Raw genomic sequence first — 108,317 nt, forward strand, 5'->3', positions numbered from 1 at the left:
CCCGACGGCGCGGCTTCGTGCCCGACGGCGCGGCTTCGTGCCCGACGGCGCGGCTTCGTGCCCGACGGCGCGGCTTCGTGCCCGACGGCGCGGCTTCGTGCCCGACGGCGCGGCTTCGTGCCCGACGGCGCGGCTCCGTGTCCGACCGTGCGGCTCCGTGTCCGACCGTGCGGCACGCGGATTCCCGGGGCACCTCCGGGTGGGGACCGGTCAGCTGCCGGTCACCGGCACGGGGGCCGGCTCCGGTGGGACGGTCAGCTGCCGGTCACGGGGACAGGGCGGCCGGCCGGGGTCGAACGGCCGCCCGACGTCACCGCAGCAGTGCGGCCAGCCGGCGCCATTCCTCCCGCGGCAGGCTGTCCCGCGTCCCCTCGGCCACCACCTGGAGGGCGACGTGGTCCGCGCCCGCCGCATGGAAGGCGTCGATGCGTTCGCGCACCCGGTCCTCCCGGCCCCAGGCGAACAGCGCGTCGACGAGCCGGTCGCTGCCGCCGTCGGCCAGGTCGTCCTCCGTGAAGCCGAGGCGCAGGAAGTTCTGCGTGTAGTTCGGCAGGGTCAGATACATGGCGAGGGTCTCGCGAGCCAGGGTCCGGGCCCGGTCCGGGTCGGTCTCCAGGACGACCTTCAGCTCCGGGGCCAGGAGGGGGCCCGCGCCGAGGATCTCGCGCGCCCGGGCGGTGTGCTCCAGCGTGACCAGGTACGGCACCGCGCCCGCGGCCCGCTCCGCGGCCAGCTTCAGCGTCCTCGGCCCGAGGGCGGCCAGCACCCGGCGGCCCGCGGGCACCCCGGCCGAGTCCAGCGCGTCCAGGTAGGCGACCAGCGCCGTATACGGACGGCGGTACTGATCGGTCAGCTTGGCGTGGCTGACACCCAGGCCGAGCACGAACCGGCCGGGATGGGCCGCGTCCACCTCGGCGAAGGACGCCGCGGTCTCCTCCGGTCCGTAGTCCCAGATGCTCTGGATGCCGGTGCCGACCATCAGGGTGCCGGTCGCGTCCAGGAGCGGCAGGGCGTGCCGGGGGGCGCTGTTGCCGCCCAGCCAGACGGCGCCGTAGCCGAGATCCTCCAGCTCGGCCGCCGCCTCGCCCAGTTCACCGCGCCGGGAGGGGTCCTCCGAGCGCAGCCCGATGCTCCAGATGCCGTACCGGCCGATCCTGTCCTGCAAGGTGCTCATGGGTCCGATCCCTCCGGGTGGCCGTGATCATCACGTCTTCAGCCATTCCCAGCCGGCGGGGTCCCGTCGCGTGATCCCCGCGGGTGTCACACCTTCAGGAACCGCTCCAGGGCCTCGACCACCAGCCGGTGGTCCTCGATCTGGGGCAGGCCCGAGACCGTCACCGACCCGATGACACCGGCGTTCTCGACGTTGACCGGGAACGAACCGCCGTGGGCCGCGTAGACGTCGGGGTCGAGGCGCGAGGAGTCCTCGAACGTCGTGCCCTTGGCCCGGAAGCGGCTGCCGACCAGATAGGAGGAGGCGCCGTACCGCTCCACCACCCGGCGCTTGCGGTCGATCCAGGCGTCGTTGTCCGGGGTGGAGCCCGGCAGCGCCGCGTGGAAGAGCTGCCGGCCGGCGTGGTGGATACCGACGGCGACCGGCGCCCGGCGCTCCCGGGCCAGCTCCACCAGAAGCGAGCCGAGGGCCCACGCGTCGTCGTGGGTGAACCGCGGGAAGACCAGCCGGCGCTCCTGCGCCTCCAGCTCGGCCACGCTCGGTGCGTCCTGCGGGCCGGGCTTGGGGGCGTTCCCGCCAGCGGGGGCGGGAGTGTTCTCCGTACCGGGCTCCGGGGTGTTCTGCCGCTGGGACATCAGAGGGTCACCGTCACCTTGTCCCGGGCCGACGTGCGGGCCGCTTCCAGTACGTCGAGGGCGGCGGCCGCCTCCAGCGCGGGCACCGGGTTCGGGCCGGCGCCGGTCAGGGCGGCGGCGACGGCCGCGTAGTACGCGGGGTAGTCGCCCGGCACGGTCGGCACGGGGGTGCCGCCGCCGGACAGCGGGGACTCCCCGGCACCGATGCGGCCCCACAACGCCTGGTCCTCCGTGCCCCACTCGGGGGCGGTGCCGGGGCGGCTGCCCTCGCGCAGGGCCGCCTCCTGCGGGTCCAGGCCGTACTTCACGTAGCCCGCCTCGGAGCCCAGCACCCTGAAGCGCGGACCGAGCTGGGCGGTCGTCGCGGAGACGTGGAGGTGGGAGCGGACGCCGCTCGCGTGCGTGAGCGCGATGAACGTGTCGTCGTCGGTCTCGGCGCCGGGACGGCGGACGTCGGTCTCGGCGTACACCTCGGTGACCGGGCCGAACAGGACCAGCGCCTGATCGACGACGTGGCTGCCGAGGTCGTAGAGCAGACCTCCGATCTCCGCCGGGTCCCCGGACTCGCGCCAGCCGCCCTTGGGGCGGGGACGCCAGCGTTCGAAGCGCGACTCGAAACGCCAGACGTCGCCGAGCGCGCCGTCCTCGAGGAGCCGGCGCAGGGTCAGGAAGTCGTTGTCCCAGCGGCGGTTCTGGAAGACCGACAGGAGCAGACCGCGCTCGTCGGCGAGGGCCGCGAGGTCGCGGGCCTCGGCCGCGGTGCCGGCGACCGGCTTGTCCACGACCACCGGCAGGCCCGCCTTCAGGGCGGCCGCGGCCAGCGGCACGTGAGTCTTGTTCGGGGAGGCGATCACCACCAGGTCCAGCTCGTCCGCCCGCTCGAACAGCTCCTCCGGAGTGTCGGCGAACCGCACGTCGGGGAACTCGGCGCGGGCCTGCTGCCGCCGGTCCGGGCTGGAGGTGACCACGGTGTCCAGGGCGAGGCCCTCGGTGGCCGCGATCAGCGGGGCATGGAAGACGGAGCCGGCGAGGCCGTAGCCGATCAGGCCGACGCGGAGGGGAGTAGCAGTCATGCCACCCACTTTGGCAACGCTGTTGCCAAAGTGCAAGCGGAGGGGACAATGGTGGCGTGAACAGGACGAGGAGCGGCGGGCCGGCGGGAGCGAACCTGGGCGCGGTGCGCAGTCACAACACCGCCTTGGTGCTGGGGCTGCTGCGCGCCGCCGGCGAGGAGGGCATCAGCCGGCTGGAGCTGGCCGAGCGCACCGGGCTGACCCCGCAGGCCGTCAGCAAGATCACCGCACGGCTGCGGGAGGAGGGCCTGGCGGCGGAGGCCGGCCGGCGGGCGTCCACCGGGGGCAAGCCGCGGACCGTGCTGCGGCTGGTGCCGGAGGCGGGGCACGCGGTGGGGGTGCACCTGGACCGCGACGAGCTGCGGGCGGTCCTGGTCGACCTGGACGGCACCGTGGTCGGGGAGCGGCGCGCGGAACTGGACCTGGGCGCGGGCGCGGACGCCGTACTCGGCATGGTCACCCGGATGGTCGAGGGGCTGGTGACGGACGGCCTCGGCACGGGGGGAGGGGACGGCGCTGCGGGTTCGGGCGGCGGGAACGGCGGCACGGGCCCGGGCGGCGGGAACGGCGGTGCGGGCTCGGACGGTGGGAACGGCGGTGCGGGCTCGGGTGGTGATAGTCGCCTGGGCCTGGACGGTGGATACGAGCGTGCGGGCTCGGGTGGCGGGAACGGCGGTGCGGGCTCGGGCGGCGGGGAAGGCGGTGTGGGATCGGGCGGGGCGGCCGCGGCCCGGACGTTGCTCGGGGTGGGTGTCGCGCTGCCGGGGCCGCTCGATCACGCGCGCGGGGTGCTGCACCGGGTGACCGGTTTCCCCGATTGGGACGGGTTCCCGCTGCGGGACGCCCTCGTGTCGCGGCTGGGGGTGCCGGTCGTCGTGGACAAGGACACCAACGCGGCCGCTCTCGGACTCTCCGTGGCGGGCGAGGGCGGATCCTTCGCGTATCTGCATCTCGGGACGGGGCTCGGTGCCGGACTGGTGATCGGCGGCAGCGTGCACCGGGGGGCGCGGACCGGGGCCGGTGAGTTCGGGCACCAGGTGATCCAGCTGGACGGGCCGTTGTGCGAGTGCGGGAACCGCGGCTGCGTGGAGGTGCTCTGCCTGGCCGCGGTGGCCCGGGGCGAGGCCGGTACGGCGGCGCGGGTGCTCGGAGTGGGCGCCGGGAACCTGGCGGGGCTGCTGGACATCGACCTGGTCCTGCTCGGCGGCCGGACGGTCGCGGCGGCACCGGAGACGTTCGTCCGGGGGGTCGGTGAGGTGCTCGGCGCCCGGGCCCGCCGGGAGGGGACGCCCGGCGGGACGGTCCCGGTACGGCTCGCCCCGGGCGGCGACCGGGTGGTCGCCGAGGGTGCCGCACAGTTGCTGCTGGGGCCGCTGTTCGGGCGCGCGGACGGCTGAGCGGACGACGGGGCGGACCAGCGGGGAAGCGGGTGGTCGCCGAGGGTGCCGCACTGTTGCTGCTGGGGCCGCTGTTCGGGCGCGTGGACGGCTGAGCGGACGACGAGGCGAACCAGCAGGGAAACGGGTGGTCGCCGAGGGTGCCGCACTGTTGCTGCTGGGGCCGCTGTTCGGGCGCGCGGACGGCTGAGCGGACGACGGGGCGGACCAGCGGGGAAGCGCGGTGCCGGTCAGCCCGTCCGCGCGGCCGTCACCCCCTTGTCCGCGCGCTCATGCGACGGTGGCCCTCCCGTCCCACAATGGGATCGCCGGCATCAGCCGGCCCAGGACGTGACTGCCGTCTCACGCGGAGGACCGGCCGGTGCGGTGAGGAGGTTTCCCCGATGCCCGTGAGCGTGGTCATCGCCGACGACCAGGAGAGGGTGCGGGTCGGCTTCCGCATGCTCCCGGAGAACACCCCGGAGACCGACGTGCTCGCCGACGTCGCTGACGTCGCCGACGTCGCTGACGTCGCCGACGTCGCTGACGTCGCCGACGTCGCCGACGGCGCACAGGCGCCGGACGCGGTCGGCCGGCTCCGCCCCGGCATGCCGCCGCTGGACGTCGGCATACCCGGCGTCGACGGGCTGGAGGTCACCCGCGGGCCGTCCGGCCCCGGCGCCCCCCGAGCCCGCCGACGGACCAGACCGGGAAGACGAGTCCCGTAAGACCAGATCCGCAGGCCAGGCCCGTAAGACCAGATCCGCAAGACAAGGCCGCGCAAGGCCAGGCCCGCAAGACAAGACAAGAACAGGAACCCCGGACCAGAAGGACCGGAAAGAGCCGGACCGGACGGACCGGAAAGAGGAGGTACGACGTGCGCTCGATCAGGATGAGAACGGCCGCGGTCCTCTTGGGGACCGCCGCCCTCGGCCTCGCCGCCCCGGCCCAGTCGTTCGCCGGCTCCGGCACCGCGTCCAAGGCCGCCTACTGCGGTACGGACCAGTCCTCCGGGCTCGCGGTGTCGGCCACCGGGAACGTGGCCTGCGCCACCGCACTGCAGGCCGCGGCCGCCTACACCAAGGTCTGGCAGGGCAAGGCGGGTAAGCCCCTCCAGGTCCGTGCGGGGGACGCCACCTGGGAGTGCCAGGAGCGGCAGGGCGACCCCAACCCCTATCAGGCGTGCGTCGACTCACAGGACAAGACCCGGCTGGTCACGCTGTCGTCCTGACCTGGCCCAGGTCGGAGCCGCGGGCGCTCCAGGACGCCGACGCGAAGCGCGTGATGACCGCCTCGCAGACCCAGCGCGCCTGCGGTCCCTGACGCGACGCGTCCGAGGCCGCCCCGCCCTGCCCGCCCTGCCCGCCCTGCCCCGCCCCGCCGGAAGTCCGCCGATCGAGCGGACTTCCGGCCCGTCCCGGTGTGGCGGCCCGGGTCCGCCCGCGCGGCCCGGCATGGTCATGTGGTCATGCGACCGTGCACATCCGTGTCCCTCTGCCTCGCCGCGGCCGCCGTCCTCGTCCCCGTGCCGGCCGCCGCCGCCCTCGCCGGCGCCCCGACGTCCTGCGCGGCCCCCGGCGACCGCGCCTTTCCGCTGGCCACCCGGATCCGCGGCGGCCCCGCCTCCTACGAGGCGGGGGGTGGTTTCGGCACCTGGTACATCGACCTGACCAACACCACCCACAGCGCCTGTACGGCCGTCCACCCGGTCGTCGTACTCGCCGACGACCGGCGCGCGCTGCGGCCGAACCAGGCCGAGCTGGACTTCTACGACGGCTCCCGGGCCCGGCCGGTGCCGTTGGAGAGCACCGACGAGCAGGAACTGGTCGGTGTGCTCGACGGGGCCGGATTCGCCGGGTTCACCGTGCCGGCCGGCCGGACCGTCAGCGTCCGGGTTCGGCTCGCGCTCGCCTCCGACGCCACGAGCGAACACGTCACCGTCAACGCCGCCGCCGTGCAGCGCCGGGGCCAGGACGGGAACTGGGTCGGCGAGTCCAACGCCTACCGGTTCGGAATCGACGGGCGGCCCGAGGAAGCGACACCCGGCCCGGACGGCACGGGCGGCCCGCACAGCACGCGGGAGCCGCAGGACACGGAGCACACCCAGAACGCGCAGGACACCGGAGGCGTGCGGAGCAGTTCCCCGTCCGGTTCCGCGCGGGCCACCCCCTCCGGCAGCGCGCAGGCCACGCCGGCCGCCTCCAGCGGCAGCGCCCCCTCCCTCCCGTTCGCCGCGGACGCGGCGGAGGCCGGGGAGCGGGCCCGCGAACTCGCGCGTACCGGGGTCGCGCTCGTGCACGGGCTGCTCGCGGCCGCCGCGGCCCTGCTCTGCGTGGCCGGAACCGCGTTCCTGCTGGCCCGCGGCCGCCGCTGAACCGGAACGGAATCCGTGGCGCGCCGGACCGACCGATCCGGGGTGCGTGGGCCGCCGGACCGACCCATCCGGGGTGCTTGGGCCGCCGGACCGACGGATCCGGGGTGCGTGGCGCGCCGGACCGACGGATCCGGGGTGCGCGGCCCGCCGGACCGGCATCTCCACGCCGGGCGTCGCCGGTGACGGTACCGCCGTGCTCATCAGGGCCGTCCACGACTTCGGCGGCAAGGAGGCCATGGACCGGACCCTGCTCGGCGGCACCCCGGAAGAGGTCCCCGAGCGCTTCGAGGCGTCCTCCCCGCTGCAGGTCCTCAGGAACCTCACGCAGGTCATGGTCACCGTGGATCACTACTCGGTGATCGACGGGGTACGCCTGGCGCAGTCCTGACTAGGCTGGGGGCGTCGGTACGCCGTGGTTCCGGCGCCCCCGCTTCCCGACCGTACTTACGCCAGGAGACGCACAACATGCCAGACCGCAAGCCCATCGAATCGTGGCTCACCGACATGGACGGCGTCCTGATCCACGAGGGCGTGCCGATCCCCGGCGCCGAGGACTTCCTGAAGAAGCTGCGCGATTCCGGCCGGCCCTTCCTCGTGCTCACCAACAACTCCATCTACACGGCCCGCGACCTGCACGCCCGGCTGCGGCGCATGGGCCTGGACGTGCCGGTGGAGAACATCTGGACCTCGGCCCTGGCCACCGCCCAGTTCCTGGACGACCAGCGGCCCGCGGGCAGCGCCTACGTCATCGGCGAGGCGGGCCTGACCACCGCCCTGCACGACATCGGCTACATCCTCACCGACCACGAGCCCGACTTCGTGATCCTCGGCGAGACCCGCACCTACTCCTTCGAGGCGCTGACCAAGGCCGTCCGGCTGATCAACAACGGCGCCCGGTTCATCGCCACCAACCCCGACAACGTCGGTCCCTCCACCGAGGGCGACCTGCCCGCCACCGGCTCGGTCGCCGCGCTGATCACCGCCGCGACCGGCCGGAAGCCGTACTTCGTCGGCAAGCCGAACCCGCTGATGATGCGGGCCGGGCTGAACGCGATCGGGGCCCACTCCGAGACCTCCGCGATGATCGGCGACCGCATGGACACCGACGTGCTCGCGGGCCTTGAGGCGGGGATGCGCACCTTCCTCGTGCTCAGCGGCGTCACCCAGCCCGACGACGTCGACAGCTACCCCTTCCGGCCCTCGCAGGTCGTGGACTCCATCGCGGACCTCGTCGACCTGGTCTGAGCCCACCGGCCCGGTCCGCGGGCCGGGCGGAAACCGGGTGTCACCCGTTCGGCGCAGCGGAGCGCTCCGTGAGGATGCGGCGGGGCTCCGGCCGGGGGAACCTCCTCGTACTGGAGGTTCACGATGGGCTCACTACGCCTCACTCTCTGTACCGGAATCCTGGCCGTCGCGGGGTTCGCCCCGGCGGCGCACGCGGCGGACGGCGGCTCGGTCAGCGTGACCCCCGCCGCCCCGGCGCCGGGCGCCGACGTCACCGTGCAGACCGGCGGCTGCACCGGCGGGCAGGGCACCGCCACCTCGGGCGCCTTCGTCAGCGACGCCCTGCTGACCGGCGGCCAGGGCAGCCTGGCGGGTGAGACCCGGGTCCGCACCTCCGTCACGCCGGGCACCTACGACGTGAAGGTCACCTGCTCCGGCCGCGTGCTGACGGGCAGGATCACGGTCGCGGCCGGCGCAGGCGGCGGGCTCGGGCAGTTCGAGCAGCTCCTGCGGCCCCCTTCCGACTCCGCCTCGCCCGTCGCCCCGGTCCACGCGGGCGGCGGCGGTACCGCCCACTTCGCCACGGTGGCCACCAGCGGGTCCGGCCCCGGCACGCTCCAGGAGGTGACCGGACTGGCGCTCGCCGGGATCGCCGCGGTCGCCGTCGGGTTCCGTACCCGCCGGAGCCGCGGCACGCGCTGACGCCCGCGATGACCGACGACCGCGAGCCCGCCACCGGCACCGGGCGGCTCGTCACCGGCCTGGCCTGGGCGGTCCTCCTGTTCGGGCTGTGGTTGTGGGGCAAGGGTGTGACCGACGTACCGAGCCGGGGCGGGCCCGCCACCGGTGACGTGTTCACCATCGGCCGCCCCGTCGACCCCGCCCTGCTGCCGCCGCCGGTGAAGCCGCTGGGCGACGCGCGGCCCCAGCGCATCGACATCCCCCAGCTCGGCCTCCAGGCACCCGTGGTGACCCGCGGACTGGACGACCGCGGCGCCGTCGACCCGCCGCCCCTGGACCAGCCGGGCGTGGTCGGCTGGTACGGCGCCGGTGCCGCACCCGGCGCCGCGGGACCGGCCCTGATGGTCGGGCACGTGGACACGCAGACCCGGCCCGCCGTCTTCTACAAGCTCAGCACCCTCAAGCCCGGCGAGACGGTCCGGGTGTTCCGCTCGGACGGCCGGATCGCCCGGTTCACCATCGACGACGTCCGCGTGCTGCCCCGCGACGACTTCGACGCCCGGCAGGCCTACGGCCCCCACCAGCCGGGCCGCGCCGAACTCCGCCTGCTCACCTGCGGCGGCAGCTTCGACCGGGCCGACGGCACCTACACGGCGAACGTGGTGGTCTCCGCCTACCTCACCGGCACCTGAGCCGGGCCGCCGTCCGTGGCGGGGGCCGCGACACGCGGTGCGTTCCGGTCAGACCCGTTCGTCGTGGCGCGCCCGGGGCTCGGGGGGCCGGGGGGCGCCGGTGGTGCTCAGGCGGGTGCGGAGGTTGCCGAAGTGATCCCGTATGGCGTCCTCCGCCCGCAGCGAGTCGCCGGACCGGACCGCGTCCAGGATCTCCCGGTGCTGACGGCAGGTGACCCGAGGGTCCTGGGGCAGCTCCACCAGGTCCCGCCGCACGCGGTGGAAGGCGTCCCAGAACGCCTCCAGCACCTCGCTCAGCAGCACGTTGTCCAGTCCCCGGTAGAGGGTGGCGTGAAAGGCGCGGTCGGTCTCGGCGAGGCCGGCTCCCTGCGCGGCCCGCTGTTCCATGCGGTCCACGAGCGCGTCCAGCTCGACGAGGTCCGCCGCCGGCAGCCGGCCGGCCAGGCGTGACACCAGCCCGGTCTCCACGGCCTCGCGCAGCTCCAGCAGTTGCAGCAGGGAGTCCTCACCGCGGTAGTGCCCGGCGACGGTACGGAAGGCCAGGCCCTCGATCATGGGGGCGAACGACATCGAGCCGACGTAGGTCCCGAAGCCGTGCCTGATCTCCACGATCCCCATCGCCTGCAGCGCCTTCAGCGCCTCCCGCACCGAGTTCCGGCCGGCCCCGAGGAGCTCCATCAGCTCCGGCTCGGTCGGCAGGGGGGCGCCCGAGGGCAGCCGCCGGTCGACGATCAGCTTCTTGATCCGCTCCTGGAGGTCCCGGGCTGCCATGGCGAGAGCGTAACCGGCCGATCGGGGGAAGGGTCCGGTTCCGGCGGGGGGGGAGAGAGATCCCGGTCATGCGAAAGGCCCCCCGCTCTCGCGAGGGGCCTTCCGGTCGGTGCGCCGCCAGGGACTCGAACCCCGGACCCGCTGATTAAGAGTCAGCTGCTCTAACCAACTGAGCTAGCGGCGCCTGCTGACGGGAAAACTCTACCCGACCTTCAGGGGTGCTCCCGACCACCCCGGGGTGGTCGGCGGGATCCCGGGGTGGTCCGTGTACATCATTCGGACCGTCAACATGCGCGTCCCCGCGACAGTTGGAAAACTGATCAACGTGCACACTCGCGGACAAATCTCCCCCGAATGTGAGGCAGATCGCATGACCGCTCCGGTGTTCGAGGAATTCGACCCCGCGAGCGACTGCGGCTGCCCCGGTTGCGCCCACTGGCGGCGGCTCAGCCCCCGCCTGCGCCCCGGCCGCTCCGGCGGCCATCCCGCCGCCTACGGAGTCGCGGTCGTCGCCGCCGTGTCCGCCGCCCTCGGCGTGGCCACTCCGGCCGCGGCCCTCCCTGTCGGCCACTCGCAACACCGGCAGGCCGTGCCCGCGGACGGCGAACCCGCCACCCCGCAGGGGGCCAGGTCCCCGCTGCACGGCTCGGCGGGCAAGCCGATCGACCCCGACGCGGCACCGATCCCCGCCACCACCCGCACCGACATCATCCAGCGTGCCAAGGTCTGGGTGGCCGCGAAGGTGCCGTACAGCATGTCCGCCTACTGGTCCGACGGATACCGGCAGGACTGCTCGGGCTATGTCTCCATGGCCTGGGGGCTGTCCAGCAACGAGTGGACGGGCAGCCTCGGATCGTTCGGCGTGAAGATCACCAAGGCAGAGCTGGAACCCGGCGACATCCTGCTCTACCACAACCCCGACAACCCCGAGAGCGGCTCCCACGTGGTGATCTTCGGCGGCTGGACGGACTCCACGCGGACCTACTACACGGTCTACGAACAGACGCCGCCGCATACCCGCAGCCAGGCCACCCCCTACCCCTACTGGAACAACGCCGACAAGTACATCCCGTACCGCTACAAGGGCCTGACCACCGGAGCGGCGGGCGCAGCCGCGACGGACGCGAAGGGGCGGGGGCCCGCCACGGGCCGGGGCAAGGACTCCACCCGGGGCACGGCCGGTGCGGGGCGGCCCGCCTCGCACGGGGTGGCCGGATACCCGGGCCGGAACTTCTTCCGTCCGGGAGCGACCAACGAGTACGTCACCCAGCTGGGCGTGCAGCTGGTGAAGAAAGGGTTCGGCAGGTTCTATCCCCTCGGACCCGGTCCGCACTGGGGCGAGGCGGACCGGCGTGCCGTGGAGGCCTTCCAGCGCACCCAGGGCTGGCGCGGCGGCGCGGCGGACGGCTATCCGGGGCCGGAGACCTGGCGGCGCCTGTTCGTCTAGCCGGCCCCGGACGCGGGGCCGGCCCGCGGTACACCACCTTCCCTGTTCATGGCGCATCTGGCGCGGAGGCTGGAGGCACGCATGAGTACGACCACGTCACACATCCCGTCCGAATCCGAGGGGCCGCCGGAGGGTGTCGCGGGGCCGGGCACCCGGCCGGTCCGGCTGATCCGGAACGAGGCCACCACCGAGATCCCCGTGCACCTGCTGTTCCGGGACGAGATCGATTCGGTGCCGGTGCCGGTCAAGCCGGCCGTGGTGGGGCGCCGGCAGGGCACCGGTGAGCAGCCCCGCACCCGCCGCCCGGCACCGGTGCGCCGGCGGCCCCTGCCGCAGGTCGACCCGGAGCTGGTGGAACGACCGGCGCGGGCGCTGCCGGGGGCGGCCGGGGTGCTCGCCGGCGCCTGCGGACTGGCCGGCTGCGTGGCCGCCACCTGGTGGGCCGGGCTCCTGCCGCCGCTGGCCGCGCAGGCGCTGCGGCTGCCGGCGTACGCGGGCGCCGGTCTCGGTCCGGCGCAGTGGGCGGCGTACGCCGGGGCCGGCGCGCTCGGCCTGCTCGGCTTCGGCGGGCTGACCCGGGGACGCACCGGGCGGGCCTGGGTGCTCGGCCTGTTCGGCCGGTACCGGGGGACGGTCCGGCGCACCGGCCTGCTCTGGGTGAACCCGCTGGTGCTGCGCCGCCGGGTGGACGTGCGGCTGCGGCACTGGCGCAGCGAGGCGATGACCGCCACGGACCCCGACGGCCTGGCCCTGCGGGTGGTCGTGCTGGTGGTGTGGCGGGTGCGGGACACCGCACGGGCCGTGCTCGGCATCGAGGACCACGAGACGTACCTGCGCGAGTGCGTGGAGGCGGCGCTCGCCCGGGTGCCGGTGGAGCCGGCCGGTGGTACCCGGGGCGGGGTGACGGCGGCCGGTGACGCGCTGACCCGGCTGGTGGCGACGGAGGCTGCGGGCATCGGTGTGGAGGTGTTCTCGGTGCAGCCGCTCCGGGTGGAGTACGCCCCCGAGGTGGCCGGTGCGATGCACCGGCGCCGGATCGCCGCACTGGACGCGCGGCAGCGGGCCAGCGTGCTCAGTTCGGTGGTGGACTCGGTCGAGGACACGGTGACCCGGCTGACCACGCGCGGGCTGGTCGAACTGGACGACTACGAGCGCAAGGTGCTGGTGCGCGACCTGACGGTGGCGTTCTGCTCGGGGCGCGGCGAACCGGTGTAGGAGGCCCTGCGATTGGTATGGACATGTTCAACTCTCCGCAATAATCTGAGACTTGGTCTAGACCTACTCCCTGCACAGCTCACTGAACTCCCCACGTTCTCCAGGAGCGGCAGCATGCGCACCAAGACCAAGTTGACCGCAGTCGTGCTGGGTGCGGTGACCGCCGGAGCCTTCGCGCTCTCCACCGGCGGCGCCAGCGGGCACGGCTACACCGACCTCCCCATCAGCAGGCAGAAGCTCTGTCAGAACGGCACCGTGACCAACTGCGGCTCCATCCAGTGGGAGCCGCAGAGCGTCGAGGGCCCCAAGGGCTTCCCGGCCGCCGGACCCGCCGACGGCCAGATCTGCAACGCCGGCCTGAGCCAGTTCGCCCAGCTCAGCTCGCCGAAGACCCCGTCCGGCGCGGCCTGGCCCACCACCAGGGTGACGGGCGGCCAGTCGTACACGTTCCGCTGGCAGTTCACCGCCATGCACGCCACGACGGACTTCAAGTACTACGTCACCAAACCGGGCTGGAACCAGAACCACAACCTCGCCCGCTCGGACCTCAACCTCACCCCGTTCCTGACGGTGCCGTACAACGGCCAGCGGCCGCCGGCCACGCTCAGCCACAGCGGCACCCTGCCGTCCGGCCTGAGCGGGCACCACGTCATCGTCGCGGTGTGGACGATCGCCGACACGGCCAACGCGTTCTACGCGTGCTCGGACGTCACCTTCTGATCCCGCTCCACCGCGGCGCGCGAGCCGGGGCACCCCCGAGGCCGGTGCCCCGGTCCGCCGGACGGTTCCCGCCGCCCCGGCCGGCCGGGGCGGGGCACCGGACCCCCCGGTTCGTCCGGCACGCCGAAGGGCCCCTCGCTCTCGCGAAGGGCCCCTCGTCTGTGCGCCGCCAGGGACTCGAACCCCGGACCCGCTGATTAAGAGTCAGCTGCTCTAACCAACTGAGCTAGCGGCGCATGACTCTCGCCTTCCGCTCTTCGCGGCCGACGACGAAGAAAATACTACCTGGTCCGCGGAGGTGCTCGTGACCACCCGCCGGGGGCCTAGATCGTCAGCGAGAGCAGCACCGGCGCCGCGTTCCGGTTCAGCGCGTCCGCGGCCCGCTTCAGGCGGTGCGCGTGCTCCACCGGGAGCGAGAGTGCCAGGCAGCCCACCGAGGAGCCCGCCGTGATCGGGACGGCCGCGCACACCGTGCCGACCGCGTACTCCTGCAGATCCAGCACCGGCACCGTCGGGGGCTGGGACTCCAGGCGGGACAGCAGCAGCCTGTCGCTGGTGATGGTGCGCGAGGTGAGGCGGGCCATCTTGTGCCGGGAGAGGTGGTCCCGGCGGCCGTTGTGGTCGAGCTGGGTCAGCAGGCTCTTGCCGACGGCGGTGGCGTGCGCGGAGAAACGGAAGTCCACCCACTCGTTGACCGCCGGCGTGGTGGGCCCGGCGGCGTACTGGGTGACCCTCACCTCGCCGTCGACGTACCGGCTGATGTAGACGGCCGCGCCGACCGAGTCGCGCAGCCGGTCCAGGGTGCGCTGGAGCTTGTCGCGCAGGGCCCACTCACGGTCGTGCGCCGAGGTGAGACGGCGCAGGGTGTCACCGGTGACGTAGGCGCCGTCGGTGATCTGCTCGACGTAGCCCTCGCGGCGCAGCATGCGCAGCAGCCCGGTGAGCCGCTCGGAGCCGAGGCCGGTGTGGCGGACCAGATCGGGTTCGGTCACGCCGGCGGAGTGCCGCGCCACGGTCTCCAGCACCCGCAGGGCCTCCTGCGCGGAGTGGTACGGGGCGGTCGGCTCGATCCTCATGACGGTCCCCTCGCCTTGCCGTGCATCCGGTCGGCGGATCACCTCCACGATAGCCGCCAAAGGCGCTCCACGGAGAGGGGGTTGACGAGACCCGCCGCGCGACCGCCCGCCGCCTCAACTGCGGCGTAGGCCTCTGGCATATGCCCTAGTCGTGGGTGGCTGCCTGCCGGAGTGAGCGGGCCCACGCGATCTCCGTCCCCCGCGCGGGCCGCGCCTGGCGGTGGCGCTTCACACGAGGTCACCCGCGGCCCCATGCTGGGCGGGCACCGAGAGACGTGTGTCCCGAAGACCGCCGCCGCCCTCGGGCCCCTGGGAGGTGACCGGACGTGCGACGGTGACGCGGGGCGACCGGCACGGCTGGACGCGGCGACACAGGAGAGCGCATGAGCGACCGTCACATCGAGATCTCCCTGACCCGGCGCGACGTGCACTGCACGGCACGGCTGCTGGACGACCGCGCGCCGGTGACCTGCGCCGCGGTCTGGGAGGCACTGCCGCTGGCGGGTGACGTCTACCACGCCAAGTACGCGCGCAACGAGATCTACGCCCTCTTCCCGCCGTTCGCCTCCACGGAACCCCCGCTCGAGAACCCCACCGTCACCCCGATCCCCGGCGACCTCTGCTACTTCTCCTTCGCGGGCGCCGAGCTGGGCACCAAGGCCTACGGCTACGACCGCGAGGTCCGCCCCGGCGGCACGGTGATCGACCTGGCGCTGTTCTACGAGCGCAACAACCTGCTGCTCAACGGGGACGTCGGCTGGGTGCCCGGGATCGTCTGGGGAGAGGTGGTGGAGGGGCTGGCGGCGATGGCCGAGGCGTGCAACGACCTGTGGCGCACGGGAGCGGCGGGGGAGAGGCTCGCCTTCCGGCGAGCGTGAGGCCGCTCCCTGCCCTCCCTTCCCCGCCCCGCGCGTTCGGGTGAGGCCCGGACGAGTCCCCCGAGGACCGCACCGCCGACCCGTACGGCGACGGGTGGCCGACCGGGACGGAGCCGTCCGCCCCGACGGGCCGACGGCCTCCTCGACGACCGCGGGCACCGGGACTACCGCGCCGGCGACACCGCCGACCGGCCCGGGTGGCCCACGGCCGGCGCCACCCCGGCCTCGTACAGCGCATGCGCGGCCCGCAGCACCAGGCCGTCCCGGTGCCGGGCGGCGACGAGCTGCATCCCCACCGGCAGCCCGTCCTCGTCCGTCCCGACCGGGATCGTGGCGGCGGGCTGCTGGGTCAGGTTGAAGGGGTAGGTGAACGGGGTCCACCCCGTCCAGCGGCGCAGCCCGGAACCCGCCGGCACCTCCGCACCCGCCTCGAACGCCGTCACCGGCAGCGTCGGCGTCACCAGCAGGTCGTAGGTCTCGTGGAAGCGGCCCATGCGCCGCCCCAGGTCCATCCGGACGTCCACAGCGGCCAGATAGTCCAGCGCGCTGTAGCGGGCGCCCCGGGCGCAGATCTCCCGGAGGCCGGGGTCGAGGAGCTGCCGCCGGGCCGGGGAGAGCCGCTCGGTGAGGCGGGCGGCGCCGCTGAACCACAAGGTGTGGAACGCCTCCACCGGATCGCTGAAGTCGGGATCGGTCTCCTCGACGAACGCCCCGAGGTCCGCCAGGCGGGCCACCGCCCGCCGTACCGCCGCCGCGACCCCCGGCCGGACCGCCACCTGTCCGCCCAGGGTCGGCGAGTACGCCACCCGCAGCCCCCGCACACCGCCCTTCAGCCCCTCGGTGAAAGAGCCCGGCACGGGGGGCAGCGCCGACCAGTCGCGCGCGTCGGGGACACCGATGACGTCGAGCAGCAGGGCCGCGTCCCGGGTCATCGGGCCCGCGTGCGACAACGTGCCGAAGGCGCTCGCCGGATACAGCGGCACCCTGCCGTACGTCGGCTTCAGGCCGAAGATCCCGCAGAACGCGGCCGGGATACGGATGCTGCCGCCGCCGTCGGTGCCGAGCGACAGCGGGCCCGCGCCGAGCGCCACGGCCGCCGCGCTGCCGCCGCTGGAGCCGCCCGCGGTGCGCGCCGGGTCGTGGGGATTGCGGGTCACCCCGGACAGCGGGGAGTCGGTGACGCCCTTCCAGCCGAACTCGGGGGTCGTCGTCTTGCCGAGGAACACCGCGCCGTGCTCGCGCAGCCTGGCCACCGACGGCGCGTCCTCGTCCCAACGGCCCTGCTCCGAAAGGGTTCTGGAACCGCGCAGGGTCGGGTGGCCGCGCAGCAGCAGGAGGTCCTTCACCGTCACCGGCACCCCGTCCAGCAGCCCCACCGGTTCCCCGCGCCGCCAGCGCTCCTGCGACGCGCGGGCCCGCACGAGCGCGTCCTCCTCGGTGAGCCGCACGAAGGCGTTCACCTCCGGCTGGATCCCGCGGGCCCGCTCCAGCGCCTGTTCGGTCACCTCCACGGGACCGAACTCGCCCTTGCGGTAGCCGGCGAGGAGCTGGACGGCGGTCAGGTCGGTGAGCTGCTGCATGCACCCTCCATCGGGTCAGTGGCCGGGCACGTAACCGCGCTTCTTGTCGACCACGTTCACCAGTGGTCTGCCCGCCGCCCACCGCTCGTACAACCCGACGAACTGCGTGCCCAGTTCGTCGCGCCAGCCGACCGTGTCCCCGCTCATGTGCGGGGAGACGATCAGCTCCGGCAGCCCCCACAACGGGCTGTCCGCGGGCAGGGGTTCGGCGGCGAACACGTCCAGCGCGGCACCCCCGATCCAGCGCCGGACCAGCGCCTCGGCGAGGGCCTCCTCGTCGACCAGCCCGCCGCGGCCGACGTTCACGAAGAACGCCGAGGGCTGCATCATCCCGAAGCGGCGGGCGTCGAACATGCGGTACGTCTGCTCCGTCAGCGGGGCCGCGGCGATCACCCAGTCCGCGCGGGAGATCAGCCGGTCGAGATCGTCCGGGCCGTGGACGCCGGTCCGCGGCACCCGCCCGACCAGCGCCGTCGTCACGTCCAGGGCCTTCAGCATGCGGACGATCGCCCGCCCGATCGGTCCCGAGCCGACCACGCACGCCCGCGTGCCCGCCACCCGCCGGCTCTCCCGGTGCCGCCAGGTCCGCTCCCGCTGGAAGTCCAGCGTGCGCGGCAGATCCTTGGCGACCGCCAGGACGAGCGCCGCCACGTACTCGGCGATCGGCTGGTCGAAGATCCCGCGCGCGTTGGTGACCACCGTGTCGGAAGCGGCCAGCTCCGGGCACATCAGATGGTCCACGCCCGCGCTGGCGGTGTGCACCCAGCGCGGCCTGGGGCCGTCCCCCGGCCAGGCCTCGCGCACGGCGTGCGAGGTGAAGTCCCAGACCAGCAGGGCGTCCGCCGTGGGCAGCAGCTCGGCCAGCCGCGCGGCGTCCGTGTGCACGATCCGGGCGCGGCCGGTGAGACGGCCGAGCCGGGGCGGCGGTTCGGCGTCGAGGACGAGCAGCGTGGGGCGGGCCGGCGGGGTCGGTCTCGTGCGGGCCGGCGGGGTCGATGTCATGCGGGGCGGCTCCGGACGTCTGACATGCGCGGATTGACCACGCTCGCACCCGAACCTACCTTCGTCAACACGGGCGTATCCACGATCCGTTGACCACTCGTCTCCCAGCGTGAGGCCGGTGTCGGCCATGGACGTCTCCTTTCTCGGCGGCCCCCGCCCCCAGCGCGGTGTCGGCGTGGTGGCTCCCTTCGACTTCGCCCTCGACCGCGAGCTGTGGCGCTGGGTGCCGGGCGAGGTGTCGCTGCACCTGACCCGCACCCCGTTCGTGCCGGTCGAGGTGAGCCTGGACCTGGCCCGGCTGGTCAGCGAGCACGAGACGCTCGGCGAGGCGGTCCGCGCCCTGACCGCCGTCGCCCCCGAGGTCGTGGCCTACGCCTGCACCTGCGGCAGCTTCGTCGGCGGGATCGCCGGGGAGCGGGCCATGTGCGAGGCGATGACCCGGGCGGGCGCCCTGCCCTCGGTGACCACCTCCGGGGCCCTGCTGGAGGCGCTCGCGGAACTGGGGATCCGGCGGGTCGCGCTGGTCACGCCGTACCCGACGTCCGTGACCCGGGCGCTGCGGGAGTACGTCGCCGAGGCCGGCGTACGGGTCACCGGCTGCGCCTTCATGGGGCTGACCCGGCAGATCTGGCAGGTGCCGTACCGGCGCGTCGTCGACATGGCGCAGCGGGCGACCCGTCCCGGCGGCGCCGACGCGCTGTTCATCTCCTGCACCAACCTGCCGACCTACGACGTCATCCCCCAACTGGAGGCCGAACTGCGCATGCCGGTCCTCTCGGCCAACCAGGTCACGATGTGGGCGGCGCTGCGCCGATTGGGTACCCGAGCCGTGGGGCCGTACCAGGCACTGCTGGACGCGGCCGCGCGCGAAAGGCCCGTACTGCCCGAAGAGACGCAGGAAGGCTGGACATGACCGCACTCGGATTTCTCTACCCGGGCCACTCCGCCGAGGACGACTATCCACGCATGGAGCAGCTCCTGGGCAGCGACATCCGGCTGGACCTGGCGCACACGGACATCGGCGAGGACGCGCACCGGGTGGACGCGCTGCGGGAGATGGGCTCGGCGGAGCGGCTCGCGGTGGGCATGGAGGGGCTGCGGCTGGGCGGCGCCGAGACGGTGGTGTGGGCGTGCACCAGCGGCAGCTTCGTGCACGGCTGGGAGGGCGCCCAGGACCAGGTGCGGACGCTGGCCCGGCTGGCCGGGATGCCCGCGTCCTCGACGTCGTTCGCCTTCGTGCACGCGGTCCGGGAACTGGGGGTACGGCGGGTCGCCGTCGGGGCGACCTATCCGGAGGAGGTGGCGACGCTGTTCGCGGAGTTCCTGCGGGCCGGGGGTCTCGAGGTGACCGGCACACGGTCCTCGGGGATCGTGACGGCGGCGGAGGTCGGCGCGTGGGAGGAGGAGGACGTGCTCACGCTGGCGCGCGCGGCGGACGCCGCCGACGCGGAGGCGGTGCTGCTGCCGGACACGGCGCTGCATACGGCCGCGCACCTGCCGTTGCTGGAGAAGGCGCTGTCCAAGCCGGTGCTCACGGCCAACCAGGTGACCGTGTGGGAGGGCCTGAGGCTGGCCGGCCGGCGGGTGAACGCACCGTCACTGGGCACGCTGTTCACCCGGCAGCCCCTGGTACAGGCCTAGCCCGGCCCGCGAGTCCACCGGGGACCCCGCCCCCGCACCCCCCCGGCGGCTCCGCCCCCGGACCGGAATAAACGGAGAGTGCCTCCTGTTAGGGCGTGAGGTCAGAGCACGCCACAATCAGGAGGCCCACACCGTGTCGGCAGACGAGATCCGGGGCACGACGCACGGGACCGCCCCCGTCCCCCTCTCCGTACTGGACCTGGTGACCGTCGGTGCGGGCAGCACCGCCACCGACGCCCTGCGCACCAGCGTGGAGCTCTCCCGCCTGGCGGAGTCCCGCGGCTTCCACCGGTACTGGGTCGCCGAGCACCACTCCATGCCCGGCGTCGCATCCTCCTCGCCCGCGGTGATCCTCGCCCACCTCGCCGCCCACACCGACCGCATCCGGCTCGGCTCGGGCGGCGTCATGCTGCCCAACCACGCCCCGCTGGTGATCGCCGAGCAGTTCGGCACGCTGGAGGCCATCGCCCCGGGCCGTATCGACCTCGGCCTCGGCCGGGCCCCCGGCACCGACGGGGCGACCGCGGCCGCGCTGCGCCGCGCCGCCACCCTCGACGAGGGCGCGGACGACTTCCCCCAGCAGCTCGCGGAGCTGATCCGGTTCCTCGACGACGACTTCCCCGACGGCCACCCGTACAGCCGCATCCACGCGATCCCCGGACCGGTCCAGGGCACCTCGCCGGGAGGCGTGCAGTCCCCGCACCGGCCGCCGGTCTGGCTGCTGGGCTCCTCCGGCTTCAGCGCCCGGCTCGCCGGCATGCTGGGCCTGCCGTTCGCCTTCGCGCACCACTTCTCCGCGCAGAACACCGTCCCGGCCCTCGACCTGTACCGGCAGACCTTCCGCCCCTCCGCCGTCCTGGACAAGCCGTACGCCCTCATCGGCGTCTCCGCCCTCGCCACGGACGACGAGCGGGAGGCCCACCGGCAGGGCCGCGCGGTGGCACTGAACATGCTCCGCCTGCGCACCGGCCGCCCCGGACTGTTCCCGGACCCGGCGGAGGCCGAGCGGCACGAGTTCAGCCCGATGGAGGAGGAGTTCATCACCTCCTGGACGGCCAACATCGTCGGCGGTACGGCGGAAGAGGTCCGCGCCGGCCTGGACGACCTGCAGAAGCGCACCGGCGCCGACGAGCTGATGCTCACCTCCCACGCCCACCGCGGGGAACTGCGCGTGCGCTCCTTCGAGCTGATCGCGGACGCCTACGGATTGCCGACCGCGTAGGTCTGCTCCCCCAGCAGCTCGGAGATACGGGCCGGCGACACCGGGCGGGAGTACAGCCAGCCCTGGCCGGTGTCACAGCCGATCCGGCGCAGCCGGGTGGCCTGCGCCGAGGTCTCCACGCACTCCGCGGTGACGGTCAGGCCGAGGCGGTGGGCCAGCTGGATCATCGCCTCCACGATCACCTCGTCGGCCGGGTTGGGGGCGATCGCCTTCTTGTCCCCCTCGTACTGGAAGCCGCGCACGAAGGAGCCGTCCAGCTTCAGGACCGACACCGGCAGGCGGCTCAGATAGGCGAGGTTGGAGTAGCCGGTTCCGAAGTCGTCGATCGCGATGCGCACGCCCATGTCGCTGAGGGCCTGCAGGGCCTGCAGCGGGCGGCCCGCCGAACCCATCACGGCGGACTCGGTCAGCTCCAACTGCAGCAGATGCGGGGCGAGTCCGGTCTCGGCGAGGGTCTGCGCCACATCGGCGACCAGGTCGGAGTCCCACACCTGGCGCACGGCCACGTTCACGCTGACGAAGATCGGCGGCTCAGCGGGGTGGTCCAGCTGCCAGCGGCGGGCCTGCCGGCAGGCGGTGGCCAGCGCCCAGCGGCCCAGCTGCACGATCGAACCGTCCTCCTCGGCCAGTCCGATGAACCGATTCGGCGTCAGGGTGCCGAACTGGGGGTGGTTCCAGCGGATCAGCGCCTCCACCCCGCTGAGCCGTCCGTCCTCCATACCGACCAGGGGCTGGTACTCCAGGGCGAACTCACCGCGTTCGATGGCGGGACGCAGGGTGGAGGAGAGGGCCTGGCGGGTCATCCGGTGCGCGTTGCGCTCCGGATCGAACAGCGTCCAGCGACCCTTGCCGTCCGCCTTCGCCCAGTACAGGGTCGTGTCGGCCGCCTGCATCAGGCCCGTGGCCGTCGTACCGGCCGCGTGCCGTTCCACCACGCCGATGGACGCGGTCAGCGACAGCCGCTGACCGGCCAGGTCGAACGGCTCCTCCAGGGCGTTCAGCGCCGACTCGGCGAGGTCGGCGAGCTGTTCGGTGCCGGTGGAGTCCTCGACGAGCAGGGCGAACTCGTCGCCGCCGAGCCGGGCCACGAGCGGGGTCGCCGCGCGGGCGTACCCGGCCTCGTCGGCGACCCGGGTCAGGCGTTCCGCGACGGCCGCGAGCAGCCGGTCTCCGATGCGGTGGCCGAGGGTGTCGTTGACCGCCTTGAACCCGTCGAGGTCCAGATAGCACAGGCCGATCCGGCCGGTGCCGCTCTCCTCGTACGCCTCCGCCTCCAGCGCGGCCGTCAGCCGCTCGAAGAACAGGGTGCGGTTGGGCAACCGGGTCACCGGGTCGTGCATCTGCAAGTGCCGCAGCCGCGCCTCGAGTTCGCGGCGCCCGCTGATGTCGGTGACCGAAAGCAGCACGCCGGGGCCGCCGTCGGTCAGCGGGGCGACGGTGACCCGGACCCACAGCGAGTGCCCGTCGGGGTGCTTCAGCCGGCGGGTGCACCGCAGCTTCGCCTGCCGGCCGCGCAGGACCTCGCGGTAGGCGTGCCAGGAGCGGGCGTCCGCGGTCAGGTCGACCAGGTCGGCCGCGACGCGCCCGGTGAGCGCCCGTGGACCGGCGCCCAGCAGTTCGGTGAAGGCCGAGTTGGCGCTGACGACGATGCCTTCGGGGTTCACGACCGCCATGGGCAGCGGGGCGGTGGCGAACACACGGTGGTAGATGCTGTGGTCACTGTCTGTGACGGCTGACCGGTCGAGGTCTGCCGCGGGCGTCGGCCCTTCGGACGTTCCGCTCACCGCTCGCTCCCGCAGTGCACTCGATCTCTGTCCGTGCCGGAAAGTGTGCCGATCATAGAGGCTGGCCCCGGGCCCTTCCAGCCACTCTCCAGTCTCCCGGATGGAGTAGGGGTTCTGACAGATCGTTTCTGCCCGCACCTGGACGGGTTCTTCAGGCCCGCGACCAGTTGTGACGTTCCGTGAGTGTTTCGGGGTGTCGGGGCGCCGGAGTGCGCCGGCGCCCCATGGGGGCGCGCTCACCCTTCTGGTGCAGGCAAACAAGGCATACCGCATTAAAGCGCAGCAATCTGGGTGCTGGTCCCGCGAACCGCACCCGGAGGTCATGTCCGTGTTCAAGCTGCGCAGCACCGCCGCCGTGTGCACCACGCTGTCGGCGCTCGCCGCGAACTCGATCCTCACCGGCCCGTCGGTCGCCGAGCCGTTCTCGCCGGCCCCCTGTGCCCTGCACCGGACCGAGGTCCATCACTCGGAGGGCGTGGACAGCTGGAACCCGGACTACGCCCGTCCGACCGGCGCGCTCGACGCGGTGCTGATCTACCTCTCCTTCCCGGACGCCACCCCGCGCACCACCCCGGCGGAGCTGACGGCCGACCACTTCCCGGCCACCAGCCGCTACTTCGAGCAGGCGTCCTACGGCCGGTTCACGCTGCGCCCGCATCCGCTGAAGCACTGGCTGCGCATGCCGCGCGCGTCGGCGTCGTACGCCATAAGGCGGGACTGGAGCGAGGAGGACCGGGCCGCCTACCTGCGGGACGCGTTCGCCGTGGCCGACAAGGAGGTCGACTTCTCGCGCTTCCCGGTCGTGTACTTCATCGCCGACCCGGACGCGCCCGGTGTGGACTCGGACGCCACGAAGGTCGTGAACCTCGATGCGCCCATGCGGGTGGACGGCACGGACATCCGCCGGGTCGTCACCGTGTTCGAGAAGCACCCGCCGGACCGGCTGGTCCTCGCCCACGAGACCGGCCACGTCTTCGACCTGCCCGACCTCTACCACCGGCCGGTCGACGGCAAGGGCGACTGGGACACCTACGTCGGCGACTGGGACCTGATGGGCAGCCAGTTCGGGCTCTCGCCGGACCTCCTCGCCTGGCACAAGTGGCGGCTCGGCTGGCTGGATCCGCGCCAGGTGGCGTGTGTGCGCGGGACCGGGCCGACCCGTCTCACCCTGGAACCCCTCCCCGCCGGGCCGGGCGTGCCGGTGCGGGGCACGGGCGGCGCCCCCGCCTTCGGCCTCGGCAACGGAGTGAAGCTGGCCGTCGTGCGCACCGGTCCGGACAGCGCCCTCGCCTTCGAGGCGCGCGGCGCGGCCGGGAACGACCGCGCCTCCTGCCGGCAGGGCGTGCTGGTCTACCGGGTGCGCGGCGGGGCCGAGTCCGGCGGGGGCCCGGTCGAGGTCGTGGACGCCCATCCGCGCACCGAGGCCTGCTGGGAGAACTCGGTCTATCCGCCCCTGGCCGACGCCCCGGTCGGGCTCGGGGAGAGCTTCACCGTGCCGGGGGAGGGCACGAAGGTGGAGGTGGAGGACCGCACGGCGTCGGGGGCCTGGACGGTGAAGATCACACCGGGCTGACCGGCTGGGCCGGGCGGCACTGCGGCCGGCGAAGCTCCCTGGCCGCGGAGGGCGGCAGCACGAGAACGGCGGCAGGGGAACGGCGGCGCGAGAACAGTCGTACGAGCACGGTCGCGCGAAAACAACGATGGCGAGCCGATCCGCATATTCCACGGACTGGACTCGCCATCGCCAACGTGCGCCGCCAGGGACTCGAACCCCGGACCCGCTGATTAAGAGTCAGCTGCTCTAACCAACTGAGCTAGCGGCGCCTGCTGACGTCGTAGACCTTAGCACCCTGTTCGGCGCGAGGAAAAATCGATATCCGTACGGCCGCCCGGGCCGCGCGCACGGCCGCCCAGAGCACCACCTCGGGGCCGGGCAGCCAGGGGTGCCGGGTGTCGGGGGCGGCCAGCCAGCGGGAGGTGCCGGGCGCGTCGCCGCTGGTCAGGGCCGGGACGGTCACCGCGTCCCCGGTGCCGTGGCAGAGCAGCGGCGGCACCGCTTCCGCGCGGTGGGAGCCCCACTCCTCCCAGGCCAGCAGCGAGGGCAGCCGGTGGGCCGTGCCGGGGGCGGCGAACAGCAGCATGCGGCCCCGGAACACCGCGACCGGGCCGGACCCCGGCCCCTCGTCCCACAGCCGGTCCAGCATCCGGCGCCCGAAGACCGCCGGGGCGCTCACCACGTCGAAGACGGAGCCGCACGGCAGGACGACCGGGGCGTCCGGGCGCTCCTCCCAGAGGGTCAGCATGCTGCGTGGGTACGCACCTGCCGAGGCGAGCCAGGCGACGCCGTCGGAGGTGGCGCAGGTGACGTTCGGTGTACCGCTCATGGCACATACAAGTACCGTTCGTGAGCACACGGTCTCACAAGGTTGCCGAAAGTCGGGACAGCGGGGTGCCGCAAGGAGTATCTTGCCCGCCTGGCATATGCCAGATGGGCTATACCGGGTCCGGGGACGTCCGGCCTTCGCTGTCGCCCCGCATCAGGTCCCGGCCGAACTCGACCATCTTCTTCGCGTAGTCCTCGGTCCATTCCGCCCGGTCGGCGATGTCCGCCGCGGTCAGCCGGTCGAACCGGCGCGGGTCCGCGAGCTGGGCCGCCGCGACCGCCTGGAACTCCACGGCCCGGTCGGCGGCCGCGCGGAACGCCTGGGCCAGCTCCGTGGCACGCGCCAGCAGCGCCCGCGGGTCGTCGATCGACTCCAGGTCGAAGAAGTGCTCAGGGTCGGAGGCCGCCTCCGCGGGCTCGAAGAGCAGGGGCGCGGGGCGTAGCCGCGGTTCGTTACGACGCGGCGTGGGCTCCGCCATGTCTCGTCTCCTCCTCGTACGGTTCGCTCGGCGCCGCCTTCAGGTGGGCCACCGTCCATTGTCCCGCGCCCACGCAAGGGGCTCTCACGGCCGCACGCTCACGCGGTGTTCCGCCAGGTGAGCGAGGACCGCGTGATTCGCTTCCCAGCCGTCCGGGCTGTAACCGTCGGCCGCCTCCGGCGGCGTGCCGGACTCCGTCCGGCGAAGTGGCGGCGACGGGTCCGGCGCTCGTCGGCCGGGTGCCGGGGTGCCGGTCACGTCCGCACGCTCACGCGGTGTTCCGCCAGGTGGGCGAGGACCGCGTGATTCGCCTCCCAGCCATCAGGGAACTTCACCACGGTGCCCAGCTGGACCGGCTCGGTGGACGGGTAGTCGTCCAGGAGTTCGCCCACGCCGGCCCGGCAGACCACGATGCACGCGTGCCGGTGCCGGGAGGCCAGGACGCACAGGCGGCCGGTCTCCAGGTGGAAGGCCGTGGCGTCGGGGCGGCCGGAGAGCGGGTGGAGGACGACCGTGACGTCGTACTCGCGGCCCTGCAGACGGTTCGCGGTGTCCACCGTCACGCCGGACACGCCGAGGTCGGTCAGGGCGGCGCGGACCGCCGCCGCCTGGTCGCGGTGGGCCGTGCCGACGGCGATGCGGTCGGCGGTCAGGGGCGCCGGATCCGGTGCGCGCTCCGAGACGGCGGCGCCGCCTCTGTCCAGCAGACGGCGGACGACGGTCGCCACCGCCCGCACCGCCTCGGGATCCGTGCGCGGGGTGTGGCGGGCGGGCAGTTCCAGCAGGCCCCAGCCGGACCGCGCCGCCTCGTCGATCACCCGGTCCGGGCCGGAGCCGTCGGAGGGGACCGCGAAGCGCAGACGGCGGTCGCCGTGGCCGGTGCCGCTGCGGAACGGCGTGTACGGGTAGAAGGCGTCCGAGACCAGGCGGGCCGCCGACGCGGGCAGCCGCCAGGAGACCGGCAGCCGGTGCTGGGGCAGAGCCGGGTTGTGGGCCAGCAGGGTGGTGACCGCGGAGGCCGACGGGTCGTACGACAGGCCCGCCCACTGCTCGCCGCCGACGATCGTGAACGGGTCCAGCTGCCCCGGGTCGCCCACGAACAGCGCCCGCTCGAACAGGCCGGCCACGGCGAGCAGGGAGTCCGAGCGCATCTGGTACGCCTCGTCGACGATCGCGTGCCGCCAGGGCTCGTCCACCTTCACATGCGCCCACTTCGCGGCCGTGGACAGGACGACCGGAAGGCCGTTCAGATCGGCCGCCTTCGCCGACGTACGGACGCTCGGCAGGTCGTCCAGCGCCTTGTCGTACGCGTCGGTGTCGCTGCTGTGCAGGCGGCCCACCGGCAGGTCCGGGTTCTTCTCGGCCAGCCGCAGGACCAGGTCGTCCACCTGGGCGTTGGTCTGCGCCACCACCATCAGCGGGCGGCCCGCCCCGGCCAGTTCGAGTGCCGCGCGAACCACCAGGGTGGACTTGCCGGCGCCCGGCGGGGAGTCGACGACCACGCCCCGCTCGGCACCGTGCAGGGTGTCGTGCAGGATCGCGTCGGTGGCGCGGGCGGCCTCGGCCGCGGGGTCGAAGTCGACGCTCGTCACAGCACGTCCTCCTCGGTGACGGTGTCCGGGCCCTCCGCGGCCGGCTCGCCCGGCGGACCGCCGTGCGTCCACGGGGTCTCCTCCGGGCCGGGCAGCTTCGCCCCGCCGCGCTGTTCGTGCTCGAAGAGGGTGAAGCAGATCCGGTCGCCCTTCTCCGGCACCGAACCGGGCTCCGGCTCCTTGCCGCGGCCCATCTTGTCCATGATCCGCAGCACCAGCACGCTCCCGTCGGGCACGCCCGCGTCCGCCGGGCCGCCGGCGGGCACACCCTCGTCCGGCACCCCGTTCGGCATGCTCGCGTCCGGTACTCCGTCCGGCATGCTCCCGTCGGGCACGCTCGCGTCGGACACACGTCCGTTCGGCCCGTTCGCGTCCGGTACTCCGTTCCGCACGCCGCCGTCGGGCACGCTCGCGTCGGACACACGTCCGTCCGGCACGCTCGCGTCCGGCACCCCGTTCGGCATGCTCCCGTTCGGCACAGCGGCGTCCGGCACACCCCCGTCCGCCGCGGTCTCGTAGCCGACGAACTCCGCCGACTGCGGCTTGCCGCCCAGCGAGCGGTAGACCCTCGCGCGCTCCGCGAGGTGCGGCCGGTCGTCCGTGCGGACCGTCACCAGCGGGCGCGGGCTCGGCCGCTTGCCCTCGCCGTAGGCCATCACGACGTCGGTCACCTCGCCCACGAAGGCCTCACCGGCCAGCCGCCGCCCCGCCATCACCAGCGGGTCGTCCAGCGCCTCCTGCGCCTCCAGCCGCGCCTGCTCGCGCTCGCGCGTGGCCAGCTTGCTCGCCGCCGTCACCGCGTCGTCCCGGCGCGGCTGCGGCGGTTCACCGGCCAGCACCCGGTCGCGGTGACCGGTGAACGACCAGCGGTCGCGGGTCCAGCGCTCCTCGACGTGCGCGCCCTCCGGCAGCGCCCGCAGCAGGTCGACGCCCCGCCACACCGCGTCCCAGGCCGGCCGGGCGCGGCTCTCGACCAGCTCGCGGATCTCCCGCTCGGCCAGGGTGAGTGCGGCGAGCCGGTCGTCCGCCTCCAGCGGGTCCTCGGCTGCGGCGAGGGCGGTACGCGCCCGGTCGTAGCGCTCGATGGCCGGGGCCAGCAGCTTGTTGTCGAAGGCCGGGTCGGTGGCCGGACCGGCCGGCGGACACAGCAACTGCCCCGCCGCGTCCCGCTCCAGCTCGGCCCGCCGGGCGGCCTCGGCGCCGCTCGTGCCCCGGGGCGGGTCGATCCAGGCCAGCAGCGCGCCCAGATGCTGGTCCTCCAGGCCGGACTGGCCGGTCGCCCAGTGCCGGGAGAGCACGTCGGTCAGGGCGAGCAGCAGGGACGAGCCGGGGACCCTGGCCCGCTCGCCGTAGTGGGTCAGCCACCGGCCGAGCAACGGCACCCTGGGCGGCGCCGGGTAGGGCGCGTCGGGGTCCTGCTCGGCGGTGCGGCGGAACCGCGTCGAGCGGCCGAGCAGCCGTACCAGGTCCAGGCCCGCGCGGCTCGGCACCAGCAGCTGGGGGGCGTCCGCGCACAGCTCCGTCTCGACCTTGACCCGCTTGCCGGTCTCGGGGTCGGTCTCGGTGCGCTCGGCCGCCTCCACGGTCTCGGCGTGGGAGTCGATGTACGGCAGGATGACGTCGGCCAGTTCGGCGAGGAACGCGAAGCGCAGGTCGCGGTCGCGGGGCTGCGGCACGACGAGCAGGCGGGGCGCGTCCCGGTCGGTGCCGACCAGCGCGCCGAGCGGGGCACCCGCCTCACCGGCGGTGGTGAGCGGCACGAACACCAGCGGGTGGTCGGACAGATGCCGGTGGCGGACGGTCGCGGCGGGCTGGGCCCGGCCGCTGCTGACGGCCTCGAGGCGGGCGAGGGTGGTGATCAGGGACACCCGGCCACCTCCGCCGGGGCCGCGTCGAGCGGGTCCGCCGTCCGGCCGGCCGCCCGGAGGGCCTCCGCGCGCAGTGCCGCCGCCCGGCGCAGCGCCGCCACCGCCGGATCGTCCGGGTCGCCGCGCTCACCACGGGCCGCGGCCAGGACGTCCTCGACCGTGGCCAGGCCGCCCAGTTCGGCCCGCAGGGGCCGGCCGAGGCGGGTGACGGCGCCGGCCTCGCGGGCGCGTTCCCGGCAGTGGAAGGCCAGCTCGCAGGCGGACAGGCACTCGGGCGCGTACGCCGCCGGTACCGCCGCGACGGCGGCCGTCAGCTCCTCGGCGGGCCGGTCGGGCGCGAAGCACGTGCCCTCGGGCAGGGAGCCGGCGATCTCCTCGATCCGGGTGAGCCGGGCGAGCTGGCGCGCGGTGACCGCACGCTGCTTGCGCACGTCCACGGCGCGGCCCGCGGGCAGGTTGGAGAAGTCCTTGGGGCACACCAGCAGCACCCGGTGGTGCACGCGCGGGGCGGCGGCGAGACGGGCGGCGACCTCCTCCAGCGCGAGCACGTACACCGCGGACTGCCGGGCGGCCGCGCCCACCTTCGCCGGGTCCGCGGAGCCGTCCAGCATCGGGAAGGACTTGATCTCCACCACCGACCAGGCGCCGTCCGGGTGCACCACCACCGCGTCCGGCTCCAGGAAGGCGAGCGAACCCGCCACGTCCAGGGCGAGCATCGGATGGTCGAGCAGCGTCCAGCCGCCCGCGCGCGTGGCCTCGCGCAGCGCCAGTGCCGTACGCGCCGTGCGGCCTTCGGGGCCCTGCGCGCTCAGGTCGGGTACGGCGGCCCCCTCCGGCGCGGCGGCGCCCGGGTCCAGGTGTGCGTGCGCCAGGCGCAGCAGCTCCGCGCCGCCGTCCGCCTTCACCTTCGCCTCGAAGGCGTTGCCCCGGGTCAGCGCGAACTGCGACTGGCCGAAGCCGGAGGGCGCGCCCAGCGCGCCGGCCAGCCGCGCCTTGTCCACCCCGGCACCGTCCAGGATCGCCCGTCTGCGGCACCCGGGGTTCGCGGCGAGCGCCGCGAGGGCGCGCGCGTCCAGGGCCTTGGCCGGTACGTCGGGACCGCGCAGCTCAGCGAGCCGGTGCCGGAGCCCCTTCGCCCGCGTCCGCGGGGGCGGGGTCCGGTTCGCCTCCGGCGTCGAGCTGCGACTCGCGCTGCCGTGGAATTCGCTCACCCGCGGCAGTCTGGCATCCGGCACTGACAATCGGGGAACCCGTGCCCTGTGCGACGGATGCGGTACGCGCGACCAGACGGACCCGCAGGGGCTCGACGGCCCGCAGCAGACGCGGCGCCAGCAGCATGCCCGCGACCATCACGACGACGCCCGCGGCGGCGTCCAGGAAGTAGTGGTTGGCCGTGCCCATGACCACGAGGGCGGTCAGCAGCGGGTAGGCCACGCCCAGGATCCTCGTCAGCCGGGTGCCGCCGTGGCGCCACAGCATCACGCCGCACCACAGCGCCCAGCCGACGTGCAGGCTGGGCATGGCCGCGTACTGGTTCGTCATGGCGCCCATGCCGCGCGGCGCGCTGGCCTGGCCGCCCCACCAGCCGTACGAGCTGTACTGGGCCATCGTGTCGACGAAGCCGTGGCCGGGCGAGAGTAGGCGGGGCGGGCAGGTCGGCAGCAGCGTGAAGCCGACCAGGCCGATGAACGTGGACGTCATCAGCCAGGTACGGGCGGCCCGGTAGTGCCGGGTACGGGCGCGGAACAGCCAGACGAGGATGGCGGGCGTGACCAGGTAGTGCAGCGAGGCGTACCAGAAGTCGGCCGGCACGCCGAGCCAGGGCTCGCGCGTGAACAGCCGGTTCAGCGGGTGCTCGGCGTCCAGGCGCAGCACCTTCTCGATGCGCAGGATCGCCAGGCCGTGGTCGACGGCGCTGGTGACGTCACCGCGCGCGAGGAGGCGGCCGGCCGAGTAGCAGCCGTAGACCAGGAGGATCAGCGGCAGTTCGGTCCACCAGCGCAACCGGGGTAGGGCGGTCACCTCGGTGCCCGGTGTCTCGGTCTGCGGCATCCGATCGCCCTCCCCCTTCTGCTGTGCGGCACCCCCCGGCGAGGCGACCGTGCCACTTTACGGTGTCCTTGGACCGCCCATGAGTGCGGCCGTTTCCGCCCGCGCGAGCGCTCAGTCCACGAAGACGTGAAGAGCGCCCGCGGGGTTGCCCGGGCCGCAGGTGAGCGATGTCGCGGCCGGGTCGCGCGGCCCCGGGCGAGGGGGTGTCGTCCAGCGGGTCGGCCGGACCGGGGGAGCGGTGTCGCCCGCCGGGTCGTGCCGGGGCGCGGTGAGCGATGATGGAGGGATCCCGTCCCTCTGACCTCCTCGTACTCCGCCTGATCTCCCCGTACTCCGCCCGAACTCCCCCGCTCCGCTTCGATTCCGCTCGAAGGTCCGCTCGATCCCCCTGGCGGCGGCGGGTATCCGCTGTCCCCCTCGGTCTCCGCGGCGCCCTCCATCGGCGCCCCTTTTCCGGAAAGGTCTCCCATGGCACCGCGCATCCTGCTGGCCCGGCACGGACAGACGGCATGGTCGCTGTCCGGCAAGCACACCGGCAGGACGGACGTGCCCTTGTTGGAGGAGGGCCGGCGCGGGGCCAAGCTGCTCGGCGAACGGCTGCACCGCCCTCCGCTGGACGGGCTGCCGGGGGCGGAGGTGCGGACCAGTCCGCTCTCCCGCGCGCGTGAGACGTGCGAACTCGCCGGTTTCGGCGACCGTGCCACCACGTGGGACACGCTCATGGAGTGGGACTACGGGGCGTACGAGGGCATGACGCCGGCCGAGATCCAGGCCGTCCGGCCCGGGTGGCTGATCTGGCGGGACGGGGTGCCCGGGGGCGAGAGCCTCGCCGAGGTGACCGCACGGGCCGACGAGGTGGTGTCATGGGCGCGCTCGGCCGACCGCGACGTGCTCGTCTTCGCCCACGGCCACATCCTGCGCTCGATCGGCGCACGGTGGCTGGGCCGGCCGCTGGCCTTCGCGGCCCGCATCCGCCTCAACCCGACCTCGCTGTCCGTACTCGGCTGGGCATACGGAGAACCGGCGATCGAAAGCTGGAACGACGTGGGCCACCTGCACGCCTGACCCCGCCCCGCCCGGCCCCCACAAGCCGCCGGCCCGGCAACCCCGGCAGGGGCGCGGGGAACCGCGCGCCCGGCCACGACGTGCCCGCGGACCGGTGGCTACGAGGCGTCCCGCGCACCGGACCAGCCCCGCGCACCGGACCAGCCCCGCGCACCGGACCAGCCCCGCGCACCGGAGCACGCCCGCCCCGCGCACCGGACTACGCCCGCCCCGCGCACCGGACTACGCCCGCCCCGTCCTCGGTGTGGACGAATGCCGGTCCAGGAACTCCGTCACTCCCGAGGCCCGCCGGTGCGGCAGCAGGACCCTCGCCGTGCCCGCGAGCATCGTCTGGATGCGGGACGACTGGACCTGTTCCAGCAGCGTCAGCACGCGCAGCCCCGCCTCGGCCGCCTCGTCGGGACGGCCTTCGCGGGCGAGGTCGTCGGCCAGCTCCGCGGTGTAGAGCGCGATGTTGCGGGTGAAGTGAGGATCCTGCAGCTGAGCCGCACGGCGTGCGTGCCGGGACGCGCGCCGCCAGTCGCCCAGCATCGACCAGCACTGCGCCTCCAGCCCCTCCAGCTCGGCCTCTCCGTAGAAGCTCATCCACTCGGGGTCGGCGTCCGAGCGCCCCCGCCCGAAGAGGGCCTGCGCCCGGGCCAGCGCCTGCTCGCACCCGGTGCGGTCGGCGAGCCCCGCCCAGCCGCCCGCCTCGCGCAGCGCGAGCAGCGACATCAGGCGCGCGGAGCCCAGGGGACGCGCGGCGCGCTGGGCGGCCTGCGCGGCCCGCACCGCTTCCCGGGGCCGCCCGGCGTCCCGGGCCAGGAACGCGGTGTTGCAGAAGGCGTGCGCCTCCAGCGCCGGGTCCCCGGTCATCCGGGACGTGGCCAGCGCCTCCGCGTAGTGCGAACGGGCATCGTCGAAGCGGCCGGAGTCGTGGGCCAGCCAGCCCACGGAGATGGCGAGTTCACCGGCGCCCGCGTGCAGCCGGTCGGCGGTGGTCTGCCGGGTCGCGCCGGCGTCCAGCAGCGCGAACGCCGCGCGCAGCGGAGCCGCCGCGCGCCGGTAGAGGCCGTCCGCGCCGTGGCGGTCGTCGAGCAGCCGGATGCGGCGGACGGCCTCCTCCAGGGCGGCCGCCTCGGATCCTCCGGGCCGCCGCGACGGCCGGGCCGCGGCCACCGCGTCCCTGGTGAGCCCCAGCGGGCCCAGCGTGGCGGCGGCCACCGTGGCACCGCCGCCGGTCATGAATGCGCGACGCAGCACGTCGCTCTCCTCGTGGTTCAGGTGGTCTTTCGCGTACGGCTCGTGCGGGTCGTACGGGTCATGCGTGTCATACGGCTCGAACGCCACCCCGCCCTCAAGGGCCCCGCCGGCCTCGGCGGCTTCCCGCGTCCCGCGGACGAGGAGCGCCCCCGGCGCCCCGGGCGCGTCCGGGGCGGTGCGCGCGGCTCGTCCGCGGACGGACGAACGCGGCGAGAAGCCGAGATCGGTCAGCGTGCGGCCGGGGAACATGTGCAGGAACACCCGTTCGTACGCGTAGTTGGGGCAGCGGATCTCGCCCGCCTCGACGCGGCCGACATAGCGCGCGTCACAGCACACCCGCTCACCGATCTCGCGGGCAGCACGCCGGACGAGCGCCGCGAACTCCGCCGGTGAACGCCTGCCGCGCAGTCGCCGGAAGGCGAGGTTCGGCCGGGGTGGCCGTTCGGGCTGGGACGAGGTCACGGTTGACGACGCCATGGCCGGGTCCTCTCGTGCGAACCGTCGAACCATGCCGGTACCGGGGCGGGTTCGGGACGAGTTGTCCGTGTGACGCCCTGGTGCCGGCGGGCATGAACGTACCCGCTGTGCAGGACCCGCCACGCGGAGTTTGGCTACAAATCGGATATCTCATGCGAGATCCGCCATGAAGTGCCATCCTTTGCGGCGCACTTGGGCCGTAGCCGTTGACGCGCTCACGCGTTGAAGTACATGGACCGCAACAGGGCAGTGTGGTGGAGGCCGGCATGGAGACCAGCCAGGGCAACGAACCTTGTACGTCAACGCTGTCGGCGGCCTCGCCGGGAGCGGGCGACGCCGGATGCGACCTCGTGACGGTGCCGGCCCGGCAGGGGCTGGAGGCGGTCGACATCCTGCGGCGCGGTGCCGCGGACGCGGTGGGGCCCGTCCTGCACCACGACGGCGGCGACACCCTCGGCTTCCTGGTGCCGGCCGGCACGGCGGCCTGCTGGGACGTACCGGGCAGCACCTGCACCGAGACGAACGGCCGCGGACTGCGGCTGAACCCCGCGCCGCCGGTGGAGGGCTCCGACTGGCTGCTGCCGCCGGGCGGGGCCGACCTGGCCACCGATCCCATGGTGCTGCGCCGGGCCCTCGGCGAGGCGGCCCGGATGATCGAGGCGGCCGACAGCTGCCGGTGAGGCGCCGGCCTCGGATGACCGAGGCGGCCGACAGTGGCCGCTGAGGCGCCGGCCTCGGCCACCTGCGAAGATGGACCGATGGGCAGGTCCAGGAACGCACGGCGCAGGTCGGCCGCCGCCGAAGCCGTTGTCGAGGCGGTCGACGGCGGGCTCGCGCAGCTCGTGCCCGACCCCGACCGCGACCGGGCCTGGACGCTGCTGATCGACGGGGCCCCGCAGTCGCACGTCGACCTGGACGATCCCGCGTACCTCTCCTTCGAGTACCAGCGCCGCCTCGGTCATGTCATCGACCTCGTCGCCCCGGCCGGCAAGCCCGTGCACGCCGTGCACCTGGGCGGCGGCGCCCTCACCCTCGCCCGCTACCTCGCGGCGACGCGGCCCCGCTCCACCCAGCAGGTCGTCGAGCGGGACGCCGGGCTGGTCCAACTGGTCCGCAGGGAGCTGCCCCTGGACCCGAACGCGCGGATCCGGGTGCGGTCGGCGGACGCCCGGGAGGGCCTCGCCAAGGTGCCCGACGGCTGGGCCGACCTGGTCGTCGCCGACGTGTTCAGCGACGCCCGCACCCCGGCCCATCTCACCTCCGTCGAGTTCCTGGACGAGGTCCGCCGGGCCCTGAAACCCTCCGGGGTGTACGCGGCCAACCTCGCCGACGGGCCGCCGCTCGCCCATCTGCGCGGCCAGATCGCCACCGCCGCCGCCCGGTTCGGCGAACTCGCGCTGATCGCCGACGCGGCCGTACTGCGCGGCAAGCGCTTCGGCAACGCCGTCCTGGTCGCCTCCGGCCTGCCGCTGCCCCTCGCCGAACTCACCCGCCGCGCCGCCTCCGACCCGCACCCCGGCCGGGTCGAACACGGCAGGCGGCTCGCCGACTTCACCGGCGGCGCGCTCCCCGTGACGGACGAGGCGGCGGTGGCCTCCCCGGCCCCGCCGCCCTCGGTGTTCCGCTGACCTTCCGGAAGCCGGGTGTCTTCGGTGTTCCCCCGACCTTCCGGAAGCCGGGTGCCCTCGTGTTCCGCCAACCTCCCGCAAGCCCGGTGCCCTCGGTGCTCCGCCGTCCTCCCCGGAGCCGGGCGCTCTCCGTGTTCCGCCGTCCCTCCCGGCCCCCCGGCCGCCCTCGGTGTGGCCGCCGTCCCCCGGGAAACCGCCTTTCCCGCCGGGCGGTTCAGTAGGTGCCCACCTCCACGCGCGGCGGTCCGTCGTGCCAGGTGCAGAAGACCGACACCCGGTCCGTGCCGCTGGTGAACTCCACCCGGATCCACGACGGCGTCTTCCACAGCTGCATCGACCAGCCCGCCCCCGGAGTCGCCGAGACCAGCGTCGCGCTGGAGGCGCCCAGCTCGAACACCGCCCGGCCGCCGTCGGTGTCGTAGGCCTTGACACGACCGGACGCCGGGGCCGAGGCGCCGGGGGAGGGGCTGTGCGTGCCGGCCGGGCTCCGCGAGGGCGTGGGCGACGGCGGCGCCGGCTTCCGCGACGGGGAGGGGGACGCGGACCGGGACGCGGACGGCGTCTCGGACGCCGGCCTCAGGTCCCGCGCCCTCGTGTCGGACGCGGTGACCGGCAGGGCGCGCGGCGGGTCGTACACCGTGCCCGCCATCACCGTGTGCACACCCCACCACGACAGCGTGGCCGCCGCTCCCGCGGCGAACAGCCAAGCCAGTACGTGTACCAGTCCTCTGCGCATCGCGGGCCATACTGCCTCAGGGACACCGCCGTGCGCACATGCCCCGAGTTGTCCACAGGCGCCCGCCCGCCCTCGCGCGTATGGCGTACGGTGCGGCGCATGGCAAGTGTGCTCGTGGTCGAGGACGACCAGTTCGTACGCTCGGCGCTCATCCGGCATCTGACCGACGCCGCGCACACCGTGCGCAGCGTCGGTACGGCACTGGAGGCGCTGCGCGAGGTCGCCCACTTCCGGTTCGACGTGGTCATCCTGGACCTCGGCCTGCCCGACCTGGACGGCTCCGAGGCCCTGAAGATGCTGCGCGGCATCACCGAGGTGCCCGTCATCATCGCCACCGCCCGCGACGACGAGACCGAGATCGTCCGGCTGCTGAACGCCGGCGCGGACGACTACCTCACCAAGCCCTTCTCCGTCGAGCACCTCTCCGCCCGGATCGCGGCCGTGCTGCGCCGGTCCCGCTCCGGCGCCGCTGAGGTCCCGCCCTCGTCCGTGCTGCGGGTCGGCGGACTGACCGTCGACCCGCAGCGCCGCCAGGCCGAGCTGGACGGCACCCGCCTCGACCTCACCCGCCGCGAGTTCGACCTGCTGGCGTTCCTGGCGGGCCGCCCCGGCGTCGTCGTCCCGCGCAGGGAACTCCTCGCCGAGGTGTGGCAGCAGTCCTACGGCGACGACCAGACCATCGACGTCCATCTGTCCTGGCTGCGCCGCAAGTTGGGGGAGACCGCGGCCAGGCCGCGCTATCTGCACACCCTGCGCGGGGTCGGGGTGAAGCTGGAGCCGCCCGTGCCCGCCGACGGGGAAGGGGCGCCGTCGCGATGAGATGGGCCCTGGTCAAGGTCTGCCTCGCGGTGACCGCGATGGTCGTGGTGGCCTTCGCCGTACCGCTCGGGCTGGTCGTCAAGGAGATGGCCCGCGACCGCGCCTTCGCGGGGGCCGAGCGGGAGGCCGCCGCGGTCGCGCCCGCGCTGTCCATCACCACCGACCGGGACAAGCTGGAGCGGGTGGTGGCGTCCGCCGGCGCCGACTCCGGGATGGCGGTGCACCTGCCCGCCGACGGCGCCCGGGCCGCGATCGACCTCGGTCCGCAGCGCGCCTCCGACCGCGACATACGGGCCGTCCGCAAGCTCGGCCGCGCCTCCACGACCGCCGTCGCCGGCGGCTCCACGCTGCTGCAGCCGGTCGCGCTCGGCACGGGCACGATCGCGGTCGTCGAGGTGTTCGTACCCGAGTCGGAGATGGCCAACGGCGTCGGCACGGCCTGGGCGGTCCTCGCGGCCGTCGGCCTTGCGCTGATCGTCGGCTCGGTCGCCGTCGCCGACCGGCTCGGGGTGCGCATGGTGCAGCCGGCCCGGCGGCTGGCCGAGGGCGCGCACGAACTGGGCGAGGGGCGCCTGGGCGTCCGGGTGCCGGAGGACGGCCCGGCCGAACTGCGGGCCGCCGCGGTCGCGTTCAACTCGATGGCCGACCAGGTGGTCCAACTCCTCGCCAACGAGAGGGAGCTGGCGGCCGACCTCTCCCACCGGCTGCGCACCCCGCTCACCGTCCTGCGGCTGAACGCGGCCTCCCTCGGCGCCGGACCCGCCGCCGAGCAGACCCGGGCCGCCGTCGCCCAGCTCGAGCGCGAGGTGGACACCATCATCCGCACCGCACGCGACGCCAGACCGCAGACCACCGCGCCCGGACCCGGCGCCGGGTGCGACGCCGCCGAGGTGGTCCGCGCGCGCATGGAGTTCTGGTCCGCGCTCGCCGAGGACGAGGGCCGCACCTGGCGGGTGGCCGGCGTGGACCGGCCGGTCCGCATACCCGTGGCCCGCGCCGACCTGGCCGCCGCCCTCGACGCCCTCCTCGGCAACGTCTTCCGGCACACCGCCGAGGGCACCGCCTTCGCGGTGGACGTGCACAACGGCGAGGACGCGGTCATCGTGCTGGTCTCCGACGCGGGCCCCGGCATACCCGACCCGGAGGCGGCGATGGCCCGCGGCCGCGGCTCCGGGAACACCGGCTCGACCGGCCTCGGCCTCGACATCGTCCGCCGGCTGGCCGAGTCCACCGGTGGCGACGTCCGCATCGGCGCCTCGGTCCTCGGCGGCACCGAGGTGCGCATCTGGTTCCAGGTGGACGGGCGGGGGCCGGCCGGGCGGGGCCACCGGGGCGCCGTGCGCAGGCGACGACCGGGCAAATTGGTCTCGACCTTTAACCGACCCCGATCGCTTCCTTAAGTGATCCCTAAGGTCCGCGACGGCCGTCCCCAACACGAGGTTTGTCCCTTTCCCGATCGCTAGCGTGCTGCCGCACCCCACCCCCGTGTACAGCGAAGGCAGGCACATGAGCACGCACCGGCGCAGGATCAGTGGCAGAAACAAGGCGATAGGCGGCCTGGTGGCCGCGGCCGTGGCCGGCGGCGGTGCGGTCCTGCTCACCGGTACCGCGAACGCGGCCGGTGTCGACGCCGCGTTCACCAGGACCAGCGACTGGTCCACGGGCTACACCGGCCAGTACGTCGTCACCAACAACAGCGGTCAGGCCGGGAAGACCTGGACGCTGGAGTTCGACCTCCCCGCCGGAGCCAAGCTCTCCTCCCTCTGGAACGGCGAGTCGTCCGTCAGCGGCCGGCACGTCACCGTCAGGCCCGCGAAGTGGGACACCGCCGGCCTCGCCCCGGGGAAGTCGGTGACCATCGGCTTCGTGGTCGACGGCGCCGGCGTCCCGACGGGCTGTCGCATCGACGACCAGCGGTGTTCCCCGGACGACGGGGCGACCCCCGAGCCCAGCGGCCGCCCCACCGAGACCCAGGCCCCCGCCCCCACCGGGTCGGCCACCCCCACCGGGCCGGCCACCCCCAGCCAGAGCGCCACCCCGACCCCCACGGGCAGCACCGGCAGCGGCACCACCTCCTCCGCCCGCTTCGCCCCCTACGTCGACACCTCCCTCTACCCGGCCTTCGACCTCCTCGGCACCGCCGACGCGACCGGCGTGAAGAACTACACCCTCGCCTTCCTCACCGACGGCGGCGGCTGCACCCCCAAGTGGGGTGGCGTGACGGACCTGACCGGCGACGGCGTGGCCGGCCAGATCGGCGCGCTGCGCGCCAAGGGCGGCGACGTCCGGGTCTCCTTCGGCGGTGCCTCCGGCTCCGAGCTGGCCACCACCTGCTCCTCCGCCGACGCGCTGGCGGCGGCCTACGGCAAGGCGGTCGACGCGTTCAAGCTCACCAAGGTGGACTTCGACGTCGAGGGCGGCGCACTGCCGAACACGGCCGCCAACACCCGCCGCGCGCAGGCCATCGCCAAGCTCCAGGCCTCGCACCCGGGCCTGGACGTCTCCTTCACCCTCCCGGTGATGCCCGAGGGCCTCACCCAGGACGGCGTGAACCTCCTGTCCGACGCCAAGTCCAACGGTGTGCGGATCGGCACCGTCAACATCATGGCGATGGACTACGGCCCCTCCTACAGCGGCGACATGGGCACCTACGCCGAGCAGGCGGCGACCGCCACCCAGGCCCAGATCAAGGGCGTACTGGGGCTGTCCGACAGCGCCGCCTGGAAGTCGGTCGCGGTCACCCCGATGATCGGCGTCAACGACGTCTCCTCCGAGGTCTTCAAGGTCGACGATGCCGGCCAGCTGGTGGACTTCGCCAAGTCCAAGGGCCTCGGCGGGCTCTCCATGTGGTCCGCGACCCGCGACAAGCAGTGCGCCGGCGGCACCAAGCCCACCGCCGACGCGACCTGCAGCTCCATCACCCAGTCCGCGTTCGCCTTCTCGAAGGCGTTCGCGGCGTTCGACTGACCCGGCCCACGGGTCGCCCGAGCGGGGGCGCGGCACTCCGGGGGGAGGGCCGCGCCCCTTTCGGCCCGGTCAGACCACCGGCTCGAGCGGCGGCAGCGCCCCCGTCCGGGCCGCCCGCGCGTACCAGTGCGCGCTCGACTTCGGGGTGCGCTCCAGCGTCGTGTAGTCCACGTACACCGCGCCGAACCGCTTGCCGTAGCCGTACGCCCACTCGAAGTTGTCCATCAGCGACCACAGGTAGTAGCCGCGGACGTCGGCCCCGTCGGTGAGGGCGCGGCGCACCTCCGACAGGTGGCCGCGCAGGTAGGCGATGCGCTCGGGGTCGTGCACGCGGCCGTCGGCGTCGGGCTTGTCGTCGTAGGCCGCGCCGTTCTCGGTGACGTACAGGGGCAGTCCGGGGGCCTCGCGCGTGTAGCGCATCAGCAGGTCGTACAGGCCCGTCGGGTCGATCGTCCAGCCCATCTCCGTGCGTTCGCCGGGCGTCTGGTGGAACAGCACGTCGTCGGCGGCCGGCCAGGGGGAGTGGGCGCTGGCACCGTGGCCGTCCGCCCCCGAGCCGCCGCCCTCGCCGGTCGCGGCGGAGACCAGGGCCGGGGTGTAGTAGTTCAGGCCGAGGGCGTCCAGCGGCGCGTTGATCGTGCGGACGTCACCGTCGAGGACGTACGACCAGTCGGTGACCGACGCGGTGGCCTCGAGCAGCGTCCGCGGGTACGCACCGTGCAGGATCGGGCCATGGAAGACCCCGTTGGCCAGGTCGTCGATCCGCCGGGCCGCCGCCAGGTCGGCCGGCTCCTGGGAGAGCGGCCGGACCACCGAGGAGTTGAGGCTGATCGCGATCTGGTTGCGGGCCGGCATCACCGAACGCAGCGCCGAAGCGCCCAGCCCGTGCGCCAGGTTGAGGTGGTGGGCCGCGCGCAGGGCGGCCGCCGGGTCGGTGCGGCCGGGCGCGTGCACCCCGGAGCCGTACCCCAGGAAGGCGCTGCACCAGGGCTCGTTCAGGGTGATCCAGTTCTCCACCCGGTCACCCAGCGCCTCGCCGACCAGCCGCGCGTACTCGGCGAACCGGAACGCGGTGTCCCGCTCCGGCCAGCCGCCCGCGTCCTCCAGCTCCTGCGGCAGGTCCCAGTGGTAGAGGGTGAGCGCCGGCTTGATCCCGCGGGCCAGCAGCTCGTCCACCAGACGGCGGTAGAAGTCCAGACCCCGCTGGACCGCGGGGCCCCGGCCGGTCGGCTGCACCCGCGACCAGGAGACGGAGAAGCGGTAGGCGTTCAGGCCCAGGTCCGCCATCAGCGCCACGTCGTCGCGGTAGCGGTGGTAGTGGTCGACCGCGATGTCACCGGTCTCGCCGCCCGCCGTCCGGCCCGGGGTATGGCTGAAGGTGTCCCAGATCGAGGGGGTGCGGCCGTCCTCCCGCGCCGCCCCCTCGATCTGGTACGCCGAGGTCGCCGCACCCCAGAGGAAGGCCGCGGGAAAGGTCACGGAGGAAACGGGTTCAGGCATGGAAGCGCTCCCAATGGAGGTCGAAGGAGAGACCGGCGGGTGACGGGGAGGGCCGCCCCGAAGGAGGGGAGGGGCCGCCCTGGAGGGTGGAGGGGCCCGCTCGGCGGAGCCCGCTCGGCGCAGGGAGGGGAGCCGGGCCGGCGCTCGGCGGTGGCCCGGCCCCCGGGGAAGGGACACGTCAGCCCTTGACCGCGCCCTGCATGATCCCGCCCACGATCTGCTTGCCGAACAGCAGGAAGGCGATCAGCAGCGGCAGCGTGCCGAGCAGCGCGCCCGCCATGATGACGGCCTGGTCGGGGACATAGCCGGTGCCCAGCGCGTTCAGGGCCACCTGCACGGTCGGGTTCTGCTGGTTCAGGGCGATGATCGGCCACAGGAAGTCGTTCCAGGCGAACACGAACGTCAGCAGGCCGAGCACCGCCATCGCGGGCCGCGCCGCCGGGAACACCACGTGCCACACCACCCGCAGACTGCTCGCGCCGTCCACCCGGGCCGCCTCGATCAGCTCCGTCGGCAGCGCCTGCACCAGGTACTGCCGCATGAAGAACGTACCGAACGCGGTCACCAGGCTCGGCAGGACCACCGTCTGCAGCTGGTTGGACCAGCCGAGGTTCGACATCCACAAGTACAGCGGTACGACGGCCAGTTGCGGCGGGATCATCATCGTGCCGACGGTCAGCAGCAACAGCAGGCCGGAGAAGCGGAACCGCAGTTTGGCGAAGGCGAAGCCGGCCAGCGTGGAGAACAGCACCGTGCTGACCGTGATCGCCCCGGCGACGAGCACCGAGTTGAACATCGCGGTGCCGAGCCCGGCCTGGTCCCAGGCGGCCCCGAGGTTCTTGAACAGGTTTCCGCCGAACCACAGCGGCGGCGGGTCCTGGGCCAGCCGCCGGTCCGTGCGCGAGGCCGCGATCGCCGTCCACACCAGCGGGGCCAGCGAGACCAGCGCGAACACGGTCAGCACGAGGTACGTCAGCGGGCCGGCGTGCAGTTGCTTGCCCGCGCCCATCACCCGCCGGCGTTCCTTGCGGGCCGCCCGGGGCAGCGTCAGTTCACTGGTGGTCATGCGGACTTCCTCAACCGTCGGGTGAACAGCAGATTGACCGCGGCGACGAGCAGCAGGATCAGGAACATCGACCAGGCGATCGCGGACGCCTTGCCGAGGTTGCCGATGATCCAGCCCTGGTCGTACATGTACAGACCGAGCGTCTGGTACTGGTGCTCGGAGCCGCCCTTGGACCCGCTGACCCCGCCGAACAGCAGTGGCTCGCCGAAGAGCTGGGTGGCTCCGATGGTCGAGACGACGATCGTGAAGAGGATCGTCGGCCGCAGCTGCGGGACCGTCACGTGCCGGAACTGCTGCCAGCGGTTCGCGCCGTCGAGCGCCGCCGACTCGTACAGGTCCGCCGGGATCGCCTGCATCGCGGCCAGGTAGATCAGCGCGTTGTAGCCGGTCCAGCGCCAGATCACGATGGACGACACGGCGAACTGCGAACCCCAGTCGGACTCACGCCAGTTGACCGGGTCCACCCCGAAGAAGTGCAGGACCCAGTTGACCATGCCGCCGTCCCACGAGTACAGCAGCGTGAACACCAGGGTGGCGGCCGCGACCGAGGTGGCGTACGGGGTCAGCATCACCACGCGCCACGCGGTGGAGCCCCGCAGCCGGTAGTTCAGCAGGTGGGCGAGCCCGATCGCCGCGAGCAGCTGCGGCACGGTCGAGATCAGACCGATGCTGAAGGTGTTCTCCAGGGCGTTCCAGAAGAAGTCCGAGGAGAACAGGTTCTTGTAGTTGTCCAGGCCCGCCCAGGTCTGGTGGTCCAGCGTCGACAGCTGGACGTTGTGCAGCGAGTACCAGGCCGTGTAGAGCAGCGGGACCAGGGTGAAGGCCCCGAACAGGACGAAGAAGGGGGCGATGAACGCGTACGGCGACGCCTTCGTGTCCCAGCGGTACAGCCGGCTGCGCCAGGACTCGGCACCCGCCGGCGCACCGCGACCCCGAGCGCTCCGGGCCGCGCCCGGCGGGATGCCGGGCGCGGCCTCGGCGCTCGACGCGGGGTGCGCGAGAGCCTCTTCGGAGCTGGTCACTGGCCGAGCACGTCCTTGATCTCCTTGGTGGCCGCGTCCCAGCCCTGCGCCGGGGACTTGCCCTTCTGCTCGACCTGGAGGATGCCGACGTCACTGATCGCGTTGTCGATCGGCTTGTCCTTGGGGCCGAGAGGCTGCGCGGGGATGACCTTCGCCGCGTCGGAGAAGATCTGCGTGATCGGGGCGCCGGAGAAGTAGGCGGTGGTGTCGGCGGCCGGCTTCAGGTTCGGGTACGCCGAGGGGGTGGACGGGAAGCTCGCCTGCTTGGCGAAGACCTTCTCCTGCTGCGCGGGCGCGGTCAGCCACTTGGCCAGCTCGACGGCCTCCTTCTGGTGCTTGCTCGCCGTCGGCACGCCGAGGAAGGAGCCGCCCCAGTTGGACGCCGCCGGCGCCGCCGCCACGTCCCACTTCCCCTTGCCCGAGTCACCGGACTTCTGCTCGATGTAGCCGATCATCCAGGCCGGGCAGGCGACGGTGGCGAAGGTGCCCTTGGCGTAGCCCTGGTCCCAGGTCGGGTCGAACTGCTTCAGCTTCGCCGACATGTCGCTGGTCGCCACGCTCATGGCGGCGTCCCAGGCCTTTTTCACACCCTCGGACTTGTCCCAGACGACGTTGCCGTCCTTGTCGTAGTACCGCTCGCTCGCGCCGCCCACGGCCGCGTTGTAGACGGAGGAGGCCGAGTCCACGAACTTGGTGCCCCGCGGCGCCTTCTTCATGTACTGCTTGCCCACTTCGACGTACTTGGCCCAGTCGCCCTTCCACTGCGCGGCGAGCTTGGTCCGGTCGGTCTCCAGTCCGGCCTTCTGGAACAGGTCCTTGCGGTAGCAGATCGCCATCGGCCCGATGTCGGTGCCGAGCCCGATCGTCCTGCCGTCCTTGGTGGTCGCCTGCGCGAGCTTCCAGTCCAGCCACTGCGACTTGTCGGCGTCCTTGCCGAGGTCGACGAACTTGTTCGCCTGCGTCTGCACGGCCTCGGTGATGTTGCCGACCTCGATGGCCTGAACGTCGTCGGTGCCGGAACCGGCCTGGAGGCGGGTCAGCACCTTCGGCCAGTAGACGTCCGTGCGTGTGGTGACGTTCTCCCTGATGGTGACGTTCGGGTGGAGCTTCATGTACTCGTCGTAGAGACCGGACTGCTTGTAGCCGAAGACGCCGAAGGTGCCCACCGTCAGCGTGATCTTGCCCTTGCCGCCGCCGTTGCCGTCACCGGCGTTCGCCGAGCCGTCGCCCGAGTCGTCGGCGCAGCCGGCCAGCAGCCCTGTGGTCAGCGCGGCGACGGCCACGAGGGCCCCCAGTCTGCGCGGCCCGCGGATGCTCGTGCGCATTGCGTCCTCCTGTTGCCTGACGTGCCGACCCCCCGGCCAACTGCATGGAACAAGGCCCGTCGTGCTCGCTGCGGCTCGGGCGGGGAACGTGCGGGATGTGTAGGTGCCAGGTGCTGTGGGAGCGCTCCCACAGATGATGTGTTGAAGATTCGTCGGTTCGGCGCGGGGTGTCAAGGGACCGGACGCGGCCAACTGTGTTCAGTTGTCGAGACGTTAAGTGGACGCCCGGCTTCCGGGAGTCGTGCGCCAAGTCTGGCGGAAAAGTCCCTCCGGTGGGGCGCGGAGGGAGGAACTTCGCGGCGGCCGCGGGCGGCTGGAGGAGCGAGCCTCGCGCGTGGTGCGTGGTGCGTGGTGCGTGGTGCGTGGTGCGTGGCGCCGGGGGGCGGGTGGGCGTGCGGGGTGGCGCGTGGTGTCGGAGGCGGCCGGGTCGGGTGGGCGCGTGGTGTCGGGCGGCCGGGTCGGGTGGGTGCGTGGTGCCGGGGGCGGCCGGGTCGGGTGGTCGTGCGGGGTGGCGCGTGGCGCGTGGCGCCGCCGGGTCGGGTGGTCGTGCGTGGTGCCGGCGGCGGCCGGGTCGGGTGGTCGTGCGTGGTGCCGGCGGCGGCCGGGTCGGGTGGTCGTGCGTGGTGCTGGCGGCGGCCGGGCCGGGTGGTCGTGCGTGGTGCTGGCGGCGGCCGGGCCGAGTGGTCGAGCGGGGCGGTGTGGGACGGGTTCGGGAGCGGGGCCCTCGGCGCCCGAAGATCGTCTCGTGGCGGCTTTCCGGCGTGTCCGGGGCGTCCCCCGGAGCGGTCACCGTGCCGGACGAGGCTGTTACATTCCAGGCCAGCACCAGGAGACGGTCGAGAGAGGCGGAGCCCATGGCAAGCCACGCGGGGCGGGGCCGGAGCGGGGGCAGGCCCACGCTCGAAGAGGTCGCCGCCCGGGCCGGGGTGGGACGGGGCACGGTGTCACGGGTGATCAACGGTTCGCCCCGGGTCAGCGACGCGACCCGCGCCGCGGTCGAGGCCGCGGTCGCCGAACTCGGTTATGTGCCCAACACCGCCGCCCGCGCCCTGGCGGCCAACCGTACCGACGCCGTCGCGCTCGTCGTCCCCGAGCCGGAGGCCCGGTTCTTCGCCGAGCCGTACTTCTCGGACATGCTGCGCGGTGTCGGCGCCGGACTCGCCGAGACCGAGATGCAGTTGCTGCTGATCTTCGCGGGCAGCGACCGCGAGCGCCGGCGTCTCGCGCAGTATCTGGCGGCCCACCGGGTGGACGGTGTGCTGCTGGTCTCCGTCCACGCCGACGATCCGCTGCCCGACCTGCTGGCCCAGTTGGAGATCCCGGCCGTGATCAGCGGCCCGCGCTCGGCCGCCGAGGCGCTCACCTCGGTCGACTCGGACAACTACGGTGGCGCCCGCTCGGCGGTGGAGCACCTGCTGGCCCGCGGCCGCCGCCGGATCGCGCACATCACCGGCCGGCTGGACGTCTACGGCGCCCAGTGCCGTGTCGACGGCTACCGCGACGCCCTGCGTGACGCGGGCCATCCGGCCGATGAACTCCTGGTCGAGCGCGGGGACTTCACCGAGAACGGCGGCCGCCGGGCGATGGCGGCCCTGCTGGAGCGGCGCCCGGATCTGGACGCGGTCTTCGCCGGCTCGGACGTGACGGCGGCCGGTGCCCGGCAGGTGCTGCGCGAGGCCGGCCGCCGCATCCCGGACGACGTCGCGCTGGTCGGCTACGACGACTCCGCGATCGCCCGCCACATGGACCCGCCGCTCACCAGCGTCCGCCAGCCCATCGAGGGGATGGGCCGGGCCATGATCGACCTGCTCCTCGCGGAGGTGGCCGACCGCCGCCCGGCCGCGGCCCGGGACCTGGAGCGGCGGCACGCCGTCCTGCCGACGGAACTGGTGACCCGGGCGTCGTCGTGAACGGACGGCCGCCCCGGGGACCGCGGAGGCGGCGGGTCCGGCGCGGCACCGCCGACCGACGGCATGTCCTCGCCGCACCCTTTCACGGACGCCCTCACCCCTTGCGGTGCGCCCGTCGTGACCGGCGCCCGTCGTGAGCGGTGTGCCCTGCGGTGACCGGTGCCTCGCGTGAGCGGTGCGCTGGCCGTGATGCCTGCGCCCTGCGGTAACCGTTGCCCTCGCGTGCTCGGTGCGCCCGCCGTGATCCCTGCGCTTCCCGTGACCGATGCGATCGCCGTGACCGGGGGCTTCGCGGCGATGGGCCGCTCTGGCCTTCTCTCCCGCTCGCGGCGGGAGGCCACGCCGCGGGGAGCGGGGTCCGGCGCTGCGGTGTCGCGGAAAGCAGATCAGCCGGTGCCCCGTCTCTCGATGGAGTCACCAACTGATCACACAGGGTGAGTGACGGGACTTGAACCCAATCTTTTGCAGAAGGTTGATCTGGCGCTATCCCCAAAAGCGGACACCTACTGACCTTTAAAGCGTGGTGTCGGCGGGGCTGACGGTTCTTGATCCCTGCGGTATGCCGATGGCATGAGGTACGCGCAAGGGGGCGGGCTGACCGGCGAACGGCGAGCCTTCCGTGAGAAGTTGAGGTTGGAGGCGGCCGAGCGGTTCGCCCGGGGCGACGAGAACCCGGTCATCGCTCACGATCTGCGGGTCAGTGTCCGGTCAGTGCAGCGGTGGCGCAGGGCCTGGTCACAGAATGGGACCGCAGCTCTGGCGTCCAAGGGCCCGGCATCGCTCCCGCTGCTCAGTGACGAACTGTTCGCCGTGCTGGAACGGGAACTGGAGAGAGGACCGGTGGCACACGGCTGGCCGGACCAGACCTGGACCCTGTCACGCATCAAAACGCTGATCGGGCGCCGCTTCCACAAGAGCTACACAGTGCAAGGGGTGGCCGCCCTGCTCAAGCGGCACGGCTGGAGCTGCCAGGTCCCCGCCCGGCGTGCGATTGAGCGGGACGAGACCGCGGTGGCCGGCTGGGTGAAGGAGACCTGGCCGAGCGTGGAAGGACCGTGGCGGCGCTCGACGCCTGGCTCGTCTTCGAGGACGAGGCCGGATTCTGGATGACGCCGCCGACCACCCGCACCTGGTCCCGCCGCGGCCACATACCGGTGATCCGCGTGCGGGGCCGTTCCCGCCGCCGCTTATCGGTGGCAGCCCTTGCCTGCTGCAAGGCCGGCGAACCCTCCCGGCTGATCTACCGACCCTGCCCGGACGCCCGGCCCGACGGGCGCAAGAGCTTCTCCTGGAAGGACTACCGCGACCTGATCCAGACCGCGCACCAGCAGCTCGGCGGCCCGATCGTGCTGGTCTGGGACAACCTGAACACCCACCTCACCGCCGGGATGCGCCGCTACATCGCCGAACGCGACTGGCTCACCGTCTTCCAGCTGCCGCCCTACTCACCCGACCTCAACCCGGTCGAAGGCATTTGGTCCGTCCTGCGGCGCACCACCACAGCCAACCGTGCCTTCGCCGATCCGGACGACCTGATCACCGCCGTCCGACGCGGCCTGCGCCAGCTTCAATACCGCCCCGACGTCCTCGACGGCTGCCTCACCGGCACCGGCCTCCGGCACCAACCAGCATGACGACATCACGCATTCAAGGTCAGTAGGTTGCATTGGGCGTTCTCAAGATGGCGTTAGATGTCGGCCGTGTGGCCACGCGTGTGGCCGCGTCCACACCACCGCGAGGGCGATCGCTCGGCGGCTCTGGTCCTGTCATCGACACCTTAGGAGGGGGTTTCCGAGATCGCCCACAGTCCGCCGTGGTGCCAGTCGATACTGAGGGCCCACAACGACACCAGGGGGGTAGTCGTGGCTAAGAGGCCTGCACCGAAGCACCTGACGATCACCATCGACTTCGACCTTCAGACAGACGGGTCGACGGTCCACTACACGCGCGCCCGTGCGGCTTACGAGGCGGCCACCCGGGCGGCGATCAGCGAAGCGACGAGGGTGCTGCCGTCCGACAGCATCAAGGCGATCACGAGCGAGATCGACTGGTCGTACCGCTGGCAACGGGAGGGCGATGTCCACTTCACCCGCCTGGAGGCCGACGAGACCACCCACTCGGATGTCGAAGAGGATGAGAGGCAGTGGGACGATGAAGGCCTCCACTTTGATACCGAGAGCGGTCGTTGGTTCAGGGCCGTGACAGTTCAGGGCGGCGATGTGGAATCAGTCGAGCTGGACGACTGAGGCAGCACAGCGAAGCGCCCCGACCCTTCCGAAGGAGAGCCGGGGCGGTTCTCGTCTCATGGCCGGGGGAGCCGTCAGGACATGACCCCGTGAGGGAGCGTGGCGGTAGGCGCGTACTGGCCCACGAGGACATCGAGCGCGTGGAGAAAGGTGGTATGGGTTCCGGCGTCATGGGCGGCCTGGATCACCTCGTCCAGGAACTCGTACGCCTGCTCTTCGTCGGCCAACTCGCTCAACCAGGGGAAGGCGCTGCTGCGCAGGCGGCAGGGCTCTGCGCGCAACTCGTCCCAGGAGAACTCGGGAGGGGTCCACAGCAGGGTCACGCCGTCCTCTTCGCAGTAGGCCCCCGTCTCGTCCTCGAACGGGAAGTCGTGGTCACCGCTGATGCAGAGCGTCACCGCGCCTCCCTCAGAGCCCGACGCAGGGCGGCTCCCTCGGCACAGTCCTCCGGGCAGCCTGGGCACTTCAGGACGTGGTCGTAGAGGGCTTTGTACGCCTTCTCGTACTCGTCGCTCACCGCGCCGGCTCACAGACCAGTTCGGCCCACACCTGCTTGCCCCACCGATGCATGTCGGTGCCCCAGCGCTCAGCGAGGGCATCGACCAGGAGGAGCCCTCGGCCACCGGTGAGCAGGTCCTCGCTCGGCTTGACCATCTCGGGCAGGACGCGGGCCTTGTCGACCACGCCGATCCGTACGAACCGCTCGCTCGGCCGGGAGACGACGACCCGGATCACGCGGCTGTTCGTGTGCGTGACCGCGTTGGCCACGAGTTCGGTGACGAGCAGTATCGCGGTGTCGGTCAGCTCTTCCAGACGCCACGCACCCAGGGCCGTTCGTACGAGCTTGCGGGCGACCTGGGCGCTCTCCTCCAGGCCTGGAAGGGACTCTGAGTATCCGGAATGGCCGGTGGGGTGGGGCTTCGCTGGCAGGATCATCTGGACCTCGTTCGCCGTCGAACGATCGGGATGGGCCGCCGACTTCACGCCGCGAATCGGTGGGGGCGATGCGATTCCCCGGGAGCAAGTCGGTTGCTGCGACCGTAGGAAAGGCGTCAGACGGACCTCAAGCAGTTTCTACGGTTTTCTACGCGCCTTAACCGAGATGGGCGATCGCCCCAGCGATCAGCTCACGGGCCGCGCCGCCGTAGACGGCCGAACGGCTGAGGGTCTTACAGGCTTTGACGTACTGTTCCACCTCGCTCGGGGCCGTGATCTTCACCGCCGCCGACAGCAGTTCCACGTGCACCCTGCTGTCGTCAAAGATGTTGAACGTCTCCAGAGGCCATACCGGATGCCGTCCGGCGAAGGGGATGACTCCGAGGCTGACGGACGGCAAGGACATCAGAGTGAGCAGGTAGCCCAGTTGGCCGGCCATCGTCTCGGCGTCGCCGATGCGGTACCGGAGGACGGACTCCTCCACCAGAATCGAGAAGCGGTTCCCCGCTGTGTACAGAACCCGGGACCGCCTCATCCGGGCTTCCACAGCCTCCGCGACGTCGTTCGGGGTGTTGTGGAAGCGGGCGATCGACTCCAGCAGAGCAGTGGCGTAGGCAGGCGTCTGGAGCAGGCCGGGAATGACGGTGGAGCAGTACACGCGGAACAAGCTCGTGCGCTCGTACAGCTCGACGCGGGACTCCTGGAGGTGCCGCAGTCCGGTGCGCTGAAGGCGGCGCCATTCCATATACATGGAGTCGGCGGACTGGGCGGAGGCCACCAGGTCGTCCACGGCGTGGTTGGCCTCGCACGCCACGCACCAGGCCTTGATGTCCGCTATCGCCGGTGGGGTCCGGGCGTGCTCGATGCGTGAGACCTTCGAGGGGTACCAGTCCAGCCGCCGCGCAAGCTCCGTGGCTGTCAGCCCCGCTTCGGTGCGGATCTCCCGCAGGCGAGTGGCGAGCTGGCGGCGAGCAGCTTGAACGGCGGCTGTCGGTGACTCGGTCATTCCTCGTTACTCAGACGGTGTAGCTGTCGTGCGGAAGGGCTCGACTCCAGATGCTTTCGAACGCCTCGGACACGTTCTTGATCACGCCGGGGTCATCGCAGAGAGTGTGCCCCACGAAGGCCCCGTCACCGGAGAACAGGCCGAACCGGATCAGATCGTTGTCGAACAGCCAGAGGTCGTTGCCGGGGATGAGCAGATCGGAGGCCAGCCGACGCGGCAACCATCGGACCTCCTCGCCTGCCATCACGTTCTGGAAGGTGCAGGAGTGCTCGTAGCGCACGTACTCGGAAAGCGGTTCGGACACCACCCGAGCCCTGCGGACTGTGACGCCCCGCCCCACCGCCTCGGCGACGCAGGAGTGGAAGGAACTCCACCACTGGTCCCGGCTCTCCGGGCTGTGCCGGTGGCCGGCTCGCCAGGCCGTGAAGTCCTCGTCCTCGTTCGCGACGCCGTAGACGTCTCGGGTCTCCAGATGGATCGCGCTGCGGCGGCAACTCGCCAGAAGATCAGCGAACGGCGGGACCGTCTGCGACATCACACGCCTCCCTGATCACGGCCATCATGCGGGCGGGCAGTCGGACCACGGCCTCCGTGTCGGGGATACTCCCGGTCTCCAGGCACTCCCGCTCCGTCTCGTCGTCGGCCTTCCACCCTTGGATGACGAGGTCCTTCGTCGCCTCGTCCACCCAGACCGTCGGGCAGTTGTCGCCGTTGGTGTTCGGGTCCTTCGCGATGAACCGTAGCGTCATGGTCAGCCCCAATTCCCGTGGCTTCTATGGACTTCTACGACCGTCACCCATCGGGACCTCCCGGTCAATAGCGCACGGGTATGTACCGTTCTGTGTTCGAACGATGAGGAAAGATCAGGGTTGGTGGCCCTATTCCTCAAGAGCTGAAGAGCGCCCCATCTTCACGGGTTAGGTCGGGGTGCTTCGTATCGGAGGATGGGAGGCCTTCGGTACGTGCACCGGACACATTTTTGCCACAAGTTGGTCTCAAGCTCTCCAGATCGAGGGCTTGGGCTGCCACGATGGCGCCGCCAACACAGCATCGTGAGAAGAGAACGCCAAGTGATCGAGGTCAAGGGTAAGAGCGGACAGGTTCAGTTCGACGGCCAGTACGTGACCATTACCCGCAAGGGGTTCCTGGCTCGGTCCCTCGTCGGCAAGGGCGAGAAGCGCTTGCACATCAGTCAGATCTCCAGTGTCCAGTGGAAGCCTGCTGGGGCGGTCGTCAACGGCTTCATCCAGTTCGGGCTCCCCGGCGGCGTCGAGAGGCGATCCAAGTTCGGCAACCAGACCCAGGACGCCCTCAAAGACGAGAACTCCGTAGTGTTCACCAAGCAGCAGATGCCGCAGTTCGAGGAGCTTCGCCAGGCCCTGGATGCTGCTATCGCCCAGCACCACGCACCGCAGCAGCCCACTTCGGCACCGTCCCCGGCCCCGTCCGTCGCCGACGAGCTGACCAAGCTCGGGCAGTTGCTACAGCAGGGCATTCTCACTCAGGCCGAGTTCGAGCAGCAGAAGGCACGCCTCCTCGGCGGCCAGTAGGACCCACAACGGAGAAGAGTGCCCCCGATCTCCGCGAGGGAGACCGGGGGCGCTCGGGTGTTCCTGCCAGAGAGACACCATGGGGCACAGTACGCGAGTCAGACGTTCTGGACCTTGAGTTCATCCCAGCTCTGCTTGCCCGGAGGCCAGGTGGCGGCCGCGCCGGTAAAGCCCAGCTTGCGCTGGAACGCCTCGTAGGAGGCCTTGTCGCCGGAGCCGATGGTGTCCTTGTTGGCGCTGCTCTTGTACTTGTTGCAGCCCACGGCCACCAAGCGGTCGTGCATGCGGGCCACGATGGGGCTCTTGCGGCCCATCGTGAACCAGGCGGCCCCCGGGAAGGGCTCATATTGCTTCGGTCCGGAGGGGGCCGGAGAGGGCTTCGAGGAGTCCGGGAACGCAGGCCAGGTGCCCGGGTCCGTGTGGTCGTTCTCGGGGACCTGAGCATGCGCGTACCACCCGGCCTTCGTCTCCCAGGTGTGCTCGTCCCGGTGGCTGACGAAGCCGTTCGGCTTCCCCATCGGCCAGACGTCGGGGACGCCCCAGGACTTCACCCAGGCGTGCAGCTCGTCCCACCCCTTGCAGGGCGTGTCCTCCAGGGACTCGTAGACCTTGCCGTCGTACCGGCACCTGGGGAAGAAGAGCGCCTCGACCTGGATGACCACCGAGCCGGCACGGTTGGTCCTTGTCCCGCCGGAGAGGTCCACGACGGACTTCGAGCGGGTGTTGGCCGGGACGAACTGAACGAAGCGGCCGGTGAAGGGATTCCAGAGGACATGAGGCGCCACCGGCTTCCCGGAGGGGTTCGTACCGAAGTACGCCCGGAGGCTGGTGAACGGGACGAGGTCCTGGGGCCTGGCCTTGGTGGCGTTCTTGTCCCATGTCACGTGGGCCAGCGCCTTGGCCGGACCGCCGTCAGTGGGGGCGTGATCGCCTATGTCGAGCTTCTCGGCGCCGGGGAGCCAGAGGTCGGACACGGAACCTCCAAGAGGGTATGCGGGCATAGAGAAGCCCCCTCCGGCCAGGGGGGGGAGACCGGAGAGGGCGGCTTGGGAGACGGCTTAGGAGGCCGTGGGCGGATCCTCGGGGTGGTCCCGCAGGTACCGGAGGTAGGAGAAGAACCTGACCAGGAGGAGAGCCGTGGTAGCCGCCAGGAGACCGAGGGAGAGGACGGTGTCCCGCCACGGAGCGGGGATGCCACCGCCACCGCGGATTCCGAGCAGCACGAGCGACCTGGCGTAGATCAGGCCGACGACGATGACCCAGCCGGAGGAGTTGACCTCGGTGATCCGGAACGGGTGGCGGGGATGGTGCAGGACGAGGAACCCGACCGAGGCGGCCAGGCCGACGCCCGGCAGGGCGTACAGAGCGAGCGTGTAGAGCATCAGGCCTCCTTGCGTCAGCCGTCGGTCAGCCGGCTCAGGACGATCGACTCGATCCAGTCGCTGTAGGAGTTGGCGCGGTTGTGGGCTCTGATCTGCTCCTTCACCCGGCGGCTCTCGTTGAGCTTGGCCTCGACCTCGGGGTGGTGGGCCTGAGCCTGCTGGAGGGACTTCTCGGCGGCCCTCATCGCGGTTCCCGCCTCGGGAGACACCTTGGTACGTCGGGTGAAGGGCCGCATGGTCAGGCGCTCCCGTGGAGTTGGGGCCGGTGTCCCAGCTCTTCGAGGAGCCGGGTCAGCGTCTTGCCCTGCTCAGTGGCGACGTCTCCGCGCTCCTCGGCCTTGGCGAGCTGCTGCCGGCGCGCCTCGTGCGCGTCGCGCTCTTTCTCGAAGGCCTCGCGCCACTTGTCCCGGTCGGCGGTGCGGTCGCTCAGGACGTACTTCGGCACGATGACGCCGAGGATCATCAGGGCCACGACCACGCCGACGATGCCGTACTGGGCGAACTGGCCGATCAGCTTGCCCACGTCGGGGGCCCGTGTCCTCGGCTGCGGCGAGTCTGAGCAGCTCAGGGAGCAACAAGGGGACCTCCTTGCGGGGTGTGCGCAGGAAGACCGGCGCTGTGGGGGCATGCGAAAGCCCCGGCGGGGGACCGGGGCTTTCATGGATGTGCTCAAGAAGCGCTTGTCGGCGACCGCTGGGCCTGAGCGGCGGCCTCGGCCTTCAGCTTCGCCATCCAGTCGTCCAGTCGTGCTTCAATCACCGAAATCGTGAGATCGGGCAACCTCGCATCCATGATGTCGATCCCGGCCGCGCCCAACTGCTCGATGGTTGCCAGTGGCAACCAGCACAGGCTGCATCCGTACCCCGCGTAAGCCGCACGACGTTCGGCACGGCTGGCGTCGCCCAGCCGGCGCGCGACCAGCATCACGATTGCGTGCGGATTCTCGCAGGCAGGGCAGGTAACGCGACCGAAGAGGATAGGACCCTCCTCTTCCGTCGGATATCCGGGGAGCCCGCCAAGGCGCGCGTCTTCCCTGATGACCTGTACGGCGGGAGCAGGAAGCATATGGATCCGCTCTGTGTAGCGGTGGCGAGCTTGCTCGATCAGCCGTTTGACGTCGCGCTCAGTCCGTTCGAGCTGATCGTTGAGACTGATCTCAATCACGGATTTCCAAGCACCCCAGTAATCAGCGATGTCCAACCCGAGGTGGGTCAGAAGCGCGTTGGTGGTTCGGCCGAACGTCGCTAGCGCATCAGCGCTGTCCGCTTCAGTGGCGCCCAGGTGGACGACACCGTTGCGCAACTCGATAAGGTCGTCCAGCGCCGGGTCCTTCAGCAGCCACCCCGCCGACCGTATGCGCGCGAGCGCTGCGGACGCGCTGACGGTGCGGATCCGTTCCCCGTAGGGCCGGAGACCCGCGAAGTGCAGGAGGGTCCGGTCATCCTTGATGGCGCCGGTTTCCATCAGCAGTACGGGGTTTGTCTTGGCCAGGGCCGCCTTCATCAGGCGCTCGATGCTGACGCCCGTGTGGAGGACGAATACCTCGTCGTCCCCGTCTCGGTGGGCTTGTAGCGCGAGGCCGGCGAACTTCTTGGCCCCTGCGAACAGGTTCTCGAACGAGAGTGATTCGTCCATGGATGGACAGTAGCGGGGCCTGTACTACAGGGGCGATCGGATTGAGGGGGATGCCATGGTGGGGAGGAGGGCCCGAAGGTCACTCCCAGTCGCCAAGGTCGGAGTGGAGGAAATGCGCAACCTTACGCCGGAACGCGACGTTTGAGATCTCGGATCCGCCGAGGTAACGGGCAGCTCGTGCTGCAAGTTGCTCGTCAACGGTTTCAAGATCCATCCCAGCGGCCGCGAGTTCCTCTCGTGTGGCCAGTTGTAGGCGGCACAGGTGGCATTTCAGCGCGAACACGCTGACGGGCGACGCCTCCCCGGTGCTCTGCCCCACGGCGAGTACGTCGGCTACGCAATCGCAGGCGGGGCAGACGTTCTCCCCTTCGATCCAGATGCCCGCCTCTGTCTCGGACACCGAGACGTTGATCTGGCTGAACTGCTCGACCACGAGACGCCGGTGAAGGTGATCAGGAAGATCCGAGAACCGATTGTCGTAGTGATGCTTTGCCTGTGTTATTCGGACCTGTACGTCTCGCTCGATCTCGCTCTTCTTCTGGTCAACGGCAGCACTCGCCGTGCTCGCCCAACGACCCCAGAAATCGGGCATCGAGACGTCGAGGTGCTTCAACATGGCCCCGACGGCCTTGGCCAGGGTCGGGATGTGAGCCTTCGCCTCATCGCCAGCCGAGGCGTGGACCGTGCCGTTGCGCAGCTCGATCAGCAGTTTCAGGTCGGCGTCGATCTTGAGGATGTTGAGACTCGTCAGTCGACTCAGGGCCTCCATGGCACTGACCGTGTGGACCCGGGGTGGCTTGTTAGCGGTGAAGACCACCTTGCCGCTCGCGATGTAAAGCGGGTTCAGCTTGTACAGGACGGCCTTGGCGAGGCGCTCGATCGCGACCCCCGCGTGGAGAGCGAACTCGTCGTACTCGCCCTCGGCGTGGTCGTTCATGGCCTTGTACGTGGCCTTCTTGGCGCCCTCGTAGAAGCTCTCGAAGGAGAGCGATTCGTCCATACGGGGACGGTAGCGGCGCCTGTCGTACGGAGCGATGGATTTTTAAAAGGACCCGGCTGGCAAGCTGCGCTGTGGCGGGGGCTACTCGGGGACTGGTCGCTTCACTCTGCTGAGCGGGTCGGCGAAGACATTGAAGTCGCTGATCGTCCTCAGAGCGCGAGGGGGCCAGGAGAACGTCTCTCGCACAGGCCACAGCGGCTCCACGTAGAGGGAGAAGTCCCCCAGCCCGATGTCATACCGCAACCCCTTGGGGCCAGCACTCATGAGCTGGAGCACCGCGTAGCCGATCCGGATGGTCACCACAGTGGCCCAGACGTCGTACTCCTGCCCGTCTGCCGTTCGGTATCGAGACCTGCTCGGGATGGAGCGGTTCTCCACGGGGCTCTCGCCGTTGAGGTACCGCGGCGGGATCATGTAGCCGCAGTACACCTTCATCTCCTCGGCCGGCTGGCGGTCTCGGTACAGGTCCGTGAAGAGTTCAGCCGGTAGGTTCGGTTGGTCCTGCGGAAGCATGACCTGACACATCAAGGCGGTCTTGACCGTCCAGACGGCCAAGACCGCTTGCGCTTCGGGTGGAAGCGCAATGATCTCGCCCTTGATCATCGGCAGCAGATACTGCTTGACCCTGCCTTCGAGCGCGCTCATCCAACCGCTATTGCAGGGCTCGCACACGGCCTTGACCTGTGCCGTGAACATGCGTCCGGAGTGACGTCGATGGCTGCCTTGGTCGGAGTACGACGCCATGATGGCTCGCTCGGTCGACATGGCCTCGGGGAACCCCTGGGCCAACCACTGTGGATAGACGTGCTCGTTGGTGACGGGCGTACCACCACAGAACACACAGGAACGGGCCATGTGGCGACGATAGCCCCATCTGTACTACTGAAGTTCAGAATTGTTGGAGCCCGGCCTCCAGGGCAGCGAACCAGACCCAGGGAGCTCACGGTTGCCGGGAACCCGAGCTGATCAGGCGACGCGGGTGAGCTGGAGGTACGAGTTCGTCCGCACGATGGTGGCCGTCGTGTTCGATGCGTTCTGGGCCCATCGGAACTGCACGTTGCCCGTCGTGGACGGTCACCACCGTCGCCCAGATCTGGAAAGCGACCTGAGTGGTCCCGCCCGGAGCCGAGTACGTGTCCACGTCCGAGTTCAGGCCCGAAGCGCCGGTCTGGTCACACCAGCGCAGCGCAGCGCCGTGCCGGAAGGGACGGTCCAGTCGAACTTGATGTCGCCCGTGGTCCCGCCCGAGAAGATGCACATCAAGAACAGTGTGTACGTCGCGTTGGCCACCACCGGCAGCAAGAGCTGGCTGTCGTTCGCCAACGTGGTGGACGAGGTGACCGACTGGTCCGAGGTCTTGCGCACGAACAGGGTGCGGCCCACGCCGGTCACGTTCAGGTTGCCGGAGACCGTGCCGCCCGAGCTGGGCAGTGCGCCGACGTCAGAAGCACCCAGGACGACAGCACCGGTCTTGGTGTTGACCGAGGTGACCGGCACTGCCGCGTCCACGTACGCACCGGCGCACGTCATGCCTCGGATCTTGTTCTCGGACTTGATGTCGTTGGCGTCGATGACGTGGACGAGCCGGCCGAAGATCCGGCAGGTGACCGCTCCCGGCGTGTACTCGACCTGGGCGGCCAGCTCCCCGAAGGTCTCCGGGTTCATGAGCGGCTGGAGGACGTTGCGGTACAGGGAGTCCTTGGTCTTGCCGATCATCACCAGTTCGCCCGTGGTGGATGCCTGGAGGACGAACATCATCCAGGCCCACGCCGAGGCGATGGTCTTGCCCGAGGAGACCGCGCCCTCCCAGAGGTTGATCCTCCGGTTGGCCGCCGCGATGCTGCGGATCTGCTTAGGAGAGAAGCGCTCTAGGAGGAACTGGCTGCTACGAGCCGTACTCGTCGGCATCGTCGCCCCCAAGCTCTCGGGCAGCGGTCCTCATGGCCTCCCCGAGGGTCGCCAGGAGGCCGCGGACGTTCTCCCGGCTCTCGTCCCCGGCGTCCACCTGGGCGAGCTTCAGGGCGCTCGTGAGGGCGCTGGAGGCCGCCAGGGTCAAGTCCTTGGTCATCCTTCGCCGGAAGCTCGTGGAGCCACTCGGCCACGCTCTCTCCCGTGTGGGTCCACCCGTGGACGAGGTACCGCTCCTGGGCCCTCCCGATGGTCCGCTCCGCGAGATCGAGAAGCTGCTCCTGGATCCGCTGACGCTTGTCCTCCAGATCGATCTGACGGACGTCAGTGGCGGCCCTGACGGCCTCCCGGTCGAAGGACAGCCCGAGGCGCCTGGCGTGGTTCGAGACGGTGCCGACGGCCCATCCCATTTGACGGGCGATCTCGTTCCTGCTGACGCCGTCAGCGTGGAGCTGACGGAGCCGCTCCTCGTCCTCTGCGGAGAAGGTTCGGGCCACAGCCCGCTCACCCCCTCACATGTGTGTGGTGATGGGTGACCGGGCTGCGCCGGGTACTACACACCTGCTGCGCTAGGTGCACTCCTGGCTCTAGCGTGGCCTTTTCGATCTGGAGGGGGATCCGATGACCGAGAGGCGCCAGTACAGCCGTGGGGAATGGATCAGCGCTGGGGTGTTCTTCGTGATCGTGATGGTGGTGGCGGCGTCGTGCTGGCCGAGTAGTTCGAACAGCGACAGCAGTTCGGACCCCGACACCCGACATCAGTACGGAGCAGTCCTCGCAGCACAGCAGATCCGAGGCGAAGGACCCGAGTGGAGGCCTGGCGGTCACGGCCTCGCGCTTCACGGAGTGGCCGTTCACGGTCAGCGCTGGCGTCCTGCGGTGCGAGGCTGGCGCAGTGACATTCGAGCCGCCCGGTGGTCCGCGCTACGCCGTGAATGGCACGGCCAAGGGCGCCGGTTATACGGCGATGACGCCGACCTGGGCGGACGACACGAACCTGGGCAACGGTCTGAAGGTCGACATCTCCGAGGTGCTGGACAAGGGCCGGAGCCTCTGCTGACCCGCGATACACGCGTGGGGTGACGGGGGACCGGTCAGGGCGAAACCGCCCCACAGTCCTGACGGGCCTGACAGGATCAAGGGGTGGAACCAGGGATCGTTGGACTAATCGCTGCGGTAGTCGGAGGCGTAGGCACGGGACTTTCGGCCCTCGTGACGAACAGGTTCGGGAAAGCTGTCGACCGAGAGCGAGCCGCGCTGACCGAAGAACTCATGCCGGAGACCACTTCCATCGAGCCTCCGACGCCGGAGGAGAAGGACAGCGCCAAGTTCACCAAACTGCTGATCCGTTACTACGGCTACGGACTTACGCAGGCGCGAGCGAGCTTCTACGTAAGCCTCTTCGCGTCGGTCATCGGTGGCGCGGTGTTGATCACCGGCATTGGGCTGGCGATCTACCGTGCGGACACGATCGGTGACCAGTACGCCTCGATCGTCTCAAGTGTGGCCGGACTGCTGACGGTGGCGATTGGATCTCTGTTCCACAAGCGTGCCGACTCTGCTCTCCAGCACATGGAGTCGCAGAGCAGAGGGCTCCGCGAAGACATGAAGGCCCAGAGCGATCTGGACAAGGCGATCGAGCTGTTGAAGCAAGAGGAAGACGACGCCACCAAGTCGCACCTGCGAGCCGCGCTGATCCTGAAGCTCTCGGCAGCCGAGCTGCCCGAGCTTGGCGGTGGTCCGAAGCCGGCCGATCCTCTTCCGCAGGCGAGCGTCAACGGCATCGTCCCGCAGCAGCAGTCGGAGAGCCCCGCGTCATGACGCCGTGACGCTGACACCACCAGACGAAGTTCACAGCTAGATCACGACCCGGACCTATGTGTAGATCCCATGTATGCCTCATGCATATTCTGTGCCGCCCGACTCCTCGTGCACGACGTAGTTGCCGGTCAGGGCTCCAAGGAGGCTGTCGTGGAGAACTCGTCGCCACTTCCCCCGAACGTCCCCCCGCGCCCGTCCAGCGCTCCCACCGTGCGCACGACGGCTGACTCGACGGAGTCGCCGGACGGCTGGCGGGATGAGTACGAGGCCGATCCGGAGTACCAGGCCATCCTGGCGCGGATGGAGAACCCCTGGTGGAAGCGGCCTGTGGCCCTCGCGGGCGGTGTCGTCGTCATCGTTGTCGCTTCGTTCTTCCTCGGCTTCAGCTCTGGCGGCGGCGGGGGTTCGGACAGTCTGACCGCAGCCGAGCAGGGTAAGGCCGATGCTCAGCGGATAGTCCGGACTCACGCTAATGACGTGACGCTCTCCTATAGTTCGCCGGAGTTCGACTGCCATGTGGCGGAGAACGGAGTGGGCTTCATCAACCTCTACACCGATGCGCAGGTCCAGGAGTACATGGCGGCCTGCGAGCAGGAGTTTGCGGCTCTCACTCACCAGTAACGTGTAGGGGCTCCGCGGGTCCGAATTTAAAAAGCGTCAGGCGGCCCGTACCAGTACGCGCTTGGCCTTCGCCCTCGTAGCCTTCTCGGCCTGGGCGACGGAGAGATGCCGGAAGAGCTTCTGGCCTCGGTGATCGAGGCCCTCGACTTTCAGGTGTCCTCTGCGGACCCAGCTATAGACCGTCATGACGCTGACGCCCGTCAGGTTGGCCGCCTCGCGGCCCGTCATCCAGACCTCGGTGTCCTCCACTGAAGCCCTCCCCGAGCATGCGAAAGGCCCCGGTCCGCCAGTGGCGTCGGGGCCTGCGCGAGGACGTACGTGTCCTGCTGCGTTCGATTATGCAGTCGTTCGTTAGGGAAAGCAAGTACTAGTTCCGGCGGGGCGATGCCGGGGGCCAGGCACCGGGGAACCGAGCCCATATGCCGTCCGGGAAGGGCTCCCTGCGGATCACTGTCCCCATGGCGGTCCGGAAGTGGTGGCAGATGTCCCCGTACCGGGGTGCCGCCCACTCCTCTTCCTCTGCCACACCATCAGGGTCGCGGAAGATCTCGGCGTGACCCCACAGGACGACCCGCTGAACTTTCGGGTCAGGGAACCTCAGAGCCTGGGCCTCCAAATCTCGCAGAATCATCCGGAGGTCTGCGATCCACTGCTGACGGGCCTCCGGCATGCGTGTCGTCGGCACACCATCCGCGAAGTGATCCCCTATCGCATAGGTCAGTCGGATGATCTCGTTGGCGGCCGTCTCGGACAGGCCTAGCAGGTACGTCCGCTCGGCCTCGTGGGCTGTCTTCCGCTGCTGCCAGATCACGGCCCCCGTGGAGACCCCTGCACCCACCACAGCACCCGCGAGACCCATTAGCCCCGCCAGCGTCTCTGCCTGCATGTCACTCCGTCTCGGGCATCCGAGCTGGGCCAGTCGTTGCGTCAGGGGCCGCCCCCTGGGGAGGGAGGATCCCCAGTGCCTGCTGAAGTTCGTGGGCCCGTTCCTGGTCCTCGTCGTCCAGGCCGCCGTAATCGGCCTGCCGGGCGAGGGCTGCCAGCTCGGCTGTCATCCATTCGCGCCGGTAGTGCTCGATCGCCTCTGCGATGGCAGGGGCCATGTCCCGCTTCTCCGGAACCTTCGACCCACGGACGAACAGACCCAGGAACTTCAACGCCTCGGAGAGGAGAAGGTTGGTCTCCACCTCGTACTCCCGCCACTCGGGATCTCCGTACCACTCCTTGATCACGCGGAGCAGCATGAGGGCCTGTCCGCGCGTCTCCTTGTATGCGTCCGGCAACAGCATGATCGCGCTGTTGGCCGTGGCGATGAGCGTCTTGCGCTCTCGATTCCAGGCCGCTCTGGTCTCGTGTGTCCCCCTGCCCACGAAGGTCTGGGCTTCCAGCTGTACGCGGAGCTGGGTGAGGGTGTCGAAGGCGCGCTGGGCATTCGCCCGAGCCTGAGCAAGAGCTGTCGCCTTGTCGCTGCTCCGGGCCTGGAGCCACGAACCGAGGATCGTGAAGGCTCCACCGGCCAGGGCACCCAGCAGCGCGGCCCCGAACTCCATCGACCAGAGCTTGCTCAGAAATTCATGCATGCCGATCATCATGCCGATGGGGCCAACCCGTATGGGGCTGATCCCGTCAAGTCCTCGGCGGCCGGCCTCGCCGCTCGCGGACTCAGCGTTCGGCTCCCTCCCTCGAAATCCTCATGACCTCCTGGATGTAGGCGTCGGTCTCTCGGGCCGTGAGGAGGGCTCGAGGGAACGCTGGCAGCGGCTGGTTGCGGACCGCTGCCCCCAAGCAGTCAAGGCCGTACTGGCAGATCTCCGACATCATCACCATTGTCGTCATGTGCCCCATCTACATGCCGCTGGTCTGGAAGGTCCGCCAGGGCCGCTCGATCCTGTACCAGATCAAGTGGTACTCGTGCCTGAACCGCGACGGCGACTACTTCGAGAGCGCCGTCCTGCGGGACGAGATCCGCCGCAAGCGGGCCGCCAAGGACATGGAGGTCCAGCGCACCTCGGCCCGCCGGGTGCCGGACCGGGCTACCTGGACTTCTTGCACTCGGTGAACGGCGCCGTCGCGGGAGCCCCCTTCACGCCAGCGGACCTGATGTGCGGTGCTGCCGTCCTGGCGGACGCGCCTGCGGATGCTCGCCATGGGAGGACCGTAGGACCCTTCTCAAGATCCCGGGTGGCCACCAGTGTGGCCACAGGAGAGACGAATGAGGCCGGCGACTGCGTTTCCGCAGATCACCGGCCTCATTCCACAGGGTGAGTGACGGGACTTGAACCCGCGGCATCCTGGACCACAACCAGGTGCTCTACCAGCTGAGCTACACCCACCATGACCGGCGCTTCGAGGAGTGCTTTCCCCGACCGGCCGAGAAGAAGTCTACATGGTCCGCCGGGGTGCTCGCGCACAGGTTTTCGCGGAGGCGTCCGTGCGGGCCCGGCCGGCTGCCCGCACGGACCGGGGGAGGTCCGCGCCTGTCACTCGGCGGGCAGGACGTGCTTGGCGGCGATCGCCTTGGCGGTGTCGGAGTCCGGGCCGGGCTGCGGGACGAAGACGGCCTCGCGGTAGTAGCGCAGTTCGGCGATCGACTCGCGGATGTCGGCCAGCGCCCGGTGGTTGCCGTTCTTCTGCGGGCTGTTGAAGTACGCCCGCGGGTACCAGCGGCGGGCCAGCTCCTTGACCGAGGAGACGTCGACGATGCGGTAGTGGAGGTAGTCCTCCAGGACCGGCATGTCGCGCAGCAGGAAACCGCGGTCGGTGCCGACGGAATTGCCGCACAGCGGGGCCTTGCCCGGCTCCTTCACATGTTCCCGGACGTACGCGAGGACCTGCTCCTCGGCGTCCTTCAGCGTCGTGCCGTCCGCCAGCTCGGCGAGGAGCCCGGACGCGGTGTGCATCTGACGCACCACCTCCGGCATCGTCTCCAGCGCCCGCTCCGGGGGACGGATGACGATGTCCACGCCGTCGCCGAGTACGTTCAGCTCGGAGTCGGTGACGAGGGCGGCAACCTCGATGAGAGCGTCGTCGGACAGCGAGAGGCCGGTCATCTCGCAGTCGATCCACACCATGCGATCGTTCATGCGACCACCCTAAAGCGGGCGTGCGCTTTTGGGATGCCCCCTGCCGCCCCCTGGCTTCCGCCGTCTCGTCCTCGGGCCTGTGCCGGCCCGAGGACGAGAGAAGGGTCACGCGGTGCGGCGGGTCAGCTGCCGCTGCGCGGACCCGGCAGCAGACTCACCGCGCCGGCCGCGGCACGCCGGCTCTGCATCGGCACGCCGCTGTCCGGATGCAGCATGGCGGGCACATGGCCCACCGGACCGGGTCCCCCGGGCAGACCCGCGGGCGGTCCCTGCTGGCCGACCGGGGACATCGCGGAATCCGGCTCACCGTGCCGGTCGCCCTGCGGACGACGGGCCCGGTAGGCCGCGCGGTACGCCGCCGGGGACGAGCCGAGCTGGCGGCGGAAGTGCCCGCGCAGCGCGACGGGGGAGCGGAAACCGCACCGGCCCGCCACCTCGTCCACGGAGTAGTCCGACGTCTCCAGCAGGCGCTGCGCCTGCAGCACCCGCTGGGTGATCAGCCACTGCAGCGGTGCGCTGCCGGTCAGCGAGCGGAACCGGCGGTCGAACGTACGGCGGCTCATGTAGGCGCGTGCCGCCAGTGTCTCCACGTCGAACTGCTCGTGGAGGTGTTCCAGCGCCCAGGCGACGACCTCGGCCAGCGGGTCGGCGCCGATCTCCTCGGGTAAAGACCGGTCGAGGTAGCGCTCCTGGCCGCCCGTCCGGCGCGGCGGTACCACCAGGCGCCGGGCGAGCGCGCCGGCCGCCTCGTTGCCGTGGTCCGTCCGCACGATGTGCAGACACAGGTCGATGCCCGCGGCGGTACCGGCCGACGTCAGCACGTCGCCGTCGTCGACGAACAGCTCCCGCGGATCGACGTGCACCGACGGATAGCGCTTGGCCAGCGTCGGCGCGTACATCCAGTGGGTGGTCGCCGGGCGTCCGTCCAGCAGTCCGGCCGCCGCGAGCACGAACGCGCCCGTGCACAGCCCTACGATGCGGGCACCCTCCTCGTGCGCTCGCCGCAGGGCGTCGAGCGCCTCCTCCGGCGGCGGCGAGGTGATCGAACGCCAGGCCGGTACGACGACCGTGCCGGCGCGTGAGATCGCCTCCAGTCCATGTGGTGCGGTGAGTTCCAGGCCCCCTGTGGTCCGCAGCGGGCCTTCCTCGCCGGCGCACACCAGCAGCCGGTAGCGCGGTACTCCGGCGTCCTGGCGGTCGATGCCGAACACCGACAGCGGAATGGAACTCTCGAAGATGGGGCCGCCGCTGAACAGCAGCACGGCGACGATCTCCTTGCGGCGGCGCCCGGAGAGCTTCCGGGCCGCGGCTTCCGGCGTGGCAGTGGAGTCGTGGCTCATACTGCTAAGCCCCCCTCGGTGGTCGCGGCTCCTCGGTTGTGTCGCTCCTGCACGTTTCCCCTCGGTCCTGCACGAGTCCCCCGCCATAAGACGTCAAGATCGAATTTACTGGCTACCGCGGTCTCACGGTGGCCGGTTCGACACGCCGGACATTGTCGACATGACAACTTGGCGTGAAGCATTCGATCACGAAGCGTTGCACTCACGGGCCGCGTAGGGAAGTACGCCTTGTCGCAGTGGCCAAACCGCGTAGGGTGCGCAGCGCCCCGTGGACCCTTTCCGTGCAGGTGGAACGGGGGTTGGGGGGTGGTCGGGACCCCTCCAGGGCGATATCCAGAAGTTGGCTGAAAAGATGCGTCCGAGGGTGCGGAAACCGGTCAGTCGACCGGTGTCTGCCCCCGGGTGTGACGTCCGCCTCTTTGCGTGGCGCAATCCGCGGCACATCGCTCGGAGCGGCGCAGCAGTACCCGGCACGCGGCCGTGACCGCGGTCAGGCCCAGCGCGGTGCCCGCCGCGCCGGCCAGCGAGGTGCCGTACCAGAGCAGGACCACGGGGACGAGGACGCAGCTGAAGGCCGCCCAGCGGATCACGTCGCTGACGGTGTCCGGCGCGCGGCGCGGCTCGGAGTGCGGTCCGGGTCGGGGCATCTCGTACTCCCTGTGGCGGTGGCTCACCCCGGTACAACGCCCGTTCGACGCGTCGGTCACCGGCCGCGCATCTGTGAATCCCGTGCAAACCGCCTGTACGGGGCAGCAACCATTGCGTTGCGGGCGCGGCTCGTGCATGCTCCGGTGAACCCCTACGGACCACGGGGTGCCGCTCACGGAGCGTGCGCGGTGACTGGGCTCAGGAGGAGTGCCGCCGTACCCTTGGGGGTATGGGCTTGGGAAGATGTTTCCCGGACACAGCTCCGCCGCACGCTTTCGCAGCACACTGTCGTCCCACCCATGACCCATGAAGGATCACGACGCCGAGACAGCCATGGCCGGTCACGAATTCTCCGAACCCGCGGACCGCAAGCGGCCGGTCGCCGACCCCACGGCGGCCGACCCCCTGGCGGCGGCGGAGGCACGCCCTTCCTGCGACCCCGCCTTCCGGCACGGAGTGGTCGTCGGCTTCGACGGCTCCACGTCCAGCGAGCGCGCCCTCGCCTACGCGATCGGCATGGCCCACCGCTCCCACGCCGGGCTGATCATCGTCCACGTGGCCAACCGGCTGCCCACCACGGTGTGGGCCGGCTGTGAGCCGCCGGTCTTCGTCGATGTGCCGGACCACCGCACCGAGGTCCTCGGTCTCGAACTGGCCTGCGCGGACTATCTGGCCGAGGTGCCGTGGATCCTGGTCGAGCGCGGCGGTGACATCTGCCACGAACTCGAAGAGGTGGGCCGCGAGTACGAGGCCGACGCGATCGTCGTCGGGTCCACGCACGGCATCGTCGGCCGGATCTTCGGCTCGGTCGCCGGCCGGCTCGCCAAGCGGGCGCAGCGGCCCGTGATCGTCATCCCCTGACGGACCTCACGCTCCGTCAACTCCCTTTGTGCAGCGCGAAACTACTCGCGCGTAGAGGTGGTTTGTGTCCTTGTGAAGGGCATATACCGGTCACCGCTCAACCGCACAGCACGAAGGGAGCCCGCCGTGGACAACGAAGTCTCCGCGGGAATCGTGACCACCACCGTGGTCGGCCGACTCGCCCTGGGGATCACCCTGTTGGCGTTCGGGGTCGGTCTGACCGGCGTGATCGACGGCGTGCGGGCCTCCGACGCCGTGAACGTGGCCCATTACGTGGGCGGCGTCGCCCTCTTCCTCGTCGGCCTGCTGGCCCTCCGCGACAACGCCGGCTCCGGTGTGGCGTACGTGGCCCTCGGCGCCCTGTGGTTCACCTGGGCCGTGTCGGGTGCCTCGTCGGCCAACGCGACCGGGCTGTTCCTGCTGCTGTTCGCCCTGGTGGCGCTCACACTGACCCTCGCGGGCGGCGACACCCTGGGCCAGATCGTGCACGGGCTGCTGTTCCTGGCGATGGTCGTGCTCGCCGTCGCGGCCTTCGCCGACAGTTCGGCTCTCGCGAAGGTCGCGGGCTGGGTGGCCGTCGTCTCGGGCGCGGTGGCCTGGTACGCCGCGACCGCGGCGCTGGCGCACTGGCCGACGGCCGTTCCCGGGCGTGCCGCCGGCCGGGGGGTGACGGCCACCGGCTGACAGCTAGCGGCACGGAAAGGACCCCCATGTGTCCGCTGGGCGCACGTGGGGGTCCGTTCCGTTCTCGGGCCGCTCGGGGCGGGTTACTCCACCGTCACCGACTTCGCGAGGTTCCGCGGCTTGTCGATGTCCCGGCCCAGGGCCATGGCCGTGTGGTAGGCGAGGAGCTGGAGCGGGATGCCCATGAGGATCGGGTCCAGTTCGTCCTCGTTCTTCGGGACGAGGATCGTCTGGTCGGCCTTCTCCTGGTGCTGGTGGGCCACGGCCAGGATCTTGCCCTCGCGGGCCTTGATCTCCTCCAGGGCGGCGCGGTTCTTCTCCAGCAGGTCGTCGTCGGGGACGATCGCGACCGTGGGCAGCGCGGGCTCGATGAGGGCCAGCGGGCCGTGCTTCAGCTCGGAGGCGGGGTAGGCCTCGGCGTGGATGTAGGAGACCTCCTTGAGCTTCAGGGAGGCCTCGCGGGCCACGGGGTAGCCCCGGACGCGGCCGATGAAGAGCATCGAGCGGGCGTCGGCGTACTCCTCCGCCAGCTTCTTGATCTCCTCCTCCTGCTCCAGGATCTCGGTGATCTGCTGCGGCAGCCTGCGCAGGCCCTCGATGATCCGCTTGCCGTCGCGGACGGAGAGGTCGCGGGTGCGGCCGAGGTGCAGGGCGAGCAGGGCGAAGGCGACCGTGGTGTTGGTGAAGCACTTCGTCGAGACCACGCAGACCTCGGGGCCCGCGTGCACGTAGACGCCGCCGTCCGCCTCGCGGGCGATCGCCGAGCCGACCACGTTGACCACGCCGAGGACGCGGGCGCCCTTGCGCTTCAGCTCCTGGACGGCGGCGAGGACGTCGTACGTCTCGCCGGACTGGGAGACCGCGACGTAGAGGGTGTCGGGGTCCACCACCGCGTTGCGGTACCGGAATTCGGAGGCGGGCTCGGCGTCCGCGGGGATGCGGGCCAGTTCCTCGATCATCTGGGCGCCGATCATGCCCGCGTGGTACGAGGTGCCGCAGCCGAGGATCTTCACGCGGCGGATCTTGCGCGCCTCGCGGGCGTCCAGGTTGAGGCCGCCGAGGTGCACGGTGGAGAACCGGTCGTCGATCCGGCCGCGCAGCACCCGGTCCACGGCGTCGGCCTGCTCGTGGATCTCCTTGTGCATGTACGTGTCGTGGCCGCCCATGTCGTACGAGGCCGCCTCCCACTCCACGGTGGTCGGCTCGGCGGTGGTGCGGGTGCCCTCGGTGGTGTACGTGCGGAAGTCGTCGGCCTTGAGGGTGGCCATCTCGCCGTCGTCGAGGGTCACTATCTGCCGGGTGTGGGCGACCAGGGCGGCGATGTCGGAGGCGACGAACATCTCCTTCTCCCCGATGCCGAGGACCACCGGGGAGCCGTTGCGGGCCACCACGATGCGGTCGGAGAAGTCGGCGTGCATCACCGCGATGCCGTACGTGCCCTCGACCAGCCGGAGGGCCTCGCGGACCCGGTCCTCCAGCTTCTCGGCCTGCGAGCGGGCGACGAGGTGGACGAGGACCTCGGTGTCGGTCTCGGAGAGGAACTCGACGCCGTCCGCCTCCAGCTTGCGGCGCAGGTCGGCGGCGTTGTCGATGATGCCGTTGTGCACGACGGCGACCTTGCCGTCGGCCGACATGTGCGGGTGGGCGTTCAGGTCGGACGGGGCGCCGTGGGTGGCCCAACGGGTGTGCGCGATGCCGGTGGTGCCCTTGAAGCGGGCCGGCACCTTGGCCTCCAGGTCCCGCACCCGGCCCTTGGCCTTGACCATCTTCAGGCCGGGCGTCTTCGGGGAGGTGACGACGATGCCCGCGGAGTCGTAGCCGCGGTACTCCAGGCGCTGGAGGCCTTCCAGCAGGAGGGGGGCGACGTCACGCTTCCCGATGTATCCGACAATTCCACACATGTATAAAGGTATCCCTTGAGTGTCGCTCGTCGGGTCCCGGCCGGTTCTCAGCCGTAGACCATGCGGCGCAGCTGCCTGAGCGTCAGCTCCGGCGGCGCCACCGCCCGGTATTTCAGATCCGCCTCGATCCGGTCGAAGATCTCCGCGTTCACCAGGCCCTGGGCCTGCAGTTCACGGTGGCGGCGACGGACGAAGTCCTGGGTCGTCTCGTCGAAGAACGCGAGCACGTCCTGGACCACCCGCAGCGCCTCGCCCCGACTCAGGGGCGTGGACCGCGTCAGGTGATCAACCAGTTCCTCGTGCACCCGGTAGATCCTGGGGTACCGGCCGCCGTTTCGCAAGGAGCGTGCCCGATTTCGGGCAGGCGTCTGTTCAATCTCTTATGGAGTGCTGTTCGCAAGCCGTCCATTTTGTGTCTTGCGTCTCGTTGCCCGGACCCACGAGTTTCGGACGCCATGGACATTCCACGTATGGGCGTTCCCGAGAAGCTGGCCGAGCGCATGAGCATGGCCGAGCGGCACGAGTACCTGCACGCCAGGTTCTCGCGGCGCACGATGATCAGAGGCGGTGCCGTCACGCTGGGCGCCGTCACGGGCGGCGCGTTCGTGACGGGCGCCACCGCCCGGGCCGCCGCACCCACCCAGCGCACCGCCCCGGCGGGCGAGTCCGTCGACGGCGCCCTCGTCGCCCCGTTCGGCCGCCACCTCGCCTACGGCAACGACCCGCGCACCGAGATGGCCGTCTCCTGGCAGGTCCCGGTCGCCGTGCGGAAACCGTTCATCCGCATCGGCGCCCACCCCTGGGACCTCTCCCGCAAGATCGAGGCCGAGGTCCGCACCCTCTACACCCCGGCCGGCGTCGGCGCGAGCGGCGACCACACCCAGTACTACGTGCACGCCCGGCTGACCCACCTGCGCCCCGGCCGGACCTACTACTACGGGGTCGGCCACCAGGGCTTCGACCCGGCCGAGCCGCACCTGGCCGGCACCGTGGGCACCTTCACCACCGCCCCGGCCCACAAGGCGCCGTTCACCTTCACCGCCTTCGGCGACGAGGGCGTCGGCTACCACGGCCTGGCCAACAACGCCCTGATCCTCGGCCAGAACCCGGCCTTCCACCTGCACGCCGGTGACATCGCCTACGGCGACCCGGCCGGCCAGGGCAAGTCCACCGACACCGGCTTCGACTCGCGCACCTGGGACCAGTTCCTCGCCCAGACCGAGACGGTCGCCAAGCAGGTCCCCTGGATGCCGGCCTACGGCAACCACGACATGGAGGCCTGGTACTCGCCCAACGGCTACGGCGGCGAGGAGGCCCGCTGGAGCCTCCCGGACAACGGTCCCGACCGGAAGAACCTGCCGGGCGTCTACTCCTTCGTGCACGGCAACACGGCGGTCATCTCGCTCGACGCCAACGACATCTCCTTCGAGATACCTGCAAATCTGGGCATATCCGGTGGAACTCAGACCAAGTGGCTGGAAAGCCAGTTGAAGAAGTACCGCGCGTCGAGGGACGTCGACTTCATCGTCGTCTTCTTCCACCACTGCGCCTACTGCACCTCCACCGCGCACGCCTCGGAGGGGGGCGTGCGCCAGGAGTGGGTGCCGCTGTTCGAGAAGTACACGGTGGACCTGGTCATCAACGGCCACAACCACCAGTACGAGCGCACCGACGTCATCAAGGGCGGCAAGGTCACCAAGAAGCTGCCGATCGGCGGCACGGCCTACCCCGAGACCGAGGGCGTGGTCTACGTCACCGCGGGCGCGGCGGGCCGCAGCCTGTACGCCTTCTCCGCTCCGGACTCCTACGAGGGGCACGAGCACGAGCGCGAGTCCGTGGCCTCGTTCGTCAACACCAAGGACGGCAAGGTCGACGAGACCGTCACCTGGTCCCGGGTGCGCTATCTCGACTACTCCTTCCTGCGCGTGGACGTCGAGCCCGCGCCGCGGGGCCGGCAGACCACGCTGAAGGTGTCGGGCATCGCCGAGACCGGTGACCGCATCGACCACTTCACGGTGTCCCGCAGGGCGAAGTAGGCCCACGCGCGCCCGCGGGGCCGGGGCGCGCCGAACGGGGCGGGCGGTCCTCACAGCCGATCGAGGACCGCCCGCCCGGCCTCGGACGAGGCACCGGCGGACGCGGGACGCGGGACGCGAAGTCCGCCCGGCTCACGGCGGGACGCAGTGACGTCCCCGTCCTGTTCCGGCGTCAACCGACGGGCATCGCCGTCGGCAACCCGAGTGACGTCCCGCCGGTTGACTTCCGCCACGGGGGGATCGTTTCACCGGATCTGCGGGAGAGTGGTCTCGACCAAATCCGAAGGGAGCGCATGTGAGACGGAACCACGGCACCACTCCCCGAACGACCCGGATCCTCGGATCACTGCTGCTTGTCGCGGCGGCCGGCGTCTTCACCTTCACCGCGAACACCGCCGCGCGGGCGGACGCCCCACCACCGCTGGACCGGGTGGTCCCGGCACCCGTATCGGTCGAGCCGGGCGGAACCCCCTACCGCATCACCCGGGCGACCGGCATCCGGGTGGACCGCTCCGCCGAGGTCCGCCGGATCGGCGCCTACCTCACCGGCATCCTGCGGCCCTCCACCGGCTACCCGCTGCCGCTCACCGACCACGGCGGCGGCGGAGGCATCCGGCTCCGCCTCCAGAAGGGCGACTTCGGCGCCGAGGGGTACCGGCTGCACAGCGGGGCCGGTGGCGTCACCATCACCGCCGCCGCCCCCGCCGGCCTCTTCCACGGCGTGCAGACGCTGCGCCAGCTGCTGCCCGCGGCCGTCGAGAAGAAGACCGTCCAGCCCGGCCCCTGGCGGATCGCCGGCGGTACCGTCGAGGACCGCCCGCGCTACGCCTACCGGGGCGCCATGCTGGACGTCTCCCGGCACTTCCTCACCGTCGCCCAGGTCAAGCGCTACATCGACCAGTTGGCCCTCTACAAGATCAATGAGCTGCACCTGCACCTCAGCGACGACCAGGGCTGGCGCATCGCCGTCGACTCCTGGCCGCGGCTGGCCGGCTACGGCGGCTCCACCGAGGTCGGCGGCGGCGCGGGCGGCCACTACAGCAAGGCCGACTACCGGGAGATCGTCCGGTACGCGGCCGCCCGCTATCTCGAGGTCGTCCCCGAGATCGACATGCCGGGCCACACCAACGCCGCCCTCGCCTCCTACGCCGAGCTGAACTGCGACGGCGTGGCGCCCCCGCTCTACACCGGCACCCAGGTCGGCTTCAGCTCGCTGTGCGTGCCCAAGCAGGTCACCTACGACTTCGTGGACGACGTGATCCGCGAGCTGGCCGCGCTCACCCCGGGGCGCTATCTGCACATCGGCGGCGACGAGGCGCACTCCACCAGCCACGCGGACTACGTGACGTTCATGGACCGCGTGCAGCCGGTCGTCGCCAAGTACGGCAAGACGGCCATCGGGTGGCACCAGCTCACCGGCGCCCATCCGGTCAAGGGCGCCCTCGCCCAGTACTGGGGCCTGGACCGCACCAGCGCGGCGGAGAAGGCGCAGGTCGCCGAGGCCGCACGGAACGGCACCGGGCTGATCCTGTCCCCGGCCGACCGGGTGTACCTCGACATGAAGTACACCAAGGACACCCCGCTCGGCCTGGACTGGGCGGGTCTGGTGGAGGTGCGGCGGTCCTACGACTGGGACCCGGGCGCCTATCTCGACGGGGTGCCCGCCTCGGCGATCCGGGGTGTCGAGGCGCCCCTGTGGACGGAGACGCTGAAGAAGTCCGCCGACCTCGAGTACATGGCGTTCCCACGGCTGCCGGGCGCGGCGGAGCTGGGCTGGTCACCGGCGGCCACCCACGACTGGGACGGCTACCGGGTGCGGCTGGCCGCACAGGCCCCGCGCTGGGACGCCCTCGGCATCCACTACTACCGCTCGCCGCAGGTCCCCTGGCCGGCGGGCTGACGGACTGACGGGCCGGCGGGCGGCCGACCGGCCGACCGGCCGAGGACGAGCCGGCGAAAGAGCGACGGGCACCCCGGAGGACCGTACTCCGGGGTGCCCGTGCGCCGGTGCGGGCTCAGAACCCGGCGAGGGGGTTCTCCAGGCGGCCGACGAGCTGGAGTGCGCCGGAGGGGTCGGCGAGGTCCACCATCTGCCGGTTGTCGCGCAGCTGGAGCCGGTTCAGGCAGGACAGCGCGAAGTCCGGGGCGAACAGGTCGTACTGCCGGAACCTGTCGGCCAGGTGGGGGTTCGCCTCCTGGTACGCGCGGGTGACCTCCGCGACCGTGCGCCAGAAACCCTCCTCCTTCAGCACGCCCTCGCCGGCCAGCCGGGCGGCGAGGAAGCGGAAGAAGCAGTCGAAGACGTCCGTGAAGATGGACAGCAGCTTCTTGTCGTCCGGGACCTCCACGCGGATCCGCTGGACCTCCGGTGGCAGCACGGCGTCCGGGTCCATCACCGCGATCTCCTCGGCGATGTCCTTGTAGACCGCCCGCCGCACCACTCCGTCCGCGAGCACCAGGATGACGTTCTCGCCGTGCGGCATGTACACCAGGTCGTAGGCGTAGAAGCTGTGCAGCAGGGGGGTGTAGTAGGCGTTCAGATACCGCCGCAGCCACTCCTCCGGGGCCAGGCCCGAGCGCTCGATCAGCGCGGCCGCGAAGGAGGCGCCCCCGTGGTCGACGTGCAGCAGGGAGGCCATGGTGGCGAGGGACTCGCCGTCCCGCAGCGAGGGCACCGGGCTCTCCCGCCACAGCGCGGCCAGCATCTTGCGGTAGGGCGAGTGGCGGTCGGTGGCCTGCTCGTACTCCAGATGCCGGTAGCCGACGGCCGCGCGCTCCCGGATGATCGACAGGCCGGCCGCCCTGAGCACCGGGTCGTTCTCGATCAGCTGGGCCAGCCAGTCGTTGATCGCCGGGGTCGCCTCCATGTACGCGGCCGAAAGACCGCGCATGAAGCCCATGTTGACGACCGAGAGGGCCGTCTTCACATAGTGCTTGTGCGGGGCGCCGGAGTTGAAGAAGGTCCGGATGGACTGCTGGGCCAGGTACTCGTCGTCACCCTCGCCCAGGCAGACCAGGTTGCGGCGGGCCACCTCGGCGGCGAAGGTCACGCTGAGCTTGTTCCACCACTGCCAGGGATGGACCGGGATCAGCAGATAGTCGTCCGCGTCCAGGCCCAGCCCGGTGAGCACGCCCCGGAACCGCTCCAGGGTGGCCCCGCCCAGCTCGCGCCGGAAGAACTCCTCGTACGCGACACCCGCACCGGCGGTGAAGGCGGCGCGCGAGCGGTGTGCGGCCAGCCAGACCAGTTTCACCGGGCTCGCCGTCTCCGGGGCGTACGCCAGGTACTCCTGGACGCCGAAGCCGAGCCGCCCGTTGTTGGCCACGAAGCAGGGGTGGCCCTCGGTCATCCCGGTCTCGATGTCCTGGAACGAGGCCGCGGCCAGTTCCCTGGCGCTCACCCGGGGCTTGGTCAGCTTGTAGCAGGTGCTCGACAGGGTGGAGGAGATCTCCTCCAGGTACACCGGCAGGATCTCCCCGCTCAGCCCCAGGCTTTCCTTCAGCTCGATGAAGAAGTCCAGTGCGGCGAGCGGCAGTTCGGCGCCCTCGCGGTGCCGGGTGATCGACTCGCCGTCGACCTCCCAGTGGTCCAGCGCCCGGCGGACGGCGTCGAACCGGTAGGCGGTGAGCCCGTCGTCGCCGCGCACGACGTACCGGTCGTCCTCCCGCTCGGGCGTGAGCAGGCGCTCGTGCGCGAACTCGGCGAGGGCCTTGCGGATCAGCAGACGGTTGGCCTGGTCCCAGCGCTCGGGGGAGAGGTGGGCCACGGAGTCGGCGAGGGTCACGCCGCCACCCCCGTCGCCGCCTCGAACCGCTCCCGCGTGCAGAAACTCAGCAGGGCGCGCTTCTCCGGCTTCGCTATCTCGCCCTCGGGCACGAACCCGACGGCCTCGTTCAGCGCGTGCACGGCGGTGTTGCGCACATCGGGCTCCACGACCACCCGCAGGGTGCGCGGGTCCGCGAACAGGTGCGCCAGCACGGCGGTGACGACCCGCCGGGTGAACCCGTGCACGGGCTTGTCGGTGGGCGCCACCAGGAAGTGCATCCCGACGTCCCCCGGCTGCGCCTCGTACAGGCCGGCCAGCTCGCGGTGCGCGGGGTCGTAACGCTCCATCAGGAACACCGGCACCCCGTCGTCCAGTCCGAGGAAGGCGTGGTGGTGCTCGTCGGCCGCGATCTCCATGTACGCCCGTTCCACGTCCTCCAGCCTGGCGTCCTGCATCATCCAGTACACGGCCTTGGGGTGGGTGACCCAGCCGTGCAGCACCTCGGCGTCCTTCAGGGGGTCGAGGGGGCGGATGGTGAAGGTCAGGTCCTGCGTGGTCATACTGCGAACTCCTGGAAGGCGATGGACTTCTCGACCGGGTAGTACTCGCTGCCGAGCAGCTCGCGGATGATGCAGGCGTTGCGGTACGCGCCCATGCCCAGGTCGGGGCTGGTGATGCTGTGTGCGTGGACGCCGGCGTTCTGCAGGAAGACCCCGCGGCCGGTGACGTCGATGGCGTAGTTGCGGCCGATGTCGAAGTTGCCCCGTGAGTCGTAGTGCAGCCGGTCCCGCAGGGGCGCCAGGAAGGCCGGCTCGGTGTAGTGGTAGCCGGTGGCGAGGACCAGGCCTTCGGTGGTCAGCTCGTAGTCCTTGCCCTGCTCCTGCTGGCGCAGGCCGAGGACGTACGTGCCGTTCTCGTGACGGGCCGAGCGCAGGGCCGAGTTGGTGAGCAGGCGGGTGGGGACCGGGCCGCCGAGGTTCTTCCGGTAGAGCAGGTCGAAGATCTCGTTGATCAGGTCGCCGTCGATGCCCTTGAACAGGCCCTTCTGCCGGCCGGCGAGCCGGTAGCGGGTGTCCTCCGGGAGCGCGTGGAAGTAGTCGATGTACTCCGGGGAGGTCATCTCCAGGGTGAGCTTGGTGTACTCGAGCGGGAAGAAGCGTGGCGACCGGGTGACCCAGTTCAGCCGGTAGCCGTGGACGTCGATCTCGCTGAGCAGGTCGTGGTAGATCTCCGCCGCCGACTGGCCGCTGCCGACCAGGGTGATCGACCTCTTGCGCTGGAGTTCCGCCTTGTGGTGCGCGTAGCGGGAGGTGTGGATGAAGTCGCCGTCCAGGTCCTTGCAGGCGTCGGGGAGGTGCGGCGCGGTGCCGGTGCCGAGGACCAGGTGGCGGGCGCGGTGGAGGGCACCGGTCCGGGTGCGGACGACGTACACCTCGTCCTCGTACGTCACCTCGGTGACCGTGGTGCCGAAGCGGACGCAGCTCAGCTTGTTCGCCGCCCAGCGGCAGTAGTCGTCGTACTCGACCCGCAGCGGGTAGAAGTTCTCGCGGATGTAGAACGAGTACAGCCTGCCCTTCTCCTTCAGGTAGTTGAGGAAGGAGTACGGCGAGGTCGGGTCGGCGAGGGTGACCAGGTCCGACATGAACGGGGTCTGCAGGTGGGCACCGTCCAGGAACATGCCCGCGTGCCACTCGAAGTCGGGCTTGGACTCCAGGAAGACGCCGTCCAGCCCGGCGATCGGCTCGGTGAGGCAGGCGAGGCCGAGGTTGAAGGGGCCGAGCCCGACCCCCACGAAGTCGTGGACGTGATCCGGGGCTTCAGGACGCGCGGTCAAGGGACTCTCCCAGGTACTGCTCGGCGTGGCCGGCCAGCAGATCGAGGACGGCGGCGATGTCGGCCGTCGTGGTCTCGGGATTGAGCAGGGTGAACTTCAGGTAGTGGCGGCCGCCGACCTTGGTGCCCGCGACCGCGGCGTCGCCGGAGGCGAACAGGGCCTTGCGGGCGTGGAGGTTGGCGCGGTCGATCCGGGCCGGGTCGGTGACGGCCGCCGGGACGTAGCGGAAGACGAGGGTGGACAGCGTGGGCTCGACGACGACGTCGTAGCGCGGGTCGGCGGCGAGCAGCTGCCAGCCCTGCCGCGCCAGGTCGCAGACCTCGTCGAAGAGCTGCCCGATGCCGTCGGCGCCCATCGTGCGCAGGGTCATCCACAGTTTGAGGGCGTCGAAGCGGCGGGTGGTCTGCAGGGACTTGTCCACCTGGTTGGGGATGCGCTCCCGCACCGTCCGGCGCGGGTTGAGGTACTCGGCGTGGTAGGTGGCGTGGCGCAGTGTGTCCGCGTCCCGGACCAGCACGGCGGAGGAACTGACGGGCTGGAAGAAGGACTTGTGGTAGTCGACGGTGACCGAGTCGGCGTGCTCGATGCCGGCGATGCGGTCCCGGTACTTCAGGGAGGCGAGCAGTCCGCAGCCGTAGGCCGCGTCCACGTGCATCCACGCGCCGTACTGCTCGCACAGCTCCGCGATCTCCGGCAGCGGGTCGATGGAACCGAAGTCGGTGGTGCCGGCGGTGGCGACGACGGCCATCGGCACCAGGCCGTCGCGTCTGCACCGCTCCAGCTCGTGGGCGAGGGCGACCGTCTGCATGCGCTTGTCGTGGTCGACGGGCACCGACACCACACGGTCCTGGCCGAGGCCGAGCAGTTCGGCGGACTTCTGCACGCTGAAGTGGCTGACCTCGGAGGCGAAGACACGCAGTTCGGAGAGGTCGTCGGTCTTGGCCTCCTCGCGCGCCAGCAGCAGCGCCTGGAGGTTGGACTGGGTGCCGCCGGAGGTGAACACGCCGTCGGCCGCCGGGCCGAGGCCGATGCGGGCGGTGGTCCAGTCGACGAGCCTGCGCTCGATGAGGGTGCCGCCGGCCGACTGGTCCCAGGTGTCGAGGGAGGAGTTGACCGCGGAGAGCACGGCCTCGGCGAGCACGGCCGGGATGACGACGGGGCAGTTGAGGTGGGCCAGGTAGCGGGGGTGGTGGAAGTAGACGGCGTCCCGGAGGTAGACGTCCTCCAGCTCGTCCAGGACGGCCGTGGTGTCGCCGAGCGGCCGGTCGAGGTCGATCGCGTCGATGCGCGGGCTGAGGGCGTCCACGGTCACGCCGGTGAACGGACGGTCGGTGGTGGCGAGTTTGGCCGCCACCCGCTCTACTCCATCGGTCACGGAGCGGCGGTACCGCTCCGCGGTGAGGCCATTGAGCAGGTGCGAGCGCATGTGGGGGTCCTCCGAAGGACAGTCCGTGCGGGGAACTCTGGGTCGGGGAAGCGGGGCGCGGGAGGGCGGGTGAAGTGAGGCCCGGGAGGAAGGTCAGGGCCTTCGATTTAGGTTAGCCTAACCTAAGTTGAAGGTCCGGAAACATGCCCCTTCCGTGACCGCCGTCACAGGGTGGTCCGTTACTCGGTGGCGCGCAGCTGTTCCTCCGTCATGCCCTGCCGCCAGTACCCGACGAACGCCACCCGGCGCCGGTCGATCCCTCGCTCCCCGACGAAGTGCCGGCGCAGCGCCCTCACCCGGCCGGACTCGCCCGCGATCCACACGTACGGCCGCTCGGCCGCGGGGAGTTCGGCGGCCCGCACGGCGTCGACGGCCATGGGGGACCCGTCGTGCCGCACGAGCCAGGTGATCTCCGCGTCCGCCTCGGTCGCCACGTCCTGGATGTCGCCCGGGTGCGGCACCTCCAGCCAGGCGCGGGCGCGGGTGCCGGCCGGCAGGGACTCGAGGATCGCGGTCGCGGCGGATACGGCGGTCTCGTCGCCCCAGAGGAGGACGGCATCGGTGTCCGCGGGCGGACGGAAGCGGATCGCGCGGTTGTCGGCGACGGCCGGGCCCAGCAGCAGGACGCGGTCGCCGGCGGTGGCGCGGGAGGCCCAGCGGGAGGCGGGTCCGGCGGGGGCGGGGGAGCTGCCGGGACCGACCCCGTGCAGCGCGAAGTCGACGTCGATCTCGTCGGGGTCCCGGCGCAGCGCCCGCAGGGTGTACGAGCGCATCACGGCCCGTACGCCGGCGGGGAGTTCGCGCCAGCCCTGCCACCAGCCGTCGCCCAGCTCCAGCGGGACGACGGGCTCGCTCTGGCCCGGGTGCGGCAGGAACAGCGACAGGGACTGGTCCCGGCCGTGGGAGTGGAAGGCGTGCAGATCGGCACCGGCGAAGGTGACCCGGACCAGCGACGGGCCGAGCCGCCTCGTCCGTGCGACCTGGAGGGAGAAGAAACGGAACGGGGCGGCTACGGCCGTCGTCATGTGTGGCTCCCGAGAGCGGGGTTCAGGGTCTGCCAGGGCTTGTCCGGGGTCAGGAGACCTTCTCGGCCTTCTCCAGGGCCTCGGCCAGCGTCGTGAGCAGCGGCACGCACTTGTCGTACGAGAGGATCGGCTCGGGGGAGCGGGAGATGACCTGGCCGGCCCTGACCGCGGGGAGCTTCTTCCAGGTCGGCTTCGAGATGTCGGCCGCCTGGAGGGTCGAGGTGCGGTCGTCCATCATGATGACGTCGGCCCGGTACTTGTCGACGTTCTCCCAGCTCAGCGACTCGTACCAGCCGCCGCCCCTGGCCTTGGCGCGCTCCGGGGGCTCGACGAAGTTCACGCCGAGGGCCTTGAAGTACTCCAGGTCCACGGAGAGGTTGGTGCCGGAGACGTAGAAGAGGGGGTCGCTCGCGGAACCGGCCATCACCCTGATCTCGGGCTTGGCCCTGGCGGCGGCGCGCAGCCGGGCGGAGGCGTCCTCGAACCGCTTCCTGGCGTCCGTGGCCTTCGCGGCCCTCATGTCGCCGCCGAGCGCCTCGGCCAGTTCCCACATCCGCTGCAGCGACGTGGGCAGTTGCCGGTCGTAGACGGAGATCCCGACGCTGGGCGCCAGCTGCGCGATCTTCTTCTTCGACTCCTCGGGGACGTACCAGAGGGTGCCGGCGCCGTCGAACATCGTGGAGACCAGCACGTCCGGCGCGAGGGAGGCGTACTTCTCGATGTTGAACTGGCCCCAGGTGTTGCCGATGACGGTCACCTTGGTGACGTCCATGTCGCCGGCCTGGACATCGGCCTTGCCGTCCTTGGTCGTCGTCGGGCCGAAGACGCCCTTGACCTGGACACCGTAGTCGTACAGCGCGGCGGCGACACCGGTGAAGGCGACGATGTTCGCCGGGACCCCGTCCAGCTTCACGGTCGTGCCGCGGTCGTCCCTGAAGGACCAGGGGCCGGACCCGGTGGCCTTCGTGTCCTTGCCGGAGCCCGCGCCTTCGCCCTTGCCGCCCCCGCAGGCGGTGAGTGCGGCACCGAGTCCGAGGACGCCGCCCGCGGCGAGCAGGCCGCGGCGGGAAAGAGGGATGACACGTGCATCGGGCATGGATACGACTGCTTTCGACCGGGGCGAGGGGCCCACCGGACAGGTTCATTGGGAAGGTTAGCCTAACCTCACCTGATGTCCAGTGTCCGGAGGCGAACCCCGCCCCGGCGAAAGCGTGTCGGCCGGGAGGGGGCTAGCTCACCAGGCCCAGTTCCCGGGCGATCAGCATGCGCTGGACCTCGCTCGTGCCCTCCCCGATCTCCAGGATCTTGGAGTCGCGCCACATGCGGGCCACCGGATACTCGTTCATGAAGCCGTATCCGCCGTGGATCTGGGTGGCCTCGCGGGCGTTGTCGACGGCGACCGTGGAGGAGTACAGCTTGGCGAGGGCCGCCTCCTTCTTGAACGGCTCGCCCGCCACCAGGCGGGAGGCCGCGTCCCGCCAGGCCAGCCGGGCCGTGTGGGCCTTCATCTCCATGTCGGCGATCTTGAACTGGATCGCCTGGTTGGCGCCGATCGGGCGGCCGAACGCCTGCCGTTCCCTGGCGTACTTCACCGACTCGTCCACACACCCCTGGGCCAGGCCCGTCGCGAGCGCGGCGATGGCGATGCGCCCCTCGTCCAGGATGCGCAGGAACTGGGCGTAACCGCGGCCCTCCTCGCCCAGGAGGTTGGCGGCGGGGACCCGCACGTCGGCGAAGGACAGCTCCCGGGTGTCGGAGGCGTTCCAGCCGACCTTCGAGTACGGGGCCGCCACCGTGAAGCCGGGGGTGCCCGAGGGGACGATGATCGCCGAGATCCGCGGGCTGCCGTCCGGCTTGCGGCCGGTGACCGCCGTGACCGTCACCAGGCCGGTGATGTCCGTACCGGAGTTGGTGATGAAGCACTTCGTGCCGTTGATCACCCATTCGTCCGTGTCCGGGTCCAGCCGGGCCGTCGTACGGGTGGCGCCGGCGTCACTGCCGCCGTCCGGCTCCGTCAGGCCGAACGCGCCCAGCATCTCGCCCGTGCACAGGCGGGGCAGCCACTCGCGCTTCTGCTCCTCGGTGCCGAACAGATGGATCGGCATGGCGCCCAGGGAGACCCCGGCCTCCAGGGTGATCGCCACCGACGAGTCCACCCGGGCCAGTTCCTCCAGGGCGATGCCGAGGGCCAGGTAGTCGCCGCCCATGCCGCCGTACTCCTCCGGGAACGGCAGCCCGAACAGACCCATGCGGCCCATCTCGCGGACGATCTCGTAGGGGAACTCGTGCCGCTCGTAGAAGTCGCCGATCTTCGGTGCCACGACATCGTGCGCGAACTCCTCCACCGTGCGGCGGAGTTCTTCCAGCTCGGGGCTGAGACGGTGGTCCATGCTGATCACTGATCCTTGTGGGTGAGGGCGCGGACGGTACGGGAGGGGCTGGGGCGGCCCAGCCGCTCGGCCATCCACACGCTCGTGGCGGTCAGACGGTCGAGGTCGACCCCGGTCTCGATGCCGAGGCCGTGCAGCATCCAGACGAGGTCCTCGGTGGCGAGGTTGCCGGTGGCGGACTTGGCGTAGGGACAGCCGCCGAGGCCGCCCGCGGAGGCGTCCACGGTCGTCACGCCGTGCTCCAGGGCCGCGTAGGTGTTGGCGAGCGCCTGGCCGTAGGTGTCGTGGAAGTGCACGCCGAGCACGTTCGTCGGCATGCCCTCCTCGTTCAGGAGGTTGAGCAGTTCGTGCACATGGCCCGGGGTGGCGACGCCGATCGTGTCGCCGAGGCTCAGCTCGTCGCAGCCCATGTCCCGCAGCGCCCGGCAGACGCGGACCACCTGGTGGAGCGGGACCGCGCCCTCCCACGGGTCGCCGAAGCACATCGACACGTACCCGCGCACATGCACGCCCTCGTCCTTGGCGCGCCGCACCACCGGCTCGAACACCGCCAGCGAGTCGTCCAGCGTGCGGTTGAGGTTGGCCTTCGCGAAGGATTCGGTCGCGCTGGCGAACACGGCGACGCGCTCCGCGCCCAGCGCCAGCGCCCGCTCCAGCCCGCGCTCGTTGGGCACCAGCACCGGGAGAGCGGCGTCCAGGTCCCGCACCATCGGGTACAGCCGCTCGGCGTCGGCCAGTTGGGGCACCCACTCGGGGCGCACGAAACTGGTCGCCTCGATGGTCCTCAGGCCCGCGTCGGCCAGCCGGTGGACGAACTCGGCCTTCACCTCGGTCGGTACGACCGTCTTCTCGTTCTGCAGTCCGTCGCGCGCACCCACCTCGTGGATCCGCACCCGTACGGGCAGGTCCTCGTCGGGTACCACCATGGGCAGTCCCTCGGCGCTCACCGGGCCGCCTCCTCGGCCGTGATGACGGCCAGCACCTGGTCCATGGCGACCGTCGTGCCCGGCGTCACGTCCAGCTCGGCGACCGTCCCGGCGTGCGGGGCGGAGATGACGTGCTCCATCTTCATCGCCTCCACCACCAGCAGGCTCTGCCCGGCGGTCACCTCGTCGCCCACGGCCACCTTCACCACGGTCACCGTGCCGGGCATGGGCGCGGTCAGCGAGTCGGCACCCGCATGGGCCGCGCGGCTCAGCGAGGCGGCCACCGGGTCGTGGTCGCGCACCTGCCAGGCGTCACCGTCCCGGCCCAGCCAGGTGCCGTCCGGCAGCGCCGCGAAGGTGTGCGTGACGCCGTCGAGCCGGAAGGTGAACCGGTGCCCGGCCCCGCGCCCCGCGGCCACGATGCCGGAGCCGCGCAGGGGCTCGTCCGCGCCGGGCAGCAGCAGTTCGGTGCCGCCGTCCGGGGTGCTGCGCACGCGCAGCGTCACCGGCTCCTGGCCGGGCACCCGCAGATGGTGCGGCGTCCAGGCCCGCTCACCGCCCAGCCGCCAGCCGTCGGCGGCGGCGAACGGGTTCTGCCAGCCGGCGCCGCCGGTGGGCGCGAGCGCGGTGTGCCGCAGCAGGGCCGCCGCCGCGTAGACCTCCGCCGGCACCTCCCCGGGCACCAGGCCGGCCACCTCCCGCTCCACCAGCCCGGTGTCCAGGTCGCCCGCCACGACCGCCGGGTGGGCCAGCAGCCGGCGCAGGAAGCCCGCGTTGGTCTGCACGCCCAGCGTGACCGTCCGCCCGAGGGCCGCCCGCAGCTTCCGCAGCGCGCTCTCGCGGTCCGGGCCGTGGGCGATCACCTTGGCCAGCATCGGGTCGTACAGGCTGCCCACCTCGGTGCCCTCGCTGAGCCCGGAGTCGGTGCGCACTCCGTCGCCCGCGGGCTCGTCGAGCAGCAGGACGGTGCCGCCGGACGGCAGGAACCCGCGCGCGGGGTCCTCGGCGCAGATCCGGGCCTCGACCGCGTGTCCGCTCAGCGTCACGTCCTCCTGCGCGAAGCCCAGCCGCTCCCCGGCCGCCACCCGCAGCTGCCACTCCACCAGGTCGATCCCGGTGACGAGTTCGGTGACCGGGTGCTCCACCTGCAGCCGGGTGTTCATCTCCATGAAGTAGTACGACGACGGGTCCCCGCCCGGCACGATGAACTCCACCGTGCCCGCCCCCCGGTACCCGCACGAGCGGGCCGCCTGGACGGCCGCCTCGCCCATCGCGGCCCGGATGCCCTCGTCGAGGAGCACGCTCGGCGCCTCCTCGATGATCTTCTGGTGGCGCCGCTGCAGCGAGCACTCGCGCTCACCGAGGTGGACCACGGCGCCGTGGCCGTCGGCCAGCACCTGGATCTCGATGTGCCGGGGCCGGTCCACCCACCGCTCCACGAGCAGGGTGTCGTCGCCGAAGGAGGCGCGGGCCTCCCGGCGGGCGGCGGCGATCTCCTCCTCCAGCGCGCTCACGTCGCGCACCAGCCGCATGCCCTTGCCGCCGCCGCCGGCCGAGGGCTTGAGCAGTACCGGGGTGCCGATCTCGCGGGCGGCGTCGGCCAGTTGGGCGTCGGAGAGCCCGCTGCCGCTGGAGCCGGGCACGACCGGCACGCCGGCCGCGCGCACGGTCTCCTTGGCCCGGATCTTGTCGCCCATCAGCGCGATCGCGTCCGCCGGCGGGCCGATGAAGACCAGCCCCGCCTCCTCGCAGGCACGCGCGAACCGCGCGTTCTCGGCGAGGAAGCCGTACCCCGGGTGGACGGCCTGCGCGCCGCTGCGGGCGGCCGCCTCGATCAGCCGCTCCACCGACAGATAGCTCTCGGCGGCCGGCGCCGGACCGATCCGTACCGCCGTGTCGGCCTCCCGCACATGCCGCGCGTCGGCGTCGGCGTCGGAGAAGACCGCCACCGAGCGCACGCCCAGCGAGCGCAGCGTGCGAATCACGCGTACGGCGATCTCGCCCCGGTTGGCCACCAGCACTGTGTCGAACACGGTTCCCCTCCTCACATCCGGAAGACGCCGAACTGGGGATCTCCCAGCGGCGCGTTGGCGCAGGCGGTCAGGGCGAGGCCCAGCACCTGACGGGTTTCCAGCGGGTCGATCACGCCGTCGTCCCAGAGGCGGGCGGTGGCGTAGTAGGCGTTGCCCTGGCGCTCGTACTGCTCGCGGACGGGCGCCTTGAAGGCGTCCTCCTCCTCCGCGGGCCACTGCTCCCCGCGCGATTCGAGCTGGTCGCGCTTGACGGTGGCGAGCACACTGGCCGCCTGCTCGCCGCCCATGACGGAGATCTTGGCGTTGGGCCACATCCACAGGAAGCGCGGGGAGTAGGCCCGGCCGCACATGGAGTAGTTCCCGGCGCCGTACGAGCCGCCGACGACGACCGTCAGCTTCGGCACCCGGGTACAGGCCACCGCCGTCACCATCTTGGCGCCGTGCTTGGCGATGCCGCCCGCCTCGTAGTCCCTGCCGACCATGAAGCCGGAGATGTTCTGCAGGAACACCAGCGGGATGCCGCGCTGGTCGCACAGCTCGATGAAGTGGGCGCCCTTCTGGGCGGACTCGGAGAACAGGATGCCGTTGTTGCCGATGATCCCGACCGGGTGACCGTGGATCCGGGCGAACCCGGTGACCAGGGTCTGCCCGAACTCGGACTTGAACTCGGCGAACCGGGAGCCGTCCACCACGCGCGCGATGATCTCGCGCACGTCGTAAGGCGTACGGGAGTCCACGGGGACGGCGCCGTAGATCCCGTAGGGGTCCACCTTGGGCTCGACCGACGGCTGGACCTCCCAGGGCGGGGACTGCCGGGCCGGCAACGTGGCGACGATGTTCCGGACGATCCGCAGGGCGTGCCCGTCGTCCTCGGCGAGGTGGTCGGTGACCCCGGAGATCCGGGAGTGCACCTCGCCGCCGCCCAGCTCCTCGGCGGTGACGACCTCACCCGTGGCGGCCTTCACCAGCGGGGGCCCGCCGAGGAAGATCGTGCCCTGGCCCCGCACGATCACGGCCTCGTCGCTCATCGCCGGCACGTACGCGCCGCCGGCCGTGCACGAGCCGAGCACGGCGGCGATCTGCGGGATACCGGCGCCGGACATCCGGGCCTGGTTGTAGAAGATCCGCCCGAAGTGCTCGCGGTCCGGGAACACCTCGTCCTGCATCGGCAGGAAGGCCCCGCCGGAGTCCACGAGGTAGACACAGGGCAGCCGGTTCTCCAGGGCCACCTCCTGCGCGCGCAGGTGCTTCTTCACCGTCATCGGGTAGTACGTGCCGCCCTTGACGGTGGCGTCGTTCGCGACGACCACGCACTCGCGCCCGCTGACCCGCCCGATCCCGGCGACCACCCCGGCCGCCGGGGCCTGCCCGTCGTACAGCCCGTCCGCCGCGAGCGGGGCCAGCTCCAGGAACGGCGAGCCCGGGTCGAGCAGCGTGTCCACCCGGTCCCGCGGCAGCAGCTTGCCGCGCGCGGTGTGCCGGGCGCGCGCCCGCTCCCCGCCGCCGAGCGCCGCCGCGGCCAGCTTGCCGCGCAGCTCCCCGACGAGTGCGAGATGGGCTTCCTCATTGGCCCGCCAGGCCTCCGACGCGGGATCTGCCGCGCTGTGAAGCTCCGGTGCCTCGTGCATCCTGCGGTCCCCTCACACGGTGATCGAACCTGTTAATGAGCGTTAACCATTTCCTTCAGGTTAACGACCGCTAACCTCGCTGTCTAGAATTGGCCACATGGTCACCAGAACCGACGCGCCCACCCGCCGTGAGCAGATCCTCAAGGAAGCCGCCCGGCTCTTCGCCGAACGCGGTTTCCACGGTGTCGGTGTGGACGAGATAGGCGCCGCTGTCGGCATCAGCGGACCCGGCCTCTACCGGCACTTCCCGGGCAAGGACGCGATGCTCGCCGAGCTGCTCGTCGGCATCAGCGAGCAGCTGCTGACCGGGGCGAAACGGCGACTGGCGGAGACCGACGGGAACGGCGGCGCCCCGGCGGTCCTGGACTCGCTGATCGAGGGCCACATCGACTTCGCCCTCGACGACCGCCCCCTGATCACGCTGCACGACCGCGAGCTGGACCGGCTGCGCGACAGCGACCGCAAGCTGGTGCGCCAGCTCCAGCGGCAGTACGTCGAACTGTGGGTGGAGGTGGTGCGCGAGGTGTACCCGCAGCTGACGGAGCCCTCGGCCCGCTCGGCGGTCCACTCGGTCTTCGGCCTGCTGAACTCCACGCCTCACCTGGGCCGCGCGGGCACGCTCCCCGGCCGGGGAGCCACGGCGGCGATGCTGCACCGGATGGCGCGGGGCGCGTTCGCGGCGGCGGGCGCGGAGTAGGGGCACCGGCCCCTCTCCCGTCCCACCCCCTCTCCTTCGCCCGGCCCGGCGGCAGGGTGGGCTAGCTCACCCTGGACGCGGCGCCTTACTCGCCGGTATCTTCGAGTCTGAGCAAGCGCTTAGACAGACGTGGAGGTGGGCGGCGTGCGCCGTACGGTGTTCAACGAGGATCACGAGGCGTTCCGGGAGACCCTTCGCGCCTTCATCGAGGCCGAGGTCGTGCCCGTCTACGACGAGTGGTTCGCCGCCGGTCAGGCCCCGCGCGACTTCTACTACAAGCTCGGCGAGCTGGGCGTCTTCGGCATCAGCGTGCCCGAGGAGTTCGGCGGCGCGGGCATCGACAGCCACAAGTTCGAGGCCGTCCTCTACGAGGAGACCGCCCGCGCGGGCGTCCAGTTCGGCGGCTCCGGCGTGCACGTGCTGCTCGCCCTGCCGTACCTGAAGATGCTGGCCACCGACGAGCAGAAGAAGCGCTATCTGCCGAAGTTCGTCACCGGCGAGGAGATGTGGGCCATCGCGATGACGGAGCCGGGCACCGGCTCCGACCTCGCGGGCATGAAGTCCACCGCGAAGCTCTCCGAGGACGGCACGCACTACGTCCTCAACGGCGCCAAGACCTTCATCACCGGCGGCGTCCACGCCGACCGCGTGATCGTGTGCGCCCGCACCGCCGCGCCCACCGCCGAGGACCGCCGGCACGGCATCTCCCTCTTCGCCGTCGACACCAAGTCCGAGGGCTACTCCGTCGGCCGCAAGCTCGACAAGCTCGGCCTGAAGACCTCCGACACCGCCGAGCTGGCCTTCGTCGACGTCAAGGTGCCGGTCGAGGACCTGCTGGGCGAGGAGAACAAGGGCTTCTACTACCTCGGCCACAACCTGGCCTCCGAGCGCTGGGGCATCGCCTTCGGCGCCTACGCGCAGGCCAAGGCGGCCGTCCGGTTCGCCAAGCAGTACGTGCAGGAGCGCACGGTCTTCGGCAAGCCCGTCGCCCACTTCCAGAACACCAAGTTCGAGCTGGCCGCCTGCCAGGCCGAGGTGGACGCGGCCGAGGCCGTCGCCGACCGCGCCACGGAGGCGCTGGACGCCGGTGAGCTGACCCCCGCCGAGGCCGCCTCCGCCAAGCTCTTCTGCACCGAGGTCGCCCACCGCGTGATCGACCGCTGCCTGCAGCTGCACGGCGGCTACGGCTACATGAACGAGTACCCGATCGCCCGCCTGTACGCGGACAACCGCGTCAACCGCATCTACGGCGGCACCAGCGAGATCATGAAGACGATCATCGCCAAGGACATGGGTCTGTAAGGTCTCGGCGATCACTGGCCGGTACAACTCACGTCATGAGCCAGGCACTCCAGGACCTCCTCGATCTGCTCGACCTCGAGCAGATCGAGGAGGACATCTTCCGCGGCCGGTCCCGCTCCGCCGTCGTCCCCCGGGTCTTCGGCGGGCAGGTGGCGGCGCAGGCGATGGTCGCCGCCGGGCGGACGGTCCCCGCGGACCGGCCGGCCCACTCCCTGCACGCGTACTTCCTGCGCCCCGGCGACCCGGGTGCGCCGATCGTCTACACCGTGGACCGCATCCGCGACGGCCGGTCCTTCACCACCCGCCGCGTGGTCGCCGTCCAGCACGGCAAGCCGATCTTCCATCTGTCGGCGTCCTTCCAGACGTACGAGGAAGGGCTCGACCACCAGGCGCCGATGCCGGCCGCCCCGGACCCGGCCACCCTGCCGACCTCCCAGGAGCGGCTGCGCGCCTACGGCCACCTCGCGCCCGACGTCGTCGAGCGGTTCCTGGAGGCCCGCGAGGCCATCGACCTGCGGTACGTGGACGAGCCGCCGTACGGGCAGTTCGGCGAGCCGCGGGAACCGCACTCCCAGGTGTGGTTCCGCACCAACGGCAAACTCGAAGGCGCCGTGGACGAACCCCTGCTGCACGTCGTCCTCGCCACCTACGTGTCCGACATGACCCTGCTCGACTCGGTGCTGCTCGCCCACGGGCGCGGCGGCTGGGCCGTGGGTGACGTCGTGGGCGCCTCCCTGGACCACGCGATGTGGTTCCACCGCCCCTTCCGCGCCGACGAATGGCTCCTGTACGACCAGGAGTCCCCGTCCGCACACGGCGGCCGCGGCCTTGGCCAGGCCCGCATCCACACCCAGGACGGCCGCCTCGCCATCTCGGTCATCCAGGAGGGCGTGGTCCGGGTTCCGCGCGGAACCTGACGTGGGTGCCGCTCGAGATGACGCGTGGCGCAAGCGGGATTAGGCTCTTTGAGTGAAAGCCGCAGTGAGCGGCATGTTCGGCCGACGAGGCTCCGGAACTCCGGGGTCTCAGCCGCAGTATCCGCCGGCCTGATCCGGTACCGGGTGGGCTGCAGGCGTCGGTGTCGAAAGCGTCCGCTCGACTCAACTCGCTGCGGTGGTCCCTGAAGACCGTGCCGCACGTCACGTTCCGCGGCGGCGACGGCCATCCACCTCGCGCCTGCTCCGCAGGGAGCCGCGAGAGACGATGGAGATGGAAGGTATTCCCATGCGATCACAGCGCACGAGGCGTCTTGTCGCGATGTCCGCCAGTGGCCTGCTGCTGGCCGGCGGAGCCGCGATCGGAATGGCCGGCACCGCGGCGGCCTCGGACTACGGCAACAACCACAGTTCCTACAGCAGTGGCTACGGGGACTCGGGTCGCGACCACGGTGGCAACTGGTGGGGCGGCGACGATGACGACGACTACGGCTGGGGCGGCGGCGACTACGGCGGCGACCACGGTGGCGACTATGGCGACCACGGTGGCGGCGGCGACCATGGTGGCGGCGACCACGGCGGTGGCGGTGACCATGGCGGTGGCGGCGACCACGGCGGTGGCGGCGACCATGGTGGCGGCGGTCACGGCGGTGGCGGCGGTCACGGTGGCGGTGGTGGTCACGGTGGCGGTGGTGGTCACTGACCCCATCGGGAACTGAACCCACGATGTGCGGCCTCCTCAGGCCGCACATCACTCTTGTCGCGTCAGGCCGGTCACCGCGTCAGGCCGGTCGCCGTGTCGGGCGGGTCACCCCGTCAGGCCGGTCACCGCGTCAGGCCCGTCGCCCCGTCGGACCGGGCCCCGGCCTCGGCCGGCCGCGTCCACGGAGTCGCCCGGCCGCCCTTGTCGGACCGGGGCCGCTCCGGTCGGCTGCGTCAGCTCAGGCCCGCCTCCGCCAGCAGATACGCCGTCAGCGGGTCGTAGTGGCGCGGGCTGACCACGTGGTCGTCGAGCGGCACGACTACCTGGACGGTGCCCTCGGACTCGGCGAGGAACAGCGCCGGGTCGTTGCAGTCGGCGTACCCGACGGAGTCGACGCCGTGCTGTCCCGCGTACCCGGCCCAGCCGTGGTCGGCGACGACCAGGTCCGGCAGCGGGCGCCCCTCGCGCTCCAGGCCCGTCAGAACGGCCCGCATCGGCTCCCCGGAGTGCGTGTGCCACAGCGTCGCCCCGTGCTCCAGCACGGCCACGTCCGCGAACTGCATGACATACCCCTCGTCCGTCTGCAGCCCCTCCGGGATGACGACGATCTCGCATCCGGCGGCGCGCAGCGCGTCGGCCGTGGCCCGGTGCACGTCCAGCAGGCCGCCCGGGTGACCGGTCGCGAACAGCACCCGCTGGCGCCCCTCGGCCGCCTTGCGCAGCCGCGCCGCCATGCGGTCCAGCGCGTCCACGGTCAGCTCGGGGTCGATCGTGTCCTGCCCGTACCGGTGACCGGGGTCGTCGTTGACGCCGACCCGCTCGGCCATCACCGCGAGCACGTCCTGCTCGTCCGTCCAGCGGTCGCCCAGCTCCAGGCCGAACCAGAAGTTGCGGACACCGTTGGCGAGCTGGCGGTAGTGGGAGAGGTTGTTCTCACGGGGGGTGGCGACGTCCCCCGCGATACGGGTCCTCACCAGGTGGTCGACGAGCTGGGCGCGGCTGGGTGTCCCGGATATCGGCATGCCTCCCATTGTGGGGCAGCGCCCTCCTGGGCGTCCTCGCCATATCGCCCCCTGGGACGCCCGTGACCCGGGTCACCGGGGTGTGCCGTCAGTTGTTCGGGGACGTCGGTCACCGGGGTCACGGGGGGTGTGCCGTCAGTTGTGCCGGGAGGTCGGTCACCGGGGTCACGGGGGGTGTGCCGTCAGTTGTGCCGGGAGGTCGGTCACCCGGGTCACCGGCGCGTGCCCTCAGTTCTGGCGCAGCGCGAACCACAGCTCCATGCGCACGTCCGCGTCGTCCAGGTCGGTGTCCAACAGGGCGGCGCAGCGGGCGATCCGCTGCCGCACGGTGTTGCGGTGCACGTCCAGCGCCACCGCGGTGCGGTCCCAACTGCCGTGCAGCGACAGCCAGGTGCGCAGGGTCTCGGCGAGCGCGGCCTGTCCCGCGAGGGGTGCGAGCAGCGCGCGGGCGTGCGTCTCGGCGTCCGCTCGCGGCACCAGGTCCACCAGCGCCGGCCGGGCCGCGTGCCGTACCAGCGGGGTGCGGGTGGCGCGGGCGCGGGCGAGGGCACGGGCGGCCTGGGTGTCGGCGGCGGACCAGTCGTGCGGCGCCACGGCGGCACTGACCCCGAGCGTCCAGCCCGGCTGCGGCTCCGGCTCCCGCCCGTCCGGCACCAGCACCCGTACGACGTCACGGTCGAGGTCCACCAGCGGCGAGCCCAGGGCGGCACCGAGGGCGGACGCGGCGACGGCGTCATGGGGATCGCTTCCGGGCGAGCGAGGCCGGCCGGCCTGCGGACCCCGGGCGTCCGGCCGCGCGTGCACCACGAGCCACCGGCCGGCGCCGAGCAGCGGCGCCACCTGTTCGGGCGGGGCGCCCAGCAGCAGCCGTACGAGGGCGGAGGAGCGGGCGGCGCCGGAGCCGCTCTGGTGCTCACCGGTCAGCAGGGACAGCAGTACGGCGGCGACGGAGGCGATGGTGTGGTCGCCGGGCTCGCGGCGCGCGGTGGCCACCCCGAGCACGAAGCCCTCGCCGGCGCCGAGCGCGTAGACGGCGAGATGGCTGGCACCGAGGGTGTCGGTGGCGGAGGCGGGCAGCGGCCGGGCGGTGAGAGGGGACGCGGGGGGAGGGGGCGAGGAGGGGGGTGACTTCGCGTGAGCGGCCGCCGCGCGGGGCGACGACGGGGGACGGGGTCCGGCGGGGGGTGGCAGCGGGGCAGTGGACGCGGTGGGGGGCGACGCCGGGGTACGGGACCCGGTGGCGGGTGACGCCGGGTGGGCGGTCGCCGGCCCGGCCACCCCCGCCGGCTGCGGCCTGACGACTTCCGCCAGCCGCGCCAGCGCCGCCCGCACCTCCTCGGGTGTCTCCCGGCCGGCCGAGGCGACGTCCGTACCGTCGGGCCCGTACAGGACCGCGCGCCCGCCCAGGCGCTGGGCCAGCTGGCGCAGCACCGAGGGGACCGGATCGGGGCGGGAGGCGGCCGCCGCGAGGCTCTGCTGGGCCTCCGTGACGCGCCGCAGCTCGGCCAGGCGGGCCTGGGCCATCAGCTGCCACACCGCGCGCGCCACCCCGGAGAACGTGGTCTGCGGCGGGACCTCCAGCAGGGGCAGCCCGTGCGCGTCGCAGGCGGCGAGCAGGGCGCGCGGCACCGTGTCGTGCACCGGCGCCAGCCCGAAGCCGAGGGCGGCGCCGCCGGCCGCGACGATCCGCGAGACGTAGCCGTCGAAGTAGTCCTCTCCCGCGGCCCCCTCGTCCCTTCCCGCGGCTCCCTCGTCCCCTCCCGCGGCCCCCTCGTCCCCTCCCGGTTCCTGCCCTGGTCGCTGCCCGGGCTCCCGCCCCGGCTTCCGGCCTCGCTCCCGCCCCGGACCGCCCCCCGCTCCCGCCGGGACGTGCACCCCGGCCGTCAGGAGCAGCTCGCCGCCCAGCAGGTACGGGTAGGGGTCGGCCATCTCCGAGGTGTGCGCCCAGTGGATCACCGTGTCCCGGTCCGTGGGGCCCGCGATCTGGCGCAGCCCCAGGTCCTCCCGGGCCAGCAGGGCCGAGAGCGGAATCGGTGGGGTCGGTGGGACTGCTGGGGCGATCGTCTCCGGCATGCTGTGCGTTCCCTCCACCCCGCCCTGTTCATATGGATGAAACGTACTCTTCGCAGTCGCTTTCCGGCCACCTAGTCTCAACACTGAACGGCAGCCGCGGGTACGGGCGGATGTCCCCGCGATCCGCTGCCGTCGAGCCTCTTCGGAGGGCCCCCCACGTCTTCGCACGACACGCCACCGACCCTGAAACGAAGGAGGGCCGCCCCATGGCCGTCGACTACACAGTGATCGTCGTCTATCTCGCCGGCATGCTGGCCATGGGCTGGTGGGGCATGCGGCGGGCCAGGTCCAAGAGCGAGTTCCTGGTCGCCGGCCGCCGCCTCGGCCCGGCCATGTACTCCGGGACCATGGCGGCGATCGTCCTCGGCGGCGCCTCCACGATCGGCGGCGTGGGCCTCGGCTACCGGTACGGCCTCTCCGGCGCCTGGATGGTCTTCACCATCGGCCTCGGCCTGCTGGCCCTCTCGGTCTTCTTCTCGGCCCGCATCGCCCGGCTGAAGGTCTACACCGTCTCCGAGATGCTCGACCTGCGCTACGGCGGCCGGGCCGGCCTGATCTCCGGCGTGGTGATGTGGGCCTACACGCTCATGCTCGCGGTGACGTCCACCATCGCCTACGCCACGATCTTCGACGTCCTCTTCGACATGAACCGCACGGTGGCGATCGTCCTCGGCGGCGCGATCGTCGTCGCGTACTCCACCCTCGGCGGCATGTGGTCCATCACGCTGACGGACATGGTCCAGTTCGTGGTGAAGACCATCGGCGTGCTGCTGCTCCTGCTGCCCATCGCGGTCGTCAAGGCCGGCGGTTTCTCCGCGATGAAGGCCAAGCTGCCGACCGAGTACTTCGACCCGCTGGGCATCGGCGGCGAGACGATCTTCACGTACGTCCTGATCTACACGTTCGGCATGCTGATCGGCCAGGACATCTGGCAGCGGGTGTTCACCGCCCGCAGCGACCGGACCGCCCGGTGGGGCGGCACGGTCGCCGGGACGTACTGTCTGGCCTACGCCCTGGCCGGCGCCGTCATCGGCACGGCCGCCAAGGTGCTCTACCCCAAGCTGGGCAACCCCGACGACGCCTTCGCCACCATCGTCAAGGACGAACTCCCCGTCGGGGTGCGCGGACTGGTGCTGGCCGCCGCCCTGGCCGCCGTGATGTCCACCTCCTCCGGCGCCCTGATCGCCTGCGCCACCGTCGCCAACAACGACATCTGGTCCCGGTTGCGGGGTGCCGTCCGGCGCGACGGCGGCGAGGAGCACGACGAGGTCGCGGGCAACCGGGTGTTCATCCTGGTCATGGGCGTGGCGGTGATCGGCACCGCGATCGCGCTCAACAACGTGGTCGAGGCGCTGACCCTGGCCTACGACCTCCTCGTCGGCGGCCTGCTCGTGCCCATCCTCGGCGGTCTGCTGTGGAAGCGGGGCACCGCGCAGGGTGCCCTGGCCTCCGTGATCGTCGGCGGCCTCGCCGTGATCGGCCTGATGGCCGGCTACGGCATCCTCGCGAACGAGCCCGTCTACTACGGTCTGCTGGCCTCCCTCGTGGCCTACGTCGCCGTCTCCCTGGCGACGAAGCCCACCGACGAGAGCGTCCTCGCCGCCTGGCGCGAGCGCCTCGCCGGACGTTCTCCCGAACTCGCGTCCGAACCGGTCCCGGCTCCCCAGTAGAGTCATAGGGAAAGCAGTACATGCGCGACGAAGCGCAGGAAAGAAGGCATTTCACCATGAGCAGCAACGAGACGCCCCGCGGCCCCGTCGACTCCTCCCGCGTCCCGCGGTACGCCGGACCCGCGACCTTCGCCCGGCTGCCCCGCCTGGACGAGGTCGGCACCGCCGACGTCGCCGTCGTGGGCGTGCCGTTCGACTCCGGCGTCTCGTACCGGCCGGGCGCCCGCTTCGGCGGCAACGCCATCCGCGAGGCGTCGCGGCTGCTGCGCCCCTACAACCCGGCGCAGGACGCGTCCCCCTTCGCGCTCGCCCAGGTCGCGGACGGCGGCGACATCGCCGTCAACCCGTTCAACATCAACGACGCCGTGGACACCATCGAGGCCGCCGCCGACGACCTGCTCGGCACCGGGGCCCGCCTGATGACCCTGGGCGGCGACCACACCATCGCCCTGCCGCTGCTGCGCTCGGTCGCCAAGAAGCACGGCCCGGTCGCCCTGCTCCACTTCGACGCGCACCTCGACACCTGGGACACCTACTTCGGCGCCGAGTACACCCACGGCACCCCGTTCCGCCGCGCGGTGGAGGAGGGCATCCTCGACACCGAGGCGCTCTCCCACGTCGGCACCCGCGGCCCGCTGTACGGCAAGCAGGACCTCACCGACGACGAGAAGATGGGCTTCGGCATCGTCACCTCGGCCGACGTCTACCGCCGCGGCGCCGACGAGGTCGCCGACCAGCTGCGCCAGCGCATCGGCGACCGCCCGCTGTACATCTCCGTCGACATCGACTGCCTCGACCCGGCCCACGCGCCCGGCACCGGCACCCCGGAGGCCGGCGGCATGACCTCCCGCGAGCTGCTGGAGATCCTGCGCGGGCTGGCTTCGTGCAACCTGGTCTCGGCGGACGTCGTCGAGGTCGCTCCCGCGTACGACCACGCGGAGATCACCTCGGTCGCGGCCTCCCACACGGCCTACGAACTGACCACCATCATGAGCCGCCAGATCGCCGCGGCCCGCAACGCCTGACGCTTCCTTCCGGCGACGCCCGACGTTTCCTAGGGGACCGAGAGCAGTGACCCACGACCACGACCTGGTACTCAGCCCGACGCCCGCGCAGACGGAGGCCGCGCTGAACCCGCCCCCCGGCCGCAACGGCGGAGACCTGGTCGTGGAGACCCTGGCCGGGCTGGGCGCGACGACCGTCTTCGGCCTGCCCGGCCAGCACGCCCTCGGCATGTTCGACGCCCTGCGCCGCTCCGCCCTGCGGTACGTCGGCCTGCGGGTGGAGAACAACGCGGGCTTCGCGGCGGACGCGTACGGCAGGATCACCGGCGAGGCGGCTCCCCTGCTGCTGTCGACCGGACCGGGCGCGCTGACGTCGCTCGCCGCTCTCCAGGAGGCGGCGGCCGCCTCCGCCCCGGTCCTGGCGATCAGCAGCCAGATCCCGACGGCGGGCCTGGGCGGCGGCCGGCACGGCTACCTCCACGAACTCCCCGACCAGGCGGCCTCGTTCCGCGGTGTCGTCAAGTCGGTCCACACCGTCCGCACCCAGTCCCAGATCCCGTCGGCGATCGCGGCGGCCTGGCAGTCGGCGCTGACCGCTCCGCACGGCCCGGTGGGGGTGGAGATCCCGCAGGACGTACTCCTCGCGGAGACGGCCCTGCCGGTGGTGACGGCGATGGACGCGACCCCGGCCGACCTCGCCCCGCGCCCCGAACTGACGGCGGTGGCGGCCGACCTGCTCTCCCGCGCCTCCCGCCCGGCGATCATCGCGGGCGGCGGGGTCGTACGGGCGGACGCCTCGGGCAAGCTCGAGGCGCTGGCCGAGCAGCTGAACGCCCCCGTCGTCACGACCTTCGGCGGCAAGGGCGCCTTCCCGTGGGAGCACCCCCTCTCCCTGCAGTCCTGGCTGGAGGACCGGCACACCACCGACTTCCTGGAGGACGCGGACGTCCTGCTGGTCGTCGGCTCGGGCCTCGGTGAACTCTCCTCCAACTACCACACGTTCAAGCCCCGGGGCCGGGTGATCCAGATCGAGGCGGACCTCGGCAAGCTGGAGTCCAACCACCCCGCCCTCGGCATCCACGCGGACGCCCGCCTGGCACTCCAGGCCCTGCTGGAGACGGTGCGGGAGCGGCCGGACGCGTCGGCGCGGGACCGGGTGCGGGACCTTCTCGCCAAGGTGGCGGACCGCATCTCCGCCCAGCAACTCACCCTGGAGCAGGACGTGCTGGCGTCGGTCCGCCGTGCGCTCCCGGCCGACTCGCCGTCCTTCTGGGACATGACGATCCTCGCCTACTGGGCCTGGTCGGCGTTCGACCCCCGGGGCACGAACACCATGCACTCGGCCCAGGGCGCCGGCGGGCTCGGTTACGGCTTCCCGGCCGCCCTGGGCGCGGCGGCGGCCGACCCGACCCGCCCGGTGCTGGCGGTGTCGGGTGACGGCGGCGCCCTCTACTCCATCGCCGAACTGGCCACGGCCCGCCAGTACGACCTCCCGGTCACCTGGCTCATCGTCGACGACGGCGGTTACGGCATCCTCCGCGAGTACATGACGGACGCCTTCGGCCAGGCGACGGCCACGGAACTGACCCGCCCGGACTACGTGGCCCTGGCGGAGTCCTTCGGCGTACCGGGCGTCCGCACGACACCGCAGACCCTGGAGCAGGACCTGGCGAAGGCACTGGCGGCACCGGGCCCGTCGGTGGTCGTACTCCCGGCGGTGCTGCGGATGTTCGCACCGACGCACCTGGGCGAGTGACACACGGGCTCCTCCGGCACGTGCCCGTCAGCGGCGGACATGCCATGCCCGCCGCGCACACCGCGACGGGTCGGGCATGCTCGCGCGCCGCGACGGACCGGTGGCCGGTCGCCCGCGTGGCGGGTCAGCAGCCTTCCGGGCCCAGCCCGTCCATCCGGCCGCCGAAGTCGCCGAGGTAGCGGGAGCGCCAGTCGCCGTTGAAGACGTCGCGCCTCTCGACCGGCCCCCAGTCGACGAAGCAGGCGCGGGTGGCGGCGACGAAGGAGCCGACGTGGTCGTGGAGGCCGGGCGGCAGGTCGCGGTAGCCGCTGCGGGCCGTCCACTCCCAGTACGAGCCGCCGAAGGCCTCGCCGCTCCACAGGCAGACGGAGCCGTCCGGGCACGAGGGCGCGGCGGCACCGGCCGAGGCGGACTGTGCCGGCACGAGCAGGGCGGTCAGCGCGGTCAGGGCGAGGGGCGCGGCCACGGGCCAGGTGCGCCGTCTCATGAGGGCCGCCGGCGAGGGGAGTGGGGGAAGGCGGCCGGCTGACGTGCCGGTTCCGTCCTGGTCCTGGCCGAGGGTGGGACACGCCCGGGCGGAAGACCGCCTTCACCGGTGCGAGCGAAGAAGTGGGGTGAGCGGGACCGGCCCCGGTCGGGGTCGTACCGGAAAGTGATCACGGGTTCGACGACCCTGAGCGGCTCGTTCGACTTCCGCCGGCCGTGACCGGCCGGGGTGCTCCGCACGGCTCGCCGCCCGGCTGAACTCCCGTACTGCGAACAGGCGTACAACCTTCCGTCGCCCTGACCTGTCGAACCGGACAGCGCACGGGTGCGCTCAATGGCGTTCAGGGGGACGCCCGTACGACTTCCTAGGGGGAACTTTCCATGACTTTCCGGACTCCCGGCCGGGCCGGCGCGCTCGCCGCCGCCGTCAGTGCCGCGCTGCTCGTACCGGCCGTCACCGCGGCCGCACCGGCCGCCGCGGCCGCGCCGACGGTGAGCTGCACGTCCGCCAAGGCGGGCCTCGCCGACAAGCTGAAGAAGGACATCACGGCGGCCCTGAAGGACCGCAAGGGCACCGTCGCGGTCGGCGTGTACGACCGCAGCACGAACACCACCTGCACCTTGCGGGCCACCAGCGCCTACGACTCGGCCAGCACCGTCAAGGTCACCGTGCTCGCCACGCTGCTGTGGGACGCGAAGAAGCACAACCGGTACCTGACCAGCACCGAGACCAAGCTCGCCACGGCCATGATCACCAGGTCCGACAACGACGCCACCAGCAGGCTGTGGAAGCAGCTGGGCCTGACGAAGATCAAGGGCTTCCTGGCCGCCGCCGGGATGACCAAGACCACGCCGGGCACGGGTGGTTACTGGGGCCTGACCCAGGAGAACGTCACCGACGAGCAGAAGCTGCTCAAGCTGATCACCGCCAGGAACAGCGTGCTCAGTGACAACTCCCGCGCGTACATACAGAAGTTGATGGGACAGGTCGTCTCCTCGCAGCGCTGGGGCACCCCGGCCGGTGCGCCGTCCTCCGTCTCCGTGCACGTCAAGAACGGCTGGCTGCAGCGCGCCACGCACGGCTGGCGCGTGCACAGCCTGGGCACCTTCAAGGGCACCGGCCACGACTACATGATCAGCGTGCTGACGCAGGACAACGCCACCATGGGCTACGGCGTCACCACCATCCAGAACGTGGCCAAGGCCATCCACAAGGACCTGGTGACGACGACGGCCGGTGTCACGCGCTACACCCCGACCAGCCGGCCGACCGAGGCGGTCGTGGCCGTTCCGCCGCAGGGCTGACGCCGGGCCCCCGGCGGCCACGGGCGGCCCGGGCCGCCCCAGGCCGCCCCAGGCCGCCGCGGGGCCTCGGGGCCGACCTCCCGTCAGGACGGTCACGGTCGGCCCGTGCCGCCGCGGAGCCGACGACCGGGCTCCACGGCGGCCACGGGCGGCCGCAGCCGCCTTCCGTGTGCGCGGGCCGCTGGCCGGGCCGCACCGTGAGCGTCGTGACGGCCGAGAGCGGCGGCAGCGATGCTCGACGCCAACTCGCCCGGCCGGCTCGGCCTTTCGGCCTTACGTCCATCCCCCTGATCTCTCGAACGAGCGGCCTGCGAACATGCGTACAGCCGTCGTCCGTTCCCGGTGGCCGGATCAGGCAGCGCGGAGATGTGGCCCGGCGGTGCGCAGGGACCTAGGACGCCCGAACGACGTTCAACAAGGGGGAAGTTCTTCATGACCCATCGGATACCCGGCCGGGTCGGCACGCTCGCGACCGCTCTCGGTGCCGCGTTGCTCGTACCGGCCGTCACGGCCGCCACGCCGGCTGCCGCGACGCCCACGCCCGCCGTCAGCTGTACGTCCGGCAAGGCGGGCCTCGCCGACAAGCTGACGAAGGACATCACGGCCGCCCTGAAGGACCGCAAGGGCACCGTCGCCGTCGGCCTGTACGACCGCAGCACCAACACCACCTGCACCCTGGGTGCCACCACGGCCTTCGACTCGGCCAGCACCGTCAAGGTCACCGTGCTCGCCACGCTGCTGTGGGACGCGAAGAAGACCGGCCGGTACCTGACCGACGCGGAGGACGCGCTCGCCAAGGCCATGATCACGCAGTCGGACAACGACGCGACCAGCAAGCTGTGGAAGCAGCTGGGCCTGACGAAGGTCAAGGGCTTCCTGGCCGCCGCCGGGATGACCACGACCACGCCGGGGGCGGACGGTTACTGGGGCCTGACCCAGGAGAACGTCGCCGACGAGCAGAAGCTGCTCAAGCTGATCACCGCCAGGAACAGCGTGCTCAGCGACAACTCCCGTGCCTACATTCTCAAGTTGATGGGCCAGGTCGTCGCCGACCAGCGCTGGGGCACGCCCGCCGGTGCGCCGTCCACGGTCGCCGTGCACGTCAAGAACGGCTGGCTGGAGCGCGCCACGCACGGCTGGCGCGTGCACAGCCTGGGCACCTTCGACGGCGCCGGGCACGACTACATGATGACCGTGCTGACGCAGGACAACGCCACCATGGACTACGGCGTCGCCACCATCCAGAACGTCGCCCAGGCCATCCACAAGGCCCTGGTCCCGACCACCGCCGGCACCCAGCGCCTCACCCCGCCCACCCGGCCCGACGAGGCGTTCGTCGCGGTGCCCCCGCGGGGCTGACCGAGGGCCGGTGGAGGTCCGGGCAGGCGTTCACCGGGGGCGGTCGCCCGTCCCGCGCGGGGCCGGCCGAGGGGCGGCGGAGGACCGGGCAGGCGTTCACCGGGGGCGGTCGCCCGTCCCGCGCGGGGCCGGCCGAGGGCGGGCGGAGGACCGGACACGCCCGCACCGGAGCCCCGGCCCGCACCGGAGCCCCGGCCCGCACCGGAGCCCCGCGCCCGTCCGGCGCCGGGCCGTCGCTTCGCGAGGCGGTCTCCCGCCGGACACCGGGCCGCCCTACGGTGGCGGTCATGCGCCTGAGAACCGTACTCGCCACCCTCACCGCCGGCCTGGCGGCGGCCGCCTGCCTGACCGCCGCCGGGTCCGCCGGTGCCGACACCCCTGCCGGGAACGCCTGTTCGGCCACCGTCTTCCTCGACCGCTTCTCCGACGCGCTCGACAAGACGACGTACGACGGCACCTTCGTCGGCAACCTCTCCGCCCTCGCCGTGGACCGGGACGGCTCGCTCGCGGCCCTGGGGGACCGCTCGACCCTGTTCGGTCTGGACGGCCGTACCCTCCGGCCGGAGAAGGCCGTCCACCTCGCCGACGAGAAGGGCGCCGACCTCGACTCCGAGGGCCTGGTCGTCGACCGGGACGGCACCCGGCTCGTCACCTCCGAGACCGAGCCGTCCGTCCGCCGCTACTCCCGCGCCGGGAAGATCCTCGACCGGCTCCCGGTGCCGTCCTCCCTCCAGGTCGCCCCGGCCGGCCGCGCCTCACCCAACCTGACCTTCGAGGGCCTGACCCTGCTGCCCGGCGGCCGCACCCTCCTCGCATCCATGGAGGCCCCGCTCTCCGGCGACGCCCCGGACACCGCCCGCTTCCAGACCTGGACCCGGACCAAGGGCGGCCACTTCCGGCTCGCCGCGCAGTACGCCTACCGCGTCGACGCCTCGCTGGGCGTCCCCGAGGTCCAGGCCACGCCCGACGGGCGCCTGCTCGTCCTGGAGCGCGGCTTCACCGCCGGCGTCGGCAACACGGTCCGGCTCTACCTGGCGGACCCCCGCCACGCCACCGACACCAGCCGCGTCGAGCACCTGACGGGGCAGAACGGGGTGCGGCTGATCAGGAAGACCCTGCTGGCCGACATCGCCGCCTGCCCCTCCCTGGGCGCCACGGCGAAGCAGCCGCAGCCCAACCCGCTGCTGGACAACATCGAGGGCATGACGGTCACGGGCCGCGACCGAGCGGGCCGCCTGAAGGTCGTCCTGGTGAGCGACGACAACCAGAACGCCGCCCAGACGACCCGGTTCTACTTCCTGCGGGTACGCGCCTGACGCCCCGGGGGCGGCTTCCCGCGGCGCGCGTGCGACCCCGCGCACGAACCGCTCGCGGGAAGCCGCCCCCGCGCCGCCCCCTCGCGCATCCCGCACCCCCGGCACAAGGACCGCCCTCACCCCCCTCGCCCATCCCGCGCCCCCCCCCGCACAAGAACGCCGCCGCCGATTGTTACAGCGGGATGAAATCGCGCCCGCCGAGCGTTGCTGTCTACCGTCAGAGCAGGCAGAGCAGGTCCGGTCGACAGGAAGGCACCCGCGTGGCAGCGCAACGGGGATGGGCACGAAGGCTGGCCGGTTACGCCTGGCGGTATCCCAGGAACCTCGTCCTGGCCCTCGGCTCCTCCCTCGCCGGCATGGCCGTCCTCGCGGTCGTCCCGCTGGTCACCAAGGTGATCATCGACGACGTGATCGGCGACCACAGCCGCGCCATGGCCCCCTGGGCGGGTGCCCTGATCGTCGCCGCCGTCCTGGTCTACGCGCTGACCTACATACGCCGGTTCTACGGCGGCCGGCTCGCCCTCGACGTGCAGCACGACCTGCGGACCGAGATGTACGGAGCCGTCACCCGGCTCGACGGCCGCCGCCAGGACGAGCTGTCCACCGGGCAGGTGATCGGCCGGGCCACCAGCGACCTCCAGCTGATCCAGGGCCTGCTCTTCATGCTCCCGATGACCATCGGGAACGTCCTGCTCTTCCTCATATCCCTGGTGATCATGGCGTGGCTGTCGCTGCCGCTGACCCTGGTCGCGCTCGCCGTGGCGCCCGCGCTGGGCTGGATCGCCAAGCACAGCCGGTCCAAGCTGCACCCCGCCACCTGGTACGCGCAGGCCCAGGCCGCCGCGGTCGCCGGGGTGGTCGACGGCGCGGTGAGCGGCGTACGCGTGGTGAAGGGCTTCGGGCAGGAGGAGCAGGAGACGGGCAAGCTGCGCGAGGTCGGCCGCCGCCTCTTCGCCGGCCGCCTGCGCACCATCCGCCTGAACAGCAGGTACACCCCCGCCCTGCAGGCCGTGCCGGCGCTCGGCCAGGTCGCCATGCTGGCCCTCGGCGGCTGGCTCGCCGTACGCGGCCACATCACGCTCGGCACCTTCGTCGCCTTCTCCACCTACCTCGCCCAGCTCGTCGGCCCCGTCCGCATGCTGGCGGTGGTCCTCACGGTCGGCCAGCAGGCCCGCGCCGGCACCGAGCGCGTCCTGGAGCTGATCGACACCGAGCCGACGCTGCGGGAGGGCACCAAGGAGCTGCCCGCCGACGCGCCGGCGACCGTCGAGTTCGACGACGTGTCCTTCGCGTACGACACCGGTCCCCAGGTCCTCGAAGGGCTCAGCTTCGAGATCCGGCCCGGCGAGACGCTCGCCGTCGTCGGCTCCTCCGGTTCCGGCAAGTCCACGCTCTCCCTGCTCCTGCCGCGCTTCTACGACGTCACCCACGGTGCGGTGCTGCTCGGCGGCCACGACGTGCGCGAGCTGACCCTGGACTCGCTGCGGGCCGCGATCGGCCTGGTCCCGGAGGACTCCTTCCTCTTCTCGGACACGGTCCGCGCGAACATCGCCTACGGCCGCCCGGACGCCGGCCAGGAGGAGATCGAGGCCGCCGCGCGGGCCGCCCAGGCGGACCGTTTCATCGCCGAGCTGCCGGAGGGCTACGACACCAAGGTCGGCGAGCACGGCCTGACCCTCTCCGGCGGCCAGCGCCAGCGCGTCGCGCTCGCCCGCGCCCTGCTCACCGACCCCCGCCTGCTGGTCCTGGACGACGCCACCTCGGCGGTCGACGCCCGCGTCGAGCACGAGATCCACGAGGCGCTGAAGCACGTGATGCAGGGCCGCACGACCCTCCTCATCGCCCACCGCCGCTCCACGCTGAACCTGGCCGACCGCATCGCCGTCCTGGACGGCGGCCGGCTCGCCGACCTCGGCACCCACGAGGAACTGCAGGAGCGCTCGGCCCTCTACCGCCGGCTGCTGACCGACCCGGACGAGCTGGGCGGCGTCTCGCCGGGCCACGCGAGCCCGGCCGCACCGCAGGAGGACACCTCCGTCCGCGCGGAGCTGGACGCCGAGTTCGACGCCGAGCGCGGTGTGACCCCCCGGCTGTGGACCGGCGACCGCGAGCCGAAGGACCAGGCGCTCGGCGGCAGCCCGGCCACCCCCGAACTCCTCGCGCAGGTGGACGCGCTGCCCCCGGCCACCGACACCCCGGACGTCGACGAGGGCCGGGCGGTCCGCGCGGAGGACTCCTACGGCCTGCGCCACCTGCTGCGGGGCTTCGGCGGCCCCCTCCTCGTCAGCCTGCTGCTGGTGGCCGTGGACGCGGGCGCCGGACTGCTGCTGCCGGTGCTGATCCGGCACGGCATCGACCAGGGTGTCAGCCGGGCGGCCCTCGGCGCCGTGTGGGCGGCCTCGCTGCTCGGCCTGCTGACCGTCCTCGTCCAGTGGGCCGCGCAGACCGGCGAGACCCGGATGACCGGCCGGACCGGCGAGCGCGTGCTGTACACGCTGCGGCTGAAGATCTTCGCCCAGCTCCAGCGGCTCGGCCTCGACTACTACGAGCGCGAGCTGACCGGCCGGATCATGACCCGGATGACGACGGACGTCGACGCGCTGTCGACGTTCCTGCAGACCGGTCTGGTCACGGCGTTCGTCTCCGTCGTCACCTTCTTCGGCATCATGGTCGTCCTGCTGGTGATCGACGTCCAGCTCGCCCTCGTCGTCTTCGCCACCCTGCCCCCGCTGATCGTGGCCACGTTCTTCTTCCGCCGGGCCAGCGTGAAGGCCTACGAACTCGCCCGCGAGCGCGTGTCGGTGGTGAACGCGGATCTGCAGGAGTCGGTGTCCGGGCTGCGGATCGTGCAGGCCTTCCGGCGGGAACGGGACGGCGCGCGCCGGTTCGCCGAGCGCAGCGACAGCTACCGGGCCGCCCGCATCCGCGGTCAGCGGCTGATATCGGTCTACTTCCCGTTCGTCCAACTGCTGTCCTCGGTCGCCGCGGCGGCCGTGCTGATCTCCGGCGCGGGCCGGGTGGAGGCGGCCACCCTGACCACCGGCGCGCTGGTGGCGTACCTGCTCTACATCGACCTGTTCTTCGCACCCGTCCAGCAGCTCTCCCAGGTCTTCGACGGCTACCAGCAGGCCACGGTGTCGCTGGGCCGCATCCAGGAGCTGCTGCGCGAGCCGACGTCGACGAGGAGCGCCGACGCGCCCCTCGAGGTCCGGTCCCTGCGCGGCGACCTCGCCTTCGAGGACGTGAGCTTCGCCTACGGCGACGACGAGGAGGCGCTCACCGGTGTCAGCCTGACGGTTCCGGCCGGGCAGACGGTCGCGTTCGTCGGCGAGACGGGCGCCGGGAAGTCGACGCTGGTGAAGCTGGTGGCCCGGTTCTACGATCCCACCGGCGGCCGGGTCACGATCGACGGCACCGATCTGCGCGCCCTGGACCTCACCTCGTACCGGCACCGGCTCGGGGTCGTCCCGCAGGAGGCCTACCTCTTCCCCGGCACGGTCCGCGACGCCATCGCCTACGGCCGTCCCGGCGCCACCGACGCCGAGGTGGAGGCGGCGGCCCGGGCGGTCGGCGCGCACGAGATGATCGCCACCCTGGAGGGCGGCTATCTGCACGAGGTCGCCGAGCGCGGCCGCAACCTCTCGGCCGGCCAGCGCCAGCTGATCGCCCTCGCCCGCGCCGAACTGGTCGACCCCGACGTCCTGCTCCTCGACGAGGCCACGGCCGCTCTCGACCTGGCCACGGAGGCCCAGGTCAACCACGCCACCGACCGTCTGGCGGGCCGCCGTACCACCCTGGTGGTGGCCCACCGGCTGACCACCGCCGCCCGCGCCGACCGGGTGGTGGTGATGGACCACGGCCGGGTCGCGGAGGACGGCACGCACGAGGAGCTGCTGGCGCGCGGCGGCCGGTACGCCGAGCTGTGGCGGACCTTCGTGGGGCAGTCCGGGCCGGAGGAGCCGGTCGGGGTGTCCGCCGAGGCGTGACGCCCGCTACGAGGGCCGCCCGGTGGACGGGCCGCGGTCTTCCCCGGCCCGTCCGGCGTCGCGCCGTCGACGGCATCGCGGTGCCCCCGGCCGACGCGTCCCGCTGACGGTCGTGCAACCATCCGGCATACCCGTGCGTCCGTACATCAGTACGGACATCGGGGTGCACGATCGCGGTAGGGGGAGGACGACAGTGGACAGTGGTGCGATACGCCGGCGGCTGGCACTCGGCGCGGCCGTGCTGGCCGCCTCCGGGATGCTCGGCCTCACGGCGACCGGTACCGCCCAGGCGAGCACGTCCGGCGCCTGCGCGGGGCGCGAAGTGCGGACCCTGCCGTTCCGTACCGGCGTCACCCACGTCTACAGGCGCGACGGCTACATCTGCGCCGTCACCGTCACCCGCCAACTGGGCCTGCCCCAGACGATGTTCGTCAGCGTGCAGGCCCGCGGCAACCGCGCGGTCGCCGACAAGGGCCGCTACAGGCACCACGCCGGCCCGGTGACCGTACACGCCGGGCACCGCTGCGTGCGGGTCAAGGGCTCGGTGGGCCGCGATGCGGTCGACTCGGGCTGGATCCTGTGCTGAGCCGCCCGGACCGGACCGCGCGGGCCGGTCAATCCCCTCTGGTGTGACGGCAGTTGCTGGGATAGCTTCCGGCGCACATCTGTCTCACAGGGGAGAGTGCGCATGCGCAAGGCGCTCAGATGGCTGCTGGCGCTCACGGTGCTCATAGGCACGCTGAGCACGGCGACCGCGGCCACCGCCGCACAGTCCGAGCCCACCGACATCAAGGACCGGTTGCTGTCCGTACCGGGCATGAGCCTGATCCAGGAGAAGCCGTACCCCGGCTACCGCTTCTTCGTGCTGAACTACACGCAGCCGATCGACCACCGCCATCCCGGACGGGGCACCTTCCAGCAGCGCATCACCGTGCTGCACAAGGACACGAGCCGCCCGACCGTCTTCTACACCGGCGGCTACAACGTCTCCACGAACCCCTCGCGCCGCGAGCCCACCCAGATCGTGGACGGCAACCAGGTCTCCCTCGAATACCGCTTCTTCACCCCGTCCCGCCCCGACCCGGCGGACTGGTCCAAGCTGGACATCTGGCAGGCGGCCAGCGACCAGCACCGCCTCTTCGAGGCCCTGAAAAAGGTCTACCCCGCCAACTGGCTGGCCACCGGCGGCTCCAAGGGCGGCATGACGGCCACCTACTACGAGCGCTTCTACCCGCGCGACATGGACGGCGTCGTCGCCTACGTCGCCCCGAACGACGTCGTGAACGACGAGGACTCGGCCTACGACCGCTTCTTCGCCCGCGTGGGCACCGAGGAGTGCCGGGACCGGCTGAACGCCGTGCAGCGCGAGGCGCTCGTGCGCCGCAAGCCGCTGGAGGAGAGGTACGCCGGGTACGCGGCGGCGAACGGGTACACCTTCGACACCATCGGCGGCCTGGACAAGGCGTACGAGGCGGTCGTGCTCGACTACGTGTGGGGCTTCTGGCAGTACAGCCTGCTGGCGGACTGCGGCAGCGTCCCGGCGAAGGCGGCCACCGCGAGCGACGAGGAGATCTGGAACTCGGTCGACACCATCTCCGGCTTCTCCGCCTACACCGACCAGGGCCTGGAGCAGTACACGCCGTACTACTACCAGGCGGGCACCCAGCTCGGCGCACCCACCATCCACTTCCCGCACATCGAGCGGAAGCTGATCCGCTACGGCTACCAGCCGCCGCGCGACTTCGTGCCCCGGTCCATCCCGATGCGCTTCGACCCGCGGGCGATGCGCGACGTGGACACCTGGGTCCGCCACCACGCCCGGCAGATGCTGTTCGTCTACGGCCAGAACGACCCCTGGGGTTCGGAACGCTTCCGGCTCGGCGCGGGTGCCCGTGACTCCTACGTCTTCACCGCACCCGGCATGAACCACGGCGCGAACGTGGCGGGCCTGGTCCCCGACCAGAAGGCCCTCGCCACCGCCCGCATCCTGCAGTGGGCGGGCGTGGCCTCCCCGGCGGTCCGGGCGAACCCGTCCGCGGCGCGGCCCCTGGCCCGCCACGACGCCAGGCTCGACGTCCACGACGTGGAGCGTGAACCGGCGCTGCGGCCGTAGCACTGCGCCGACGGCCACGACGGCCACGACGGCCACGACGGCCACGACGGCCACGACGGCCACGACGCCCGGCGCGGCCGCGCGGCCGTGGCACACCGCCCCCGGGCACGACGCCCGCCCGGCGCCGCGGCCGGGGGCGGCGGCCCTGTGCTCCTCGCGGCGGCCCGGGGCCGCCGCGCGGGTGGGGGCCCCGCGGCGGCGGCCGCC

General features: G+C 71.8%; 102 protein-coding genes and 4 tRNA genes. 47 read left to right on the top strand and 59 right to left on the bottom strand.

Features of this window, described 5'->3' with window-relative positions; genetic code table 11:
* Window positions 1-310 precede the first annotated feature (310 nt).
* The 3 genes from ABVB68_RS26115 to ABVB68_RS26125 form a co-directional block, all read right to left on the bottom strand.
* The gene (locus tag ABVB68_RS26115) at window positions 311-1,174 is read right to left on the bottom strand and encodes an LLM class F420-dependent oxidoreductase (RefSeq protein ID WP_353603574.1); all 864 of its coding nucleotides are present in this window, start codon (window positions 1,172-1,174) and stop codon (window positions 311-313) included.
* Between the two features lie 86 nt (window positions 1,175-1,260).
* A complete protein-coding gene (locus ABVB68_RS26120; protein WP_353603575.1) occupies window positions 1,261-1,809 on the bottom strand; it encodes a heme-degrading domain-containing protein in 549 nt (182 codons plus the stop codon).
* On the bottom strand, window positions 1,809-2,882 hold the full coding sequence (locus ABVB68_RS26125; protein WP_353603576.1) for a Gfo/Idh/MocA family protein: 1,074 nt from the start codon (window positions 2,880-2,882) through the stop codon (window positions 1,809-1,811). The genes ABVB68_RS26120 and ABVB68_RS26125 overlap by 1 nt, the downstream gene beginning before the upstream one ends.
* 56 nt (window positions 2,883-2,938) lie before the next feature.
* Between ABVB68_RS26125 and ABVB68_RS26130 the strand changes: the two genes are divergently transcribed.
* The 8 genes from ABVB68_RS26130 to ABVB68_RS26165 all read left to right on the top strand — a co-directional run bounded on the left by ABVB68_RS26130 (window position 2,939) and on the right by ABVB68_RS26165 (window position 9,229).
* Window positions 2,939-4,279 (top strand): ROK family protein, encoded by a 1,341-nt coding sequence (locus ABVB68_RS26130; RefSeq protein ID WP_353603577.1) that lies wholly within the window; start codon window positions 2,939-2,941, stop codon window positions 4,277-4,279.
* A gap of 383 nt (window positions 4,280-4,662) precedes the next feature.
* Window positions 4,663-4,986 carry a helix-turn-helix domain-containing protein gene (locus ABVB68_RS26135; RefSeq protein WP_353603578.1) on the top strand — a complete coding sequence of 108 codons (324 nt, stop codon included), beginning with the start codon at window positions 4,663-4,665 and terminating at the stop codon, window positions 4,984-4,986.
* A 149-nt stretch (window positions 4,987-5,135) separates the two neighbouring features.
* Entirely contained in the window at window positions 5,136-5,489 is a 354-nt protein-coding gene (locus ABVB68_RS26140) for a hypothetical protein (protein WP_353603579.1), read from the top strand.
* Window positions 5,490-5,744: 255 nt separating this feature from the next.
* Window positions 5,745-6,632 (top strand): hypothetical protein, encoded by an 888-nt coding sequence (locus ABVB68_RS26145; protein ID WP_353603580.1) that lies wholly within the window; start codon window positions 5,745-5,747, stop codon window positions 6,630-6,632.
* A 193-nt stretch (window positions 6,633-6,825) separates the two neighbouring features.
* Complete coding sequence (locus ABVB68_RS26150) at window positions 6,826-7,020, top strand: hypothetical protein (RefSeq protein ID WP_353603581.1); 195 nt, start codon at window positions 6,826-6,828, stop codon at window positions 7,018-7,020.
* 77 nt (window positions 7,021-7,097) lie between these two features.
* Window positions 7,098-7,877, top strand: a complete 780-nt coding sequence (locus ABVB68_RS26155) for an HAD-IIA family hydrolase (RefSeq protein WP_353603582.1) — start codon at window positions 7,098-7,100, stop codon at window positions 7,875-7,877.
* A 123-nt stretch (window positions 7,878-8,000) separates the two neighbouring features.
* The gene (locus ABVB68_RS26160) at window positions 8,001-8,558 is read left to right on the top strand and encodes a hypothetical protein (RefSeq protein ID WP_353603583.1); all 558 of its coding nucleotides are present in this window, start codon (window positions 8,001-8,003) and stop codon (window positions 8,556-8,558) included.
* Between the two features lie 8 nt (window positions 8,559-8,566).
* Complete coding sequence (locus tag ABVB68_RS26165; RefSeq protein ID WP_353603584.1) at window positions 8,567-9,229, top strand: class F sortase; 663 nt, start codon at window positions 8,567-8,569, stop codon at window positions 9,227-9,229.
* A gap of 48 nt (window positions 9,230-9,277) precedes the next feature.
* On the opposite strand, the gene ABVB68_RS26170 is transcribed toward ABVB68_RS26165, so the two are convergent.
* Entirely contained in the window at window positions 9,278-10,000 is a 723-nt protein-coding gene (locus ABVB68_RS26170) for a FadR/GntR family transcriptional regulator (protein ID WP_353603585.1), read from the bottom strand.
* Between the two features lie 110 nt (window positions 10,001-10,110).
* Window positions 10,111-10,184 (bottom strand) — tRNA-Lys (locus tag ABVB68_RS26175).
* Window positions 10,185-10,370: 186 nt separating this feature from the next.
* Here ABVB68_RS26175 and ABVB68_RS26180 point away from each other — a divergent pair.
* From ABVB68_RS26180 to ABVB68_RS26190, 3 genes are all read left to right on the top strand, one after another.
* Complete coding sequence (locus ABVB68_RS26180) at window positions 10,371-11,447, top strand: peptidoglycan-binding protein (protein ID WP_353603586.1); 1,077 nt, start codon at window positions 10,371-10,373, stop codon at window positions 11,445-11,447.
* An 81-nt stretch (window positions 11,448-11,528) separates the two neighbouring features.
* A complete protein-coding gene (locus tag ABVB68_RS26185) occupies window positions 11,529-12,662 on the top strand; it encodes an SPFH domain-containing protein (protein WP_353603587.1) in 1,134 nt (377 codons plus the stop codon).
* Window positions 12,663-12,776: 114 nt separating this feature from the next.
* A complete protein-coding gene (locus tag ABVB68_RS26190; RefSeq protein WP_353603588.1) occupies window positions 12,777-13,382 on the top strand; it encodes a lytic polysaccharide monooxygenase auxiliary activity family 9 protein in 606 nt (201 codons plus the stop codon).
* Window positions 13,383-13,544: 162 nt separating this feature from the next.
* Here ABVB68_RS26190 and ABVB68_RS26195 read toward each other — a convergent pair.
* Together ABVB68_RS26195 and ABVB68_RS26200 are read right to left on the bottom strand one after the other, a co-directional pair.
* Window positions 13,545-13,618 (bottom strand) — tRNA-Lys (locus ABVB68_RS26195).
* An 87-nt stretch (window positions 13,619-13,705) separates the two neighbouring features.
* Window positions 13,706-14,458, bottom strand: a complete 753-nt coding sequence (locus tag ABVB68_RS26200; RefSeq protein ID WP_353603589.1) for an IclR family transcriptional regulator — start codon at window positions 14,456-14,458, stop codon at window positions 13,706-13,708.
* 383 nt (window positions 14,459-14,841) lie between these two features.
* Between ABVB68_RS26200 and ABVB68_RS26205 the strand changes: the two genes are divergently transcribed.
* Window positions 14,842-15,336 (top strand): DUF3830 family protein, encoded by a 495-nt coding sequence (locus ABVB68_RS26205; protein WP_353603590.1) that lies wholly within the window; start codon window positions 14,842-14,844, stop codon window positions 15,334-15,336.
* Between the two features lie 164 nt (window positions 15,337-15,500).
* Here the strand turns inward: ABVB68_RS26205 and ABVB68_RS26210 are convergent, their stop codons facing one another.
* Entirely contained in the window at window positions 15,501-16,916 is a 1,416-nt protein-coding gene (locus ABVB68_RS26210; protein WP_353603591.1) for an amidase, read from the bottom strand.
* 15 nt (window positions 16,917-16,931) lie between these two features.
* Window positions 16,932-17,918: a D-2-hydroxyacid dehydrogenase gene (locus ABVB68_RS26215; protein WP_353603592.1), complete on the bottom strand. Its 987-nt coding sequence runs from the start codon at window positions 17,916-17,918 to the stop codon at window positions 16,932-16,934.
* A gap of 127 nt (window positions 17,919-18,045) precedes the next feature.
* On the opposite strand from ABVB68_RS26215, the gene ABVB68_RS26220 reads away from it, so the two are divergent.
* The 3 genes from ABVB68_RS26220 (at window position 18,046) to ABVB68_RS26230 (ending at window position 20,781) form a co-directional block, all read left to right on the top strand.
* Window positions 18,046-18,831 carry a maleate cis-trans isomerase family protein gene (locus tag ABVB68_RS26220; RefSeq protein WP_353603593.1) on the top strand — a complete coding sequence of 262 codons (786 nt, stop codon included), beginning with the start codon at window positions 18,046-18,048 and terminating at the stop codon, window positions 18,829-18,831.
* Window positions 18,828-19,559 (top strand): maleate cis-trans isomerase family protein, encoded by a 732-nt coding sequence (locus ABVB68_RS26225; RefSeq protein WP_353603594.1) that lies wholly within the window; start codon window positions 18,828-18,830, stop codon window positions 19,557-19,559. The genes ABVB68_RS26220 and ABVB68_RS26225 overlap by 4 nt, the downstream gene beginning before the upstream one ends.
* 133 nt (window positions 19,560-19,692) lie before the next feature.
* Window positions 19,693-20,781 (top strand): LLM class flavin-dependent oxidoreductase, encoded by a 1,089-nt coding sequence (locus ABVB68_RS26230; protein ID WP_353603595.1) that lies wholly within the window; start codon window positions 19,693-19,695, stop codon window positions 20,779-20,781.
* Here the strand turns inward: ABVB68_RS26230 and ABVB68_RS26235 are convergent.
* Window positions 20,760-22,565 (bottom strand): putative bifunctional diguanylate cyclase/phosphodiesterase, encoded by a 1,806-nt coding sequence (locus ABVB68_RS26235; protein WP_353603596.1) that lies wholly within the window; start codon window positions 22,563-22,565, stop codon window positions 20,760-20,762. The genes ABVB68_RS26230 and ABVB68_RS26235 overlap by 22 nt on opposite strands.
* A 322-nt stretch (window positions 22,566-22,887) precedes the next feature.
* On the opposite strand from ABVB68_RS26235, the gene ABVB68_RS26240 reads away from it, so the two are divergent.
* A complete protein-coding gene (locus ABVB68_RS26240) occupies window positions 22,888-24,138 on the top strand; it encodes a M6 family metalloprotease domain-containing protein (RefSeq protein ID WP_353603597.1) in 1,251 nt (416 codons plus the stop codon).
* Between the two features lie 177 nt (window positions 24,139-24,315).
* Here the strand turns inward: ABVB68_RS26240 and ABVB68_RS26245 are convergent.
* From ABVB68_RS26245 to ABVB68_RS26275, 7 genes are all read right to left on the bottom strand, one after another.
* Window positions 24,316-24,389: transfer RNA gene (locus ABVB68_RS26245), tRNA-Lys, on the bottom strand.
* On the bottom strand, window positions 24,380-24,949 hold the full coding sequence (locus tag ABVB68_RS26250; RefSeq protein WP_353603598.1) for a bifunctional DNA primase/polymerase: 570 nt from the start codon (window positions 24,947-24,949) through the stop codon (window positions 24,380-24,382). Before ABVB68_RS26250 ends, ABVB68_RS26245 begins: the two co-directional genes overlap by 10 nt.
* 109 nt (window positions 24,950-25,058) lie before the next feature.
* Entirely contained in the window at window positions 25,059-25,427 is a 369-nt protein-coding gene (locus ABVB68_RS26255; protein WP_353603599.1) for a DUF8844 domain-containing protein, read from the bottom strand.
* Between the two features lie 254 nt (window positions 25,428-25,681).
* Window positions 25,682-27,019 (bottom strand): AAA domain-containing protein, encoded by a 1,338-nt coding sequence (locus ABVB68_RS26260; RefSeq protein ID WP_353603600.1) that lies wholly within the window; start codon window positions 27,017-27,019, stop codon window positions 25,682-25,684.
* Window positions 27,016-28,887, bottom strand: coding sequence for an amino acid adenylation domain-containing protein (locus tag ABVB68_RS26265; RefSeq protein ID WP_353603601.1), 1,872 nt, complete (start codon window positions 28,885-28,887; stop codon window positions 27,016-27,018). The genes ABVB68_RS26260 and ABVB68_RS26265 overlap by 4 nt, the downstream gene beginning before the upstream one ends.
* Window positions 28,878-30,098: a hypothetical protein gene (locus ABVB68_RS26270; RefSeq protein WP_503006245.1), complete on the bottom strand. Its 1,221-nt coding sequence runs from the start codon at window positions 30,096-30,098 to the stop codon at window positions 28,878-28,880. Before ABVB68_RS26270 ends, ABVB68_RS26265 begins: the two co-directional genes overlap by 10 nt.
* Window positions 29,995-30,939 (bottom strand): phosphatase PAP2 family protein, encoded by a 945-nt coding sequence (locus ABVB68_RS26275; protein ID WP_353603602.1) that lies wholly within the window; start codon window positions 30,937-30,939, stop codon window positions 29,995-29,997. The genes ABVB68_RS26270 and ABVB68_RS26275 overlap by 104 nt, the downstream gene beginning before the upstream one ends.
* Window positions 30,940-31,407: 468 nt before the next feature.
* On the opposite strand from ABVB68_RS26275, the gene ABVB68_RS26280 reads away from it, so the two are divergent.
* Entirely contained in the window at window positions 31,408-32,004 is a 597-nt protein-coding gene (locus ABVB68_RS26280) for a histidine phosphatase family protein (RefSeq protein ID WP_353603603.1), read from the top strand.
* Window positions 32,005-32,226: 222 nt separating this feature from the next.
* On the opposite strand, the gene ABVB68_RS26285 is transcribed toward ABVB68_RS26280, so the two are convergent.
* The gene (locus ABVB68_RS26285) at window positions 32,227-33,723 is read right to left on the bottom strand and encodes an NsdA family TPR-like regulatory protein (RefSeq protein ID WP_353603604.1); all 1,497 of its coding nucleotides are present in this window, start codon (window positions 33,721-33,723) and stop codon (window positions 32,227-32,229) included.
* A 266-nt stretch (window positions 33,724-33,989) separates the two neighbouring features.
* Here ABVB68_RS26285 and ABVB68_RS26290 point away from each other — a divergent pair, with 266 nt between their 5' ends.
* A complete protein-coding gene (locus ABVB68_RS26290; protein ID WP_353603605.1) occupies window positions 33,990-34,403 on the top strand; it encodes a hypothetical protein in 414 nt (137 codons plus the stop codon).
* A 78-nt stretch (window positions 34,404-34,481) separates the two neighbouring features.
* Entirely contained in the window at window positions 34,482-35,351 is an 870-nt protein-coding gene (locus ABVB68_RS26295; protein WP_353603606.1) for a spermidine synthase, read from the top strand.
* Window positions 35,352-35,565: 214 nt separating this feature from the next.
* On the opposite strand, the gene ABVB68_RS26300 is transcribed toward ABVB68_RS26295, so the two are convergent.
* Entirely contained in the window at window positions 35,566-36,087 is a 522-nt protein-coding gene (locus ABVB68_RS26300) for a hypothetical protein (protein ID WP_353603607.1), read from the bottom strand.
* A gap of 99 nt (window positions 36,088-36,186) precedes the next feature.
* Between ABVB68_RS26300 and ABVB68_RS26305 the strand changes: the two genes are divergently transcribed.
* From ABVB68_RS26305 to ABVB68_RS26315, 3 genes are all read left to right on the top strand, one after another.
* Window positions 36,187-36,906 (top strand): response regulator transcription factor, encoded by a 720-nt coding sequence (locus ABVB68_RS26305; protein WP_353603608.1) that lies wholly within the window; start codon window positions 36,187-36,189, stop codon window positions 36,904-36,906.
* The gene (locus tag ABVB68_RS26310) at window positions 36,903-38,306 is read left to right on the top strand and encodes a sensor histidine kinase (RefSeq protein WP_353603609.1); all 1,404 of its coding nucleotides are present in this window, start codon (window positions 36,903-36,905) and stop codon (window positions 38,304-38,306) included. Before ABVB68_RS26305 ends, ABVB68_RS26310 begins: the two co-directional genes overlap by 4 nt.
* Before the next feature lie 106 nt (window positions 38,307-38,412).
* A complete protein-coding gene (locus ABVB68_RS26315) occupies window positions 38,413-39,873 on the top strand; it encodes a glycoside hydrolase family 18 protein (RefSeq protein ID WP_353603610.1) in 1,461 nt (486 codons plus the stop codon).
* Window positions 39,874-39,942: 69 nt separating this feature from the next.
* Here ABVB68_RS26315 and ABVB68_RS26320 read toward each other — a convergent pair whose 3' ends face one another.
* From ABVB68_RS26320 to ABVB68_RS26335, 4 genes are all read right to left on the bottom strand, one after another.
* Window positions 39,943-41,373, bottom strand: coding sequence for a GH1 family beta-glucosidase (locus ABVB68_RS26320; protein ID WP_353603611.1), 1,431 nt, complete (start codon window positions 41,371-41,373; stop codon window positions 39,943-39,945).
* Between the two features lie 178 nt (window positions 41,374-41,551).
* Window positions 41,552-42,439, bottom strand: a complete 888-nt coding sequence (locus ABVB68_RS26325; RefSeq protein WP_353603612.1) for a carbohydrate ABC transporter permease — start codon at window positions 42,437-42,439, stop codon at window positions 41,552-41,554.
* Window positions 42,436-43,461: a carbohydrate ABC transporter permease gene (locus tag ABVB68_RS26330; protein ID WP_353603613.1), complete on the bottom strand. Its 1,026-nt coding sequence runs from the start codon at window positions 43,459-43,461 to the stop codon at window positions 42,436-42,438. The genes ABVB68_RS26325 and ABVB68_RS26330 overlap by 4 nt, the downstream gene beginning before the upstream one ends.
* Complete coding sequence (locus ABVB68_RS26335; protein ID WP_353603614.1) at window positions 43,458-44,786, bottom strand: ABC transporter substrate-binding protein; 1,329 nt, start codon at window positions 44,784-44,786, stop codon at window positions 43,458-43,460. The genes ABVB68_RS26330 and ABVB68_RS26335 overlap by 4 nt, the downstream gene beginning before the upstream one ends.
* 854 nt (window positions 44,787-45,640) lie before the next feature.
* Here ABVB68_RS26335 and ABVB68_RS26340 point away from each other — a divergent pair.
* The 3 genes from ABVB68_RS26340 (at window position 45,641) to ABVB68_RS26355 (ending at window position 48,942) form a co-directional block, all read left to right on the top strand.
* Complete coding sequence (locus tag ABVB68_RS26340; RefSeq protein ID WP_353603615.1) at window positions 45,641-46,696, top strand: LacI family DNA-binding transcriptional regulator; 1,056 nt, start codon at window positions 45,641-45,643, stop codon at window positions 46,694-46,696.
* 570 nt (window positions 46,697-47,266) lie between these two features.
* A protein-coding gene (locus ABVB68_RS37005; RefSeq protein ID WP_503006249.1) for an IS630 family transposase occupies window positions 47,267-48,330 on the top strand; the annotation gives its coding sequence in 2 pieces (ribosomal slippage) (window positions 47,267-47,710 and window positions 47,713-48,330; 1,062 coding nt in all).
* Window positions 48,331-48,558: 228 nt separating this feature from the next.
* Window positions 48,559-48,942: a hypothetical protein gene (locus ABVB68_RS26355; protein ID WP_353603617.1), complete on the top strand. Its 384-nt coding sequence runs from the start codon at window positions 48,559-48,561 to the stop codon at window positions 48,940-48,942.
* A 74-nt stretch (window positions 48,943-49,016) separates the two neighbouring features.
* Here ABVB68_RS26355 and ABVB68_RS26360 read toward each other — a convergent pair whose 3' ends face one another.
* The 5 genes from ABVB68_RS26360 to ABVB68_RS26380 form a co-directional block, all read right to left on the bottom strand.
* The gene (locus ABVB68_RS26360) at window positions 49,017-49,340 is read right to left on the bottom strand and encodes a hypothetical protein (protein ID WP_353603618.1); all 324 of its coding nucleotides are present in this window, start codon (window positions 49,338-49,340) and stop codon (window positions 49,017-49,019) included.
* A gap of 115 nt (window positions 49,341-49,455) precedes the next feature.
* Window positions 49,456-49,878: an ATP-binding protein gene (locus tag ABVB68_RS26365; RefSeq protein WP_353603619.1), complete on the bottom strand. Its 423-nt coding sequence runs from the start codon at window positions 49,876-49,878 to the stop codon at window positions 49,456-49,458.
* Between the two features lie 157 nt (window positions 49,879-50,035).
* Window positions 50,036-50,884 carry a helix-turn-helix domain-containing protein gene (locus ABVB68_RS26370; RefSeq protein WP_353603620.1) on the bottom strand — a complete coding sequence of 283 codons (849 nt, stop codon included), beginning with the start codon at window positions 50,882-50,884 and terminating at the stop codon, window positions 50,036-50,038.
* A 10-nt stretch (window positions 50,885-50,894) separates the two neighbouring features.
* Window positions 50,895-51,419, bottom strand: a complete 525-nt coding sequence (locus tag ABVB68_RS26375; protein ID WP_353603621.1) for a DUF6879 family protein — start codon at window positions 51,417-51,419, stop codon at window positions 50,895-50,897.
* Complete coding sequence (locus ABVB68_RS26380; protein ID WP_353603622.1) at window positions 51,391-51,633, bottom strand: hypothetical protein; 243 nt, start codon at window positions 51,631-51,633, stop codon at window positions 51,391-51,393. The genes ABVB68_RS26375 and ABVB68_RS26380 overlap by 29 nt, the downstream gene beginning before the upstream one ends.
* A gap of 321 nt (window positions 51,634-51,954) precedes the next feature.
* On the opposite strand from ABVB68_RS26380, the gene ABVB68_RS26385 reads away from it, so the two are divergent.
* Entirely contained in the window at window positions 51,955-52,434 is a 480-nt protein-coding gene (locus tag ABVB68_RS26385) for a DUF4429 domain-containing protein (RefSeq protein WP_353603623.1), read from the top strand.
* A gap of 98 nt (window positions 52,435-52,532) precedes the next feature.
* On the opposite strand, the gene ABVB68_RS26390 is transcribed toward ABVB68_RS26385, so the two are convergent.
* The 9 genes from ABVB68_RS26390 to ABVB68_RS26430 form a co-directional block, all read right to left on the bottom strand.
* Window positions 52,533-53,408 (bottom strand): peptidoglycan-binding protein, encoded by an 876-nt coding sequence (locus tag ABVB68_RS26390; protein ID WP_353603624.1) that lies wholly within the window; start codon window positions 53,406-53,408, stop codon window positions 52,533-52,535.
* An 84-nt stretch (window positions 53,409-53,492) separates the two neighbouring features.
* Window positions 53,493-53,816 (bottom strand): hypothetical protein, encoded by a 324-nt coding sequence (locus tag ABVB68_RS26395; protein WP_353603625.1) that lies wholly within the window; start codon window positions 53,814-53,816, stop codon window positions 53,493-53,495.
* A 14-nt stretch (window positions 53,817-53,830) separates the two neighbouring features.
* Window positions 53,831-54,052 carry a DUF7620 family protein gene (locus tag ABVB68_RS26400; RefSeq protein WP_353603626.1) on the bottom strand — a complete coding sequence of 74 codons (222 nt, stop codon included), beginning with the start codon at window positions 54,050-54,052 and terminating at the stop codon, window positions 53,831-53,833.
* Between the two features lie 2 nt (window positions 54,053-54,054).
* The gene (locus ABVB68_RS26405) at window positions 54,055-54,339 is read right to left on the bottom strand and encodes a hypothetical protein (RefSeq protein ID WP_353603627.1); all 285 of its coding nucleotides are present in this window, start codon (window positions 54,337-54,339) and stop codon (window positions 54,055-54,057) included.
* Window positions 54,340-54,485: 146 nt separating this feature from the next.
* Window positions 54,486-55,451 carry a hypothetical protein gene (locus ABVB68_RS26410; RefSeq protein WP_353603628.1) on the bottom strand — a complete coding sequence of 322 codons (966 nt, stop codon included), beginning with the start codon at window positions 55,449-55,451 and terminating at the stop codon, window positions 54,486-54,488.
* 79 nt (window positions 55,452-55,530) lie between these two features.
* Window positions 55,531-56,451, bottom strand: a complete 921-nt coding sequence (locus ABVB68_RS26415) for a hypothetical protein (RefSeq protein ID WP_353603629.1) — start codon at window positions 56,449-56,451, stop codon at window positions 55,531-55,533.
* 81 nt (window positions 56,452-56,532) lie between these two features.
* Window positions 56,533-57,096: a hypothetical protein gene (locus ABVB68_RS26420; protein WP_353603630.1), complete on the bottom strand. Its 564-nt coding sequence runs from the start codon at window positions 57,094-57,096 to the stop codon at window positions 56,533-56,535.
* A gap of 504 nt (window positions 57,097-57,600) precedes the next feature.
* Entirely contained in the window at window positions 57,601-58,359 is a 759-nt protein-coding gene (locus ABVB68_RS26425; protein ID WP_353603631.1) for a hypothetical protein, read from the bottom strand.
* Window positions 58,337-58,519 carry a hypothetical protein gene (locus ABVB68_RS26430; protein WP_353603632.1) on the bottom strand — a complete coding sequence of 61 codons (183 nt, stop codon included), beginning with the start codon at window positions 58,517-58,519 and terminating at the stop codon, window positions 58,337-58,339. Before ABVB68_RS26430 ends, ABVB68_RS26425 begins: the two co-directional genes overlap by 23 nt.
* 735 nt (window positions 58,520-59,254) lie before the next feature.
* On the opposite strand from ABVB68_RS26430, the gene ABVB68_RS26435 reads away from it, so the two are divergent.
* From ABVB68_RS26435 to ABVB68_RS26445, 3 genes are all read left to right on the top strand, one after another.
* The gene (locus ABVB68_RS26435) at window positions 59,255-59,419 is read left to right on the top strand and encodes a hypothetical protein (protein WP_353603633.1); all 165 of its coding nucleotides are present in this window, start codon (window positions 59,255-59,257) and stop codon (window positions 59,417-59,419) included.
* A 152-nt stretch (window positions 59,420-59,571) separates the two neighbouring features.
* Window positions 59,572-60,180 carry a TRADD-N-associated membrane domain-containing protein gene (locus tag ABVB68_RS26440; RefSeq protein ID WP_353603634.1) on the top strand — a complete coding sequence of 203 codons (609 nt, stop codon included), beginning with the start codon at window positions 59,572-59,574 and terminating at the stop codon, window positions 60,178-60,180.
* A 150-nt stretch (window positions 60,181-60,330) separates the two neighbouring features.
* Window positions 60,331-60,801 carry a hypothetical protein gene (locus tag ABVB68_RS26445; RefSeq protein WP_353603635.1) on the top strand — a complete coding sequence of 157 codons (471 nt, stop codon included), beginning with the start codon at window positions 60,331-60,333 and terminating at the stop codon, window positions 60,799-60,801.
* Window positions 60,802-60,837: 36 nt separating this feature from the next.
* Here the strand turns inward: ABVB68_RS26445 and ABVB68_RS26450 are convergent, their stop codons facing one another.
* From ABVB68_RS26450 to ABVB68_RS26460, 3 genes are all read right to left on the bottom strand, one after another.
* Window positions 60,838-61,050, bottom strand: coding sequence for a helix-turn-helix domain-containing protein (locus ABVB68_RS26450; RefSeq protein WP_353603636.1), 213 nt, complete (start codon window positions 61,048-61,050; stop codon window positions 60,838-60,840).
* A gap of 118 nt (window positions 61,051-61,168) precedes the next feature.
* Entirely contained in the window at window positions 61,169-61,687 is a 519-nt protein-coding gene (locus ABVB68_RS26455) for a hypothetical protein (protein ID WP_353603637.1), read from the bottom strand.
* 1 nt (window position 61,688) lies between these two features.
* Window positions 61,689-62,381, bottom strand: a complete 693-nt coding sequence (locus ABVB68_RS26460; protein ID WP_353603638.1) for a hypothetical protein — start codon at window positions 62,379-62,381, stop codon at window positions 61,689-61,691.
* A gap of 254 nt (window positions 62,382-62,635) precedes the next feature.
* Here ABVB68_RS26460 and ABVB68_RS26465 point away from each other — a divergent pair, with 254 nt between their 5' ends.
* Window positions 62,636-62,860, top strand: a complete 225-nt coding sequence (locus tag ABVB68_RS26465; RefSeq protein WP_353603639.1) for a hypothetical protein — start codon at window positions 62,636-62,638, stop codon at window positions 62,858-62,860.
* 201 nt (window positions 62,861-63,061) lie between these two features.
* Here the strand turns inward: ABVB68_RS26465 and ABVB68_RS26470 are convergent.
* From ABVB68_RS26470 to ABVB68_RS26485, 4 genes are all read right to left on the bottom strand, one after another.
* A tRNA-His gene (locus ABVB68_RS26470) sits at window positions 63,062-63,134 on the bottom strand.
* Between the two features lie 147 nt (window positions 63,135-63,281).
* On the bottom strand, window positions 63,282-63,884 hold the full coding sequence (gene orn, locus ABVB68_RS26475) for an oligoribonuclease (RefSeq protein WP_353603640.1): 603 nt from the start codon (window positions 63,882-63,884) through the stop codon (window positions 63,282-63,284).
* A 122-nt stretch (window positions 63,885-64,006) separates the two neighbouring features.
* Window positions 64,007-65,224, bottom strand: coding sequence for a helix-turn-helix domain-containing protein (locus ABVB68_RS26480; RefSeq protein ID WP_353603641.1), 1,218 nt, complete (start codon window positions 65,222-65,224; stop codon window positions 64,007-64,009).
* Window positions 65,225-65,601: 377 nt separating this feature from the next.
* Window positions 65,602-65,871 carry a hypothetical protein gene (locus tag ABVB68_RS26485; protein WP_353603642.1) on the bottom strand — a complete coding sequence of 90 codons (270 nt, stop codon included), beginning with the start codon at window positions 65,869-65,871 and terminating at the stop codon, window positions 65,602-65,604.
* A gap of 334 nt (window positions 65,872-66,205) precedes the next feature.
* On the opposite strand from ABVB68_RS26485, the gene ABVB68_RS26490 reads away from it, so the two are divergent.
* A complete protein-coding gene (locus tag ABVB68_RS26490; RefSeq protein ID WP_353603676.1) occupies window positions 66,206-66,733 on the top strand; it encodes a universal stress protein in 528 nt (175 codons plus the stop codon).
* A gap of 126 nt (window positions 66,734-66,859) precedes the next feature.
* Window positions 66,860-67,417 carry an acetate uptake transporter family protein gene (locus ABVB68_RS26495; RefSeq protein WP_353603643.1) on the top strand — a complete coding sequence of 186 codons (558 nt, stop codon included), beginning with the start codon at window positions 66,860-66,862 and terminating at the stop codon, window positions 67,415-67,417.
* An 83-nt stretch (window positions 67,418-67,500) separates the two neighbouring features.
* Here the strand turns inward: ABVB68_RS26495 and glmS are convergent, their stop codons facing one another.
* Both glmS and ABVB68_RS26505 read right to left on the bottom strand, forming a co-directional pair.
* Entirely contained in the window at window positions 67,501-69,318 is a 1,818-nt protein-coding gene (gene glmS / locus ABVB68_RS26500; protein ID WP_353603644.1) for a glutamine--fructose-6-phosphate transaminase (isomerizing), read from the bottom strand.
* Window positions 69,319-69,365: 47 nt separating this feature from the next.
* On the bottom strand, window positions 69,366-69,623 hold the full coding sequence (locus ABVB68_RS26505) for a hypothetical protein (protein WP_353603645.1): 258 nt from the start codon (window positions 69,621-69,623) through the stop codon (window positions 69,366-69,368).
* A gap of 165 nt (window positions 69,624-69,788) precedes the next feature.
* On the opposite strand from ABVB68_RS26505, the gene ABVB68_RS26510 reads away from it, so the two are divergent.
* A complete protein-coding gene (locus ABVB68_RS26510) occupies window positions 69,789-71,354 on the top strand; it encodes a purple acid phosphatase family protein (protein WP_353603646.1) in 1,566 nt (521 codons plus the stop codon).
* A gap of 295 nt (window positions 71,355-71,649) precedes the next feature.
* Window positions 71,650-73,254: a beta-N-acetylhexosaminidase gene (locus ABVB68_RS26515; protein WP_353603647.1), complete on the top strand. Its 1,605-nt coding sequence runs from the start codon at window positions 71,650-71,652 to the stop codon at window positions 73,252-73,254.
* A gap of 115 nt (window positions 73,255-73,369) precedes the next feature.
* Here the strand turns inward: ABVB68_RS26515 and ABVB68_RS26520 are convergent, their stop codons facing one another.
* The 10 genes from ABVB68_RS26520 to ABVB68_RS26565 all read right to left on the bottom strand — a co-directional run bounded on the left by ABVB68_RS26520 (window position 73,370) and on the right by ABVB68_RS26565 (window position 86,383).
* Window positions 73,370-75,139 carry an IucA/IucC family protein gene (locus tag ABVB68_RS26520; protein WP_353603648.1) on the bottom strand — a complete coding sequence of 590 codons (1,770 nt, stop codon included), beginning with the start codon at window positions 75,137-75,139 and terminating at the stop codon, window positions 73,370-73,372.
* Window positions 75,136-75,681, bottom strand: a complete 546-nt coding sequence (locus ABVB68_RS26525; RefSeq protein ID WP_353603649.1) for a GNAT family N-acetyltransferase — start codon at window positions 75,679-75,681, stop codon at window positions 75,136-75,138. Before ABVB68_RS26525 ends, ABVB68_RS26520 begins: the two co-directional genes overlap by 4 nt.
* Window positions 75,678-76,955 (bottom strand): lysine N(6)-hydroxylase/L-ornithine N(5)-oxygenase family protein, encoded by a 1,278-nt coding sequence (locus ABVB68_RS26530; RefSeq protein ID WP_353603650.1) that lies wholly within the window; start codon window positions 76,953-76,955, stop codon window positions 75,678-75,680. The genes ABVB68_RS26525 and ABVB68_RS26530 overlap by 4 nt, the downstream gene beginning before the upstream one ends.
* Window positions 76,939-78,381: a lysine decarboxylase DesA gene (gene desA, locus ABVB68_RS26535; protein ID WP_353603651.1), complete on the bottom strand. Its 1,443-nt coding sequence runs from the start codon at window positions 78,379-78,381 to the stop codon at window positions 76,939-76,941. The genes ABVB68_RS26530 and desA overlap by 17 nt, the downstream gene beginning before the upstream one ends.
* 179 nt (window positions 78,382-78,560) lie before the next feature.
* Complete coding sequence (locus ABVB68_RS26540) at window positions 78,561-79,406, bottom strand: siderophore-interacting protein (protein WP_353603652.1); 846 nt, start codon at window positions 79,404-79,406, stop codon at window positions 78,561-78,563.
* Window positions 79,407-79,455: 49 nt separating this feature from the next.
* The gene (locus tag ABVB68_RS26545; protein ID WP_353603653.1) at window positions 79,456-80,502 is read right to left on the bottom strand and encodes an ABC transporter substrate-binding protein; all 1,047 of its coding nucleotides are present in this window, start codon (window positions 80,500-80,502) and stop codon (window positions 79,456-79,458) included.
* 133 nt (window positions 80,503-80,635) lie between these two features.
* Window positions 80,636-81,796 carry an acyl-CoA dehydrogenase family protein gene (locus ABVB68_RS26550; protein ID WP_353603654.1) on the bottom strand — a complete coding sequence of 387 codons (1,161 nt, stop codon included), beginning with the start codon at window positions 81,794-81,796 and terminating at the stop codon, window positions 80,636-80,638.
* A gap of 5 nt (window positions 81,797-81,801) precedes the next feature.
* Window positions 81,802-82,743 carry a hydroxymethylglutaryl-CoA lyase gene (locus ABVB68_RS26555; RefSeq protein WP_353603655.1) on the bottom strand — a complete coding sequence of 314 codons (942 nt, stop codon included), beginning with the start codon at window positions 82,741-82,743 and terminating at the stop codon, window positions 81,802-81,804.
* Window positions 82,740-84,755, bottom strand: coding sequence for an acetyl/propionyl/methylcrotonyl-CoA carboxylase subunit alpha (locus tag ABVB68_RS26560; RefSeq protein WP_353603656.1), 2,016 nt, complete (start codon window positions 84,753-84,755; stop codon window positions 82,740-82,742). Before ABVB68_RS26560 ends, ABVB68_RS26555 begins: the two co-directional genes overlap by 4 nt.
* Before the next feature lie 11 nt (window positions 84,756-84,766).
* Window positions 84,767-86,383 (bottom strand): carboxyl transferase domain-containing protein, encoded by a 1,617-nt coding sequence (locus ABVB68_RS26565; RefSeq protein WP_353603657.1) that lies wholly within the window; start codon window positions 86,381-86,383, stop codon window positions 84,767-84,769.
* 97 nt (window positions 86,384-86,480) lie between these two features.
* On the opposite strand from ABVB68_RS26565, the gene ABVB68_RS26570 reads away from it, so the two are divergent.
* From ABVB68_RS26570 to ABVB68_RS26585, 4 genes are all read left to right on the top strand, one after another.
* Entirely contained in the window at window positions 86,481-87,080 is a 600-nt protein-coding gene (locus ABVB68_RS26570) for an SACE_7040 family transcriptional regulator (protein WP_353603658.1), read from the top strand.
* Window positions 87,081-87,224: 144 nt separating this feature from the next.
* A complete protein-coding gene (locus tag ABVB68_RS26575) occupies window positions 87,225-88,382 on the top strand; it encodes an acyl-CoA dehydrogenase family protein (RefSeq protein ID WP_353603659.1) in 1,158 nt (385 codons plus the stop codon).
* 35 nt (window positions 88,383-88,417) lie between these two features.
* Window positions 88,418-89,299, top strand: a complete 882-nt coding sequence (locus ABVB68_RS26580; protein ID WP_353603660.1) for an acyl-CoA thioesterase — start codon at window positions 88,418-88,420, stop codon at window positions 89,297-89,299.
* Between the two features lie 340 nt (window positions 89,300-89,639).
* The gene (locus tag ABVB68_RS26585; RefSeq protein ID WP_353603661.1) at window positions 89,640-90,020 is read left to right on the top strand and encodes a hypothetical protein; all 381 of its coding nucleotides are present in this window, start codon (window positions 89,640-89,642) and stop codon (window positions 90,018-90,020) included.
* A 233-nt stretch (window positions 90,021-90,253) separates the two neighbouring features.
* Here ABVB68_RS26585 and ABVB68_RS26590 read toward each other — a convergent pair whose 3' ends face one another.
* Together ABVB68_RS26590 and ABVB68_RS26595 are read right to left on the bottom strand one after the other, a co-directional pair.
* A complete protein-coding gene (locus tag ABVB68_RS26590) occupies window positions 90,254-91,042 on the bottom strand; it encodes a phosphatase (RefSeq protein ID WP_353603662.1) in 789 nt (262 codons plus the stop codon).
* A gap of 228 nt (window positions 91,043-91,270) precedes the next feature.
* Window positions 91,271-93,115: a PucR family transcriptional regulator gene (locus ABVB68_RS26595; protein ID WP_353603663.1), complete on the bottom strand. Its 1,845-nt coding sequence runs from the start codon at window positions 93,113-93,115 to the stop codon at window positions 91,271-91,273.
* 206 nt (window positions 93,116-93,321) lie between these two features.
* Here ABVB68_RS26595 and ABVB68_RS26600 point away from each other — a divergent pair, with 206 nt between their 5' ends.
* The 3 genes from ABVB68_RS26600 to ABVB68_RS26610 are packed head-to-tail and all read left to right on the top strand — an operon-like array spanning window position 93,322 to window position 97,545.
* Complete coding sequence (locus tag ABVB68_RS26600; RefSeq protein WP_353603664.1) at window positions 93,322-94,785, top strand: sodium:solute symporter family protein; 1,464 nt, start codon at window positions 93,322-93,324, stop codon at window positions 94,783-94,785.
* A 56-nt stretch (window positions 94,786-94,841) separates the two neighbouring features.
* Window positions 94,842-95,810, top strand: a complete 969-nt coding sequence (gene speB / locus ABVB68_RS26605; protein ID WP_353603665.1) for an agmatinase — start codon at window positions 94,842-94,844, stop codon at window positions 95,808-95,810.
* Window positions 95,811-95,856: 46 nt separating this feature from the next.
* Window positions 95,857-97,545 (top strand): thiamine pyrophosphate-binding protein, encoded by a 1,689-nt coding sequence (locus tag ABVB68_RS26610; protein ID WP_353603666.1) that lies wholly within the window; start codon window positions 95,857-95,859, stop codon window positions 97,543-97,545.
* 124 nt (window positions 97,546-97,669) lie between these two features.
* Here the strand turns inward: ABVB68_RS26610 and ABVB68_RS26615 are convergent, their stop codons facing one another.
* Window positions 97,670-98,032, bottom strand: a complete 363-nt coding sequence (locus ABVB68_RS26615) for a peptidase inhibitor family I36 protein (RefSeq protein ID WP_353603667.1) — start codon at window positions 98,030-98,032, stop codon at window positions 97,670-97,672.
* Between the two features lie 380 nt (window positions 98,033-98,412).
* Between ABVB68_RS26615 and ABVB68_RS26620 the strand changes: the two genes are divergently transcribed.
* The 6 genes from ABVB68_RS26620 to ABVB68_RS26645 all read left to right on the top strand — a co-directional run bounded on the left by ABVB68_RS26620 (window position 98,413) and on the right by ABVB68_RS26645 (window position 108,110).
* Complete coding sequence (locus ABVB68_RS26620) at window positions 98,413-99,336, top strand: serine hydrolase (RefSeq protein WP_353603668.1); 924 nt, start codon at window positions 98,413-98,415, stop codon at window positions 99,334-99,336.
* A gap of 432 nt (window positions 99,337-99,768) precedes the next feature.
* Window positions 99,769-100,695: a serine hydrolase gene (locus ABVB68_RS26625; RefSeq protein ID WP_353603669.1), complete on the top strand. Its 927-nt coding sequence runs from the start codon at window positions 99,769-99,771 to the stop codon at window positions 100,693-100,695.
* A gap of 287 nt (window positions 100,696-100,982) precedes the next feature.
* A complete protein-coding gene (locus ABVB68_RS26630) occupies window positions 100,983-102,011 on the top strand; it encodes an esterase-like activity of phytase family protein (protein ID WP_353603670.1) in 1,029 nt (342 codons plus the stop codon).
* 260 nt (window positions 102,012-102,271) lie between these two features.
* A complete protein-coding gene (locus ABVB68_RS26635; protein ID WP_353603671.1) occupies window positions 102,272-105,997 on the top strand; it encodes an ABC transporter ATP-binding protein in 3,726 nt (1,241 codons plus the stop codon).
* Between the two features lie 193 nt (window positions 105,998-106,190).
* The gene (locus ABVB68_RS26640) at window positions 106,191-106,583 is read left to right on the top strand and encodes a hypothetical protein (RefSeq protein ID WP_353603672.1); all 393 of its coding nucleotides are present in this window, start codon (window positions 106,191-106,193) and stop codon (window positions 106,581-106,583) included.
* A 102-nt stretch (window positions 106,584-106,685) separates the two neighbouring features.
* Complete coding sequence (locus tag ABVB68_RS26645) at window positions 106,686-108,110, top strand: S28 family serine protease (protein WP_353603673.1); 1,425 nt, start codon at window positions 106,686-106,688, stop codon at window positions 108,108-108,110.
* The last annotated feature ends 207 nt before the right edge of the window (window positions 108,111-108,317 follow it).

The organism is Streptomyces sp. NPDC096012, from assembly GCF_040426375.1.
Classification (GTDB): Bacteria; Actinomycetota; Actinomycetes; order Streptomycetales; family Streptomycetaceae; genus Streptomyces.

What these genes read in the sequence shown, in the direction of transcription:
- ABVB68_RS26115 (WP_353603574.1), bottom strand. Translation starts at nt 1,174, where the DNA reads ATGAGCACCTTGCAGGACAGGATCGGCCGGTACGGCATCTGGAGCATC.
- ABVB68_RS26120 (WP_353603575.1), bottom strand. Translation starts at nt 1,809, where the DNA reads ATGTCCCAGCGGCAGAACACCCCGGAGCCCGGTACGGAGAACACTCCC.
- ABVB68_RS26125 (WP_353603576.1), bottom strand. Translation starts at nt 2,882, where the DNA reads ATGACTGCTACTCCCCTCCGCGTCGGCCTGATCGGCTACGGCCTCGCC.
- ABVB68_RS26135 (WP_353603578.1), top strand. Translation starts at nt 4,663, where the DNA reads ATGCCCGTGAGCGTGGTCATCGCCGACGACCAGGAGAGGGTGCGGGTC.
- ABVB68_RS26155 (WP_353603582.1), top strand. Translation starts at nt 7,098, where the DNA reads ATGCCAGACCGCAAGCCCATCGAATCGTGGCTCACCGACATGGACGGC.
- ABVB68_RS26160 (WP_353603583.1), top strand. Translation starts at nt 8,001, where the DNA reads ATGGGCTCACTACGCCTCACTCTCTGTACCGGAATCCTGGCCGTCGCG.
- ABVB68_RS26165 (WP_353603584.1), top strand. Translation starts at nt 8,567, where the DNA reads ATGACCGACGACCGCGAGCCCGCCACCGGCACCGGGCGGCTCGTCACC.
- ABVB68_RS26170 (WP_353603585.1), bottom strand. Translation starts at nt 10,000, where the DNA reads ATGGCAGCCCGGGACCTCCAGGAGCGGATCAAGAAGCTGATCGTCGAC.
- ABVB68_RS26180 (WP_353603586.1), top strand. Translation starts at nt 10,371, where the DNA reads ATGACCGCTCCGGTGTTCGAGGAATTCGACCCCGCGAGCGACTGCGGC.
- ABVB68_RS26185 (WP_353603587.1), top strand. Translation starts at nt 11,529, where the DNA reads ATGAGTACGACCACGTCACACATCCCGTCCGAATCCGAGGGGCCGCCG.
- ABVB68_RS26190 (WP_353603588.1), top strand. Translation starts at nt 12,777, where the DNA reads ATGCGCACCAAGACCAAGTTGACCGCAGTCGTGCTGGGTGCGGTGACC.
- ABVB68_RS26200 (WP_353603589.1), bottom strand. Translation starts at nt 14,458, where the DNA reads ATGAGGATCGAGCCGACCGCCCCGTACCACTCCGCGCAGGAGGCCCTG.
- ABVB68_RS26205 (WP_353603590.1), top strand. Translation starts at nt 14,842, where the DNA reads ATGAGCGACCGTCACATCGAGATCTCCCTGACCCGGCGCGACGTGCAC.
- ABVB68_RS26210 (WP_353603591.1), bottom strand. Translation starts at nt 16,916, where the DNA reads ATGCAGCAGCTCACCGACCTGACCGCCGTCCAGCTCCTCGCCGGCTAC.
- ABVB68_RS26215 (WP_353603592.1), bottom strand. Translation starts at nt 17,918, where the DNA reads ATGACATCGACCCCGCCGGCCCGCACGAGACCGACCCCGCCGGCCCGC.
- ABVB68_RS26220 (WP_353603593.1), top strand. Translation starts at nt 18,046, where the DNA reads ATGGACGTCTCCTTTCTCGGCGGCCCCCGCCCCCAGCGCGGTGTCGGC.
- ABVB68_RS26225 (WP_353603594.1), top strand. Translation starts at nt 18,828, where the DNA reads ATGACCGCACTCGGATTTCTCTACCCGGGCCACTCCGCCGAGGACGAC.
- ABVB68_RS26240 (WP_353603597.1), top strand. Translation starts at nt 22,888, where the DNA reads ATGTCCGTGTTCAAGCTGCGCAGCACCGCCGCCGTGTGCACCACGCTG.
- ABVB68_RS26250 (WP_353603598.1), bottom strand. Translation starts at nt 24,949, where the DNA reads ATGAGCGGTACACCGAACGTCACCTGCGCCACCTCCGACGGCGTCGCC.
- ABVB68_RS26255 (WP_353603599.1), bottom strand. Translation starts at nt 25,427, where the DNA reads ATGGCGGAGCCCACGCCGCGTCGTAACGAACCGCGGCTACGCCCCGCG.
- ABVB68_RS26275 (WP_353603602.1), bottom strand. Translation starts at nt 30,939, where the DNA reads ATGCCGCAGACCGAGACACCGGGCACCGAGGTGACCGCCCTACCCCGG.
- ABVB68_RS26280 (WP_353603603.1), top strand. Translation starts at nt 31,408, where the DNA reads ATGGCACCGCGCATCCTGCTGGCCCGGCACGGACAGACGGCATGGTCG.
- ABVB68_RS26285 (WP_353603604.1), bottom strand. Translation starts at nt 33,723, where the DNA reads ATGGCGTCGTCAACCGTGACCTCGTCCCAGCCCGAACGGCCACCCCGG.
- ABVB68_RS26290 (WP_353603605.1), top strand. Translation starts at nt 33,990, where the DNA reads ATGGAGACCAGCCAGGGCAACGAACCTTGTACGTCAACGCTGTCGGCG.
- ABVB68_RS26295 (WP_353603606.1), top strand. Translation starts at nt 34,482, where the DNA reads ATGGGCAGGTCCAGGAACGCACGGCGCAGGTCGGCCGCCGCCGAAGCC.
- ABVB68_RS26300 (WP_353603607.1), bottom strand. Translation starts at nt 36,087, where the DNA reads ATGCGCAGAGGACTGGTACACGTACTGGCTTGGCTGTTCGCCGCGGGA.
- ABVB68_RS26305 (WP_353603608.1), top strand. Translation starts at nt 36,187, where the DNA reads ATGGCAAGTGTGCTCGTGGTCGAGGACGACCAGTTCGTACGCTCGGCG.
- ABVB68_RS26310 (WP_353603609.1), top strand. Translation starts at nt 36,903, where the DNA reads ATGAGATGGGCCCTGGTCAAGGTCTGCCTCGCGGTGACCGCGATGGTC.
- ABVB68_RS26315 (WP_353603610.1), top strand. Translation starts at nt 38,413, where the DNA reads ATGAGCACGCACCGGCGCAGGATCAGTGGCAGAAACAAGGCGATAGGC.
- ABVB68_RS26320 (WP_353603611.1), bottom strand. Translation starts at nt 41,373, where the DNA reads ATGCCTGAACCCGTTTCCTCCGTGACCTTTCCCGCGGCCTTCCTCTGG.
- ABVB68_RS26325 (WP_353603612.1), bottom strand. Translation starts at nt 42,439, where the DNA reads ATGACCACCAGTGAACTGACGCTGCCCCGGGCGGCCCGCAAGGAACGC.
- ABVB68_RS26335 (WP_353603614.1), bottom strand. Translation starts at nt 44,786, where the DNA reads ATGCGCACGAGCATCCGCGGGCCGCGCAGACTGGGGGCCCTCGTGGCC.
- ABVB68_RS26340 (WP_353603615.1), top strand. Translation starts at nt 45,641, where the DNA reads ATGGCAAGCCACGCGGGGCGGGGCCGGAGCGGGGGCAGGCCCACGCTC.
- ABVB68_RS26365 (WP_353603619.1), bottom strand. Translation starts at nt 49,878, where the DNA reads ATGATCCTGCCAGCGAAGCCCCACCCCACCGGCCATTCCGGATACTCA.
- ABVB68_RS26370 (WP_353603620.1), bottom strand. Translation starts at nt 50,884, where the DNA reads ATGACCGAGTCACCGACAGCCGCCGTTCAAGCTGCTCGCCGCCAGCTC.
- ABVB68_RS26375 (WP_353603621.1), bottom strand. Translation starts at nt 51,419, where the DNA reads ATGTCGCAGACGGTCCCGCCGTTCGCTGATCTTCTGGCGAGTTGCCGC.
- ABVB68_RS26380 (WP_353603622.1), bottom strand. Translation starts at nt 51,633, where the DNA reads ATGACGCTACGGTTCATCGCGAAGGACCCGAACACCAACGGCGACAAC.
- ABVB68_RS26395 (WP_353603625.1), bottom strand. Translation starts at nt 53,816, where the DNA reads ATGCTCTACACGCTCGCTCTGTACGCCCTGCCGGGCGTCGGCCTGGCC.
- ABVB68_RS26400 (WP_353603626.1), bottom strand. Translation starts at nt 54,052, where the DNA reads ATGCGGCCCTTCACCCGACGTACCAAGGTGTCTCCCGAGGCGGGAACC.
- ABVB68_RS26410 (WP_353603628.1), bottom strand. Translation starts at nt 55,451, where the DNA reads ATGGACGAATCACTCTCGTTCGAGAACCTGTTCGCAGGGGCCAAGAAG.
- ABVB68_RS26415 (WP_353603629.1), bottom strand. Translation starts at nt 56,451, where the DNA reads ATGGACGAATCGCTCTCCTTCGAGAGCTTCTACGAGGGCGCCAAGAAG.
- ABVB68_RS26420 (WP_353603630.1), bottom strand. Translation starts at nt 57,096, where the DNA reads ATGAGCGCGCTCGAAGGCAGGGTCAAGCAGTATCTGCTGCCGATGATC.
- ABVB68_RS26425 (WP_353603631.1), bottom strand. Translation starts at nt 58,359, where the DNA reads ATGCCGACGAGTACGGCTCGTAGCAGCCAGTTCCTCCTAGAGCGCTTC.
- ABVB68_RS26430 (WP_353603632.1), bottom strand. Translation starts at nt 58,519, where the DNA reads ATGACCAAGGACTTGACCCTGGCGGCCTCCAGCGCCCTCACGAGCGCC.
- ABVB68_RS26455 (WP_353603637.1), bottom strand. Translation starts at nt 61,687, where the DNA reads ATGCAGGCAGAGACGCTGGCGGGGCTAATGGGTCTCGCGGGTGCTGTG.
- ABVB68_RS26460 (WP_353603638.1), bottom strand. Translation starts at nt 62,381, where the DNA reads ATGCATGAATTTCTGAGCAAGCTCTGGTCGATGGAGTTCGGGGCCGCG.
- ABVB68_RS26465 (WP_353603639.1), top strand. Translation starts at nt 62,636, where the DNA reads ATGTGCCCCATCTACATGCCGCTGGTCTGGAAGGTCCGCCAGGGCCGC.
- orn (WP_353603640.1), bottom strand. Translation starts at nt 63,884, where the DNA reads ATGAACGATCGCATGGTGTGGATCGACTGCGAGATGACCGGCCTCTCG.
- ABVB68_RS26480 (WP_353603641.1), bottom strand. Translation starts at nt 65,224, where the DNA reads ATGAGCCACGACTCCACTGCCACGCCGGAAGCCGCGGCCCGGAAGCTC.
- ABVB68_RS26485 (WP_353603642.1), bottom strand. Translation starts at nt 65,871, where the DNA reads ATGCCCCGACCCGGACCGCACTCCGAGCCGCGCCGCGCGCCGGACACC.
- ABVB68_RS26490 (WP_353603676.1), top strand. Translation starts at nt 66,206, where the DNA reads ATGGCCGGTCACGAATTCTCCGAACCCGCGGACCGCAAGCGGCCGGTC.
- glmS (WP_353603644.1), bottom strand. Translation starts at nt 69,318, where the DNA reads ATGTGTGGAATTGTCGGATACATCGGGAAGCGTGACGTCGCCCCCCTC.
- ABVB68_RS26510 (WP_353603646.1), top strand. Translation starts at nt 69,789, where the DNA reads ATGGGCGTTCCCGAGAAGCTGGCCGAGCGCATGAGCATGGCCGAGCGG.
- ABVB68_RS26525 (WP_353603649.1), bottom strand. Translation starts at nt 75,681, where the DNA reads ATGACCACGCAGGACCTGACCTTCACCATCCGCCCCCTCGACCCCCTG.
- desA (WP_353603651.1), bottom strand. Translation starts at nt 78,381, where the DNA reads ATGCGCTCGCACCTGCTCAATGGCCTCACCGCGGAGCGGTACCGCCGC.
- ABVB68_RS26540 (WP_353603652.1), bottom strand. Translation starts at nt 79,406, where the DNA reads ATGACGACGGCCGTAGCCGCCCCGTTCCGTTTCTTCTCCCTCCAGGTC.
- ABVB68_RS26545 (WP_353603653.1), bottom strand. Translation starts at nt 80,502, where the DNA reads ATGCCCGATGCACGTGTCATCCCTCTTTCCCGCCGCGGCCTGCTCGCC.
- ABVB68_RS26550 (WP_353603654.1), bottom strand. Translation starts at nt 81,796, where the DNA reads ATGGACCACCGTCTCAGCCCCGAGCTGGAAGAACTCCGCCGCACGGTG.
- ABVB68_RS26565 (WP_353603657.1), bottom strand. Translation starts at nt 86,383, where the DNA reads ATGCACGAGGCACCGGAGCTTCACAGCGCGGCAGATCCCGCGTCGGAG.
- ABVB68_RS26570 (WP_353603658.1), top strand. Translation starts at nt 86,481, where the DNA reads ATGGTCACCAGAACCGACGCGCCCACCCGCCGTGAGCAGATCCTCAAG.
- ABVB68_RS26580 (WP_353603660.1), top strand. Translation starts at nt 88,418, where the DNA reads ATGAGCCAGGCACTCCAGGACCTCCTCGATCTGCTCGACCTCGAGCAG.
- ABVB68_RS26585 (WP_353603661.1), top strand. Translation starts at nt 89,640, where the DNA reads ATGTCCGCCAGTGGCCTGCTGCTGGCCGGCGGAGCCGCGATCGGAATG.
- ABVB68_RS26590 (WP_353603662.1), bottom strand. Translation starts at nt 91,042, where the DNA reads ATGCCGATATCCGGGACACCCAGCCGCGCCCAGCTCGTCGACCACCTG.
- ABVB68_RS26595 (WP_353603663.1), bottom strand. Translation starts at nt 93,115, where the DNA reads ATGCCGGAGACGATCGCCCCAGCAGTCCCACCGACCCCACCGATTCCG.
- ABVB68_RS26600 (WP_353603664.1), top strand. Translation starts at nt 93,322, where the DNA reads ATGGCCGTCGACTACACAGTGATCGTCGTCTATCTCGCCGGCATGCTG.
- speB (WP_353603665.1), top strand. Translation starts at nt 94,842, where the DNA reads ATGAGCAGCAACGAGACGCCCCGCGGCCCCGTCGACTCCTCCCGCGTC.
- ABVB68_RS26615 (WP_353603667.1), bottom strand. Translation starts at nt 98,032, where the DNA reads ATGAGACGGCGCACCTGGCCCGTGGCCGCGCCCCTCGCCCTGACCGCG.
- ABVB68_RS26620 (WP_353603668.1), top strand. Translation starts at nt 98,413, where the DNA reads ATGACTTTCCGGACTCCCGGCCGGGCCGGCGCGCTCGCCGCCGCCGTC.
- ABVB68_RS26625 (WP_353603669.1), top strand. Translation starts at nt 99,769, where the DNA reads ATGACCCATCGGATACCCGGCCGGGTCGGCACGCTCGCGACCGCTCTC.
- ABVB68_RS26630 (WP_353603670.1), top strand. Translation starts at nt 100,983, where the DNA reads ATGCGCCTGAGAACCGTACTCGCCACCCTCACCGCCGGCCTGGCGGCG.
- ABVB68_RS26645 (WP_353603673.1), top strand. Translation starts at nt 106,686, where the DNA reads ATGCGCAAGGCGCTCAGATGGCTGCTGGCGCTCACGGTGCTCATAGGC.